Below are 115343 nucleotides of genomic sequence, written 5' to 3'. Positions count from 1 at the left end.
CCGCATCGCGCCCGTACGTCACGCGGCGGCCGTCGAAGTCGGTCTCGGCGACGAGCCGGCCGGCGGGATCGTACTCGTACTCCCACGTCAGGCCCTGTGGGGCGGTGACCTTGGTCAGCCGTAGCGAGGGGTCGTGCTCGAACTCGTACCGCGCTCCGTCGGGCCCGGTCCGTGCGGCCAGCAGGTCGAAATGGGTGTACTCGTAGTCGGAGGAAGCGCCACCCGCATCCGTGTGGCGGATGCAGTTGCCCTCCCCGTCGTAGTCCCACGTCTGTTCCGCACCGTCCGGCCCGAGTTCGCGAGCGAGCCGGCCCTCCACGGTCCACCAGCGGCGGGTCCGCGCTCCCAGAGGATCCGTGATCAGGCTGACCCGGCCGAACGCGTCGTGCCGGGCGGTCTGTCGGTTGCCGAGCGGGTCGGTGATCTCTGCGACCAGGCCGGTGGCGGTGCAGCGCACCAGCGTGGTCGCCCCGAGTGCGTCGGTCACGGACGTCAGCCGGCCGGCGTCGTCATACGTGTACCGGGTCGTGGCGCCTGCCGCGTCGGTGAGGGCGGTGCAGTTGCCGCGCTCGTCGTACTCGCGCCGCCGGCTGGACCCGTCGGCCGACGTGACGATCGTGGGGCGACCCAGACCGTCGTATGTGCAGCTGCTCGTCCGGCCGTCGGGACGGGTGACTCGCAGGGGCCGCCCTGTCGGGTCGTTGGTGAACCGGGTCGTGTGTCCGAGGGCGTCCGTCCGGGACAGGATGTGATGGTGCTGGTCGTACTCGGTACGTGTGATGCCGCCGATGCCGTCGATCTCCGCGACCACCTGGCTGTGGCCGTTGACCACGAATCGGCTTGTCGCACCCTCGGCGGTGGTGAGGGTGGTGACGCGGCAGTCGGGCCATGCGGGGTCGCTGCCGTCGTAGTCGAGGGTGATGGCGATGTGGCCGGCTTCGCCACCCTCGGCGGTACAGCGGTCAAGGGCGTCGTAGGCGTACTCGTAACAACTGTCGTTCGTGTCGGTCCACGAGGTGACGCGCAGTCGCTCGTCGTATGCGAAACGAAGCGCGAGACCAGAGGAGTTGACGACCTCGGTGAGGTTGCCGTCGGTGTAGCCGTACCGCTTGACCGTGACGTCCGAGCCGTCCTCTCCCGCCCCGGCCAGGGCGAGTGCAGTGATACGGCCGTCCTCGGCGGTGAGCTTCAGGTGGTAGCCGCCCGAGTGCCGGATGTCCGTGGGGGCACCGGAATCGTCGTAGTGGAAGTCGGTGGTGTGGCCGTTGCGGTCGGATACGCGTTCCAGCAGGGCCAGTCCGTCGGAGTGTTCCGCGAAGCGGCGGGTGTGCCCGGTGACGGGGTCGGTCACGATGTAGTCGCCGGTCTCCCGCCGGGACAGAGGCCAGCGGGGGCCGACTTCCGGCAAAACCGGCGAACCCGAGACGTCCGGGTGCGGATAGGCGAGTACCAGCCCGTCCTCGGTGACGAACACGACACCCTCGGCGTCGATCTCCAGCCGTTGGTCCACGGTGGAGGACCAGGACGGACCGAACCACCAGCCCGTCGCGTATCCCGACTCCACCCGCCGTTCGAAGGCCAGCGGCAGCAGCCCGGGGAGTTCCACGTCGGTCTGCGGAAGGAACATCTTGCCCGTGGCCATGTCGACCGGGTCGCTGCCGCCTCGTCGGACCACGCTCGTCAGCCGGTTGAAGGCACCCGTCGCGCTGTTCGCGAGCATGCCACGGGCGCTCTTGCCCAGGCCGCGCACCGCCAGGCTCATGCCTTTCAGGCCGCCCCGGAGCCCCTTCATCGCGGCCAGGCCGCCCTTGAGCCCCTTGGCGAGCCCACCGAGCGTGGTCAGCCCCTTCATGCCCGGGATGCAGTCCAGCGCCGCCAGACCCACGTCCCAGAGCGAGGCTTGGCCCTTGGAATACTTATAGAGCGTGTCCGCGAGCACGACGAGTGCGGCGATCAGCACGATCGCACCGAGGATCGGGCCGCCGATGATCATCGCGACGATGCCCAGGACGGCGACGACGACCTTGCACACCGTGACGATGGTGTCCCAGTTGTCCTCGAACCAGTCCCCAACCTCCTCCCACCACGACCGGTTCTGAATGCCGGCGTCCGAGGCCTCGTCGATCTTCGACTTGGCTTCCCGCGCCGCGTCCTCACGCATCCTGCGGGCGTCCTCGGCCATCTTCTTCGCCGCGTCGAGCGCGTCCTGCGCGTTGCTGACGTCGGACTGGGCCTTGGAGTGTGCGGACTTGGCCTGCTGCGCGTCTCTGGTGGCCGCGCGGACCTTCGCTTCGTCCGGCTTCTCGGCGGCGGACTTGCTGCCGGTGGGATCGTCCTTGTACTTGTCCGCCTCCTTGGTGGCGCGGGTGACCCAGGAGTCGGCGGACGACAGCCTCGACTGCGCTGAGGACAGGTCGCTCTGCGCCTCGCGGGCCTTGACCAGGGCCTTGTCGGCCAGCGCCTGGGCCCGCTCCAGCTTCGGCCAGTACGCCGCCAGCGCATCGCCGCACAGGTCGTAGGACTTCTTCAGCTTCTTGAGGTTCTTCGGGACGCCCGAGAACTGATCCTTGAACACGGCGGCGGACTTGCCCGCCCACTCGAGGGCCGCGTCCTCCTCCGCCATCCCCTTGACGATCCGCAGCGCGTCCGCGACGTCGTCGGCGAAGTCGTGCAACTGCCCGGCCAGTGAACGCACCCGTTCCGGGTCGCCCGGCGTCGGATCCCTGTCCAGATCCAGAACGTGCCAGTCCCGCGGCCGGTACCCCGTCATACGCAACCCCCGTCACGTGCACCTCGCCAACAACCGTGTGCGCACGCGAACTTACAAGGCACAGTCGTTCGAGGAAAGGTCGCCCGCCGATCCTCCACCGGACGGCCGGGTGACCCGCCCCCGCAGGGCAGTTGTGTGGGAAATGTGAGGACTCGGGGACCCGGTCAGGTCGGGCTTCGCGGGCAATCCGGAAGGAAACGGCGGCCGACGGCGCACGAGTTCCGCCGGCCCTTCGACGGTGTCAGTCCCAGTCCATAAGATCTCTGTAGGCTCGGCACACCCCCACTCCATCGCCCTCCACACACGACCCAGGACACCCGCCATGGCGCGACGCAGCACTTCAAGCTCGACGGGAAGCTCGACGGGCCCGAGGAACCGGACTCCGCAGCCGGTGCGGGTGCGCAGGCGCACCTTCGGGGACTTCGTGAAGGCGTTCCTCGCCTTCCTCGCCCTGGTGGTGCTGGTCGTCGGGGTGCCGGGGGTGCTGGCCGTGCTCGTGGGGTGGCCGTTGCCGCACGAGTTCGAGCCGATGAAGTGGCTCAAGCACCAGATCACGGTCAGTACGTTCCTGCACATCCTCACCGTCATCGTCTGGCTGGCCTGGGCGCAGTTCACCGCGTGCGTGCTGGTCGAGGTGAAGGCCGCACTGTCCGGCGTCGGGGTGCCGGGGCGGGTGCCGGGGTCGGGCGGGAGCCAGCTGCTGGCACGGCAGTTGGTCGCCGCGCTGCTCCTCGTGAGCGCCACGGCGGCCAGCTTCACACCGGGGCTCTCGCAGCTCGGGCACAGCCTGGAGGACAACCAGCGGGGGACCGTCGCGGCCGCGCAGCAGACGCCGGGACTGTTCGCGCAGCAGCAGGAGCAGGCGGCCAGTACGGCGGCGGCGCTCGCCGAGCAGGCCTCGCAGGCCGCCTCCCACGCGGAGGCCGCCGGAGCCACCGCCGGCTCGGGCGACACCAAGTACTACCGGATCCAGCCTCCCGAAGGGCGCCATCACGACTCCCTGTGGGAGATCGCGCAGCGGCACCTCGGCGACGGACGCCGGTACAAGGAGATCTACGAGCTCAACAAGGACCGTGTGCAGCCGGACGGTTCGCGGTTGTCCGAGGCCAGTCTGATCCGGCCCGGCTGGATCATGGAGATGCCGGGTGACGCGCGCGGCGGTGAACTCGTCGAGATGCCCGACGCTGCGCCCGGCGTCTCGCCGGACGTGCAGCAGCAGATCCACGACTACGCCAAGTCCGGGGACCACGCCGGGGAGGCCGGCGGTGAGGCCCGGGACGGCGGCGCCGGCCAGGTCTCCGTGCCCGGGCAGCGGACCGCCCCCGAGCAGCACCGGAACCAGCCGGAGAGCGGTGGCCGGCAGCACGCCACCGCCTCCCCCTCCTCAGGCGACTCCGGCACTTCCGCCGGTAGTTCCCCGGGTGGTTCCTTCGGTCTGCCCGAGGCTCTCCTCGGCGCCCCCCTCCTCGCCGCCGGTCTGCTCGGCGCGCTCGGGCGGCGGCGCCGGCAGGCGCTGTGGCAGTCGGCGATGGGGGCGGTCGGCGGGCGGCGCGGGATGGAGCCGCCCACGCCGGCCGGGGACGCCCTGGACGTGCAGGACGCGCTGCTGGTGGGCGCCGACCCCGAGGGCGTACGACTGCTCGACCGGTCGCTGCGCGGTCTCGCCGCCTCCCTCGCCGCCGAGTCGCGGCCGCTGCCCACCGTGTACGCGGCCTGGCTGACCAACGGCGACCTGCATCTCCAGCTCGCCCAGCCGTCCGGCAAGCCGCCGGCCCCGTGGCAGCTCGGCCAGGACCAGACGTTCTGGGTGCTGGCCCGCACGGACGGCGAGCGGTACGAGGACGTCGACACCGCCGCTCCCTACCCCGGCCTCGTCAGCCTCGGCACCATGGACGACTCGCGGCTGCTGCTCAACCTGGAGGCCGTGCCCGGCATCGTCTCCCTGAGCGGGCGCGAGGCCGACCGGGCCGCCGTGTTCGCCTCCGTCGCCGCCGAACTCGCCACCAACGGCTGGTCCGACCGCATGACGATCACGCTCGTCGGGTTCGGCGAGGACCTCACCCCGCTCGCGCCCAACCGGCTGCGCCACCTCGACGACATCGAGGCGCTCGTGGAGACCATGGAGGCCGAGACCCGGCAGCGCCGCGGCGCGCTCGGTGCGGCCGGTCACGACTCCGTCCTCACCGGCCGCACCGGCCCCGCCCAGCACACCCGTTGGGCCCCGCACCTGGTGCTGCTCGCCGCCCAGCCGGACGCCGAGGACGCCGTCAAGCTCGCCGAACTCGCCGCCGACGCCTCCCGCCTCGGCATCGGCTACCTCGTCGGCACCGAGACGGGTGATCTGCCCGGCGCCGCCTGGGAGATGGAGATCACCGGCGCCGGCAAGCTGCTCGCCCCGCTGCTCGGGCTCGAACTCGACGCCCAGCTCCTGCCGGTGGCCCAGCAGCGGGCCGTCGTCGAGCTCTTCGTGGAGGCCGACCCCGACCGCGGACCCGACGGGCCGACCAACACCCCGCCGTTCCTCGTCGACATCAGCGAACAGGGGCGGCCCGCGGTGTACGCGCGCCTCGTCGGGCCGTACGAGATCATCGGCCTGGAGACGCCGGACGGCGAGCGCAGCGCGCTGCTGCACGAGGCGCTGGCGCTGCTGCTCCTGCACCGCGAGGGCGTGCACCCGCGGGTGCTGTCCTCCGCGCTGTGGCCGCGCGGGGTCACCGACGACGTGCGGGACGCGCTGGTGGAGCGGCTGCGCGTCTGGCTGGGCACCGACCCCAACGGCGCACCCCGCCTCACCGCCGACACCACCGGGCGGCTCACGCTCGCCAAGTCCGTGGTCTCCGACCTGGACGTCCTGCGCTCGCTGTACTACGAGGCCACCCAGGGCAAGGGCGTCGACAGCCGGGCGGTCCGCGGCCGGCTCCTCACCGACGCGCTGGTGCTGGTGCGCGGGCCGCTGCTCGCCGACCGGGCCGAGGGCCGCTACGGCTGGCTCACCCACGAGATCGTCGACGCCCAACTCCCGCTGCTGGTCGCAGACATCGGGCTCGCGCTGTCCGCCTTCCATCTGGAGAAGGACCGCGCGGAGAAGGCGATCGAGGCGCTGAACGCGGCGGTGCGTACGGCTCCCGCCGACGAGCGGCTGTGGAACGAACTGCTGCGGGCCACCCACGCCACCGGCGACACCGACCGGCTCCGGGCGCTCGCCGCCGACCTCGTCGGCCGCAGCGGGGCCCGCGGTCTCCCGCCGCGCACCGAGGCACTGCTCGACGAGCTGCTGCCGACGTGGCGGGGCGGCGTCGCCGCGGTCGGATGATCGGCCTCCTGGTGATCGCCGCCGCGCTGTGGGGCGCGGCGGCGGGGTCGCTGCTGCCGAGAGCCGCCCACCGCTTCTCCGTCCCGCCGGGGGAGAACTGGCGCGACACGTGCCCGGCCGGACACCCCATCGGGGGCTGGATCGGATGGGCCCGCTGCCGGGAGTGCGCGGGGGCGGTCGTGGCGCCGAAGGACGACGGGGCCGCCACGGAGGCTCCGGCCAGGCGCGCCTACGGGCCCCGTACCCCCCTCGTCGCCCTGGTCACCGCCCTCCTCTGCGCCGCTCTCGCCGCCGCCACCGGGACCCGGCCGGAGATCGCGGTCTGGCTGCTGCTCGCGCCGGTCTGGGTGCTGCTGGCGCTCGTCGACTTCCGGGTGCGGCGGCTGCCGGACGTGCTGACCCTGCCGCTCGCGGCCGCCGCGCTCGCGCTGCTCGGGGTGTGCGCGCTGGTGCCGGAGCACGCCGGGGACTGGCCGACCGCGCTGTGGGGCGCCCTCGCGCTCGGCGGCGGCTTCGCCGTCCTCTTCCTCGTCAACCCGGCAGGCATGGGCTTCGGCGACGTGAAACTCGCCCTCGGTCTCGGCGCGGTGCTCGGCTGGTACGGCTGGCCGACGGTGATGCTCGGCGCCTTCGCCGCGTTCCTGTTGGGGGCGCTGTACGCCGCCGCGCTGGTAATGACGCGCCGGGCGGGACGCAGGACGGCCATCGCGTTCGGGCCGTTCCTGATCGCCGGGGCGTACGGGGGACTGCTGATCGGGGCGTACGCCGGCTGACGCGCGCCGGGCCACGCGCCCCGGCAGGCTGACGTCGGCTCTGGGAACCCGCTGGCGTAGGCTGGTTCGGTCTGTCCACAACCCTTACGAAAGGGACGCCCCGGTGACCGAGAAGGCCGATCTTCAGTCCGTCCTCGACCGTGCCGCGGCCGGCGGACGGATCACCCCCGAAGAGGCACTCGTCCTCTACCGCGACGCCCCGCTGCACGCGCTCGGGTCGGCCGCCGACGCCGTACGCCGCCGGAGGTACGCGGGCACCGAGCACATCGCCACGTACATCATCGAGCGCAACATCAACTACACGAACGTGTGCGTCACGGCGTGCAAGTTCTGCGCCTTCTACGCGGCCCCCAAGGACACCGCCAAGGGCTGGACCCGCGACCTGGACGACATCCTGCGCCGGTGCGCGGAGACCGTCGAACTCGGCGGGACGCAGATCATGTTCCAGGGCGGCCACCACCCGGACTTCGGCGTCGAGTACTACGAGCAGCACTTCGCGGCCATCAAGAAGGAGTTCCCGCAGCTCGTCATCCACAGCCTGGGGGCGAGCGAGGTCGAGCACATGGCCCGGATCTCGAAGGTGTCGGTCGAGGAGGCCATCACCCGCATCCACGCGGCCGGCCTCGACTCCTTCGCCGGCGCCGGCGCGGAGCTCCTGCCCGAGCGGCCCCGCAAGGCCATCGCCCCGCTGAAGGAGAGCGGCGAGCGCTGGCTGGAGATCATGGAGACCGCGCACCGGCTGGGCGTCGAGTCGACCTCCACCATGCTGATGGGCACCGGCGAGACCAACGCCGAGCGCATCGAGCACCTGCGGATGATCCGCGACGTACAGGACCGGACCGGCGGCTTCCGCGCCTTCATCCCGTACACCTACCAGCCGGAGAACAACCACCTGAAGGGCCGTACGCAGGCCACGCTCTTCGAGTACCTGCGCATGATCGCCATCGCCCGGCTGTTCATGGACAACGTCGCCCACATCCAGGGCTCGTGGCTGACCACGGGCAAGGAGGTCGGCCAGCTGTCGCTGCACTACGGCGCCGACGACCTCGGCTCGATCATGCTGGAGGAGAACGTCGTCTCCTCGGCCGGCGCCAAGCACCGCTCCAACCGGATGGAGATCATCGACCTCATCCGCAAGGCGGGGCGGGTCCCGGCGCAGCGGACCACGACGTACGAGCACATCGTCGTGCACGAGGACCCGGCGAACGACCCCGTCGACGAGCGGGTGATGTCCCACATCTCGTCCACGGCGATCGCGGGCGGCACCGCCCACCCGGAACTGAAGCTGCTCGCCTCCAACTGACCGGCCGATGCTGACGATCCACGCCGCCGGTCTCCTCGTCACCGGGGACCGGCGGCCCCCCGTGCCCGGGGGCGCGGTGCTGGTCGACGGGCGGCGGATCGCCGCTCTCGGCCCCTACGGCGAACTGGTGGCCGCCCATCCGACGGCCCGGGTGCGGCGCTGGCCGGGGCTGCTCACCCCGGGCCTGGTGAACCCCTACGGTCCGGAACTCCTGGAGCACGCCTACCACCCCGATCCGCGCGAGGCCGGCGAGCTCGGCACCGCCCCGCTGGTCACCGCGGACGCGCTCGCGGCGCTCGCCCTGACCGACGCCCGGCGGGGGGCGAGCGCGCGGCGCGGGGTGCAGCGGATGCTGGCGCACGGGACCGTCGCGGTCACGGGCGACCTGCGGACGCCCGCGGTGCGGGACGCGCTGCACCGGGCGGGGCTGGGCACCGGGCCGCGACCAGGGGTGCCCGCCGGTCCGCCGGCACTCGATCCGCTGGCCGGCGGACGGAGTCTGGCGGAGGCGATCCTGCGACCGCTGCCGCCCGTGGGCGTGTCCGGCGGCACCGTCGAGGGAACGGCTCAACGGACCGATCGGGCGGCCGAAGCCGCTGTCGAGGCGACCTTCGCCGTGTTCGACGTCCCGGATGAGGCGGCCCTCGGCGAACGGGGAGCCGCGACCTGCGTGGCCACGGTCGTGGCGGGCCGGCTGCTGCACAGGCGCCGCTGACGCCCGCCCTCCGGGGCGCCTTCGCCGGGACGGCTCCGCCGGGGCACCTCCCGCCGGGACGGCTCACGTCATCCCGCGAACGCCTTCGCGAACGCCCCCGAACTCTGCTTCACCCCGCTGCAGTTGGTGGCCGCGTCGTCGTTCCCCGAGTCGCCCGCCTCGCACTGCTGGTCGCGGAAGCTGGACCACATCGACACCCAGGCGATGTCCTGTTCCTCGGCGAAGGCGCGGACCTGGGCCGCGTCCGCGAGCGAGAAGGTCTCGCCGGCGACGTCGTTGACGCCGATCATCGAGGTGAGGGCCATGCCCCGCCAGGCGTTGGCGTCGGAGAGGCCGAAGACCTTCTTCAGCTGGGTGTGCGCGGCCTTGGCCGAGGTGATCGCGTAGTCGCCCATGTCACCGTCGTAGGTCTCGCCGTAGTTCATCGTCATGATGTTGACGGTGGAGACCTGGACGCCCTTGTCGTTGGCGGACTCCAGCAGCGCCAGGCTGTCCGCGTCGAGACCGGAGGGCATGACGGGAAGCGTGTACGACACCTCCAGGCCGGTGCGCTCCCGCTGCAGCAGGGCGATCGCCTCGGAGCGCAGGGCGACCGAGGCGGAGTCGGCCAGGGTGCCGCCCTCCACGTCGAAGTCGGCCTGCGTCGAGCCGGCCGCGTCCAGGGCCTCGCCGTACGCCTTCGCCAGCGCCGACGCGGTGTCGCAGCTCTCCGCCAGCTCCTTGCCGGACGCGCCGCCGAAGGACACGCGCACGGTGGCGTCCGACTTCCTGAGCGCCGCGATCCTCGCCTTGACGGCCGCGTCGCCGATCGCGTCGACGCCGTTCCACCGGGGGGTGCAGTCGTTTCCGTCGGCGATCACGAAAGCCAGGTTGTACGCGCCCGGGGAGGCCGTGGAGTCGGTGCCGGACGCGTCGGTGGCACTGACGTAGGGGGCGTACGACGTCGACGGCGACGCGCTCCCCGAAGGCGACGCGTCGCTCGGCGCGGGCGCCGAGGGGGCCGCGTCCGAGGTGGCGCCGGAACCCGCCGAGCATCCCGCGGTGGCCAGGGCAAACAAGCAGGTGAGCCCGGCTGCCGACTTCAGGAGACTCCGCATTCTGCATGCACCAGCTCTCGTGATCTCTGTCTCAGGACGGAAACAAAGTGTGTTTCCGAAGTGGAAATGTCTCACACACGGCCGCGCCTCGCGCGGACAGATGGCGTACAGCGACTCCACAGATCCGGCCTGGCGAATCGGACTGTTCGGACGCGGAACCGGGGCATTCGGTTCCTTTCGCCTCGCGGCCCTCGGCGCAGCCGTTCCCGGAATCTCTCAGGGAAGAGACAGGTTAGGGGATTTCTCATGGCCGTCTCACAACAACTCCCGAGTTTCCGACACATAAACGCTCCCTAATATCCGGGGAATGCATTCCGAGCCTGCCACCGAAAACCGCGCCGCTGCCGCACCCGCCGCCGCTGTGCGCGGTCGCCGTCGCAAACCTGGCAACGCGTCCGCCGACGGCCCCGTGTTCGTTGACAACTCCGGACGCCGCTCCAAGGTGCTGCGCCGGGTCGGCATCCTCCTCGGCGTCGTCTGCGTCGGGTACGCCGTCGTGCTGGGCATGGCCTTCATGGGCATCGGCACGTCGGTCAACCCGTCCTCACTGGTGCCCTTCGGCGGCCAGAACGCCGGCCCGTCCGGCCGGAACGCGCCGGGCGGCTACCAGCCGCAGGGCGGACCGGGCACCCGACTCGGCCGGCCCGGCGCCACCGCGTCGCCGTCGTCCACGGGCACCCCCGCCCCCTCCTCGTCCGCGTCCGCCGCCGCGGCCGCCAACTGACGGGAAGGCAAGCGACCTCCATGACCACGACGACCCCACCACGCCGCCGCCGGCGTGCCCCCACGAGGATCGAACGGGCGGCGGGCAGGGCCGCGGCGCTGCAGAAACCCCGCGTCATCCTCGCGCTGCTGCTCCTGCTGGGACTGACCAGCGTCATGCTGCTCGACGGCTATCTGCGCGCCGAGGTCGGCGGCGACGAGCGCATGCGCGACGGGGCCGGCTCCAGCAAGGTCCCCGACAAGATCCTCAACGGCGGCCCCATCCTGACCTTCCGGGGCGGCCGGGCCACGACGATCTCCGTCCCCAGCCGGACGATCGCGCTCACCTTCGACGACGGCCCGAACCCGACGTACACGCCCGAGGTCCTCGACATCCTCGCGGAGAACGACGTCCCCGCCACGTTCTTCCTGGTCGGGTCGATGGTCTCGCGCTACCCGGGCATCGTGAAGGACATGGTCGAGCAGGGCAACGAGGTGGGCGTCCACACCTTCACCCACGTCGACCTGTCGTACCAGAGCACCGCCCGCGTCCGGCGCGAGATGGAGCAGACGCAGCTCGCGCTGGCGGGCGCGGCCGGCATCACCACCACGTTGTTCCGCGCGCCGTACTCCTCGGAGACCGACGCCATCGACAACTACAGCTGGCCGGTCTACAAGAGGCTCGGCGAGGACGGCTACACCAGCGTCTTCGTCGACACCGACAGCGACGACTGGAAGAAGCCGGGCGTCTCGAAGATCGTCAACTGGGCCACGCCCAAGGGGACCGACGGCGCGGCGGTCCTGATGCACGACGCGGGCGGCGACCGTGAGCAGACGATCGCGGCGCTGCCCGAGTACATCAGGAAGATGAAGGCGAAGGGCTACACCTTCACCACCGTCAGCGGAGTCATCGAGGCGCAGAACGCGAGCAACGCCCGGGCGGCGGCCGGGGCGGCGGGGGCCCCCGGCACGCAGCCGAGCGGCGCTCCCAACGGCAGTACGGGAAGCGCGGGTTCGGGGTCCGGGAACTCGGGCGTCGGGGGTACGGCGGGGCAGTCTGCCGCGTCCCGGCTCCAGGCCGCGCACCGCGAGGCCACCGGTGCGACCCTCTACGAGGGCAAGGCGCTCGTCGCGGCCGTCGCGGTCGCCGAGTGGACGGTGCCGACGCTGTCGGTCGGACTGGTCGTCGTGGGTGTCGCCGTCATGGGCCGGTTCGGCATGATGCTGATCCTCGCCCGCCGCCACCACCGGCAGCGCAACAGACGCCGCTTCGGCTGGGGAGAGACGGTCACCCGCCCGGTCAGCGTGATCGTCCCGGCGTACAACGAGAAGGAGTGCATCGCCAACACGCTCAGGTCGCTGGCGCAGAGCACCCACCCGATCGAGATCATCGTCGTCGACGACGGCTCGACGGACGGCACCTCCGAGATCGCGCGCGACGCGGCCGACTCGCTCGGCATGACCAACGTCCGGGTCGTCCGCCAGGAGAACGCGGGCAAGCCGGCCGCCCTCAACAACGGCGTCCGCAGCGCCAGTCACGACATCGTCGTGATGATGGACGGCGACACCGTCTTCGAGCCGGACGCCGTGCACCAGCTCGTGCAGCCCTTCGCCGACCCGGAGGTCGGCGCGGTCGCGGGCAACGCCAAGGTCGGCAACCGCGACACGGTCATCGGCGCCTGGCAGCACATCGAGTACGTGATGGGCTTCAACCTCGACCGCCGCATGTACGACCTGCTGCGCTGCATGCCCACCATCCCGGGTGCGATCGGCGCGTTCCGCCGGGACGCGGTCCTCCAGGTCGGCGGCATGAGCGAGGACACCCTCGCCGAGGACACCGACATCACCATCGCCATGCACCGGGCGGGCTGGCGGGTCGTCTACCAGGAGCACGCCAAGGCGTGGACGGAGGCGCCGGGTTCCCTGAAGCAACTCTGGTCCCAGCGCTACCGCTGGTCCTACGGCACCATGCAGGCGCTGTGGAAGCACCGCAAGTCCCTTACGGACAAGGGGCCTTCGGGCCGCTTCGGCCGGGTCGGCATGCCACTGGTCGTGATCTTCCAGATCGTCACGCCGGTCTTCGCCCCGCTCATCGACGTGTTCACCGCCTACTCGATGATCTTCGTCGACTTCCAGGCGGCGCTGTACGCGTGGCTGGCGGTCCTGGGCGTCCAGCTCTTCTGCGCGGCGTACGCCTTCCGCCTCGACCGCGAGAAGTACCGCTATCTGCTGATGATGCCGCTGCAGCAACTGGCCTACCGCCAGATGATGTACCTCGTCCTCATCCACTCCTGCGTCACCGCGCTCACCGGCGGCCGGCTGCGCTGGCAGAAGCTGAAGCGGACCGGCGAGGTCGGCACCCCGGCGGGGGCGGGCCGATGAGCTGGGGCCAGGAACAGCGGGGACACCCGCAGGGGTACGGCCACGGTCCGGGGTACGGGGAGGGGCAGGGGTACGGGGAGCAACTCCCGTACGGCCATGAGGGGTACGGCCGGCAGGCGCCGCTCCCGCAGCAACAGCAACAGCAACAGCAACAGCAACCGTATCCGCACGCCTACACCGAGCAGCCGTACCCCGAGCAGCCGTACGCACCGCAGCCGTACGCACAGCCGTCGTACGCACCGCAGCCGTACCCCCAGTCTCACGAGAACCACGCGAGCCACGAGGGCCATGGGCAGGGGGTGCCGCCGGCGGCCGTCTCGACGGTGCCGCCGCCGGTGGTGGAGCGCGCACCGGAGCCCGCCGCCGCTGCCGCACCGGAGTCCGCCGCGGTCGCCGCCGGCCGGGACCGCTACTTCGACACCCTCCGCGCTGTCGCGCTCGTCCGGGTCGTCGCCTATCACACCTTCGGCTGGGCCTGGGCCGGCCTGGTCTTCCCGTCCATGGGGATCATGTTCGGGCTGGCGGGCACCCTGATGGCCAAGTCCCTTCAGCGGCCCGCGATCGAGGTGGTCAGGAGCCGCTTCCGCCGTCTCCTGCCGCCCTTCTGGTTCTGGGGCGTCTTCGTGGTCCTCGCGATGCTGATCCACGACTGGATGCCGGGCCCGCAGCTCCTCTACTGGGTCGTGCCGCTGGGCGATCCGCCGGGCAGCGCCTGGGGCGAGCAGGCGTGGGAGATCCTCTGGTACCTGCGGACGTATCTCTGGTTCGTCCTGCTCTGCCCCCTCCTGCTGCGCGTGTTCCGGCTCGCCCCCGTCCCGGTGCTGCTGTCGTCCCTGGCGCCGATCCTGGTCCTCACCTTCGTCTGGTCCGGGCCCGACAACCGGCTCGGCAGCGCCCTGTGGGACCTGTCGACGTACCTCTTCTGCTGGATCCTCGGCTTCGCGCACCGCGACGGGGTCCTGCAGCGGATGAAGCCGGCCGCGGTCGTCCTCCTCTCCCTGGCGGCGCTCGGCTACGGCGGCTGGTACGCCCTCGCCCACCGCGCCGGGTTCGGCACCTACGACCTCGACGAGATCCCGCTCGCCCAGGCGTTCTGGTCGGCCGGTTTCGTCATGCTCCTGATGTGGGCCAAGGCGCGCTTCCGCATCGACTTCGCCGGCCTCACCCGGTTCCGGCGGCTCGACCGGATCGTGACCGTCTTCAACGCGCGCGCGGTCACGATCTACCTCTGGCACGAGATCGCGCTGATCCTGGCCGTGCCGCTGATCGACCAGTTCTGGAAGGTGCCCGCGTTCGAGACCTACCTGCCGCTGGAGAGCCAGTGGTTCATGTTCGGCGTCGGCTGGGTCCTCATCGCGCTGTTCGTCCTGCTGTGCGGGTGGGTGGAGGACGTGGCGGCGAGGAAGAAGCCGCGACTGCTCCCCTGAGCGGGCGCGGAGGGCCGTAACTGCAACAATGGGCGGGTGACCCGCGCCTCCCTGAACAAGCAGCCGCACGAAGTCGCCTCGATGTTCGACGACGTGGCGGAACGGTACGACCTGACCAACGACGTGCTGTCGCTCGGCCAGGACCGCGTGTGGCGCAAGGAGGTCGCCCGGGCCGTCGACGCCCGGCCCGCGCAGAAGGTCCTGGACCTGGCCGCCGGTACGGCCACGTCCTCGCTGCCCTTCGTCCGCAGCGGTGCCTACGTCGTCCCCTGCGACTTCTCCCTCGGGATGCTCCGGGTCGGCAAGCAGCGCCACTCCTGGCTGCCGTTCACCGCGGGCGACGCGACCCGGCTGCCGTTCCGGGACGACACCTTCGACGCCGTCACGATCTCCTTCGGGCTGCGCAACGTGCAGGACACCGACGCGGCGCTGCGCGAGATGTACCGGGTGACCCGGCCCGGCGGGCGGGTGGTCATCTGCGAGTTCTCGCACCCCACCTGGGCGCCGCTGCGCACCGCGTACACCGAGTACCTGATGCGCGCGCTGCCGCCGGTGGCCCGCGCGGTGTCCTCGAACCCCGACGCGTACGTCTACCTCGCCGAGTCCATCCGCGCCTGGCCGAACCAGCCGGCCCTCGCCGAGCGGCTGCGCGAGGCGGGCTGGTCCAAGGTGGCCTGGCGCAACCTCACCGGCGGCATCGTGGCCCTGCACCGCGGCTTCAAGGACAGCTGAGCCACCGGCAGCCTCCGGGGCCCGGCAGGCACCGCAGGAGCCGACCGGCTGCTTTCAGCAGGAGCCGAATCCGGTCACGACGTACGCGTCGCCGCCCGGTTCGTCGAGTTCCCGTCGCATCCCGCCGCCGGGCGTCCTCGGCAGCCGCGGCTCCCGCACCCCCGCGCCTCCGCCGCCCTCCGCCTCCCCGAGGTCGAACCACACGGTGACGATGGCCCCGCGCGGCACCTCGACGCCGGGCGGCGGGTACTGCCGTACGACGTGGTCGACCACCGTCCGGTGGAAGTCCGGCCGGTCGGGCGCGGCGAGAAACACCCCGCGCGCGTCGGCCGTCCGGCGCGCGTCCATGGCCATCAGGCCGACCAGACGCGGTACGCGCACTTCGGGTGTCTTGGGCGGTATGTGCACAGATGTCACCCCCAGCGGTACCGGCAGCGTAACTCCGGCCCGGCGCCGCCCGGAAGTGTCAGGTGTCTTTCTGTGACACTCGGTTACTCCGTGTCACCGTCGCTGAAGTCGAGCCGGTAGCAGTGCGCCTCCAGCTCCGGTCCCGGCGTCGTGAAGACCTCGGCCAGCCGCATGCCGAGCCGCTGGGTCACCGCGATCGAGCGGGTGTTGCCGGCCAGGACCATCGCCACCACTGCCGGCACGCCCGCCGCCCGCACCCGCTCCACCGTCATCCGCGCGGCCGCCGTGACGTATCCCCTGCCCCAGTGCTCCCGGCCGAGCCGCCAGCCGATCTCGATCTCCCCCTTCGGCCCCCAGTCCCGCGGCCAGGGCTGGGCGCCGGTGAAGCCGATGACCTGCCCGGAGCCGTCGAGCACGGTCCACAGGCAGAAGCCGTGCACCGCGTCGTGCCGGCGCTGGCGGGCGGTGAGCTCCTCGTAGACGGACAGTTCCGCGGACCTGCCGCCGTGGAACTCCATGACGTCCGGGTCGTCGAACACCCGGTGCCAGGCGACGGCGTCCTCGTCGGTGGGGACACGGAGCCGTACGTCAGGCAGAGCTCGTTTCACGGGGGCAGCCCTTCAGCCGGGTGATCGGTACCGCTGAATAGACTGCCCATGTCCAGTGCCGGTCGGCACGCAGATTCAGAACTTGGGGAGATCCCGCCGTGACCGAGCCCCTCTCCGAAAACACCGCCGATGTCATCGTCGTCGGCGCGGGGCCAGCCGGCTCCACGACCGCCTACCACCTGGCCAAGTCCGGACTCGACGTCCTGCTGCTGGAGAAGACCGTGTTCCCGCGCGAGAAGGTCTGCGGCGACGGCCTCACCCCGCGCGCGGTCAAGCAGCTCGTGGCCATGGGGATCGACGTCTCCGAGGAGGCCGGCTGGCTGCGCAACAAGGGCCTGCGCATCATCGGCGGCGGCTCACGGCTCCAGCTGGACTGGCCGGATCTCGCCTCCTTCCCCGACTACGGCCTCGTCCGCAAGCGCGACGACTTCGACGAGCAGCTCGCCCGCCAGGCCCAGAAGGCCGGCGCCCGTCTCTACGAGCGCTGCAACGTCGGCGCCCCGATCGTCGACGACCGCACCGGCCGCATCACCGGCGTGCACGCCAAACTCGGTGAGGACAAGCGCGAGGTCACCTTCCACGCGCCGCTCGTGGTGGCCGCCGACGGCAACTCCACCCGGCTGTCCCTGGCGATGGGCCTGCACCGCCGCGAGGACCGCCCGATGGGCGTCGCCGTCCGCACCTACTTCACCTCCCCGCGCCACGAGGACGACTACCTGGAGTCCTGGCTGGAGCTGTGGGACCGCCGGGGCGCCGAGGACCGGCTCCTGCCCGGCTACGGCTGGATCTTCGGCATGGGCGACGGCACCTCCAACGTCGGGCTGGGCGTGCTGAACACCTCCGACTCCTTCAAGGAGCTCGACTGGCGCGAGGTCCTGAAGGCCTGGTGCGCGTCGATGCCGGAGGACTGGGGATACACCCCGGACAACATGACGGGCCCGATCCGCGGCGCCGCCCTCCCCATGGCCTTCAACCGGCAGCCCCACTACACCAGGGGCCTGCTGCTGGTCGGCGACGCCGGCGGCCTGGTGAACCCCTTCAACGGCGAGGGCATCGCCTACGCCATGGAGTCCGGCCAGATCGCCGCCGACGTCATCGTCCAGGCCCACGCCCGCTCCACGCCGGCCCAGCGCGAGACGGCCCTGCACCACTACCCGCGCGTCCTGAAGGACACCTACGGCGGCTACTACACGCTGGGCCGTGCCTTCGTGAAGCTGATCGGCAACCCCAAGGTCATGAAGATCGCGGCCCAGCGCGGCCTGACCCACCCGGTGCTGATGAAGTTCACGCTGAAGATGCTGGCGAACCTCACGGACCCCACGGGCGGCGACGCGATGGACCGCATCATCAACGGCCTGAGCAAGGTGGCCCCGAAGGCGTGACGGACGGCGGGACGGCGGGACGGGGGGGGCTACCTCATGAGTTCGGCCTCGTGGGCGGCCCGGCGGGCGAGCACCTCGTCGCGCCGGTCCGCCATCTGCCGCAGGGCCCGCGCGCGCTCGCGCCGGGAGAGCCGGTCCAGGTAGACCCGGCCGTTCACATGGTCGGTCTCGTGGGCGAGGCAGCGGGCGAAGTACCCGGTGCCCTCGATCACGAGCGGCTCGCCGTCCCTGTCGAGCCCGCGCACCACGGCACGGTCGGGACGCGGTACGTCCATGACGGCGCCCGGCACCGACAGGCAGCCCTCGCCCTCGTCGAGCAGCCGCCGACCGGCCGGATCGAGCGGTTCCAGCACCGGGTTGACGATGTGTCCGACATGTCGGACACCGTCGTCGTCCGGACAGTCGTAGACGAACAGGCTCAGCGCGACGCCGACCTGATTCGCCGCCAGTCCGGCACCCTCGGCGACGTACATTGTCAGGAACATGTCGTCGATGAGGGCGGCGAGCCCGGGCCCGAACTCGGTGACGTCCCGGCACGGCTTGTGCAGGACGTCCTCACCCGTTTCGGTGATACGGCGGACGGATCCGCGCCGGGCCTCGGGCGCGAGAGGGAAGTAGGAAGCGACCGGCTTCCCCTGGACGAAGACGCGTGGCATCGCGGGCTCTCCTCATCTCGTGGACCGGTCCTTGGGCGGACCGGCTCCGAGGGCAGAGCCTTCCAGGCGGGTGGCGCTCCCGCAGCAGGGTGTACCGAAGGGCCGCTGCCCCCGAGCGGCTGCGGCCCTTCGCGTGGTGTGCCCGGGTCTCAGAGCACCCGGACGGCTCCGGTCGGCGGGTCGTAGGAGAGCGGCTTCTCGACGACGCCGGTGGAGGGGTTCTGCGCGCCGACGAACATACCGTCACCGACGTACACCGCCACGTGGTACGCGCTGCCCGCGCTGCCCCAGTAGAGGATGTCGCCCGCCTGGAGGTTGCTCAACGACACCTGGGTGCCGGCGGTCGACTGGTCCTGGGAGACCCGCGGCAGGTTGACGCCGACCTGCTTGAAGGCGGCCTGGACCAGGCCGGAGCAGTCCCAGGAGTTGGGACCGGTGCCGCCGGAGACGTAGGCGTCACCGATCTGCGCCTTGACGAAGGCGATGACGGCCGCGGCCGAACCGGTGGCCGTGGACGTGGACGTGGACGTGCTGGTGGACGTGCTCGTGGAGGCGGCGGTGGTCGCCGGGGCGGCCAGCGTCGCCCGCTCGGCGGTGCGCGAGGCGCGCTCGGCGGCGGCCCGGCGAGCGGCCTGCTCGGCCTTCTTCCTGACCTCGGCCTTGTGCTTGGCCTCCGCGAGGTCCGACTTGGCCTGCTTCGCGGCCTTCGCGGCGGCCGCGTCACGCTCGGCCTGCAACTGGTAGTTGGCGGCGGCCTGCTGCGTGGCGTCCGCGGACTGGGCGACCTGAGCGGCCAGGTCGGCCGTCAGCGTGGGCAGTTCGAGCGTCTGCGTGACCGGCTCGGCGGCGCTCGCCGAACCGGCCGCCCCGGCCACGGCCAGGGTGCTGAGAACGCCACCGGCGACTCCGGCCCGCATCGCGATTTTCGACGCGCTGCGGCGGGGTTTCCGGTGGCTGCGTATGAGAGCGGTGTGGGACATGGGTACAAGCGGTATCAGGGGCTCCTCCATACCTTCAAGAAACGTGTGGTGCGCCACAGTTGTTCAACGCGCCCCCCGAATACCTGGTGTCTCGCCCTTTATTGACGCCGTAACGGGCATTACGGACGCAGGTGATCATGCCTGTGATCATGGACTTTCATCATTAAGTCCTAATTGCCCTCCGCCTACCACTGGTTGGGATGAGTGGCCAAGCCTCGTTCTCAGACGGCTCTCATGGGTGTGGCGGAGGTCACGCAACGATTACGGCGGCGGCAGCGTCCCGCGCCCGAAGCCCGTCGGGTGTCCCTCGTGAACGCGTGCACGTGTCCGCATCCGTCCACATCCACCCACCTCGCTCCCTCTGACGTGTGAACGCGAGCCTCTAGCAGTGCCTCCCGTCCAGCACCAATTTGCATGCAAGAGAACTCTCTTGATATTGAGACGACCCTTCTCACCTGCACCTACGAGTGAAAATGTCACCTCTGGTGATCACTCGGACGCTTCTCGTACGAAGATCACCGCTCATCCGACTTCATGATCCTTCGTCAGGTGGTGGAGATCACAAAGCTTGTGCAATACCCCGTGTCGCAGATCACAGAGCGTCGGGCATAGGATGCGAGGCAGTTGGGCTTGTGACCTGCTTCACATGTTCGCGATCTTCGCCGGGACGGGCGGGGCCAGCGGCACCGGTGACAGGGGGACGCGGGTCCGGCCATCGCCAGCAGTCAGTGCCGACTGAGAGGAGCGAGGAGCGGTGAACGCGTATGCGCCCATCCTCGTACTGGGAGCCCTCGGGGCAGGCTTTGCGATCTTCTCCGTGGTCATGGCCACGCTGATCGGTCCGAAGCGCTACAACCGGGCCAAGCTCGAGGCCTACGAGTGCGGGATCGAGCCGACCCCCACGCCGGCCGGCGGCGGGCGCTTCCCCATCAAGTACTACCTGACGGCGATGCTCTTCATCGTCTTCGACATCGAGATCGTCTTCCTCTACCCCTGGGCCGTCACCTTCGACGCCCTGGGTGTTTTCGGGCTCGTGGAGATGCTGCTCTTCGTGCTCACCGTCTTCGTCGCGTACGCGTACGTATGGCGGCGCGGCGGCCTGGAATGGGACTGAGGGGCCTTAGGACATGGGACTCGAAGAAAAGCTGCCGAGCGGATTCCTGCTGACCACCGTCGAGCAGGCCGCGGGCTGGGTGCGCAAGGCGTCCGTCTTCCCCGCCACATTCGGCCTCGCCTGCTGTGCCATCGAGATGATGACCACCGGCGCCGGCCGTTACGACCTGGCGCGCTTCGGCATGGAGGTCTTCCGCGGTTCGCCGCGGCAGGCGGACCTCATGATCGTGGCCGGCCGGGTCAGCCAGAAGATGGCGCCGGTGCTGCGGCAGGTCTACGACCAGATGCCGAACCCCAAGTGGGTGATCTCCATGGGGGTCTGCGCCTCCTCGGGCGGCATGTTCAACAACTACGCGATCGTCCAGGGCGTCGACCACATCGTGCCGGTCGACATCTACCTGCCCGGCTGCCCGCCACGGCCCGAGATGCTGATGGACGCGATCCTCAAGCTCCACCAGAAGATCCAGTCCTCCAAGCTCGGCGTGAACGCCGAGGAAGCCGCCCGCGAGGCGGAGGAGGCGGCGCTCAAGGCCCTGCCGACGATCGAGATGAAGGGGCTGCTGCGGTGAGCGACGCGAACGGCACCAACGGAGCGTCGAACGGGGTGAACCCCGAAAAGGACCTCGGCGCCTCCAACCTCCCCGGCCAGCGCGGCGACGCCGGCGAGGAGATCCGCGTCCAGCGCGGCATGTTCGGCGCCAACAACGGCGGCGACACCTCCGGTTACGGCGGCCTGGTCCGCTCGGTCCGCCTCCCGGGACCGGCGAGCCGCCCCTACGGCGGCTGGTTCGACGAGGTCGCCGACGAACTGGAGGGCGCGCTGGAGGAGCAGGGCCTGCTGCCCGACAACGCGATCGAGAAGACGGTCGTCGACCGCGACGAGCTCACCTTCCACGTCGAGCGTGAGCACCTGGTCCGGGTCGCCCAGACCCTGCGAGACGACCCGGCGCTGCGCTTCGAGCTGTGCACCGGCGTCAGCGGGGTCCACTACCCGCAGGACAAGGGCCGCGAGCTGCACGCCGTCTACCACCTGCGGTCGATCACCCACAACCGGCTGATCCGGCTGGAGGTGAGCGCCCCCGACGCCGACCCGCGCATCCCGTCCCTGGTCCCGGTCTACCCGACCAACGACTGGCACGAGCGCGAGACCTACGACTTCTTCGGCATCGTCTTCGAAGGCCACCCGGCGCTGACGCGGATCATGATGCCGGACGACTGGCAGGGCCACGCGCAGCGCAAGGACTACCCCCTCGGCGGCATCCCCGTCGAGTACAAGGGCGCCCAGATCCCGGCTCCGGACCAGCGGAGGTCGTACTCGTGAGCACGCAGTCAGCATCCGCACGTGAGACCACCGAGGGCACCGTCTACACGGTCACCGGTGGCGACTGGGACGAGGTCGTCCAGTCCGCGGCCCGCGCCGACGACGAGCGCATCGTGGTCAACATGGGCCCCCAGCACCCCTCCACCCACGGTGTGCTCCGGCTGATCCTGGAGATCGAGGGCGAGACCGTCACCGAGGCCCGCTGCGGCATCGGCTACCTGCACACCGGCATCGAGAAGAACCTCGAGTACCGCACGTGGACGCAGGGCACCACGTTCGTGACGCGCATGGACTACCTGACGTCCTTCTTCAACGAGACCGCCTACTGTCTCGCCGTCGAGAAGCTCCTCGGCATCGAGGACCAGATCACCGACCGGGCCGAGATCATCCGGGTGCTCCTGATGGAGCTGAACCGGATGTCCTCCCACCTGGTGTGCATCGCCACCGGCGGCATGGAGCTGGGCGCCACCACGATCATGATCTACGGATTCCGTGATCGTGAAATGATTCTCGACATCTACGAGCTCATCACGGGCCTCCGGATGAACCACGCGTACATCCGCCCCGGCGGACTCGCGCAGGACCTGCCGCCCGGCGCGGTGGACCACATCCGCGAGTTCGTGAAGAAGATGAAGAAGAACCTCCCCGAGTACGACAAGCTCGCCACCGGGAACCCCATCTTCAAGGCCCGTATGCAGGACGTCGGCTACCTCGACCTGGCCGGCTGCATGGCCCTCGGCGCCACCGGCCCCATCCTGCGCTCCACCGGCCTGCCGCACGACCTGCGCAAGACACAGCCGTACTGCGGCTACGAGACGTACGACTTCGACGTCCCGACCACCGACTCCTGCGACTCCTACGGCCGCTTCCTGGTGCGCCTGGAGGAGATGCGCCAGTCGCTGAGGATCGTCGAGCAGTGCCTGGACCGGCTCCAGCCCGGGCCGGTCATGGTCGCCGACAAGAAGATCGCCTGGCCCGCCCAGCTCGCCCTGGGACCCGACGGACTCGGCAACTCCCTCGACCACATCAAGAAGATCATGGGCACCTCCATGGAGGCTCTGATCCACCACTTCAAGCTGGTGACCGAAGGCTTCCGCGTCCCGCCGGGACAGGCGTACGCGGCGGTCGAGTCACCCAAGGGCGAACTCGGGGTGCACGCCGTGTCCGACGGCGGCACCCGGCCCTACCGGGTCCACTTCCGCGACCCGTCCTTCACCAACCTGCAGGCCATGGCGGCGATGTGCGAGGGCGGCCAGGTCGCCGACGTCATCGTCGCCGTCGCGTCCATCGACCCCGTGATGGGAGGCGTCGACCGGTGACCACCAGTTCTTCGGAGCAGGGCGTCAGCCTGGGCATGCCCGAACTGCCCGCGCCCGCCTACCCCGGCGACGTCCGGGCCAGACTGGAGTCCGACGCGCGCGAGATCATCGCCCGCTACCCGGACTCCCGGTCGGCCCTGCTCCCGTTGCTGCATCTCGTGCAGTCGGAGGAGGGCCATGTCACGCGCACCGGGATGCGGTTCTGCGCGGACGTGCTGAACCTGACCACGGCCGAGGTCACCGCGGTCGCGACCTTCTACACCATGTACCGGCGCCGGCCGAGCGGCGACTACCAGGTCGGCGTGTGCACCAACACGCTGTGTGCGGTGATGGGCGGCGACGCGATCTTCGAGGAGCTCCAGGAGCACCTCGGCGTCGGCAACGGCGGGACCACCGAGGACGGCAAGGTCACCCTGGAGCACATCGAGTGCAACGCGGCCTGCGACTTCGCGCCGGTGGTGATGGTCAACTGGGAGTTCTTCGACAACCAGACCCCGGCCAGCGCCACGCGTCTGGTCGACGACCTGCGCGCGGGGCGGCCGGTCGAGCCCACGCGCGGCGCGCCGATCTGCACCTTCAAGGAGACCGCCCGCATCCTGGCGGGCTTCCCCGACGAGCGGGACGGCGCCGTCGAGGCGAGTGGCGGCGCGGGACCCGCCTCCCTGGTGGGCCTCCGCCTGGCCAGGGGAGAGGCCACGCCCCCGCGTGTGGTCCACCCGCGCGACGGCGGCCCGCACGACGAGGCGAAGAACCGGGCGGTGCACGAGCCGTCGCCCCAGGAGCACCTCAGTTCACACGACGCGCCACAGGACACGTCGGCCTCCGACCCGGCCCATCCGGCAGGGCCGACCGCCGAGGAGGGGGAGTGATGACCTTGGCAGCCGAGATCAAAGACACCAGCCCCGAGAAACTGCTCTCACCCGTGCTGTCGGCCTTCTGGGACGAGGACAGGTCCTGGACGCTGGACGTGTACCGACGGCACGAGGGCTACGAGGGACTCCGCAAGGCGCTCGCGATGTCGCCGGACGACCTCATCGCGTACGTCAAGGACTCCGGTCTGCGGGGGCGCGGTGGCGCGGGATTCCCCACCGGAATGAAATGGCAATTCATTCCCCAAGGGGATGGAAAACCGCACTATCTAGTTGTCAACGCCGACGAATCGGAGCCCGGGACCTGTAAGGACATCCCGCTCCTCTTCGCGAACCCGCACAGCCTCATCGAGGGCATTGTGATCGCCTGCTACGCGATCCGGTCCTCGCATGCGTTCATCTATCTGCGCGGTGAAGTCGTTCCCGTGCTGCGGCGGTTGCACGAGGCCGTGCGTGAGGCCTACGCGGCGGGCTACCTCGGCGAGAACATCCTGGGCAGCGGCATCGACCTCCAGCTCACCGTGCACGCCGGCGCGGGCGCGTACATCTGCGGTGAGGAGACCGCGCTGCTCGACTCGCTCGAAGGCCGCCGTGGTCAACCGCGGCTCCGTCCCCCTTTCCCAGCCGTCGCGGGCCTCTATGCATGCCCGACTGTTGTGAACAACGTCGAGTCGATCGCGTCAGTTCCCGCCATTCTGCAAAAAGGCAAGGAATGGTTCAGGTCGATGGGCAGCGAGAAGTCCCCGGGCTTCACGCTCTACTCGCTCAGCGGCCATGTCACCAGTCCCGGTCAGTACGAGGCTCCGCTCGGCATCACGCTCCGCCAGCTCCTCGAGATGAGCGGCGGGATGCGGGCCGGGCATCGCCTGAAGTTCTGGACGCCGGGCGGCTCCTCGACACCGATGTTCACCGACGAGCATCTCGACGTCCCTCTTGACTACGAAGGAGTGGGGGCCGCGGGTTCCATGCTCGGCACGAAAGCACTCCAGTGCTTCGACGAGACGACCTGTGTCGTGCGTGCCGTCACCCGCTGGACCGAGTTCTACGCCCACGAGTCCTGCGGCAAGTGCACCCCGTGCCGCGAAGGCACCTACTGGCTGGTGCAGTTGCTGCGCGACATCGAGGCCGGCAAGGGCGCCATGTCCGACCTCGACAAGCTGAACGACATCGCCGACAACATCAACGGCAAGTCCTTCTGCGCCCTCGGCGACGGCGCCGCCTCGCCGATCTTCTCCTCGCTGAAGTACTTCCGTGAGGAGTACGAGCAGCACATCACGGGCCGCGGCTGCCCCTTCGACCCGGCCCGCTCGACGGCCTGGGCCGACCGCACGGAGGTGAACGCATGACTGTGACCACCAGCGCTCCCTCGGGCGGGGGAGAGGCGGCGGTCCCGCCGGAGGATCTCGTCTCGCTGACGATCGACGGCGCCGAGATCAGCGTGCCCAAGGGCACCCTGGTCATCCGGGCCGCCGAGCAGCTCGGCATCGAGATCCCCCGCTTCTGCGACCATCCCCTGCTCGACCCGGCCGGCGCCTGCCGGCAGTGCATCGTCGACGTCGAGGGCCAGCGCAAGCCCATGGCGTCCTGCACCATCACCTGCACCGACGGAATGGTGGTGAAGACCCACCTCACCTCGCCGGCCGCCGAGAAGGCCCAGCAGGGTGTGATGGAGCTGCTCCTCATCAACCACCCGCTGGACTGCCCGGTGTGCGACAAGGGCGGTGAGTGCCCGCTGCAGAACCAGGCGATGTCCCACGGCAACGCCGAGTCCCGCTTCGAGGGCAGGAAGCGCACGTACGAGAAGCCCGTTCCCATCTCCACGCAGGTGCTGCTCGACCGCGAGCGGTGCGTGCTGTGCGCCCGCTGCACCCGCTTCTCCAACCAGATCGCCGGCGACCCGATGATCGAGCTGGTCGAGCGGGGCGCGCTGCAGCAGGTCGGCACCGGAGAGGGCGACCCCTTCGAGTCGTACTTCTCCGGGAACACCATCCAGATCTGCCCGGTCGGCGCGCTCACCTCGGCGGCGTACCGCTTCCGTTCCCGTCCCTTCGACCTGATCTCCTCGCCGTCCGTGTGCGAGCACTGCGCCGGCGGCTGCGCCACGCGCACCGACCACCGGCGCGGCAAGGTCATGCGGCGGCTGGCCGCCAACGACCCCGAGGTCAACGAGGAGTGGGTCTGCGACAAGGGGCGATTCGCGTTCCGGTACGCGCAGCAGCGCGACCGGCTCGAGACACCGCTGGTGCGCGACGCGGAGGGTGAACTCGTACCGGCCTCCTGGCCGGAGGCGCTGCAGATCGCGGCGCAGGGCCTGCTCGCCTCACGCGGCAGGACCGGCGTCCTCACCGGCGGCCGGCTGACTGTGGAGGACGCCTACGCGTACAGCAAGTTCGCGCGCGTGGCCCTCGACACCAACGACATCGACTTCCGCGCGCGCGTGCACAGCAGCGAGGAGGCCGACTTCCTGGCCGCCCAGGTCGCCGGCCGCGGCCGCGATCTCGACGGTACGGGCGTCACGTACGGCTCCCTGGAGAAGGCCCCGGCCGTCCTCCTGGTCGGCTTCGAGGCCGAGGAGGAGGCGCCCGGCGTCTTCCTGCGGCTGCGCAAGGCATGGCGGGGGCACGGACAGCGGGTGTTCGCCCTCGGCACGCACGCGACCCGCGGCCTCACGAAGGCGGGCGGCACACTGCTGCCGGCGGCTCCCGGCACCGAGACCGAGTGGCTGGACGCGCTCGCCAGCGGCGTCGGCCTGGAGGAGGGCGGCGGACAGGCGGCCGAGGCGCTGCGCGCCGAGGGCGCGGTGATCGTCGTCGGTGAGCGGCTGGCCGCGGTGTCCGGGGGCCTCACCGCCGCCGTCCGCGCCGCGGCCGCGACCGGTGCCCGGCTGGTGTGGATTCCGCGCCGGGCGGGGGAGCGCGGCGCCGTGGAGGCGGGCGCGCTGCCGTCGCTGCTGCCGGGCGGCCGTCCGGCCATCGACCCGCGCGCGCGGGAGGAGGTCGCCGGTGTGTGGGGCGTCGCCGAACTCCCGCACCGCTACGGTCGCGACACCGGCCAGATCGTCGAGGCCGCCGCCCGGGGCGAGCTCCAGGCCCTGGTGGTGGCGGGCGTCGAGATCGCCGACCTGCCCGACCCGGCACGCGCGCGTGAAGCCCTTCACGAGGTGGGTTTCCTGGTGTCGCTCGAACTGCGGCCCAGCGAGGTCACCGAGCACGCGGACGTCGTCCTCCCGGTCGCCGCCGTCGCCGAGAAGGCCGGCACGTTCCTCAACTGGGAAGGCCGGGTCCGTCTCTTCGAGGCGGCGCTCAAGCCGGACCAGATGACCCGCCGCCTGGCGCCCGCCGACACGCGCGTGCTGCAGATGCTGGCCGACGCCATGGACGTACACCTGGGTCTGCCGGATCTGCGGACCGTGCGCGCGGAGCTGGACCGGCTGGGTGCCTGGGACGGCCCGCAGACCCCCGCACCGCTGGAGAGCGCGGGCGTCCTGCCGCGGCCCGCCGCCGGTGAGGCCGTGCTCGCGGGGCACCGCCTGCTGCTCGACCAGGGCGTCCTCCAGGAGGGCGACGAGGCGCTCGCCGGCACCCGGCACGCCGCCCACGCGCGCGTGTCGGCCGCCACGGCCGCCGAGGCGGGTGTCAAGGACGGCGATCTCCTCGCCGTGACCGGCTCCCATGGGGCGGTCGAACTCCCGCTGCGGATCACGGACATGCCGGACCGGGTGGTCTGGCTGCCGCTGAACTCGACCGGTGGGGGCGTCGCCTCCGACACCGGGGCGCGGCCCGGCTCACTCGTCCGTATCGGCCCGGCGACGCTCGCCGACGAGGCCCCCAAGGAGGTGGAGGCATGAGCCCGTATCTCGCCGCTGAAGACCTCTCGATGTTCGGCCGGGACCCCTGGTGGCTGGTCGTCGTCAAGGCGGTGTTCTGCTTCGCCTTCCTGATGCTGACCGTGCTGTTCTCCATCGTGTGGGAGCGCAAGGTCGTCGCCTGGATGCAGCTGCGCATCGGCCCCAACCGGCACGGCCCCTGGGGCATGCTCCAGTCGCTCGCCGACGGCATGAAGCTGATGCTCAAGGAAGACATCATCGTCAAGCGCGCGGACAAGGTGGTCTACGTCCTCGCACCGATCGTCGCGGCCATCCCGGCCTTCATGGCGATCGCGGTGATCCCCTTCGGCCCGGCCGGCAACGAGGTCTCGATCTTCGGCCACCGCACCACGATGCAGCTGACCGACCTGCCGATCGCGATGCTGTACGTCCTCGCGGTCGCCTCGGTCGGCATCTACGGCATCGTCCTCGCCGGCTGGAGTTCCGGATCGACCTATCCGCTGCTCGGCGGACTGCGGTCCTGCGCACAGATGATCTCCTACGAGATCGCCATGGGCGCCGCCTTCGCCTCGGTGTTCCTCTACTCGGGGTCGATGTCGACCTCGACGATCGTCGAGCAGCAGCACGACCGCTGGTACATCGTCCTGCTGCCGGTCTCCTTCCTGATCTACATCGTGACGATGGTCGGCGAGACCAACCGCGCCCCCTTCGACATGCCGGAGTCCGAGGGCGACCTGGTCGGCGGCTTCAACACCGAGTACTCGTCGATCAAGTTCGCGATGTTCATGCTCGCCGAGTACGTGAACATGGTGACGGTCTCCGCCGTGTCGACCACGCTGTTCCTGGGCGGCTGGCGGGCCCCGTGGCCGATCAGCACCTTCTGGGAGGGCGCGAACCACGGCTGGTGGCCGATGCTCTGGTTCGTCATCAAGGTGCAGCTGCTGCTGTTCTTCTTCATCTGGCTGCGCGGCACGCTCCCACGGGTGCGCTACGACCAGCTGATGAAGCTCGGCTGGAAGGTCCTCATCCCGGTCTCCGTGGTCTGGCTGATGCTCGTCGCGACCGTGCGGACCATGAAGAACGAGAACTACGACTTCGCCGACATCGCCCTCTACGTGGGCGGCGGTGTCCTCGTCCTGCTGCTGCTGTCCTTCGTCGCCGACATGTTCCGCGAGAAGGCGAAGACGGCCGAGCGGCCCGAGCAGGAGCCGGCCGGCTTCGACGCGACGGCGGGCGGATTCCCCGTACCGCCGCTGCCGGGCCAGGAGCTGCCACCGGTACCCCGGCGGCAACCGCGCCGCGAGCGCGAGTTGATTGTCAGTGGTGGGTCGGACACTACGAGTGACGAATCGATCGGCGGAACTCGTGAGGGAAAGGAGGCGTCCGATGGCTGAGGAGCCCAAGGAGGCCGGGCAGACGAAGCCCGGCTTCCAGAACCCGGTGGCCGGCTTCGGCGTGACCTTCAAGGCCATGTTCAAGAAGCGGCTGACCGAGCAGTACCCGGAGCAGCAGAAGACCACCGCTCCGCGGTTCCACGGAAGGCACCAGCTCAACCGCCATCCGGACGGCCTGGAGAAGTGCGTCGGCTGCGAGCTGTGCGCCTGGGCCTGCCCCGCCGACGCGATCTACGTCGAGGGCGCCGACAACACCGACGAGGAGCGCTACTCGCCGGGCGAGCGGTACGGCCGCGTCTACCAGATCAACTACGCGCGCTGCATCCTGTGCGGCCTGTGCATCGAGGCGTGCCCGACGCGCGCGCTGACGATGACCAACGAGTTCGAACTCGCCGACAGCAGCCGCGCCAACCTCATCTACACCAAGGAGCAACTGCTCGCCGGCCTCGACGAGGGGATGGTCGACAGCCCCCACTCGATCTTCCCGGGGACGGACGAACAGGACTACTACCGGGGCCTGGTGACGGAGGCCGCTCCCGGCACCGTTCGCCAGGTCGCCGTGTCGAACGGCGAGGTCCCGCAGGAGGCCGCCTCGACCTTCGGCGAGGACGAACCGGCGTCAGGGAAGGTGGTCGGGCGATGACCGCGCAACTCGCCGCACAGTCCGTCACACAGCTCGCCGCCTACAGCACGTCCACCGGTGAGGCCTTCCAGTTCTGGGTCCTCGGCACGGTCGCGGTGATCGGCGCCCTGTGCACCGTCTTCATGAGGAAGGCCGTGCACAGCGCGCTCTGCCTGGCCGGCACCATGATCGTCCTGGCGGTGTTCTACCTCGCCAACGGTGCCTACTTCCTGGGCATCGTGCAGGTCGTCGTCTACACCGGCGCGATCATGATGCTGTTCCTGTTCGTGGTCATGCTCGTCGGTGTCACCGCGGCGGACTCGCTGAAGGAGACCATCAAGGGGCAGCGCTGGCTGGCCCTGGTGTGCGGACTCGGCTTCGGCGTCCTGCTGTTCGCGGGCATCGGCAACGCCTCGCTGAAGGAGTTCAACGGCCTCGGCCAGGCCAACGCCAACGGCAACGTGGAGGGCCTCGCCGCCCTCATCTTCACCAAGTACGTCTTCGCGTTCGAGATCACCGGCGCACTGCTGATCACGGCCGCCGTGGGCGCCATGGTGCTCACGCACCGCGAGCGCACCGAGCGGGCCAAGACCCAGCGGGAACTGGCCGAGGAGCGCGTCCGCGAGGGCAAGCACCTGCCGCCCCTGCCGGCTCCCGGTGTGTACGCCAGGCACAACGCGGTGGACGTCGCGGGTCTGCTGCCCGACGGCACACCGTCCGAGCTCTCCGTCAGCAGGACGCTGCGCGAGCGCGGTCAGATCCGTGACGTGTCCCCCGAGGCGCTGAGCGATCTGCGCGCGCTGGAGCAGCGCGCCGAGGAACGCCTGGAGCGCACCGGGGACACACCCGCGAACCGCAAGCGGGCCGAGGAGGCGTCGAAGTGAACCCGGTCAACTACCTGTATCTCGCGGCCCTGTTGTTCACGATCGGCGCGACCGGCGTGCTGATCAGGCGCAACGCCATCGTCGTGTTCATGTGCATCGAGCTCATGCTCAACGCCTGCAACCTGGCGTTCGTCACCTTCTCCCGGATGCACGGCAACCTCGACGGCCAGGTCATCGCGTTCTTCACGATGGTCGTCGCCGCCGCGGAGGTCGTGGTCGGGCTCGCGATCATCGTGTCCCTGTTCCGTACCCGCCACTCGGCCTCGGTCGACGACGCCAGCCTGATGAAGCTCTGAGGGGTCGCTGAATCGTGGAGAACCTGATTGCGCTGCTGGTGGCGGCGCCTTTGCTCGGAGCGGTCGTACTGCTGTGCGGCGGCCGGCGTCTCGACGCCGTCGGCCACTGGATCGGCACGGCCCTGGCGGCCGTCTCCTTCGTGCTCGGCGTCGTCCTCTTCGCCGACCTGCTCGGCCGGAGCGCCGAGAACCGGACCCTGCTGCAGCACCTGTACACCTGGGTGCCGGTCGAGAGCTTCCAGGCCGACGTCGCCTTCCGCGTCGACCAGCTGTCGATGACGTTCGTGCTGCTGATCACCGGCGTCGGCTCGCTGATCCATCTGTACTCCATCGGGTACATGGCGCACGACGAGCGGCGCCGCCGCTTCTTCGGCTACCTGAACCTGTTCCTGGCGGCGATGCTGCTGCTGGTCCTCGCCGACAACTACCTCCTGCTGTACGTCGGCTGGGAGGGCGTCGGCCTCGCCTCCTACCTGCTGATCGGCTTTTGGCAGCACAAGCCCAGCGCGGCCACCGCGGCCAAGAAGGCCTTCCTGGTCAACCGCGTCGGCGACGTGGGCCTGTCCATCGCGATCATGCTGATGTTCACCACCTTCGGCACCTTCGCCTTCGGCCCACTGCTCGGCACCTACCAGGAGGGCGGAATCGCGGGCGACGCGAGCCAGGGCAAGCTCACCGCGATCGCGCTGATGCTGCTGCTCGCCGCCTGCGGCAAGTCCGCCCAGGTGCCGCTGCAGTCCTGGCTCGGCGACGCGATGGAGGGCCCGACCCCGGTCTCGGCCCTCATCCACGCCGCGACCATGGTGACCGCGGGCGTCTACCTGATCGTCCGCTCCGCCGCCCTCTTCAACGGCGCGCCCGACGCACAGCTCGTCGTCACCGTCGTCGGCGCCGTCACGCTCCTGTTCGGTGCGATCGTCGGTTGCGCGAAGGACGACATCAAGAAGGCGCTGGCCGGCTCGACGATGTCGCAGATCGGCTACATGGTGCTCGCCGCCGGACTCGGCCCGATCGGCTACGTCTTCGCGATCATGCACCTGGTGACGCACGGCTTCTTCAAGGCCGGGCTGTTCCTCGGCGCGGGCTCGGTCATGCACGGCATGAACGACGAGGTCGACATGCGCAAGTACGGCGGCCTCCGCAAGTACATGCCCATCACCTTCGTCACCTTCGGCCTCGGCTACCTGGCCATCATCGGCTTCCCGGGCCTGTCCGGCTTCTTCTCCAAGGACAAGATCATCGAGGCGGCGTTCGCCAAGGGCGGCACCGAGGGCTGGATCCTCGGCGGCGCGGCCCTGCTGGGCGCGGCCATCACGGCGTACTACATGACGCGCGTGATGCTGATGACGTTCTTCGGCGAGGAGCGCTGGAGGAACCGCGCGACGCGTTCCCCGCAGGAGCCGAGCGCGGAGCCCGCGGCGGCGCACGACGGCGAACACGCCGAGCCGCACCCGCACGAGTCGCCCGCCTCCATGACGATCCCCATGATCGTGCTGGCCTTCGGATCGGTCTTCGCGGGCGGCCTGTTCAGCATCGGCGACCGCTTCCTGCACTGGCTGGAGCCCGTCACCGGGCACAGCGAGGGGAACTCGCCGGTCAGCGCGACGACGGTCACCCTGGCCACCATGGTGGTCCTGGTCGTCGGCGTCGCCATCGCCTACGCCCAGTACGGGCGCCGTCCGGTGCCGGCCGTCGCCCCGCGCGGGTCGCTGCTCACCCGGGCCGCCCGGCGCGACCTGCTGCAGGACGACTTCAACCACGTCGTCCTGGTCCGCGGCGGCGAGCACCTCACACGCTCCCTGGTGTACGTCGACCACACCCTGGTCGACGGAGTCGTCAACGGCACGGCGGCCTCGGTCGGCGGGCTCTCAGGGCGGCTGCGGCGCCTGCAGAACGGCTACGCGCGGTCGTACGCGGTCTCGATGTTCGGCGGTGCGGCACTCCTCGTCGCCGCGACCCTGCTGATGAGGGCGGTCTGATACCGATGTCCTTTCCTCTGCTGACAGCGACGGCGGTACTTCCCGCGCTCGGGGCGGTCGCCACGGCGGCCGTACCGGCCGCGCGACGCACCGCCGCCAAGTGGCTGGCCTTGCTGGTCTCGCTGGCCACACTCGCCCTGGCCGTCGTGGTCCTGGTGCGCTTCGACCCGGGCGGCAGCCGCTACCAGCTCACCGAGTCGCACGCCTGGATCGCGGAGTTCGGGGTCAGGTACGAGCTGGGTGTGGACGGCATCGCGGTGGCGCTGATCGCGCTGACCGCCCTGCTGATCCCCTTCATCGTCCTCGCGGGCTGGCACGACGCCGACCCGCTGGAGACGGGCAACACGCGGTGGCGGCCCACCCAGGGCTTCTTCGCCCTGATCCTGGCCGTCGAGGCGATGGTGATCATCTCCTTCGAGGCCACCGACGTGTTCCTCTTCTACATCTTCTTCGAAGCCATGCTGATCCCGATGTACTTCCTCATCGGCGGCTTCGGGGACCGGGCCCACGAGCACGGCGAGGAGGCGGCGTCCACCCAACGGACGTACGCCGCCGTGAAGTTCCTCCTCTACAACCTGGTCGGCGGCCTGATCATGCTGGCCGCGGTGATCGGCCTCTACGTGGTCGCCGGGAACTTCTCCCTCCAGCAGATCGCCGAGGCGCGCGCCAACGGCACGCTCGACATGGCGACCAACACCGAACGCTGGCTGTTCCTGGGCTTCTTCTTCGCCTTCGCGGTGAAGGCGCCGCTGTGGCCGCTGCACACCTGGCTGCCCAACGCCATGCAGGAGGCCACCACCCCGGTCGCGGTGCTCATCACGGCGGTCGTGGACAAGGTGGGCACCTTCGCGATGCTCCGCTTCTGCCTCCAGCTGTTCCCGGAGGCGAGCAAGTGGGCGACGCCCGTGATCCTCGTCCTGGCGGTGATCAGCATCATCTACGGGGCGCTGCTCGCCGTCGGCCAGCGGGACATCAAGCGGCTGGTGGCGTACGCGTCGATCTCGCACTTCGGCTTCATCGTGCTGGGCATCTTCGCGATGACCAGCCAGGGCCAGTCCGGCGCGACGCTCTACATGGTCAACCACGGGATCTCGACGGCCGCGCTGATGCTGGTGGCCGGCTTCCTGATCTCCCGGCGCGGCTCGCGGCTCATCGCCGACTACGGCGGGGTGCAGAAGGTCGCGCCGATCCTCGCCGGCACGTTCCTGATCGGCGGTCTGGCGACCCTGTCGCTGCCGGGCCTGGCGCCGTTCGTGAGTGAGTTCCTGGTCCTGGTCGGCACGTTCGCGCGCTATCCCGTGATCGGCATCATCGCCACCTTCGGCATCGTGCTCGCCGCGCTGTACACCCTCGTCCTCTACCAGCGGACGATGACCGGCCCGGTGAAGGCGGAGGTCTCCGCGATGCCGGACCTGCGGGCGCGCGAGCTCGTGGTGGTCGCCCCGCTGATCGTTCTGCTGATCTTCCTGGGCGTCTATCCGAAGCCCGTCACGGACATCGTCAACCCATCGGTCCAGAAGACGCTGTCCGACGTACACAAAAAGGACCCCCAGCCCGAGGTGGAGGCGGCCAAGTGAGCGCAGCAGCCGTCCACAGCCTGTGGACAACCGCGGCCGACCCGATCTCGAAGATCGACGCGCCGAAGATCGAGTACGGACAGTTGTCGCCCACCCTGATCGTCGTCGGAGCGGCGATCGTCGGGGTGCTGGTGGAGGCGTTCGTACCGCGTAAATCCCGCTACTACGTCCAGGTGTTCCTCTCCGCGCTGGCGCTGATCGCCGCCTTCGCCGCCGTCGTCGTGCTCGCGGCGGACGGATACGGCACGACCAAGGCCCGGATCGCGGCGATGGGCGCGATCGCGGTCGACGGCCCGGCTCTCTTCCTCCAGGGCACGATCCTGCTGGCGGGTCTGGTCGGCCTGTTCACCTTCGCCGAGCGGCGGCTCGATCCGGAGGCGCACGGCAACCGGGTCGACTCCTTCGCCGCGCAGGCCGCCTCCGTACCGGGCAGCGACAGCGAGAAGGCCGCGGTGCGGGCCGGGTTCACCACCACCGAGGTGTTCCCGCTGCTGCTGTTCGCGGTCGCCGGCATGCTGGTCTTCCCGGCGGCCAACGACCTGCTGACGCTGTTCGTCGCGCTGGAGGTCTTCTCGCTGCCGCTGTACCTGATGTGCGCGCTGGCCCGCCGCAAGCGGCTCATGTCGCAGGAGGCCGCGGTCAAGTACTTCCTGCTCGGCGCGTTCGCCTCCGCGTTCACCCTGTTCGGCATCGCCCTGCTGTACGGCTACGCGGGCTCGGTGTCGTACGCCACGATCGCGCAGGTCGTCGACGGCACGATCACCACGGTCGACCCGGCCCTCGCGGGCACCATGGGCAACGACGCGCTGCTGCTGATCGGCTCCGCGCTGATCGCCATGGGGCTGCTGTTCAAGGTGGGCGCGGTGCCCTTCCACGCGTGGACGCCGGACGTCTACCAGGGCGCCCCGACCCCGCTGACCGGGTTCATGGCGGCGGCGACCAAGGTGGCGGCGTTCGGCGCGCTGCTGCGGATCCTGTACGTGGTCCTGCCCGGCCTGCGCTGGGACTGGCGGCCGGTCATGTGGGGCGTCGCGATCATCACCATGCTGGGCGGCGCGATCGTGGCGATCACGCAGACCGACATCAAGCGGCTGCTGGCGTACTCGTCCATCGCGCACGCGGGATTCATCCTCGCGGGTGTCATCGCGACCACGCCGGACGGGGTGTCGTCCGTCCTCTTCTACCTGGCCGCGTACTCCTTCGTGACGATCGGTGCCTTCGCCGTCGTGACGCTGGTGCGGGACGCGGGCGGTGAGGCCACCCACCTGTCCAAGTGGGCCGGGCTCGGCCGCAGGTCGCCCCTGGTGGCGGCCGTCTTCGCCGTGTTCCTGCTGGCCTTCGCGGGCATTCCGCTGACCTCCGGGTTCGCCGGGAAGTTCGCCGTGTTCAAGGCGGCGGCGGAGGGCGGCGCGGCTCCGCTGGTCGTGGTCGGTGTGATCTCGTCGGCGATCGCGGCGTTCTTCTACATCCGCGTCATCGTGCTGATGTTCTTCAGCGAGCCTCGGCCCGACGGCCCCACGGTCGCCGTGCCCTCGCCGCTGACGATGACCGCCATCGGGGTCGGCGTCGCGGTGACGCTGGTGCTGGGCGTGGCGCCGCAGTACTTCCTGGACCTGGCGAGCCAGGCGGGCGTGTTCGTCCGCTGACCGGCCGCGTGGGGCCCCGGTTCCTCCTCGGGAGGGGCCGGGGCCCCACGCGTGTGCGGGGCCCCCGACGGGCTGATACGACAAGCGCACCGGGCGCCTGTGGATAAGTCCGGCACTGTCGGCGCGGGCCCCTATGGTGGACGCAGTGGTCGAGGGACGACGTACGGGGGACAGGACGATGCGCGGGACGGGCGGGATCAGCGAGATGCCAGAGGTGATCGAGAGCGAGGCGCTGGCCACGCTCCACCGTGTCTTCGGATACGACTCCTTCCGCGGCGAGCAGCAGGAGGTCATCGAGCACGTGGTGGCCGGCGGCGATGCCGTCGTGCTCATGCCGACCGGCGGCGGCAAGTCGCTGTGCTACCAGATTCCCTCGCTGGTCAGACCGGGCACGGGCATCGTCGTCTCCCCGCTCATCGCGCTCATGCAGGACCAGGTCGACGCACTGCGGGCGCTGGGCGTGAACGCCGGGTTCATGAACTCCACGCAGGACTTCGACGAGCGGCGCGTCGTCGAGGCCGAGTTCCTGGCCGGCGAACTGGACCTGCTGTACCTGGCCCCGGAGCGGCTGCGGCTGGAGTCGACGCTCGACCTCCTCTCCCGCGGCAAGGTCGCGCTGTTCGCGATCGACGAGGCGCACTGCGTCTCCCAGTGGGGCCACGACTTCCGGCCCGACTACCTCGCCCTGTCCCTGCTCGGCGAGCGCTGGCCGGACGTCCCCCGGATCGCGCTCACCGCGACGGCCACGCACGCCACGCACCAGGAGATCACCCAGCGGCTGAACATGCCGGACGCCCGGCACTTCGTGGCGAGCTTCGACCGGCCGAACATCCAGTACCGGATCGTGCCGAAGGCGGACCCGAAGAAGCAGCTGCTCGGCTTCCTCCAGGCGGAGCACGCGGGCGACGCGGGCATCGTGTACTGCCTCTCCCGCAACTCGGTCGACAAGACCGCCGAGTTCCTGTCCCGCAACGGCATCGAGGCGGTGCCCTACCACGCGGGCCTCGACGCGGGGACCCGCGCGGCGCACCAGTCCCGCTTCCTGCGCGAGGACGGCCTGGTCGTGGTGGCGACCATCGCCTTCGGCATGGGCATCGACAAGCCGGACGTCCGCTTCGTCGCCCACCTCGACCTGCCGAAGTCGGTCGAGGGCTACTACCAGGAGACCGGCCGCGCAGGCCGTGACGGGCTGCCGTCGACGGCATGGATGGCGTACGGCCTCAACGACGTCATCCAGCAGCGCAAACTGATCCAGTCGGGCGAGGGCGACGAGGCGTTCCGCCGCCGGGCCGCCGCACACCTCGACTCGATGCTGGCGCTGTGCGAGACGGTGCAGTGCCGGCGCGGACAGCTCCTGGTCTACTTCGGCCAGGACCCCGACACCGAGGGCTGCGGGAACTGCGACACCTGCCTGGCCCCACCGGAGACCTGGGACGGCACGGTCGCGGCCCAGAAGGTGCTGTCCACGGTGGTGCGGTTGCAGCGGGAGCGGGGGCAGAAGTTCGGGGCCGTGCAGATCGTCGACATCCTGCTCGGCAGGCGCACGGCGAAGGTGATCCAGTTCGACCACGACCAGTTGTCCGTGTTCGGCATCGGCGAGGAGTTCACCGAAGGTGAATGGCGCGGTGTGGTGCGGCAGTTGCTGGCACAGGGCCTGCTCGCGGTCGAGGGGGAGTACGGCACCCTGGTGCTGACCGAGGCCAGCGGCACGGTACTGCGCCGGGAGCGGGAGGTCCCGCTGCGCAAGGAGCCGAAGAAGCCGGTCGGCTCGCGGTCGGGATCGTCGGGCTCCGGCCGGGGCGAGCGCAAGGCCAAGGCCGCCGCGGTCGAGCTGCCCGAGGAACTGCTGCCCGCCTTCGAGGCGCTGCGTGCCTGGCGCGCCGAGCAGGCCCGTGAACAGGGCGTCCCGGCGTACGTGATCTTCCACGACGCCACGCTCCGCGAGATCGTGAGCGTGTGGCCCACGTCGGTGGCGCAGCTCGGCGGCATCAGCGGGGTGGGCGAGAAGAAGCTGCTGACCTACGGGGAGGGCGTGATCGGGGCGCTCGCCGCGCTGGACAGCCCGGCGGAGGCGGCAACCGGCGGCCCGGCCGGGACCGCCGGCTCGGCACCGGACCCGGCGGTGACGACGACCGCCGACGAACCGGCGGCGGCAGGCGCGGCGGAGCCGGTCCGCGCGGCGCCCGCGAGGCGGGGACCCGCGCGGGATACGGGTGCCCGTGCGGCGGCCCAGCCGGATTCCAGTGCGCACGACTGGCCCGAGATGGACGCCGGGCACGAGCCCGAACCGGACGACTGGATGTAGCGGCGGGCGCGGGCTCGCCCCCGGCCTGGGCCGGCGGGCGACGCTGACCGAAAATGCGACGGCCGGCGCCGTCAGGGGAAGACGTCCGGGGCCGGGCCCATGACCCGGCCCGGCGCTACTCCGGGCGCCGGGGCTAGGACAGTGCCGTCAGGCCCGGCGCGAAGGTGATCAGGAGGGGGACCAGCGGCACCAGCGCGGCCACCGTGGTCGCCAGGGCCCGGTTGCCGCGGCCGAGGCGGGGCGGGGGCTGGAGGAGACGGTCGACGCGCTCGCCGAGGAGGCGGTGGCTGGAGGCGCAGGACAGGACGCCCCGGTGCTGGTTCAGCTCGATCAGGGCCAGGGCGGTGGTCAGATGGCCGCACCGGCGGGACGCCGTGTCGTCGGCGGCGAGTTCCACCAGGCGGTGCGTCTGGTCGCAGAAATGGGCGAACAGGGGGACTCGCGGGAAGCCCGTGGCCAGCGCGGTGGAGAGGTGCAGCAGCCAGTCGTGGCGGGCGCGCGCGTGACCGCGTTCGTGGGTGAGGACGGCGTCCAACTGGGGGTCGGTGAGGCGGTGCAGTGCCCCGGTGGTCACGACCAGCTGGGACGGATGGCCGGGCATCCACCAGGCGTCGGGGTACTCGTCCTCCAGGACCAGCATGGGGCCGCGGGCGGGAGGCAGGCCGGCCGGCAGATCGGGGGCGCGTTCACGCAGGTGGGCCCGGGTCCGGCCGCGACGCCGGCGCGCCTCGACGAGTTCACGGGCGAGCATCGCCGTGGTCCAGGCGGCCCCGCAGGCCAGCAGCACGGTGAGGGCGACGGCCCACAGCGGTGCGGTGGACAGGTCGTAGGCAGCGGTCACGGCGGGCGGCGCCGGGGCGAAGACGCGGTCGCGGACGGTGTGGAAGACAGCCGCCGCGCCCAGCACCAGGGCGGTCAGACAGCACAGCAGGACGGTGGCGACCAGGCACTGCCACACCCACAGCGCGACCACGGGTTCCCGTTCCGGCCACTCGGACCGGGTCAGCGCACGCGGAACCGGCACGGCGGCCATGAGGGCGACGGCACTCAGCAGGAGCAGGCAGACAGTCATGCCACGGGCTCCGGATCTCGTTCGGGAGGGTGCGGCTACGGCTCGGAGGTGCGGGGCGGTGGACGCGTCGGCACCGCGCGAGCATCGCCTCCCGTAAGTATGACCGCGCGGGCCACCGGAGTCAGGCGCAAAGCCGGACGTCCGCCTCACGCCCCCGACAACGAGCAACCCCCGCGCCACCCTCACCCCTCACCGGTCACCCTCACCGGTCAGGAGTCACCTGTCACCCGTCACACCCGCCCCACATCACCCACCCCGCATCACACACCCCACATCACCCACCCCGCATCACTCCTGCCGGTCCGCCCCCACCACGCGGCCCGTGACCTCGCCCAGGCCCACGCGGGTTCCGCCCGGTCCCGGTGCCCAGGCCGTCATCGTCACCACGTCGCCGTCCTCGAGGAACGTCCGCTTGCCGTCGGGGAGTTCGAGGGGGTCGCGGCCGTTCCACGTGAGTTCGAGCAGGGAGCCGCGTTCACGTTCGGTGGGACCGCTGACCGTGCCGGAGCCGTACAGGTCGCCGGTGCGCAGGGAGGCGCCGTTGGCGGTCATCTGCGCGAGTTGCTGGGCGGCCGTCCAGTACATGGTGGAGAAGGGGGGCTCGGAGATCACGTGGCCGTTGACGGCGACCGAGATGCGCAGGTCGTAGCCGCCGGGTTCGTCGCCGGCATCGTCGAGGTAGGGCAGCAGCGGGTGCGTCCGTCCGGGCGGCGAGATCCGCGCGTCCTCCAGCGCGTCGAGCGGGGTGATCCACGCCGACACCGAGGTGGCGAAGGACTTGCCGAGGAACGGGCCGAGCGGGACGTACTCCCAGGCCTGGATGTCCCGCGCGGACCAGTCGTTGAGCAGGCAGGCGCCGAAGACGTGGTCGCGGAAGTCGGTGAGGGGCACCGGCCGGCCCAGCCGTGAGGGTGCTCCGACCACGAACCCGACCTCCGCCTCGATGTCCAGGCGGACGGACGGCCCGAAGGCGGGCGCCGGGTCGGCGGGGGCCTTGCGCTGCCCGGAGGGCCGTACGACATCGGTGCCGGACACCACCACCGTGCCCGCGCGGCCGTGGTAGCCGATGGGCAGGTGCTTCCAGTTGGGGGTCAGGGGGTCGGCCGCGTCGGGACGGAAGATCCGGCCCACGTTCCGGGCGTGGTTCTCGGAGGCGTAGAAGTCGACGTAGTCCGCGACCTCGAAGGGGAGGTGCAGGGTCACCGACGACAGCGGGTGGAACAGGGGCTCGATGACCTCCCGGTGGGACGGCACGGTCACCCACGCCGTCAGCGCGCGCCGTACGTCCGACCACGCGGTGCGGCCGGCGGCCAGCAGCGGGTTCAGGGACGGCCGCGCGAGCAGCGAGATGTACGGGGATCCGAGTGCCGCGGCGGCCGCGCCCGCGTCGAGGACGGCGTCGCCGAGCCGCACACCGACCGTCCGCTCGGCGGAGCCGGGGAGCGAGAACACGCCGTACGGAAGGTTGTTCGGGCCGAAGGGGTCGCCCTCGGGGACATCGAAGGGGGGCATGGAGTGCTGCCTCACTTTCGTGCGTTCCGTGGTCACCGGGTCGCTCCGGTGGTCGCACCACACGTTACGGCGGTGTCACCGGTCGTGGGCAGTGCCCGTCGCCTCGGCCCGCGTTCGTGGCGCTCCGTTCGTGTCCGTGTGCGGAAAGTTGTCCACAGGCGGGCACGCAATCTTGACGCAGTGGTGCGAAAAGGGAGACTCTGGGCGGGTGCCGGAAGGCCTCGGGGAGGGGGCGTTCCGACGGCGTTCAGGGGGGCTCATGGCCATTGGGGAGGCCGGCCTCGGGTCGGCGCGCCCGAACTCACCACCGCAGCGGACCAGGCGGCTGGAAGAGTTCATGCGCGGGCGACTGGGCCGGGAATGCGTATACGTACCGTCGTGCCGCTTCGGCCTGTATCTGGCGTTGCGCCACTGGTGTCCGCCCGGCGGGCGGGTGTTGATGTCGCCGGTCAACGACGACGTCATCCTGTTCGTCGTGCTCGCGGCCGGGCTGCGCCCTGTGCAGGCACCGCTCGACCCGCTGGACGCGTCCGTCGACGTCGACGCCGTGCCCGACGCGGTGTGGGGTTCGCTGTCGGCCGTACTGACGACCAACCTGTACGGCAATCCGGATCCGGCGCCCCGACTGCGCGCCCGGTGCGACGCGTTGGGGATTCCGTTGCTGGAGGACGCGGCGCACGCCATCGGCAGCGAGGTGGGCGGCCGGCCGGTGGGCGGCTGGGGGGACGCCTCCGTCTTCAGCCTGTCCAAGCACGCGGGCGCCAAGGCGGGCGGCATGCTGGCGGTCGCCGACCCCGGGCAGCGCGAAGCGCTGGAGCGGGCCGGCCGTGACCTGCTCACGCCCGGCCGGGTGACGGCGGAACTGGCTTATGTCGTACGGCCGTTCGTGGAGGCGGCCGTGCGCGGGCTGGGCCTGCGGAGCGCAGCCTGGGCCACGCTGCGGCTGCTGGGGCTGACGGAACGGGAGGAGATCCGGATGCCCCTGCGCCCGGCGGAGCTCGTCCGGGCCGGCGAGGCGGCGCCTGGCCTGGAGCCGTACGACCCCTGGGTGCGGGTGGACCTGCACGACTACCGTCTGCGGTCCGGGCGGCTGCGGCTCGGCCGGATCGGCCGACGGCTGGACCGGCTGGACGAGACGCTGGCGGCCTGTCGCGCCGGCACGGAGCTGCTGCTGTCGACGCGGTGGGCGGGGCCGCGGGCGGCGGGCGGCCCCGGTGGCCGCGTGCAGCCGTTGTTCCGGGTGCCGTTGTTCGTGGCCGACCGGGACGCGGCGATCAGGGCGCTGGCACGGCGGGGCATCGTCGTCGGCTACCTCTACGACCCGCCCCTGGACGACTACGCGGGTGCCGCCTTCACCGACCTCTCGCCCGCACCCGAGGGGGCCCGCTGGTTCGCCCGGCACGCGCTGCCCGTCGATCCCCTGCGGGCCCGCGCGGTCGTCGCCGTGCTGGAGGAGTGCGGGGCGCGACCGGCCCAGATGCCAGGAGAGGCGGGGCCGGAGTCGACGGCGGCCGAAGGGCCGGTGCCGAGAGGGCCGGCCCCCTCCCGTGGCTGAGACGCGGGTGCACGAGCCGGCCGCGGCGAACCCCGGCGGCGGCTCGGCACCGCCCGGAGACGCACCGGGGGCCGGGGGCGAGCCGGCAGCCGGGAGCGGGTCCGGCGCCGGGAGCGGGCCTGGGATCGGGGCCGGAACCGGAACCGACGGCGGGCACGGAACCGGAACCGACGGCGGGCACGGGTCCGGAACCGACGGCGGGCACGGGTCCGGAACCGACGGCGGGTCCGGGTCGGGGAGCGGTTCCGGATCGGGGAGTGGGCGCGCCTTTGGGAATGGGAGCCGATCGGACGCCGACTCGATGTTCAAGAACGCCTACTTCCTCATGCTCAGCACCGGGGTCTCCGCCGTGCTCGGGCTCGGATTCTGGCTGGTGGCGGCGCGCTACTACTCGGAGGAGGCCGTCGGCCAGGGCTCCGCCGCCATCGCGGCGATGAGGCTGCTCGCCGGCATCACGGCGACGACGATGATCGGCGCGGTGGTGCGCTTCGTGCCGCGGGCCGGGCGCGCGACCGGTGCGCTGGTGTGGCGGGCGTACGCGGCGAGTTCGGTGGTCGTCGTGACGGCGGCCGTCGTCTTCCTGCTCACGCTCGGCATGTGGGGGCCGTCCTTCGCGCCGCTCGGTACGCCCGCCGCGGGGACGCTGTTCGTCGCCGCCTCCGTGGCCTGGGCGCTGCTCACCCTCCAGGACGGCGTCCTGACCGGGCTGCGCAGGGCCGAGTGGGTGCCGGCCGGGAACGCGGTGTTCTCCCTGGGCAAGCTGGTCCTGCTGATCGTGTTCGCCACCGCCCTGCCGGTGCTGGGCATCTTCGTGTCCTGGGCCGTGGCGATCGCCTTCTCCACGCTGCCGCTGGGCTGGCTGGTCTTCCGCCGGCTCATCCCGCGCCAGGCCGCGGCGGACCGGCATGTGGAGCCGCCCGGCACACGGGAGATGGGGCGCTTCCTGGCCGGGGACTCGCTCGGGGCGCTGTTCAGCCTGGCCATGATCAACCTGCTGCCGGTGATGGTCGCGGTCCGGTTCAGCGCGGCGGAGAACGGGTTCTTCTACGTGGCGTACACCGTCGGCGGCACGATGGAGTTCCTGGCCATCAACATGGCCTCCTCGCTCACCGCACACGCCTCGCACGACCCGCGCCGCCTCGCCGACGGAGTGCGGGGGGCGCTGCGCCGGATGACGCTGCTGCTGGTGCCGGTGATCCTGGTCCTGGTGGTCTTCGCTCCGCGGATCCTCGCGCCGTTCAGCCCGGACTACTCGGCGCACGGTTCGACCGTGCTGCGGCTGCTCGCGGTCGGCGCGCTGCCCCGGGTGGCGGTGGAGCTGTACATCGGGGTGCTGCGGGTCCAGGGGCGCACCGGGATGCTGGCCGTGCTCCAGGGTGCGATGTGCACGCTGGTACTGGGCAGCGCGGCCGTCCTGTTCGCGCCGACGGGCATCGACGGCGCCGGGTGGGCGGTCGTCGGCAGCATGACGCTGATGGCCGTCGTGTCCGTCCCCGGCCTGCGCGCGGCGCTGCGCGGCGGCGGCCCCCCGCCCACCGGCCGGCCCCCGGCGCCCGTGTACGGCACCCGTTGGGCCGAGCTCAACGCCACCGCCGGGTACGGCACGAACTGGGCGCGCAGGGCGGCGTACGCACAGGGGGAGCCCGGCGAGGACACGGCCACGCTGTTCACCGGGCGCCGGCTTCCGGACCCCGCACGGGGGCGGACGGACAGCCCGGGGACCGGGCGACCACCCGAGGAGAGACCCGGGGACGGCGGGTCCGCAGGTGGTGCGGGGGACTGAGCGAGGACCGATCGAGGCACCAGCCGGAGCGCCGGAGGCGAGCGGTCGAGCGGGCCGCGGCACCGGCCGGAGCGTCAGGGGGGAACAGCGTGCGTCCGCCAGCAAGTTCACGGGAGCGGTCCGAGCCGGAGCGGGTGCCGGGGCACGAGTCGTCCGCCGGGTGGACCGCCACCGTGCGGCTCCCTCGGAGGGCACCCGACCGCTCCTCGCAGGAGTCGCACGGGCCCACCGACGAGGTCCTGACCTACTTCTCGGGCGCCGCGGATCTCTCCGACCTGCCCGCCTGGCCGGCCCGGCGTGTCCCCGTCCCCTGGCCGGTCCTCCCGCTGCCGGCCGCGCTCGCCCTGTGGGCGTACGCGGTGGCGCACACCGACGTCTCCGGCCTCGACGACTTCGGACTCGTCTCCGCGCTGCACCCGGCGTTCTGGCTCGCCCTGACCGTCCTCACCACGGGCTTCTGGTTCACCGTCCGCGATCCCCGGCGCCGCGAGGTCTGGTCCCTCGCGTACGTGCTGGGGCTGCTGGTGATGGAACGGGCCACGCAGGCCCTCCTGTACCCGACCCCGCTGTACGCCTGGGCCTGGAAGCACGACGGGGTCGTCGACCACCTGCTGACCTCGGGTGGGCTGCAGACCTCGAAGGAACTCGGGGACATGGCGGTGTACGACCAGTGGCCGGGCTTCTTCGCCGCGCAGGCCGCGCTGGTACGGCTCGTCGGCGTGGACTCGGCCGCCGCGTACATGGCCTGGTGGCCGCTCCTGTCCAGTCTGGTGCTGCTGCTGCCCCTGCTGCTGATCTACCGCACCTTCACCGCGGACCGGCGGCTGATCTGGACCGCGGTGTGGATCTTCCACGTCGCGAACTGGGTGGGGCAGGACTACTTCTCCCCCCAGTCGGTGGCGTTCGCCCTGCACCTGGGGGTGCTGGCCGTGGTGCTGCGCCGGTACGGCCGTGCAGGCGGGTCGGCGGCCCGGCAGCGGACCGCCGTGTGGACGGTGGCGATCACCGTGATGATCGTGGCGATCGTCATCTCCCACCAGCTCACGCCCGGCATGCTGCTCGTCTCCCTGGCCGCGCTGTGCCTCACCCGCCGCCACCGTGACTGGGTGCCACCGGCCACGACGCTGGCGATCTTCCTCGCCTGGTGCCTCACGGCCGCACTGCCCTTCCTGTCCGCCGCGCTGCCCGACATGATCCGCTCGGTCGGCGACGTCGGCGGCAACGTCTCCACCGGCTACGGGGCGACCCCGACCGGCACCGGAGCGGTGACGACGTCCTGGGCGGCCCGGCTGCTGTCGGGCTCGGTGCTCCTGCTCGCCGTGGCCGGGGCGCTGCGCCAGCGTGTGCTGCGCCACCGGGCCCTGCCCCTGCTGCTGCTCGCCGCCGCTCCGCTGCCGATGTTCGCGGCCAGCAGCTACGGCGACGAGATGATCTTCCGGGTGCTGATGTTCATGCTGCCCGGCGCCAGTTTCTTCGCCGCCGCGGCACTGCTGCCGAAGGTCCGCACCCTGGCCGCCGAGGCGGCCGCACGGGACACCCGGGCGCGGGCCACGGCGGCGGAACGGGCGCGGGGCGCGGCGGCGGTGTGGGCGCGGGCCACCGACACCCCCCGCCGGTTCGACCTCTCCGCCAGGCGGTACGGCACCTGGGTGCCGTTGCTCGCGCTGCTCGCCGGGACGCTCGCGTTCGTGCCGAGTTACTCGGGCAAGGACCGCATGAGCTACTTCCCGCCCCGGGAGGTCGACCTCGTGCGGACGCTGTTCGAGCGGGCGCCCGAGGGCTCCCTGGTCGTCGCCGCCGACCGGAACTACCCCCTGGCGTACGCCTCGTACTGGAGTGTCGGCCACTACTGGTTCCTGGAGGACGCCCGGCACCACGTCGACCGGATCCTGCGGGACCCGGCCGGCACGCTCGCCCGCGACATGTCCGTGGTGGACCCGCCGGGCCGCGCCTACTTCCTGCTCACCGAGGGCCAGGTGGCCGACGCGGAGATGAACGGACTGCTCACCGGCGCCCAGCTGGCGCGGATCCAGCGGTCGGTGGCCGCCTCCCCGCGCTTCGCGCTGGTGCAGCGCAACAGCGCCGGATCGGTGTACGTGCTGAAGGGGGCCGGCCGATGACACCCCGGGAACTCGTGATCCGTGCGCTGCCCCCGTTCGCCGGCTGGCTGGCCCTCGCCGCGCTCGCGCTGCCGGACGGGTCACCGCTTCGGGCCGCCGCGGTCGTCGTCTTCCTGACCGCGGGCCCGGGTGCGGCGGTGGTCAGGATCGGCGCCGCCGCGATGGGCCCGGACCCCGCCCAGGGCCCTGCCGACCGGCCCGACGCCGACTTCGAACGGCACTCCGCGTCGCTGGAGCGGCTGATGCTGGTGGTCTTCGTGAGCGTCGGTGTCGTACTGCTCACGGCGACTGCGCTGATCGCCGGCCACGCCTTCAGCGGACAGCGCGTGCTGCTGACGCTCACCGTGCTGACCACGCTCGCCGCCCTCTGCCCGCCGCTGCGCGCCTCCCCGACGGCCAGGGCGCCCGAGGGGCCCGCCCGGTGAGGTCCGCCCGCCCCGCACCGGGCCGTCGGCGCCTGCTGCTGGTCCGCGCCGCCGTGGTGTGCGCGGTGCTGGTGGCCGTGCTCGTGCTGCGAGACGCGTCCGGGCCGCGGGGGCCGGGCTCCGGAAGGGCCGCGGGCCCGGGATCGCGCGCCTCCGCGCTCGGCGGCGACTGCCGGCCCACCGCCCTGCTCGAACCGCCCTGCGGCGCGTGGTTCGGCGCGTTCGTACCGCACGGCGACGACGACCTCCCGGAGAAGGTCCTCGCCTACGAGAAACACGTGGGCCGCCGCCTCGACATCGTGTACACGTACCACGACATGTCCCGGGTGGAGGGCGCGCGCCGGGAGGGCCAACTGCTCACCGCGGACGAACAGGCCGTCGGCCGGGACCGCATGCTGCTGCTGTCCTGGGAGAGCAAGTGGTGGGGCGGCACGCGGCGACAGCAGCCGACCTGGAAGCAGATCGCGGCCGGTGACCTGGACAGCACCGTCATCGACGTCCAGGCCGAGCGCGTCAGGGACTACGGGCGCCGTACCGGGAAGAAGGTGTTCCTCTCCTTCGACCTGGAGATGGACACGCGGACGCCGGCCAGCGGCAGTCCGCAGGACTACGTCGCCGCGTACCGCCACATCCACGACCGGTTCGCCGAGCTGGGGGTCCGCGACGTCGTGTGGACCTGGATCATCACCGGCTATCTGGACCACGCCGGCCTGTTCCAGCGGCTGTACCCCGGCGACGCGTACGTCGACTGGATCGGCTACAACCAGTACAACTACTACCGCTGCCACCGGGCCGACTGGCTGTCCTTCGCGCAGACGCAGACCGCCACCCACGCCTGGATCCGCGCGCACCTCTCCGACGACAAGCCGCTGATGCTGTCGGAGTTCGGCACGGCCGCCGACCCGTCGCGCCCGGACCGGCAGGCCGGCTGGTACGCGCAGGTGCCCGGGGTGCTGAAGAACCTGGACGGCGTCAGAGCCGCGCTGCAGTGGAACTACCGTGACCCGGGCCCGTACTGCGATCTGGCGGTCGCCGACGACGACGCCTGGGCCGGACTGCGCCGGGCCGTCTCCGACCCGTACCTCAACCAGCCCCTGCCCTGACGGCGTCCGGCTCAGCCCGCGAACTCCGGGCCGCGCAGGGCCGCCCGGGCCCGCCGGTACCAGCGCCACGCCACTGTTCTCGGCGCGTCCCGGAACGGCGCGGTCCGGACACCGGTCCCCGCCAGCCAGCCCTCGACGTCGGCGAGTGTGTGGCCGCGCCGGACGATGAGCCGGGCGACGCGGTAGCGCTCGTCGCGGTCCGAGCTGAGCGCGTGCCGCACGGCGGTCGCCGTCTCGTACCCGGCGTCGGCGGACATGGCCCGCACCCGCGCGCTGTTGTAGCCGTGCGGATAGGCGAGATGCCGGACCCGGCGACCGAGCGCGTCCTCCAACACCGCCTTCGACGTGCGCAGTTCGTACGCCAGATCCTTCGCGGACAGCGTGTCCAACTGGGCGTGGGTCACCGTGTGGCTGCCGACCTCCATGCCGTGGCGCTCCAGTTCCGCCACCCGGTCCAGGGTCATCATCGGGGCCGGCGGCAGCAGGCTGTGCCCGCCCGGGGCGAGGGCACCGGTGGTGAGGTACGCGGTGGCGGGCAGCCCGCGCCGGGCCAGCGCCTCCGCGGTGGGGCCGGGCAGGTCGGCGAACCCGTCGTCGAAGGTGAGCAGGACGGGCCGGGGCGGCAACGGCGCCCGTCCGGCGAGGTGGTCGGCGAGCGCCCCGATCGTGACGGGCGTACGGCCGCTGTCGACGACGGCGTCGAGATGTGCCGCGAACTGCCTCGGCGTGACGGTGAACTCCGCTATCCAGCCCGGTGGTTCGTCCATCACGGCGTGGTAGAGGAACACCGGGATGCCGGCCCGCGCCGTCATGCCGGCCCCCGTCCGGCCGAGCGCAGGGCCCGGCGGGCGCGGACGTAGCCGATCGGGCCGTACAGCATGCCTCGGCGCTGGAGGCGGGAGAGGCGTGCGGGCCAGGGGTGGGAGCGGGTGCCGTGTCCGCCCGGCGCCCCGGAGCCCGCCGTTCCGGAGCCCGCCGCCTCCCGTGCCGCGGTCAGCGCGCGGGCGTACGCGAGGCCGCGCGGGAGCCGTGCGAGGAACGCCGGCAGCAGGGCCGGGCGGCGGACGAGGACCGCCGTCAGGTACGCGGTGAGGCCGGCGCCGTAGCCGTACGCCTGGGTCTCCAGGTCCCGCCAGGTGTCCCGGTGGTGGTGCCAGACCAGCGCCCCCGGGGTGTAGCGCAGCCGGTGGCCGTCGGCTAGGACGCGGACGAACCCGTAGAGGTCGTCGCCGCCCCGGGCGGCGGTGCCGGCGCCGGTCGCCGGGTCGAAGCCGCCGACGCCACGCAGCACCGACGTGCGGAAGGCCATGTTCGCGCCGGAGCCGAAGCGCCCGGCGGTGAACGGGAACAGCGGCTCGCCGGCGGGCGGGTCCGCGGGGTCGTAGAGGCGCGGCTCGAAGCCCTTCGCGAAGCCGCCGTGGCTCTCCAGGAGCACCTGGGCGGGCGTGTTCAGGCGGGCCGGCAGGATCAGGCCGGTGGCGCAGCCGAGGCCGGGGTCGCCCGCGAACGGCGCGGTCAGCTCGGTGAGCCAGCGCGGGTCCGCGACCACGTCGTCGTCGGTGAAGGCGACCACCTCGCCGAGCGCGGCGCCGAGGCCCCGGTTGTGGGCGACGGCCAGGCCGGGGACGGGTTCGCGCAGGTAGCGCACCCGCTCGCCGTACTTCCGCTCCACCAGGTCGCGGGTCTCGGCCGTCACCGGCGCGTTGTCGACGACGAGGATCTCGAACGCGGGGTGGTCCTGCGCGAGCAACGAGTCGAGCGCGCGGGCGAGTTGCCCGGCACGCTCCCGGGTGGCGACGACCACCGTCGTGTACGGCGGCGCGGACGCCTCCGGCCGGACGTCCTCCCCGGTCCCGCCGAACCCGGCCCGGGCCCGCTCCCCGAGCACGGCCGGTGGTTCGGCGCCCTCGGGCACCCGCCCCAGAAACGTGCCGAGGGGCCGCCCTCCGCTTCTGACCAGCACGAACACCTCACCGGCCGTCACGGGTGGGCTGCCCGGCCCGGGTCTGAGCGAGACCTCCTCCCCGCCGATGTCCACCTCGGCGACCTGCACGGCTTCGATGCTGAGGAAACGCCGTGTCTCCTCCCGCGCGCGCGATGTGCGGGACATACGCCCTCCCCCTGGTGTTCCTGCCTTCCTACGGCCGGCGCAGCCTGCCCACGCCCTTCAGCGTCCGTGCGGCGACGGCGGCGAGCCGCGGCCGGTTGCGCACGAAGTGGTGCGCCCGCCGGGAGGGCTCCACACTGAGCCAGGTCAGCGCGGCGCCCACCCCCGGACGCGTCACCGCCCCCTCGTACACGGGCAGTTCGCCCGTCCTGAGGGAGTCCTTGTACTCCGCGGCCCCCCGGCCGAGGTCGAGCGTGCCCACACCGGCCGCGGCCGCCGCCTCCGCCATCCGCAGATGCAGCACGAGACCCGGCGAGAACCTCGCGAACTCCTGGTCGTACGACGGGAACCAGCAGGCCAGCACGGTCGCGGAACGCAGCCCGAAGTGGGCGGCGACCGGCCGGTCACCGGCGTACAGCACCGACAGCGTGCCCGCGCACTCCGGTTCCCGCGTCTCGTGCAGCCGGTGCACGAGCCGGGTGATCCACTCCTGCGCGAACCGGTCGCGGCGGCCTGTGCGGCGGTACTGCGCGGACTTCCACTCCATCAGCGTGCGCAGCGCGGCCGGTTCGCGTTCGTCGAACACGAACCGCACCTCACCGACCTGGCGGCCGAGCCTGCGTTCCTTGGCGAGCGTGGTCTTCAGGAACTTCGGCGACCGGACGCGCAACAGCGCCTCGTAGGCCGCGTACCCCTTCTCCACGTCGATGACGAAGGTGGGGTACCGCGCGGCGGCGTGCGGCACGAACAGGTCCTGTTCCGCCTCCAGGTTGTCGAAGGCGAGGCTCGACAGGGAGCAGGCCCGCAGCAGGTCACCGGCGTCGAGCGTGAGGCCCGGCGGCAGTACCGCGCCCTGGCAGTCGGACACGCCGAGCGCGAGCGCCCGCCCCTGGCCCAGGGGTCCCCGCTCGTGCGGCAGGAATCCGGCCGCCGCGCTCCCCTCGTACACCACCGCGACCCGCGTCCGCGGCCGCACCCGGCCCACGGCGTCCGCGAACTCCGGTTCCATGAACGGGTTGCGCGGCCGGCCCGACCTGGCGCGCACCTCGCGCCACCGCTCCCGTTCGCCCGCGCCGAGCTCCTCGGGCCTCAGCACCCGAACGCGCCCACCACTCACCATGACCCCCCGATCACGTCCCCCCCTCGGACACCCTTGGACGGTACCGCCCGGGGCGGCCCCACCGGTAGGTACCGGACCATCCTGTGTCCAATCGGTGCAGAGGGTCGCAGAGGACCGCAGATGGGCTGCGAGCGGGCCACAGGTGGGCTGCGGGTGGGCCGCGGACGGGCTGCGGATGGGTCGCGACGGCCCGCGGGCGCTCGCGGACGGCCCGCCGGAAAGCCCGCGAAGTACCGCCCCGTCCCCCCGGGGCAGCCCCCGCTGTCTTCCGGCGGGCAGGGTCTGCCCGGAAGGGCCTTCCGGTCGGTGTGCCGTCGGGCTAGAAGAGAGCCGATGGCAGGCCCGGCCCCGTCGGGCGCCCCCGTGAAAGGTGTTGCCCTTGCGCGCCCAGAAGTCGGACGAGCCGCAGCAGGTCTCCACCGTGCCGCTCCGGCCGGCGGGTTCGGCGCGCGGCCCCTCCGCCCCTCTGCTGCACCTCCAGAGCAGGGCGGGCAACGCGGCCGTCGCCCGCGCCCTGGACCAGGGGGTCGCCGTCCAGCGTGCCCCGCTGACCACCGACCAGCCCCTCGTGGAGTCGGCGGAGGGGCTGGCCGCCCAGCACCCCATGCGCTTCCTGGAGGAGGTCTTCGACGGACTGCGGGTGGACGAGTTCCGCTTCCGCAAGGGCGACCAGGGCAACCTCGGTCTGAACATGATCTCCGAGTGGGTCACCGTGCCCCTGGACGACGGGGGCCGGCTGGCCGTGCACCTCAACTGCATGGTGCGGGCCTCCCAGTTGCAGGGCGGCACGATGCGCCTGCACGTTGCCCAGTTCCACCTCACCGCCCGCTCGACCGCCACCCAGCGGACCATCGACACGCACGGCCCCTCCGCGGCGACGGCCGGCGCCAGTGTCCACATCAACACCTCCACCGCCCAGTGGGGCCGCCCCGACAACCTCCGCGCCCTGGCCGCCGAGGTCGCGGCCAACGGCGGCCAGAGCGCGCTCATCGAGGGGCTCACCCGGAAGGAGGGCTATTCACACCCTTATGTGGTGGGCCTGGTGGACCACTTCAAGGAGAAGGTGCACCACGCCATCCAGCTGCGGCTCGGCCAGATGAACGTCGAGTGGAGCGGCGACGCGACCTTCTCCGCCTGATCAGCCCCGGTAGGACCCGAGCGTCCTCAGCGCGGGCAGCGCCCTGTCCTGGAAGTCGAACAGCGCCAGGTTCTCCCACGCGTTGCCGGACGCCGGGTCGGTGGGGTCCCAGCCGGCGCCGGCGCGGTAGGTCCACACGCCCTCCCAGTAGCAGTAGCCCAGCCCGCGACCGTCCGGGACGGCGGCCGCGAGGTCGGCGACCTCGCGCAGCCAGGCGGCCTGGCCCTCGGGGGTGGCCGGGAAGCCCTCGGTGAGCTGCGAGGGGCTGTTCATGATGTCGTTGGTCGCGTCCTCGCTCTCCAGCGTGAACGGGTACGCGGTCTCGGCGATCACGCAGGGTTTGCCGTAACGGGCCGTGATGTCGGCCATGTTGGCGGCGGCCTGCGCCACGGGCCCGTGCCAGAACGGGTAGTAGGACAGGCCGATGATGTCGAAGTCGACGCCGTGGGAGACCGCGTTGTCGAACCACCAGCGATACAGGCCGTTGTCGCCGCCGTTGGCCAGGTGGAGGATCGTGCGGACGCGCGGGGTGGTGTCGCGGGCGGCCCTCAGGCCGGCCTTGAGGAACGCGGCCAGGTTGTCCCAGTGGTCCCAGTCGCCGGTGGGCCAGAGCATGCCGCCGTTGAGCTCGTTGCCGATCTGCACCAGGTCGGCCGGGGTGCCCTGGCGTCGGAGCGCGCCGAGGACGTCGGCGGTGTGGTCGTAGACCGCCCGGGTCAGGCCGGCCACGTCCAGGTCGTTCCAGGCGGCCGGCTTGGTCTGGTGGCCCGGGTCGGTCCAGGTGTCGGAGTAGTGGAAGTCGACCCAGATGCCGATGCCGGCCCGCTTCAGGCGCCGGGCCAGCCGGAGGACGTGCTGCTTGTCGTTGTAGCCGTCGGCCGGGTCGACCCACACCTTCAGGCGGGCGTGGGTGACGCCGGCGTCGGCGAGGAGCCGGACCGCGTCGGCCCGGTGGCCGTCGGGCCTGCGGTAGACGGCGCCGAGGTCCTCGTTCCTGGGCAGCGAGGAGATGTCCATGCCGCGGATCTCCAGGCGGCGGGGACGGGGGCGGGCCGCGGCCCCACCGGCCGCGGTGCTCGCGGCGGCGGGTGCCGCGCCCAGGACGGGCCCCGCCAGCAGGGCTGCGCCGGCGATACCGGCGGCGGTGACAACACTTCGTCTGCGCATCTCAGAATCCCTTCACGGTGGACATCAGTGGACGTCAGGTGGACGTCGGAGGGTGATCGCTCCTTCGGGAGGCCGCGGGCAGCCCGACGACCCGGCGGAAGCGCCCGGCGGCAGGCAGAAGCGGCAGGCGACCAGCGGAACCTCCGAGCGGAGCGAGCCACCCCGCCCACCCGCTCCGCACGCCCGCACTCCCGCCCTCAGCGTGGTTCGCGGAACACCTCGACGCCGCCCGCCGGGACGGCGGCCCGGGTGCCGTCCGGGAGGACCACCTTCACCTCGGTCCCGGTGTGGTTGACCGCGAACCGGAAGACGCCCGACTCGCCCTCCCTCACCACGAGTTCGACGTCGCGCGGCAGGTCGGCCGGCGTGATCCCGGCGTCCGCGAGGGCCAGGTCGACGACGGCCGCCAGGTCGTCGCCGGTCAGCCGGGTGGCCAGGTACCAGGCGGCGCCCTCGCCGAGCGGGCGCCGGGTCAGCGCGGGGTGTCCCGCCGTACGGCCGTCGGCGAACGCGGCCATGACCTGGCAGTCGTCGCCGGGCACGACGTACTCGGACCACAGGTCGGCCGCGTACGTCTCACCCCCGGCGGTGCGGACGGTGACCGTCTCACCGGGCAGCAGCGGGTCGAACTCCTCGACGGTCAGCCCGAGTACGTCCCGCAGCGGCCCGGGATAGGGGCCGGTGTGCACGGCGTCGTGCTCGTCGACGATGCCGGAGAAGAAGGAGACGAGGAGGGTGCCGCCGCGTGCGACGTACCGTTCCAGGTCGGCGGCGATCCCCGCGGGCGCCGAGTACAACTGCGGTACCACGAGCAGGGGGTGGCGCCGCGGGTCGAGGCGGGACAGGGCGTCCGGCGCGACGAAGTCGACCGTGAGGTGGCGGTCGTAGAGCGCCTCGTAGAACGCGTCGAGGCGTTCGCGGGCGTCCAGGTCCTGGCTGGGGCGCCACTCCAGGTCCTGCGCCCACCAGGACTCCCAGGACCAGACCATGGCCACGTCGGCGCGGGTGCGGGTGCCGCGCAGGTCGGCGAGGCCGGCCACCCGGCGGCCGAGTTCCGTCACCTCCCGCCAGACCCGGGTGCCGGTGCCACCGTGCGGGAGCATCGCCGAGTGGAACTTCTCGGCACCGCGGCGGGACTGGCGCCACTGGAAGAACAGTGCGCCCTCGGAACCGCGGGCCAGGTGGCCGAGGGAGTTGCGGGCCATCTGTCCCGGTGTCTTGGCGGGGTTGTGCGGCTGCCAGTTGACGCCCGAGGTGGAGTGTTCCAGCAGCAGCCAGGGCGCGCCGCCCGCGACCGAGCGGGTGAGGTCGGCGGCGAGGGCCAGGTTGACGTGGGTGCGGCGGCCGTCGGTGATCAGGTAGTGGTCGTTGGTGACGAGGTCGACCTCGCGGCCCCAGGCCCAGTAGTCGATGCCCTGGCACTGGCTGGGCGCCACCATGAAGTTGGTGGTCACGGGCACGCCGGGGGACAGGCGGTGCAGGATGTCCCGCTCGGCGGTGAAGTTGGCGCGGGCGGCCGCGTCGGCGAAGCGCTGGTAGTCCAGCTGCTGGGCGGGGTTGACGACGGTGGGTGTGGCGCGGGGCGGGGTGATCTCCTCCCAGTCGCCGTAGAGCTGGCCCCAGAAGGCGGTGCCCCATGCCTCGTTGAGGTTGTCGGTGCTGCCGTAGCGTTCGCGCAGCCAGGTCCGGAAGGCGGCGGCGCAGGTGTCGCAGTAGCAGGCCAGCACGGGGGCGCCGTACTCGTTGTGGACGTGCCACAGCACGACGGCCGGGTGGCTGCCGTAGCGCTCGGCGAGCCGGGTGGTGATCGTCGCGGCGGCGACCCGGTAGTCGGGGTTGGAGTGGCAGATGGCGCCGCGTGAGCCGAAGGCGAGGCGGACGCCCTCCCGGGTGAGGGGCAGTGCCTCGGGGTGGGCCCGGTAGAACCAGGCGGGCGGCACGACGGTGGGTGTCGCCAGGTCCACGGAGATGCCGGCCTCGTGCAGCAGCCCGATGACGCGGTCGAGCCACTCCCAGTCGTAGGTGCCCGGCCGGGGCTCGATCCGGGACCAGGCGAAGATGCCGAGCGAGACCAGTGTGACGCCGGCCTCCCGCATCAGCCGTACGTCCTCCTCCCACACCTCCTGCGGCCACTGCTCGGGGTTGTAGTCGCCCCCGAAGGCGAGTGGCAGACGGTCGTGCGGGGCGTCGGAGGGCATGTGGTGGCTCCCAGGTGGATCGGCAGGATGATGCCTGAAGTTCCCATGTTTCTGTGATCGTGCACAGAGCTTGGCACGGCTGGCATCCGTGAGCAACAAGTAGGTAACCCGACGCTTTCACCATTGACAAGGGGTGGAAACAATTCTCTACTGTGCACGATCACAGAGCCGCGCGGCCCTCGCGCACAGCCTCTCGGTCACGTGCCCGCAGCCCCATCCCCCACGGCGGCTGCCACGTACGCGGGACACACCGAGGCCGGCTCTTCTCAGTCAGGGGAGATGAAGATGTCGATCCACAGCCGCCGGATCAGCAGGCGCACCATGCTCGCCGGGGCCACCGCCCTCGGCCTGACCGGCACCCTCGCCGCCTGCGGCGGTTCCGACGACGACTCCGGCAAGGCCGGCGGGCCGGTCAAGCTGACCTACTGGTCGTGGGCGCCGAACATGGACAAGGTCGCCGCGATCTGGAACAAGAAGAACCCGGACATCACGGTCACCGTGTCGAAGCAGGCCAGCGGCGGTGAGATCGTCTCCAAGCTGATCACCGCGAAGAAGGCCGGCAGCGCCCCGGACCTGATCCAGGTCGAGTACCAGTCCCTGCCGACCCTGGTCTCCAACGACGTCCTCGCCGACATATCCACGTACGTCGGCGACGCCAAGTCCGACTTCTCCGACGGCCTGTGGAAGATGGTCACCCTCGGCACGGACGCTCTGTACGCGCTCCCGCAGGACTCGGCGCCGCTGATGTTCTACTACCGCGAGGACCTGTTCAAGAAGCACGGCCTGTCCGTGCCGAAGACCTGGACCGAGTTCGCCGAGGTGGCGCGCGCCGCGAGGAAGGCCGTCCCGGACGCCTACCTGACCACCTTCTCCGCCAACGACCCCGGCCTGTTCGCGGGCCTCTCCCAGCAGGCCGGCGGCGCGTGGTGGACCGTCGACGGCGGCGGCAAGTGGACCGTCGGCATCGACGACGCCGGCACCCGCAAGGTCGCCGACTTCTGGGGCGGCCTGGTGCAGGAGGGCGTCATCGACAACCAGCCGATGTACACCCCGGCCTGGAACAACGCCCTGAACAAGGGCACCCACCTCGCCTGGGTCTCCGCCGTGTGGGCGCCCGGCGTGCTGGTGAGCTCCGCCCCCGACACCAAGGGCAAGTGGCGCATGGCCCCGCTGCCCCAGTGGAAGTCGGGCGAGAACGTCACCGGCAGCTGGGGCGGCTCCTCCACCGGCGTCTCCACCGACTCCAAGCACGCCGAGGCCGCGGCGAAGTTCGCCCGCTGGATCAACACCGACCCGGAGGCGCTGGCCGCGCTGGTCAAGTACCCCGCGGTCTACCCGGCCGCCACCAAGGGCCAGTCCGGCGACATCCTCAAAACGCCCGAGTTCTTCTCCAACCAGGCGGACTTCTACACCACGGCCGCCGCGATCGCCGCCACCACGGCACCCTCCGCCTGGGGCCCGAACGTGCAGATCGCGTACACCGCCTTCCAGGACGGCTTCGGAAAGGCCACCAAGGCGAGGAAGGAAGCCCAGTTCGACTCCGCGCTCGACGCCGTGCAGTCGAAGACCTTCCAGGACATGAAGAAGCAGGGCTTCGAGGTGACCGAGGCATGACCAGCGCCCCGCTCAAGGGCTCCGACCGCATCGCGGTCGGGCCCTTGGCGGACGGCACCGGCACCGCCCAGTCCGTCCGCCCCAGCCGCCCCCGCCGCCGTGGCCGCAGCGCCCCGTACTGGTTCCTGGTGCCGACCCTGGTTCTGTTCGCCGCCTTCACCGTCGTCCCCATCGGGTACGCGATCTGGCTGAGCCTGCACAAGGTCAAGGTCAAGGGCATCGGACTCGGCAAGGGCGCCCGCGCCGAGGTCTGGAACGGCCTCGGCAACTACACGGCCGTCCTCCACGACTCCGAGTTCGGCAGCAGCGTGCTGCGCGCCTTCGGCTACGGCCTCATCGTCATCCCGACCATGCTCGGCCTGGCGCTGCTGTTCGCGCTGATGCTGGACACCCCGAAGGCGCGCAGCGCGTCCTTCGCACGGCTGATGATCTTCCTGCCGTACGCGGTGCCGGGCATCATCGCCGCCCTGATGTGGGGCTTCCTCTACCTGCCGGACGTCAGCCCCTTCTACTACCTGCTGGACAGGCTCGGGCTGCCGCAGCCCAACCTGTTCGACGGCGGCAGCCTCTACCTCTCCTTCGCGAACATCGCGGTCTGGGGCGGCACCGGCTTCAACATGATCGTCATCTACACCGCGCTCAAGGCGATCCCGCAGGAGATCTACGAGGCGGCCCGGATCGACGGCGCGTCCGACCTGCACATCGCCCTGCGGATCAAGATCCCGATCGTGATGCCCTCGCTGGTGCTCACCTTCTTCTTCTCGGTGATCGCCACCCTCCAGGTCTTCACCGAGCCCATGACCCTGAAGCCGCTGACCAACGGACTGCCCAGCAGCTGGAGCCCGTTGATGGCCATCTACGACACGGCGTTCCTGCAGTCCGACATCTACGGCGCCTCCGCCACCGCGGTGGTGCTCGCCGTGGCCACCTACCTTCTCTCCTTCACCCTGCTGCGCGTTTCCGACCGCTACACCCGGGAGGACCGGGCATGACCCCCCTCACCCTCACCGCCGACACCGGCACGTCCGCCACCGGAAGCCGTGCGCGGCGCACCGCCTGGATCCCCACCCTGGTGCTGATCCTCGGCGCGCTGTACTGCCTGGTCCCCATCGCCTGGGTGGTCGTCGCCGCGACGAAGAACCGGTCGGAGCTGTTCTCCACCTTCACCTTCGCCCCCGGCTCCGGCTTCCTCGACAACGTGAACGACCTGACCGCCTACCGGGACGGCATCTACTGGCAGTGGATGGCCAACTCCGCCTTCTACGCGGGCTTCGGCGCCGCGCTGTCCACCGCGGTCTCCGCCGCCGGCGGCTACGCGCTCGGCCGGTTCGTCTTCCGCGGACGGGAGGCCGTCTTCAAGATGATCCTGGCCGGTGTGCTGGTGCCGGGCATCGTGCTGGCCGTACCGCAGTACCTGCTGCTGGCGAAGACGGGCCTGGCCGACTCGTACTGGTCGATGCTGCTGCCGTCCATCCTCTCCCCGTACGGCGTCTACCTGGTCCGCATCTACGCGGCCGCCTCGGTGCCCGCCGAACTCATGGAGGCCGCCCGCATGGACGGCGCGAGCGAGTGGCGGATCTTCTCGCGGATCGCGGTGCCGATGATGATGCCGGGCCTCATCACGGTGTTCCTGTTCCAGTTCGTCGGCATCTGGAACAACTTCCTGCTGCCGTACGTGATGCTCGCCGACGACACCAAGTTCCCGCTCACCCTCGGCCTCTACACCCTGCTGGCCCAGGGCGCCTCGCAGCCCGCCCTCTACACCCTGGTCATCACCGGCTGTCTGCTCGCGATCCTCCCGCTGATCGCCCTGTTCCTGGTGATCCAGCGTTTCTGGTCACTGGACCTGCTGAGCGGCTCCGTCAAGGCCTGACCGGCGCCCGGCCGCCCTCCCGCACCACCTTCCGACTCGCCCGCCCGCCCCATGACGAGGACCATGACCACCAGCGCGAACGGACGCCGCAGGCCGCCCACCATCCACGACGTGGCACGGGAGGCGGGCGTGTCACGGGGCACCGTCTCCCGCTTCCTGAACGGCGGCCACTACGTCTCGCCCGCCGCGGGCCGGGCCGTGGAGGCCGCGATCAGGAAGACGGGGTACGTCGTCAACCGGCACGCCCGCAGCCTGAGCACCGGGCGCTCCGACTCGGTCGCCTTCCTCCTCACCGAGCCGCAGGAGAAGTTCTTCGAGGACCCCAACTTCAACGTGCTGCTGCGCGGCTGCACCGAACACCTCGCACGGCACGACGTCCCGCTGCTGCTGATGCTGGCCTCCTCCCGCGACGACCGCCGCCGGCTCACCCGCTACATCACCTCCGGCCATGTCGACGGCGTCCTGCTGGTGTCCAGCCACAGCGGTGACCCGGTCGCCGCCGAACTGCGCGCCGCCGGCATCCCGTTGGTGGCCTGCGGCAAACCGCTCGGCCTCGGCTCCAAGGTCAGCTACGTGGCCGCCGACGACCGCGACGGCGCCCGGGAGATGGTCCGCCACCTCCTCGCCACCGGCCGCCGCCGGGTCGCCATGATCACCGGCCCGCTCGACACCCCGGGCGGCACCGACCGGCTGGCCGGCTACCGCGAGGTGCTCGCGGAGGCGGGCCTGCCCTACGACGAGGCACTGGTCGTCGAGGGTGACTACCGGCGCGCCGGCGGCGAGCGGGCGGCCCGGCTGCTGCTGAAGCGGGCCCCCGACCTGGACGCGGTGTTCGTCGCCTCCGACCTCATGGCCCAGGGAGTCGTCAACACCCTTCAGCAGGAGGGCTGTTCGGTGCCCGATGACATCGCTGTCGGAGGCTTCGACGACTCCCCGGCGGCCACCGCCATCACCCCCGCCCTCACCACCATGCGCCAGCCCTTCGACCGGATCAGCGCGGAGATGGTCCGGATGCTCCTCGCGCAGATCGCCGGCGAGGACACGGCGGGCGTGATCCTGCCGACGGAACTGGTGGTCCGGGAGTCCGCGTAGGCCGGGTCCGGCCGTCCCCGGCGGGCGTCCGGAGCCGGAAACCGCCCGCGGGCCGGAACCGCCGAACTGCTCAACTCCCGGCACCCGGCGAGCAGTAACGGACAGCAGGCAACCGGAACTTGGGTCAACGGATGTGAAAGAAGGAGCCGTCCGGTTCGCGTCGAGTCGCCGGGGCGTTCCATCCGTATTCTCTGATCATGGCCGCTCCCACCGCATATTCACTCATCGCCACCGACCTGGACGGAACCCTGCTCCGCGGCGACGACACCCTCTCCGAACGGTCGCTCGCCGCGCTCGCCCGCGCGGCGTCGGCCGGCGCCCGGCATCTGGTGGTGACGGGCCGCCCGGCGCCCAGGGTGCGGCCCCTGCTCGACGACCTCGGCAGCACGGGGCTCGCGGTGTGCGGACAGGGCGCGCAGGTGTACGACGCGGGCGCGGACCGCCTGCTGTGGTCCGTCACCCTGGACCGGGAGCTGGCCGAGACCGCCCTCGGCAAGATCGAGGCCGAGGTCGGGCTGGTGTACGCGGCGGTCGACCAGGACGGCGTCGACGGCCTCACGCTCATCGAGCCCGGCTACCTGATGCCGCACCCGACCCTCCCGGCGCTCCGGGTCGAGCGGCGCGACGACCTGTGGTGCGAGCCCATCAGCAAGGTGCTGCTGCGCCACCCCTACCTGAGCGACGACGAGTTGGCGGCGACGGCGCGATCGGTGGCCGGTTCCCTGGCCACGGTCACCATGTCCGGGCCCGGCACCGTCGAACTCCAGCCATGCGGCATCACCAAGGCCACCGGTCTCGCGCTGGCCGCGGAGTATCTGGGCCTCGGCCCGGACCGGACGATCGCCTTCGGTGACATGCCCAACGACATCCCCATGTTCGACTGGGCGGCCCGCGGGGTGGCGATGGCCAACGCGCACCCCGAACTGCGGTCGGTGGCCGACGAGGTCACCACGTCGAACGAGGACGACGGCGTGGCCGTCGTCCTCGAACGTCTCTTCCCCGGGCCCCGGAGGGCCTGGCGGCCGGTCTGATCCGCCGATCGGACCGGGGGCCGGTGGGCACCGGCGTCCCAACGCCGGTGCCCCTGACCCTCACAGGCAGTGCTCAGTACGCCGAGAAGACGTTGTCGATCGAGCCGTACCGCGCGGCCGCGTAGTTGCAGGCGGCGGTGATGTTCGCGACCGGGTCGTAGGAGTCCCACGAGGTGCCGGCGACGTGGTAGGCCCGGAACGTCGGGTCGATGACCTGGAGCAGACCCTTGGAGGGGATGCCCGCGGCCGCGTTGGAGTCCCACAGGTTGATGGCGTTGGGGTTGCCGGAGGACTCGCGGATGACGTTGCGGTAGATGCCGTTGTACGAACCCGGAATGCCGTGCTGGGCCATGACGGTCAGCGAGGCGCGGATCCAGCCGTCCAGGTTGTTGGCGTACCCCAGCGAGGAGGCGGTGGTCACCGTCGGGGTCGCCGCGGAGGCGGTGCTCGCTCCGATGACGGGGAGCGCCAGTACGGCGGCTCCGGTGCCGATGACGGCGAGCTTGCGGGCGAGGCGGGCGGTTCTGGTACGTCGGTGCTGAGCGGCAGCGGGCATGACTGTGTCCTCTCCGGCGCCTGCGAGGTGAGCTGTCGGGTTCGGGCGGGAGTTGCCCGGCCACGCCCTGACGGACGTGACTTCACCCCCAGCCGTACCGGTTTGTCCTGGAACATCCGGTGCGGCGACTTACCTGGGTCCCCCGCTCCTGCCGTGCGGTGTCTGTGTCGATGAGTGTCGGTTCGGGCGGCGGCAGGATTAGGCGTCCACCCGACAGGCCGGGAACGTATGCGAGAGCACATGTCCGGAACAAGGGCCGGAATCGCCATTCGAGCGGTTGACCTTGATCTGAGGCGTATGGGGTACTTGATCCTTTGCGGATGCCAACCCTCAACTCGCTTTGCGGCAAAGGCGGAAAGGGTGACGGGAGGGCTGGGGGTGATCCCGGGCGCGCGTGACCCAACTCACGGGCGTGAACAAGCGGCGCAATTCGGGCAATAGGGCCAACTCGTGGCCAATTGGCCGCCGGTGAAATCCACTTCCGTGCGTGAGGGGGAGGCGGGGGAGGGATGTTTTTTCGGGCGGGTGCGGAGGTGGGCGGAGGGGTGCGTGCGTCGGTGGGTGCTGTCGGCGCGTGTGCGGCAGGCGGGTTCGGGGCGTGAGCCCGGCGGGCGGGCGGGGTGGACGGCGGGCGCGGTGCGCGGGTCCGGCGCGCTGGGTCGGCCGTGGGGGCGGCGGGTCGTCGGGCGGGACCGTTGGCTCGGCGGGGTCGTCGGGCCGGCGGGCGGGACCGGCCCGCGAGGGCACGGCATTGAAGGGGCCCCGGTGTGGACCCCCGCGCGGGCCGCCACCCCACCGACCCGCCGCGTGCGACCCCGTACGCCCGGGTGGGCGACAGAGGGCGGGCGAGGACGGTCGCGCCGGCCCCGCGAGGGGGACACGCGGGGCCTCGTCGGTCGCCCGGTGCGGAGGGGCGTGGGGATACTGCAGGGCGAGGAGGTGCAGGGTGTTTCCGGCCGCGCGGGCCGGCGGCCCGGTGGCCGCCGCGATTGGTGACAGATGCGGCTACTTACAGCTAACCCGACAGATATCAGTCCTTATGGAGTGATCAAAAACATTCCGGTCGTGATCCGATACCGCCTGGCCTGGAACCGTGGGCGCTATCGGTGATCGAAAGGTGACCGGATACGCTGACTTGAGTGAGCGCAGCGACCTATCGACAAACCGTGTGATCGCCAGTGGACACCAGCAGACAGGAGACCCCTCGTGACCGTCGTCGGGCCGTTCGGGCTGAGCGTGCGGGACCAGGCTCTGGAAGCCGATGTCCAGGCCGGGATGGCGGCCGTCGAGGAGGGTCTGCTCGAAGCCACCAAGAGTGAGGTCCCCTTCATCACGGAGGCCGCGCAGCACCTCGTGCGCGCCGGCGGCAAACGTTTCCGGCCACTGCTCGTGATGCTCGCCGCGCAGTTCGGTGACCGCCACGCGCCGGGGATCGTGCCGTCCGCGGTGGTGGTGGAGCTGACCCACCTGGCGACGCTGTACCACGACGACGTCATGGACGAGGCCGACGTGCGGCGCGGGGTGCCCAGCGCGAACGCCCGCTGGGGCAACTCGGTCGCCGTCCTCACCGGGGACTTCCTGTTCGCCCGGGCCTCGCACATCCTGGCCGACCTCGGGCCGGAGGCGGTCCGGGTCCAGGCGGAGGCGTTCGAGCGCCTGGTGACCGGCCAGATCCTGGAGACGGCCGGTCCGACGGACGGGCGCGACCCGGTCGAGCACTACCTCGACGTCCTCGGCGGCAAGACGGGCTCACTGGTGGCCGTGTCCTGCCGTTTCGGCGCCATGATGTCGGGCGCCGACGAGACGGTCGTCGACGTGCTCACGCAGTACGGCGAGCGGCTCGGGGTCGCCTTCCAGCTGGCGGACGACGTGCTGGACATCGCCTCCGACTCCCACGAGTCGGGCAAGACCCCGGGCACGGACCTGCGCGAGGGCATCCCGACCCTGCCGGTGCTGCGGCTGCGCGAGCGGGCGGCCCGGCTGGGCCTCGCCGAGGACCTCGCCCTGTGCGAGCTCCTCGACTCCGACCTGACCGACGACGGGCGGCACGCCGAGGCACTGGCCGGGCTCCGCGCCCATCCCGCGCTGGAGCAGGCCCGCCGGGACACCGTGCGCTACGCCGAGGAGGCCCGCGCGGTCCTGGCCCCGCTGCGCGAGTGCGACGCGAAGGCGGCGCTGCTCGAACTGTGCGACGCGGTGGTCCACCGGGCGGGCTAGTTCCGGTCACGGCACTCGCGCCGGCGCCCCCTCCGACGGCAGTCGCTTCAGGGCGGTGTCTCGTCCGAACCCCTACGGGTCGGGGGAGGCGCCGCCCTCTCGCGTCATACCCCAGGCGTACGCGGAGTTGAGTCCGGGGGTTGACGCATCACCGCGCCCGATTTGGTCAGATGGACACCACGGACATCACCACTCCTCACCGATTCGGGTGAGAATGGCGGCTCGGGGTGGGACGAGTGCGAGGACGAGAAGAACAACGGGCAGCCGCCGCCGACGACGGAGGTAAGGCACACATGGCACCGTACGAATCCGAGGACAGCGCGAACGCCGGAGAGGCCGACGACCTGCGCGCGGGTCGCCGCAAGGCCGCCCGGTACATCGTCCCGGTCACCGTGATCGGGGTGGCGGCGGCGACCATCGGGCTCGTGCCCGCACTCGCCGATTCCGGCGACCCCAGCCTGCCGAAGATCAGCGCACAGCAACTCATCGAGAAGATCGCCGCGTCGGACGTGCAGCAGCTGTCCGGCACGGTGAAGATCACCACCGACCTGGGACTGCCCGACCTCGGCGGCCTGGAGAGCGGACTGCTCTCCGGCGCCACGCGGCAGGGCGACGGCGGTTCGGCCGCCGACCCGTCGGCGAAGCTCACGGAACTCGCCGCGGGCACGCACACCCTGCGCGTCGCGGCCGACGGCCCCGACCGGCAGAAGCTGTCCCTCCTGGAGAACGCCGCCGAGTACAGCCTGATCCACGACGGCAAGGACGTCTGGGGCTACGACAGCAAGTCCGGCGAGGTCTACCACGCCACCGCACCCGACAGCGCCGGCGCGCGGCAGAAGCAGGAGGTCCCCGCCACGCCCAAGGACCTCACCGACGAGGCCCTCAAGTCGGTCGACGACACCACCTCGGTCGCCGTCGACGGCACCGCGCAGGTCGCCGGCCGGGACGCCTACCGCCTGGTGATCAAGCCGAGGCAGTCCGGCTCGACCGTCGGCGCGATCAGCGTGGCCGTGGACGCGAGGACCGGCCTGCCGCTGAAGTTCACGCTGACCCCGGCCGGCGGTGGCGCGGCCGTGGTCGACGCGGGTTTCACGCAGGTCAGCTTCTCCAGGCCGGCCGCGTCCACCTTCGACTTCACCCCGCCCAAGGGCGCCAAGGTGACCGAGGGGGACAAGGTCACCGAGGGCGACAAGGCCGTCCACGGCAAGCCCCGCATCCCGGGCGGCGGGAAGTCGGCGGGGGGTCTTTCCGAGGGCAAGGGCCTGGAGGGCCTGAAGGTCATCGGTGAGGGCTGGAACTCGGTCGCCACCTTCGACACGGGCGGCGGGAAGCTGCCGACGGGCTCCTCCGCGGGCGGCGACCTCGGCGGCTTCCTCGGCTCGCTCGGCGACCACGTGACCGGCAAGTTCGGCTCGGGCACCGTCTTCTCCACCCGCCTGGTCAACGCCCTGGCCACGGACGACGGCAAGCTCTACGTCGGCGCGGTCACCAAGGACGCGCTGGTGAAGGCCGCCGACGCCGGGAAGTAGACACCGTACGCACCCACCCCGGTGCGTACGACGAGACGAGGGAGCCGATGGACGCACCGTCCGTCACGGAGCCGGACACCGAGGGCGCGGGCGACAGCGTGATCGCCACTCGCGCGCTCACCAAGCGCTTCCGCGGCGGGCAGCTCGCCGTCGACGGTCTGGACCTGACCGTCCCGGCGGGCAGCGTCTTCGGCTTCCTCGGCCCCAACGGCTCCGGCAAGACCACCACCATCCGCATGCTGATGGGCCTGATCGAACCCACCTCGGGCACGGCCCGGGTGCTGGGCCGCCCCATGCCCCGCTCCACCCGCGCCGTCCTGCCGCACGTCGGCGCGCTCATCGAGGGCCCCGCGCTCTACGGCTTCCTCTCCGGCCGCGACAACCTGCTGCGCTACGACGCCGCCGACCCGACCGCCGACCCCCGCACCCGGCGCGCACGCGTCGCCTCGGCGCTGGACCGGGTGGGCCTCGCGGCCGCCGCGGGCAAGAAGGCGAAGGCGTACTCCCTCGGCATGAAGCAGCGCCTGGGGCTCGCCGCGGCACTGCTCCAGCCGCGCCGGCTGCTCGTGCTCGACGAGCCGACCAACGGCCTCGACCCGCAGGGCATGCGGGAGATCCGCTCCCTGGTCCGCGAACTCGCCTCGGACGGCACCACCGTCTTCCTCTCCTCCCACCTGCTCGACGAGATCGAGCAGGTCTGCACCCACGCGGCGGTCATGACCCGGGGGCGGCTCATCATCCAGGGCCCGGTCGCGGACCTGGCGGCGGGAACCCGCGGCCGGCTGGTCGTCACCACGCCCGACACCGGGGACGCGGCCCGGGTGCTGAAGGAACAGGGCGCCGCCGACGTCGTCGTCGGCGGCGACCGGGTGACCGCCGACCCGCCGGACCGTGATCCGGCCGACCTGAACTCCGCGCTGGTGGCCGCCGGCGTCCGCGTCCGCGGCTTCGGAGTCGAACGCGCCTCGCTGGAGGACGCTTTCGTCGCCCTGACCGGGGAGGGCTTCGATGTCGCGGGCTGACCTGACGCGGGAGCCGCGCGAAGAGCAGGGCCCGCCCGTCGCGGCCGGGGCGGTGGGGCGCAGGCCCGGCCCGTTGTGGACGTTCGGACTGCTGCGCAGCGAACTCCTGACGACCTTCCGCCGCTGGCGCACGCTCGCCCTGCTGGCGGTGCTGGCCGCCGTGCCCGTCCTGGTCGGGATCGCCGTGAAGATCGAGACGAGCGACGGCTCCTCGGCCGGCGGAGGCGGTGAGGGACCGGCGTTCATCTCGCAGATCACCAACAACGGCCTGTTCCTGGTCTTCACCGCGCTGGCCGCGACGCTCCCGTTCTTCCTGCCGATGGCCATCGGCGTCGTCGCGGGTGACGCCATCGCCGGCGAGGCCAACGCGGGCACCCTGCGCTACCTCCTGGTCGCCCCCGCCGGCCGCACCCGCCTCCTGCTCACCAAGTACGCGACCGTGCTGACCTTCTGCCTGGTCGCCACGCTGGTGGTGGCGGTCTCCGCGCTGACCGTCGGCGCGCTGCTGTTCCCGCTCGGCGACCTGACCACCATCTCCGGCACCCGGATCAGCTTCGCCGACGGCCTCGGCCGGGCCCTGCTGATCGCCCTCGTCGTCGCCGCGTCACTGATCGGGGTGGCGGCCCTCGGGCTGTTCGTCTCCACGCTGACCAACAGCGGCGTCGCGGCCATGGCGACGACGGTGGGCCTGCTGATCACCGTGCAGATCCTCGACCAGATCCCGCAGCTGCACGCCCTCCAGCCGTACTTCTTCTCCCACTACTGGCTGTCCTTCGCGGACCTGATGCGGGACCCCGTCTACTGGGACGACCTGGTGAAGAACCTCGGCGTCCAGGCGTTGTACGCGGCCGTGTTCGGGTCGGCGGCCTGGGCCCGGTTCACGGCGAAGGACATCAGCGCGTAACCACTCGTGCGGGGGGTTCCTGGAACGAGCCTGTGACGCCACAGTGACGTGAGAACCGCGCGTGAGCGGAGAGACTCACAGGACGCGTACGCACCGATCTCGACGCCGGGGGAGCACAACCCGGCGGCGGGAGGGAGCACCATGGAATCCGAGCGCGCTCTACGGCGACTCCCCGACGCATCCGAGTGAGGGAACCGATGTCTCGACTCAGCCGCGACAAGAAGCGGGACCAGCAGGGCGCCGCCCGCCCGGCCGACGGGGAGGCGACGCCCATCGAGGTGCGGGTCACCGCCGCCGGCCCGGGTGCCGACGGCGCGTCGGTGGGTGGCGTACCGGTCGTCGCGGCGCCCGGCGAGGAGCTCCAGCACGCCGTCCTCGCCCAGCTGCACCGCATCGCGTTCGCCGCCGGACACCCCGTTCTCGCGACCGTTCGCGACGAACGCATCGGTTACGTCGTCCCCCTTCGAGTGGACCCGGACGGCTCCAGCCAGTTCACCGCCGAGCCGGTCGCGCTGCCCCCGGCGGCCACACCGGAGGGCCCGCCCGCGCGCACCTCGCACCAGGCGCCCGCGCCCGCGGCACCGCCGGTACCTGAGCCGGTCTCCGCGCTCGGGTCCGCCGAGCCGGAACCGGGTGAGCGGCCCGTGCCCGGTACGGTCACCGCGCCGACCGGGCAGTTCGGCCCGCCACCGGTGATGGACGCGCCGCGCGCCGTGCGCACCGACCACTGGCCCGAGCCACCGACGTCACCCGAACCGGCGGACGATCCCGCCCCCGACCAGTACGCCTACCGGACGCCGAACCCGTATCCGCAGCACTCCGCGCACCCGGAGCGGGCCTTCCACGCCGAGCCGGACCCCGCCGAGGGACCGCTCCCGTACCCGGCGCCGGACTTCGCCCCGGCCCCGGTCTCCTACCCGCGTCCCGCCACCACGGCCCCCGCCCCGGCCACCCACGCCACCCACCCGGAGTGGCCGCCCGCACCGCAGCCGATCCCGGGCCCCGACCCCACCCCGGCCGACCGCCCGGCGCCGGTCCCCGCCGCGCCCCAGGGCCCCGCTCGCACATCCTCCCCGGGCACCGCGTCCCTCCCCGCCCGGGGCTCCGCACGCGAACCCGAACCCAAGCCGACCCCCGCCAGGGGCTTCGACGCCGTGGCCGAGGCCGTACTCGGGGACGAGCCGCTGTCCGGCGCCGACGGCACCGCGCCCCCGCTTCTCGCGGAACCGGTCGCGCGGATCAACGAGGCCGTCAGGTCGGGCCGGATCGACACGGCCTCGGCGCTCGCCCAGCAGACCGTGACGGAGGCGTCGGGAACGCTCGGGCCGGCCCATCCCGAAGTGCTGCGGCTGCGTGAACTCGACGCCTACATCGCCTACTTGGCGGACGACCCGGTCCGCTCCCTGCACCTCTCCCTCGACCTCGCCCGCCAGCGCCGAAGCACCGGGGACGCGGAGGGGGCGTACGGCAACGTGCAGAGCGCGGCCACCGCCTGGCGCGCCGTACGCAACCCCGTGCAGGGCCTGAACCTGGGCGTCGACCTGATCGCCCTGTGGAGCGAACTCGCCGCGCAGGACGGTCCGGCCGCCGACGACATCGAGCAACTGGACTCGGCCCGCACCCGGATGACCCGCCTGGCCGACCGCGCCCGCAAGGCGGGGGACGCGGTCGGGAGGTGAGCCGAACCGAGGGTGAGAAGCCGTCCTGGCCGGAGCTCGGGTCGGGACGGCCCTCAGGACGACAGCTGCCACACGGCGTGGGCGATGGCGTCGCCGTGCCGGTCGAGCGCGGTGTCGTTGATGTTGGACGCGGTGTCGCAGGACCGGTGGTAGCAGGCGTCGAACGCCTTGCCCGCCGTACCGCCCCACTTGGTGGCCTGCGCCGCCGTCTTGATGTAGTCGGCGCCGCTGAACAGCCCGCCGACGGCGATGCCCGCGTTCTTGAAGGGCGCGTGGTCCGAGCGTCCGTCGCCCTCGGTCTCCGGCTCGGTGGCGATGCCGAGGCCGGTGAAGTAGTCCTTGAACGTCTTCTCTATCGCCGGGTCGTCGTCGTAGACGAAGTAGCCGGGGTTCGGTGAGCCGATCATGTCGAAGTTCAGGTAGTCGCTGATCTTCGCCCGGTTCGCGGTGGACAGCCCGTTGACGTAGGAGCGGGAGCCGACCATGCCGAGTTCCTCCGCCCCCCACCAGGCGAATCTCAGGTGCTTGGTGGGGTGGTAGGCGGTGCGGGACACGGCGAGGGCGGTCTCCAGGACGGCCGCCGAGCCGCTCCCGTTGTCGTTGATGCCGGGACCGGCGGTGACGCTGTCGAGGTGGGAACCCGACATGACGACCTGGTTGGTGTCACCGCCGGGCCAGTCGGCTATGAGGTTGTAGCCGGTGCGGCTGGAGGCCGTGAACTGCTGGACGGTGGTGGTGAATCCGGCCGCGTCCAGTTTGGCCTTCACGTAGTCGAGCGAGGCCTTGTAGCCGGTCCGGCCGTGTGCCCGGTTGCCGCCGTTGGCGGTGGCTATGGACTGCAACTGCGCCAGATGCGCCTTGACGTTCGCGACCGGGATGTCGGGCGCGGCGGCCACGGCGGACTCGGGCGCGGGCGCCGCGGTGGCCATGGAACCGCCGGCCAGCAGGGTGACGGCCGCGACGGCACCGGCGGCCGTCGTACGCCCGGGAACGGAGAGCTTCATGTGGGGGCTCCGAATTCCTTGGGAATCATGGGGGATTCCACAGTGAATGAGGTGCCAGGATGGTGAAGCTGGGACTGACGGAACGTCAAGAGCGCTATCAGGACAGGCCGTTCGGATAGCGGAATCCGGGGTCGGGCAGCCCTTAGTGCACGCAGAACTCGTTGCCCTCGGGGTCCGTCATCACCACCCACTCGCCGGCCGGCTCCGCCACCCGCCGCAGCACACTCGCCCCCAGCCGCTCCAGTCGCCCGACCTCCGCCGTGCGCAGCCCGGCACCGGGGTGCAGGTCGAGATGCAGCCGGTTCTTCACCGTCTTCGGCTCCGGCACCCGCTGGAACAGCAGCCGCCGCCCCAGCCCGGTCCCGCTGTCCGGGTCGTACGGGTCCTCGGGATGCCGTACGGCGATCAGGTCCCGGAAGGCCACCCGGCCGTGGAACTCGACGGTGGCCGCGCCGGGCAGCGCACCGAGTCCCAGCAGCCGCTCGACGAGCGCGCTGTTGTCCTCGACCTCGTAGTGGAGCGCGGCGCCCCAGAAATCGGCCTGAGCGTGCGGGTCGGCGGCGTCCACGACCAGCTTCCAGTGCACGGGAGCGGGTACGGCGGCGGGCTCGGGGGCAGGGGTCTGCGTCATGCCGACCACTCATAGTGCGTCGGCGAGCGCGAAGGCAACAGAATCGCCGATTGCCCCCGGACTTCGCGGCCCGCTTCCACCCCGGAAGGGCCGGAAGTCGCCCTACCGCGCCTGTCCCGTCGCGCGCGGCGGCCGGCCGGTAGCCGGGGCCGGGCTCCCGGCCGCCGGACGTCGGCCGGACCGGCGTCCCCGCCGTGGTGTCAGGCGTCCACGCCGGGACCGGGGGCTGTCCCCGCACCGGCGCCCGTACTCGCGGCCGCGTCGGCGATGAGTGGTACCGGGGCCGGCAACGCCGTGCCGAAGGCCGCCCGTGCCCTCCGCGCGGAGCGCCACGCGTCGGCGGTCAGGAGTGCCAGGGCCAGCCAGACCAGCGCGAAGCCGGCCCACCGCTCGGCCGGCATCGCCTCGTGGAAGTAGAGGACGCCGAGGAGGAACTGGAAGACCGGCGCCAGGTACTGCAACAGCCCCAGCGTGGACAGGGGCACGCGGATCGCGGCCGCGCCGAAGCAGACGAGGGGGAGCGCGGTGACGACGCCGGTCGCGGCGAGCAGCGCCGCATGCCCAGGGCCCTCACCGGTGAACGTGGCGTCCCCGTGCGCGGACAGCCACAGCAGATAGCCGAGCGCGGGCAGGAACTGGATCGCGGTCTCCGCGGCCAGCGACTCGACGCCCCCGAGGTCGACCTTCTTCTTCACCAGGCCGTAGGTGGCGAAGGAGAACGCGAGGGTGAGCGAGATCCACGGCGGCTGCCCGTAGCCGATGGTCAGCACGAGGACCGCGGTGAAACCGACCCCGACCGCCACCCACTGCACGGGCCGCAGCCGTTCCTTCAGCAGCAGCACGCCCATCGCGATGGTGACCAGGGGGTTGATGAAGTAGCCGAGCGAGGCCTCGACCACGTGACCCGAGTTCACAGCCCAAATGTAGACGCCCCAGTTCACGGTGATGACGGCCGCCGCCACGGTGACCAGCGCGAGTCTGCGCGGCTGCCGCAGCAGCTCGCCGGCCCAGGCCCAGCGCCGTACGAAGACCAGGGCCAGCGCGACGAACGCGAGGGACCACACCATTCGGTGGGCGAGGATCTCCATCGCCCCGGCGGGCTTCAGCAGCGGCCAGAAGAGGGGGACGAGACCCCACATCCCGTACGCGGCGAAACCGTTCAGCAGACCTGTGCGCCGCTCGCCCGTCGCCTTGCCGGTCACGGGGCCCTCCTCACTCACCAGGCTGCTCCTGTGCAGCCAGCAAGAAGGTAACGCCGAGAGCCCCCGCCTGTCATGCCCGTATCGCCATACGGTCATGACAGGCGGGGGGTGACGCGCTCAGGGGCGCGGCCGGGAGGCCGGTACGGGGGAGTCCGGCGCGGCGACCCGGCGCGGGGGAGTTCAGCCCTTGAGCGCCGCCGCGACGGACTCGGCGATCGGTGTGGTCGGGCGCCCGGTCAGCCGGGACAGGTCCCCGGTGACGGCGGCCAGCTCGCCCTTCTCGATGGACGCGTCCACGCCCGCCAGGATCACGGCCAGCGGCTCGGGCAGTCCGGCGCCGGTCAGGATGCCGACGTAGGCGTCGACGGGGACCGCGTTGTAGACGATCTCCCTGCCGGTCTGCCGGCTCAGCTCGGCCGCGTACTCCGCGAAGCCCCAGGCGGTGTCGCCGCCCAGCTCGTACGTCTTGTTCTCGTGGCCCTCGCCGGCCAGCACCGCGGCGGCCGCCGCCGCGTAGTCGGCGCGGGAGGCGGAGGCGATGAGGCCGTCACCGGCGGCCTGGACGACCGCGCCGTACTGGAGGACGGGGGCGAGGTTCTCGGTGTAGTTCTCGTTGTACCAGCCGTTGCGCAGCAGCGTGTACGGGACGCCGGAGGCCACGATCGCCTCCTCGGTGCCCCGGTGGTCGTCGGCGAGTGCGGCGGTCAGGGTGCCGGGGGCGCTGGTGTAGGCGAGGAGCGCGACCCCGGCGGCCCGGGCGGCGTCGAGGACGACCTTGTGCTGGCCGACCCGGCCCTTGTCGAACTCGTTGCCCGATATCAGCAGGACCTTGTCGCCGGCCGAGAAGAGGCCCTGGAAGGTCTCGGGAGCGTTGTAGTCGGCGACCGCGAGCCGCACGCCCCGGGCGGCGAGGCCGGCCGCCTTCGACTCGTCGCGCACGACGGCCGTGATCTGCTCCGCAGGGACCCTCTCCAGCAGCTCCTCCACGACGAGGCGCCCGAGGTGGCCGGTGGCTCCGGTGACAACAATGCTCATGATCAGAACTCCTTGTGGGGTGCGGTGTCGCTAACCCTAGGGTATGCGCTAACTCTCGGAAAGTACCCACTTTGAAGTAAGGTACTTGCATGACAGTAAGCAGCGACACGCAGCCCCCGAAGCCCCTCGGCCCGTACGCCACCGGCGAGGCGATGTGCCCCCACCGGCTGGTCCTGGAGCACGTGACGTCCCGCTGGGGCGTCCTGGTGCTGATCGAGCTGCTGGAGCGCTCCCACCGCTTCAGCGAGCTGCGCCGGGCCATCGGCCGGGTCAGCGAGAAGATGCTGACCCAGACCCTCCAGACCCTGGAGCGCGACGGCCTCGTGCACCGCGACGCCAAGCCGGTGATCCCGCCACGGGTCGACTACTCGCTCACCGACCTGGGCCGCGAGGCGGCGCGGCAGGTACGGGACCTGGCCCTGTGGACGCACGAGCGGATGGCCGACGTCGAGAAGTCCCGCCAGGCATACGACGAGGCCCGGGAGCGCGCCTCCCGGGCCTCGTGAACTCCGCCGGACCCGGCCGGCGGCTGCCGCCGTCGCGCCGGTGACCAGCCGACGGCGGACGCCGTCGCGCCCCTGATCAGCCGACGACCGTCCAGGTGTCCCCGCCCGCCAGCAGTGCGGCCAGATCGCCCTTGCCGTACTGCTCGACGGCCGCGTCCAGCTGCTCGGTCATCTGCGTGTCGTAGACAGGCCGTTCCACGGACCGCAGCACACCGATCGGCGTGTGGTGCAGGGTGTCCGGGTCGGCCAGCCGCGACAGCGCGAACGCCGTGGTCGGGGAGGCCGCGTGCGCGTCGTGCACGAGGATCTGCTTCTCGTTCTCCGGTGTCACCGTGACCACCCGGAGGTCACCGGTCACCGCGTCCCGTACGACCCCGCGCGCCGCGTTCGCCCCGAAGCGGATCGGCTGCCCGTGCTCCAGGCGGATCACCGCCTCCTCGGCCTGCTGCCGGTCCTTGAGCGCGTCGAAGGCGCCGTCGTTGAAGATGTTGCAGTTCTGGTAGATCTCGATCAGCGCGGTGCCGGGGTGGGCGGCCGCCTGCCGCAGCACCTCCGTCAGGTGCTTGCGGTCGGAGTCCACCGTGCGGGCCACGAAGGACGCCTCCGCGCCGATCGCCAGCGACACCGGGTTGAAGGGCGCGTCGAGCGAGCCCATCGGCGTCGACTTGGTGATCTTGCCGACCTCGGAGGTGGGGGAGTACTGGCCCTTCGTGAGGCCGTAGATCCGGTTGTTGAACAGCAGGATCTTGAGGTTCACGTTCCGCCGCAGGGCGTGGATCAGGTGGTTGCCGCCGATCGACAGCGCGTCGCCGTCACCGGTGACCACCCACACGCTCAGGTCCCGCCGGCTGGTGGCGAGCCCGGTCGCGATCGCCGGCGCGCGGCCGTGGATGGAGTGCATGCCGTACGTGTTCATGTAGTACGGGAAGCGGGAGGAGCAGCCGATGCCGGAGACGAAGACGATGTTCTCCTTCGCCAGCCCCAGCTCCGGCATGAACCCCTGGACCGCCGCGAGGATCGCGTAGTCGCCGCAGCCGGGGCACCAGCGCACCTCCTGGTCGGACTTGAAGTCCTTCATGGACTGCACGGCCTCGGCCTTGGGCACCAGGCTGAGCGCCTCGATCCCGCCCGCGGCCGGTGTGGACGTCTCAGCCATCGATGGCCTCCTTGAGAGCCGTGGCGAGCTGTTCGGCCTTGAACGGCATGCCGTTGACCTGGTTGTAGGAGTGCGCGTCGACCAGGTACTTCGCCCGGACCAGGGTGGCGAGCTGGCCGAGGTTCATCTCGGGGATCACGACCTTGTCGTAGCGCCCGAGGACGCTGCCGAGGTTCTTCGGGAACGGGTTGAGGTGGCGCAGATGGGCCTGCGCGATCGACTCGCCGGCCGTCCGCAGCCGCCGTACCGCCGCCGTGATCGGACCGTACGTCGAGCCCCAGCCCAGGACCAGGGTGCGGGCCCCGTGCGGGTCGTCGACCGCCAGGTCGGGCACGTCGATGCCGTCGATCTTCGCCTGGCGGATGCGGACCATGAAGTCGTGGTTGGCGGGGGCGTAGGAGATGTTGCCCGTGCCGTCCTCCTTCTCGATCCCGCCGATCCGGTGCTCCAGGCCCGGCGTGCCCGGGACCGCCCACGGCCGGGCCAGCGTCAGCGGATCACGCTTGTACGGCCAGAAGACCTCGCTGCCGTCCTCCAGGGTGTGGTTGGGTCCCTGGGCGAACTGCACGCGCAGGTCCGGGAGTTCGTCGACCTCCGGGATGCGCCAGGGCTCCGAGCCGTTGGCCAGGTAACCGTCGGACAGCAGCATGACCGGGGTGCGGTACGTCAGCGCGATCCGTGCCGCCTCCACGGCCGCGTCGAAGCAGTCGGCCGGCGTGCACGGCGCCACGATCGGCACCGGCGCCTCGCCGTTGCGGCCGAACATCGCCTGCAGCAGGTCCGCCTGCTCCGTCTTGGTCGGCAGGCCGGTGGACGGCCCGCCGCGCTGGATGTCGATCACCAGCAGCGGCAGTTCGAGGGAGACCGCGAGCCCGATGGTCTCCGACTTCAGCGCCACCCCCGGGCCGCTGGTGGTGGTCACCGCCAGCGAGCCGCCGAACGCGGCGCCCAGCGCCGCGCCGATCCCCGCGATCTCGTCCTCGGCCTGGAAGGTACGCACGCCGAAGTTCTTGTGCCGGCTCAGCTCGTGCAGGATGTCCGAGGCCGGCGTGATCGGGTACGAGCCGAGGAACAGCGGCAGGTCCGCCTGCCGGGACGCGGCGACCAGCCCGTAGGACAGGGCCAGGTTCCCGGAGATGTTGCGGTAGGTGCCGACCGGGAAGGCCTTCGTCGCCGGGGCGATCTCGTAGGAGACCGCGAAGTCCTCCGTCGTCTCCCCGAAGTTCCAGCCCGCGCGGAACGCGGCGAGGTTCGCGGCGGCGATGTCGGGCTTCTTCGCGAACTTGCGCCGCAGGAATCTCTCGGTGCCCTCGGTCGGCCGGTGGTACATCCATGACAAGAGGCCGAGCGCGAACATGTTCTTGCTGCGCTCGGCCTCTTTACGGGTGAGGTCGAATTCCTTGAGTGCCTCGACGGTCAGGGTGGTCAGGGGGACCGGGTGGAGGTGGTAACCGTCGAGGGAGCCGTCCTCCAGCGGCGAGGCCGCGTACCCCACCTTCTGCATCGCCCGCTTGGTGAACTCGTCCGTGTTGAGGATGATCTCCGCGCCCCGCGGCACGTCGGCGATGTTCGCCTTCAGGGCAGCCGGGTTCATGGCGACCAGCACATTGGGCGCATCACCCGGCGTGAGGATGTCGTGGTCGGCGAAGTGGAGCTGGAAGGAGGACACGCCCGGCAGAGTGCCCGCAGGGGCCCGGATCTCGGCCGGGAAGTTCGGCAGGGTGGACAGGTCGTTACCGAAGGACGCCGTCTCCGAGGTGAAGCGGTCACCGGTGAGCTGCATCCCGTCACCGGAGTCGCCCGCGAAACGAATGATCACCCGGTCGAGGCGGCGGACGTCCTTCGTGCCGGCCTCTTTGCGCTGCTCTCCTATGACGGTTCCGTCTGCCTGCTCCGCTGGGCTACTGACCTGGCTGGTCACTGAACTGGACCTCCCTCGAGGCGGCTGTCTGGGAGCGGCCTTCCCGCAGGCCCTCCCAGGATCAACCCTACGTCCGTAAGGGTCCCCTTCCCGGGGTCATTCGCATGATGGACCCACGGGGGAGGCGGCCGATCACCCTGACTTGTCAGGATTTGCCTCCCCATCGGTACGTGGGGGAGGACGCCCCGGGCGTGTCGCGCGGTTCTCGGGGCCGGCGGGATCGAGGAGGAATCGAGGGCGGGTCCAGAACGGATCGGGGTGCGGACGGTGCGGCCCGCAGGCGGGACCCAGCTGGTTTCCGGCGGGCGGGATCGAGGTGGTTCCGGCGGGCGGGACCCTGCTGGTTCCGGTGGGCGGGATCGAGGTGGTTCCGGTGGGCGGGGCCCAGGTGGTTCCGGCGGGCGGGCCGGGGGTTTCCGGCAGGCAGGTGGCCTCAGGTGGTCCCCCGCGGTTCCGGCCGGCGGGCCGCCGTCAGGAGTTCAGGTAGGTGAGCACCGCCAGCACGCGCCGGTGGTCCCCGTCGCTCGGGGACAGCCCGAGCTTCAGGAAGATGTTGCTGACGTGCTTCTCGACCGCGCCGTCGCTCACCACCAGCTGCCGCGCCACCGCCGAGTTCGTCCGCCCCTCCGCCATCAGCCCCAGGACCTCCCGCTCCCTCGGGGTGAGTCCCGCGAGCACGTCCTGCTTACGGCTGCGGCCGAGCAGCTGCGCGACCACCTCCGGGTCCAGGGCCGTACCGCCCTGCGCCACCCGCACCACCGCGTCCACGAACTCGCGCACCTCGGCCACCCGGTCCTTGAGCAGATAGCCGACGCCGCGACTGGAACCGGCCAGCAGCTCGGTGGCGTAACGCTCCTCCACGTACTGCGACAGCACCAGCACCCCGAGCCCCGGATGCGCCTTGCGCAACTGCACCGCCGCCCGCACCCCTTCGTCGGTGTGCGTCGGCGGCATCCGTACGTCGGCGACCACGACGTCCGGCAACTCGCCCTGCGCGTCCAGCTCCGTGATCGTCTTGACCAGCGCGTCCCCGTCGCCGACACCCGCGACGACGTCGTGCCCGCGGTCCGTCAGCAACCGGGTCAGGCCCTCCCTCAGCAGCACCGAATCCTCGGCGATGACCACCCGCACCCTGTCCTCCACGACTTTCGGCCCCCCACAGCCAGACTCCGGGGGTCCCGGAACACCTCTGTCCCGGACCGCCCGCACGACTGGTCCAGCATTCCAGCATTCGGAACCGGCCGCGCCCGCGCGGCGGGAATCGGCCCCCGCCCGGTCGGTTTCGGCCGCCGGACGGCTGGTTGTCGATCACGGGGGCCGCACGGGAGGGGGCGGGTGCGGCGGATCCGGGGCCGGGGCGCGCTCGGTGGGTCGGGGCGGAGGCGGGCCTGGGCTCGGGTCCGGATTCGGTCCAGGTCCGGGCGCGGCGCGGCGCGGCGCGGCTGCGGGGCCGATCAGAGTGATCGACCCCGCAGCCTCCGCCTTCGCGCCGGCGCCCGCGACCGGCGCCACCCAGACCCTGCCCGCCGCGCTCGCCGGCCGGGGGGCGAGTGCCGGTCACCGCCGCCAGGGCAGCTCCGCCGTGATCCTGGTCGGCCCCCCGGCGGGCGAGTCCACCACCAGGATGCCGTCGACCGCGTCCAGACGTCCGGCCAGTCCCGCAAGTCCGGACCCGCCGGACGCGTCCGCGCCACCCTGGCCGTCGTCCTCGACCTGCAGCATCAGCCGGTCCTCGACCCGCCACACGTCGACCGACGCCGACCCCGCCCCGCTGTGCTTGCTGACGTTCTGCAGCAACTCCGACACCGTGAAGTACGCGATGCCCTCGATCGCCGCCGCCGGGCGTTCCGTGAGGTCCACCTCCACCCGCACCGGCACCGTGCAGCGCGAGGCGACCGAGGACAGGGCGGCGTCGAGGCCGCGGTCCGTCAGCACGGCGGGATGGATGCCCCGGGCCAGATCCCGCAGCTCCTGCAACGCCGTCTTCACCTCGCCGTGCGCCTCGCCCACCATCCGCGCCGCCGCCTGCGGGTCCTCCGTCAGCTTCTCCTTCGCCAGCCCCAGGTCCATGGCCAGCGCCACCAGCCGGGCCTGTGCCCCGTCGTGCAGGTCGCGCTCGATGCGCCGCAGGTCGGCCGCAGCCGTGTCGACCACCACGCCCCGGTCCGACTCCAGTTCCACCACCCGCGCCGACAGCCGCGTCGGCCCCAGCAGCCCGTGCACCATCAGCCGGTCCACCGTCGTCAGCGCCCGCACGATCCACGGCGAGGCCAGCGTGAACAGCAGTCCCACCAGGGCGGTCACCCCGATCTCGAACGGGTTGTCGAGGAAGACGCTGTGCTGCTCGTCGCCGTACAGCTGGAGGCCGCCCTGTCCGCCGTACATCGGGAACAGCCAGAACCACAGCGGATACGTCAGCAGCGCCCAGCCGTACACCCAGAAGATCACCGCGACGGCGAAGGAGAACACCGCCCACGGGAACTGGAGCACCGCGTACAGCACGGTCCGCCACGAGGTGCCGCTCTTGAGGACGGCTCCCATCCAGCCCAGCGCGCCGTTCCGCCTCGCCCGCAGCGGCTCCGGGTCGGCCACCTCCAGGCCCAGCAGCCCGCGCGCCCTGGCCCGCTCCAGCGCGCCGAGGCCCCGGCAGCCGGCCAGCCCCGCCGCGAGCACCGGTATCCCGAGGAACGTCACCAGCAGACCCGCACCGACGGACACCATCGTGACGGCGTACGTGAACATCAGGATGCCGACCGGCAGGCCCAGCAGCACATAGGCGAACTCCCGCAGGCTGCGCGCCTCGACCGGTGCCCGCAGCCCGGCCGGCAGCCTGCCGCGGCGCCCCCCGTCCGCGTGGCCCTGACCGAAGCCCGGCCCGAAGTCCCGCTGGTGGTCCTGGCCGTAGTCCGGGCCCAAGCCCTGTCCGTAGCCGTGTCCGTACTCGGTGGCCATCGACGTCGTCCGTTCTGCTCGTCCCGGGTGCCCGCTCGTCCGCGGCCGTCCTGTCCCTGTCGTACCTCCAGCCTGCTGGACCGCGGGTCGACGGACCATGGAGTCCGTCGGCCTCTCGGGCGGGGGGTTTTCCCCACCCCCGGAGCCCGACTACCGCCCGCGCGCGCCCTCGTCGCCCCGGTCGCGCCAGGGCAGCTCCGCGGTCACCGTCGTCGGGCCGCCCGGCGGCGAGTCGACGACGAACAGCCCGTCGACCGCGCCCAGCCGGTCCGCCAGGCCCCGCATCCCCGTACCGCCGTCCAGCCGCGCACCGCCCCGGCCGTCGTCCCACACCTGGAGGAGCAGCCGCTCCTCCGTCCGCCACACGTCGACCGACGCCGACCTCGCCCCGCTGTGCTTGCTGACGTTCTGCAGCAGCTCCGAGACGGTGAAGTACGCGATGCCCTCGATGGCCGCGGCCGGCCGCGCGTCCAGGTCCGCCGTCACCTTCACCGGCACCGTGCAGCGCGAGGCGACCGAGGACAGGGCGGCGTCGAGGCCGCGGTCCGTCAGTACGGCGGGATGGATGCCCCGGGCGAGATCCCGCAGCTCCTGGAGCGCGAGCTTCACCTCGCCGTGCGCCTCCTCGACCATCAGCGCCACCGTGTCGTCGGCCTGGCCCTCCAGCAGCTTCTCCTTCGCCAGACCGAGCCCCATCGCCAGGTTGACCAGCCGGGCCTGCGCCCCGTCGTGCAGATCACGCTCGATGCGCCGCAGGTCGGCGGCGGCCGTGTCGACCACGACACCCCGGTCCGACTCCAGCTCGGCGATCCGCCGCTCCAGCTCGTCGGAGGGCGACAGCAGGCCGCGCACCATCGCCCGGTCCGCGTTGGCGAGCCCCCGCGCGATGAACGGCAGCACCGGCCACAGCACGAACAGCGAGGTCAGGGTGATGGTGAAGGTGAGGATGCCCCAGGGCAGCCGCATGAAGTCGTAGAGCACCGTGCGCCAGCCCACCGGGTCCTTCAGCGCCATCCACAGCTTCGGCACAAACCCCCTGGTGCTGCCCAGGGGCAGAGGACTCGGCTCGTCCACCCGCACCCCGAGCAGCGCCCGGGCGCGTTTGCGCTCCAGCCTGCCCAGCAGCCGGGCGCCCATCAGGCCGGCCGCGAGCAGCGGGAACCCGATCACCGTGATCGTCAGCGACGCCCCGGTCACCAGCACCGTCATGACGTAGACGAATCCGAGCAGCGAGGCCGGGAGGTTCGCCAGGAGGTGGGCGATCTCCTTCCAGGTGTGCCGGTCGTAGGCGAAACGGGCGGGCGGCGGGCCCTCCTGGTGTCCGGGCGGCAGACGGGCGTCGTCGTCCAGGGGCGGCAGACGGCCGCTGCCCGTCGAGGGGAAGTCGTCGCTGTATGCGGACGGGAGGCGGTCGCTGTGCGCGGGCGGGAACGGGCCGCTGTCGGCGGACGGAAGGCGTTCGGTCATATGGGTCAGCGTGCCGCCTGACGGGCCCCCGCGCCATGAGGTGGGCCGCCGCGACGCCCTGGGGAAAACCCCACCCCGGCATGTCCATGCGTGACTGCCTGCTTACCGTCTCTTTAGCAGGCCCTAGACTCCCGTGCGTACAGATCGTCGACAAGCAGGTCACCGGGACGCACGGGAACCCGGTGACTGGGCACACGTCACAGGGCACGCGCCGCTGGGCACGCGTCACACGGCACGCGTCACAGGGCCCGCGCCGCTGGGCACGCGTCACAGGGCACAGCCGCAGGGCACCAGTCATACAAGTCGGGTCACTAGGTCAGGGAGCGAGGGACGGACGTGCCGGAACCGACCGTCGTCGTGGCGGCGGACTACTTCCAGTCCTACTCGGTCGTCGGACTGCTCGCCGTCGTCGGCGTGCTGTTCGTCGCCGTCGCCTTCGGAGCGGGGCGCCTGCTGCGGCCCGTCGTACCCACCCCCGAGAAACTCCTGACGTACGAGTGCGGGGTCGACCCCGTCGGCGAGGGCTGGGCCCACACCCAGGTCCGCTACTACGTCTACGCCTTCCTCTACGTCGTCTTCGCCGTCGACTCGATCTTCCTCTTCCCCTGGGCCACGGTCTTCGCCGCGCCCGGTTACGGCGCCGCCACCCTCGTCGAGATGTTCGTCTTCCTCGGCTTCCTGGCCGTCGGCCTGCTGTACGCCTACAAGAAGGGCGTCCTGGAATGGACGTGAACCCGGAAGCGGCCACCCCCGAGCCCGTGTACCTGCCGGAGCCCAAGCGGCTGGGCGCGCTCGCCCGCCTCGCCCCCGAGCCGATGAAGGTGGTCCTCAACTGGGGCCGCCGCTACTCGCTGTGGGTCTTCAACTTCGGTCTCGCCTGCTGCGCGATCGAGTTCATCGCCGCGTCCATGGCCCGCCACGACTTCATCCGCCTCGGCGTCATCCCGTTCGCGCCCGGCCCGCGCCAGGCCGACCTGATGGTCGTCTCCGGCACGGTCACCGACAAGATGGCGCCCGCCGTGAAGCGGCTGTACGAGCAGATGCCCGAACCGAAGTACGTCATCTCCTTCGGCGCCTGCTCCAACTGCGGCGGCCCCTACTGGGACTCGTACTCCGTCACCAAGGGCGTCGACCAGATCATCCCCGTGGACGTGTACGTCCCCGGCTGCCCGCCCCGGCCCGAGGCGCTCCTCCAGGGCATCCTGAAACTCCAGGAGAAGATCGCCCGCGAGTCGCTGGGGGAGCGGTACGCGTCCGGCACGGCCCGTCCCTCGACCGCCGCCCTCCAGAGCGGCCTCGTCAAGCCGCCGGCGGCGGGGCCCCGTTCGGCGGAGCTCCGTTCGGCGGAGTCCGGTGCGGCCGAGCCGCCGGCCGCAGACCCCGGTTCGATCGGGTCCGGTCCGGGCGGGTCCGGTCCGGAGGGGGACGCGCGATGACCACGACCGGCTGGCTCCCGGCCCCCACGGCCGACCTGTTCGGCGCCGAGGCCACCGCCGAGGAGTCGTACGAGGTCCTCACCGTCGACGTACCGCCCGCCGCCTGGACCACCGCGCTGCGCACCGCCCGCGACGAGCTGTCCTGCACCTACTTCGACTGGCTGAGCGCCGTCGACGAGCCCGGCACCGGATTCCGCGTCGCCGCCCACGTGGTCGCGCTGTCCCCGGTACGACGGCTCCTGCTGCGCACCACGGTCCCCCACGAGACGCCCGTCCTCGCCTCCGCCGTCGACGTCTACGCGGGCGCCGGCTGGCACGAACGCGAGACCCACGAAATGTTCGGCGTCGTCTTCGAGGGCCACCCCGCACTGGACCACCTCCTCCTCCCCGAGGGCTTCGAGGGGCACCCCCTGCGCAAGGACTTCGTCCTGGCCGCCCGCGTCGCCAAGGCATGGCCCGGCGCGAAGGAACCCGGCGAGTCCGAACACGGCGGGCCCAAGCGCCGCCAGATGCTTCCCCCGGGCGTCCCCGACCCCAACGAGTGGGGCCCCCTCAAGGGACAGCTCCCCCCGGCCCCGACCCGCCCCGCCCGCGCCACCACCCGCCCCACCGGCGAACGCCCCCCACGCCGAGCCCGCTCGGCCTCGGAGGGCTCGGCCAGCCAGTCGACGCCTGGCGCGACGGACACGGCGACTTCGGGGGCGGGGGCTTCGGTCACGCCGGGAGCGCCCGGTGCGCCGCGGCGTGCGCGTTCGGCTTCGCAGGGTTCGGCCAGCCAGTCGGCACCGCCTCCGACGACGGACGCGACGACTTCACCGACGGCCGATGCGCCAACCTCGCCTACGACGGGCGCGGCGACTTCACCGGCGGCCGAGGCACCGGCCTCGCCTACGACGGGCGCGGTGACTCCTCCGGCAACGGCTGCGACGACTTCGCCGGCCTCGGAGACGGGCTCGCCCACTGCCCCGCGCAGCGCGGACGCCCCCTGGCACCACGCCCGCCCGGCCCACACCGAACCGAAGCGGAGGACGGACTCGAAGCCGCGGACGGACTCGAAGGGGGAGACCGACTCGAAACCGGGGACGGACTCGAAGCCCGAGGCCGACTCGATGCCTGAGATTGGCCCGGAGCCTGAGGTTGGCCCGAAGCCCGAGGTCCAGCCGGAGTCGGAACCGGGGCCGGGGTCGGAACCGGGGCCGGCGTCGGAACCGAAGCCGGGGTCTGAGCCCGAACCGGGGTCTGCGCCGGAACCGGGCCCGGAGGCCGGTGACAAGCGGAGCCCTGGAGCCGAACCGGCGTCAGCACCCGGCCCCGCCCAGCCGCCCGCCCACACTCCCACTCCCGAAGACCCCGACCCCGCAGGAGGCCCGCAGTGAACGACGCTCTCGACGTCGCCCTGCGTCTCCTGATCGTCTTCGTCGTCTTCCTCACCTTCCCGTTGATCGTCGGTCAGACCGAGCACAAGGTGATGGCCCACATGCAGGGCCGCCTCGGCCCGATGTACGCGGGCGGCTTCCACGGCTGGGCCCAACTCGTCGCCGACGGCGTGAAGTTCGCGCAGAAGGAGGACGTCGTACCCGCGGACGCGGACCGCCGCGTCTTCCAGCTCGCCCCCGCCGTGGCCCTCCTCCCGTACCTCCTGGTCCTCCTCGCCATCCCCATCGGCCCGCAGGAGGGCGCCGTCGGCCAGGTCGTCGACGCCGGCATCTTCTTCGTGCTGGCCGTGATGGGCGTGGGCGTGCTCGGCTCGCTCATGGCCGGCTGGGCCTCCGCCAACAAGTTCTCCCTCCTCGGCGGCCTCCGCACCGCCGCACAGCTCCTCGCCTACGAACTCCCGATGCTCCTCGCCGCCGCCTCCGTCGCCATGGCGGCGGGCACGGTGTCGCTGCCCGGCATCCTCGACGCCTTCGAGTGGTGGTGGCTGCCCTGGCAGATCGTCGGCGCCCTCGTCTTCTTCGTCGCCGGCCTCGCCGAACTCCAGCGTCCCCCCTTCGACATGCCGGTCGCCGACTCGGAGATCATCTTCGGCGCCTACACCGAGTACACCGGCCTGCGTTTCGCCCTGTTCCTCCTCGCCGAGTACGCCGGGATCGTGGTCCTCTGCGGCCTGACCACCGTCCTCTTCCTGGGCGGCTGGCACGGCCCCTGGGGCGCCGACGGCCTCGGCTGGGTCTGGACCCTGCTGAAGACGGCCGTCCTCGCCTTCGTCGTCATCTGGCTGCGCGTCACCTACCCCCGGCTCCGCGAGGACCAGCTCCAGAAACTCTCCTGGACCCTCCTCGTCCCGCTGTCCCTCGCCCAGATCGCCCTCACCGGCATCGTCAAGGTGGTGATCTCCTAGTGGCCCCCCTCCCCGGCGCCGGCCTCGCCAAGGGCCTGGCCGTCACCCTCCGCACGATGACGAGGAAGACCGTCACCGAGCAGTACCCCGACGTCCAGCCCGACCTCCCGCCCCGCACCCGCGGCGTCATCGGCCTGTTCGAGGAGAACTGCACGGTCTGCATGCTGTGCGCCCGCGAGTGCCCGGACTGGTGCATCTACATCGACTCCCACAAGGAGACGGTGCCGCCCGCCGCACCCGGTGGCCGCGAACGCAGCCGCAACGTCCTCGACCGCTTCGCCATCGACTTCTCCCTGTGCATGTACTGCGGTATCTGCATCGAGGTCTGTCCTTTCGACGCCCTGTTCTGGTCCCCGGAGTTCGAGTACGCCGAGACCGACATCCGCGAACTCACCCACGAGCGCGACAAGCTCCGCGAGTGGATGTGGACGGTTCCGGCCCCGCCCGCCCTCGACCCCGGCGCGGAGGAACCGAAGGAGATCGCCGGCGCCCGCAAGGCCGCCGACAAGCTCGCCGCGGCCCAGGCCGACCCGACCGCACCGCCCGTACCCCCCACCGGCACCACTCCGCACGCCGACGAGCAGGCCCGCGCGGCCGAGTCGCCCACCCGGCCGACAGGTGACGCGAAGCAGCAGACCGACCAGCCGCGACAGGAGGACGGGGCATGACCCTCGCAGCCACCGCCGGCCACCTCGCCGCGGACACCGGCCACGGCTTCCTCTCCCCGACCGGCGTCGAGGTCGCCTTCCTCCTCGTCGGCCTGGCCACCTTCGGCGCCGCGCTCGTCACCGTCACCACCCGGCAACTGGTGCACGCCGCCCTGTGGCTGGTGGTCGCCCTCGGCGGTCTCGCCGTCGAATACCTCCTCCTCACCGCGGAGTTCATCGCCTGGGTACAGGTCCTCATCTACGTCGGTTCCGTCGTCGTGCTCCTCCTGTTCGGGCTGATGCTCACCAAGGCCCCCATCGGCCGCTCCCCGGACGCCGACTCCGCCAACCGCTGGGCCGCCCTCACCGTGGCCCTGGCCGCCGCTGCCGCCCTGGTCTGGGTCGTGGCCGACGCCTTCCGCACGACCTGGATCGACCTGGACGGCCCCGCCGCCGGCTCCACCGAGGTCACCGGGGCGAGCCTCTTCCAGAACTGGGTCCTCCCCTTCGAGGCACTCTCCGTCCTCCTCCTCGCCGCCCTGGTCGGCGCGATCGTCCTGTCCCGCAAGGCCGACAGGGACGCCGCGCCCCCCACCTCCGTTCCGGGCGCCCGCACCCCCGGGCCTCCGGCCGCGCCCCGGACCGGCCCCACCGAGCGGACCTCCCCTCCCGACGGGACAGGCAACGCCGACAACGAAGAGGCACGCTGATGCACCTCGTCTATCCCGCCGTGCTCGCCGCCCTTCTGTTCTGCACCGGCCTGTACGGCGTCCTCGCCCGCCGCAACGCGATCCTGGTCCTGATGTCGGTCGAGCTGATGCTCAACGCCGTCAACCTGAACCTCGTCGCCTTCGACGTCTGGCTCAGCAAGGCCGCCGAGGAGACCCTGCACTCCGGTCAGGCGCTGACGCTGTTCACCATCGCCATCGCCGCCGCGGAGATCGGCATCGGCCTGGCGATCGTCCTCGCCGTCCACCGCGCCCGCGGCACCGCGGACATCGACCGGCTCCGCGAAACCGCCGAGGGCCACGAGTCGGACGCGGCCGACGGCGACGCCGAGACCGGGACGACCGCCGAGAAGGCCGAGGCCGCCGCGTGACCACGACCACCCTCGCCGTCCTCGTCCCCTTCCTGCCTTTCCTGGGCGCCGCGGCCGGCCTGCTGCTGGGCCGCGCGGCGCCTGGCTTCGTCCGCCCCCTGGCCGTCCTGCCGACCCTCGGGGCGTTGGCCCTGGCCGTGGTCGTCGCCCTACGGCAGGGCGGTGACCAGGCCATCGACTCCGCGACCGAACTCACGCCCACCGGTTCGGTCCCGATCGAACTCGCCCTGCACATCGACGGCTTCGCCGCCCTCGTCGCCGTCGTGGTCGGGTTCGTCGCCACCTGCGTGCAGATCTACTCGACGGGCTACCTGCGCGACGACCCGCGCTACCCCTCGTACGCCGCTCTCGTCTCCCTCTTCACCTCCGCGATGCTGCTCGTCGTGTACTCCGGCGACCTGATCGTGCTGCTGGTCGGCTGGGAGATCATGGGCATCTGCTCGTACTTCCTGGTCGGCCACTACTGGGAGACCCCGGAGGCCCGCGCCGCCTCCATCAAGGCCTTCCTCGTCACCAAACTCGGCGACGTCCCCTTCCTCATCGGCCTGTTCGCCCTCGCCACCGACGCCGGCTCGTTCCGCATCACGAAGGTGCTGAGCACCGTCGCGAGCGGCGGCCTCGATCATCCGACGCTGATCGCCCTGCTGCTCCTGGCCGGCGTGGCGGGCAAGTCGGCGCAGTTCCCGCTGCACACCTGGCTGCCCGACGCGATGGCGGGCCCCACCCCTGTCTCCGCGCTGATCCACGCGGCGACCATGGTCGCCGCCGGCGTCTACTTCGTCGCCCGCCTCCTCCCCGTCTTCCAGGCCTCCTCCGCCGCGATGATCGTCCTCGCGGTCATGGCGGCGGTCACGATGGTCGGCTCGGGAGTCGCCGCGCTCGCCCAGGACGACATCAAGCGTGTCCTCGCCTACTCGACGATGGGCCAGCTCGGCTACATGACCGGCGCCCTCGCCGTCGGCGACCGTGGCGCCGCCGTCTTCCACCTCCTGTCCCACGGCGCCTTCAAGGCGCTGCTGTTCCTCGCCGCCGGCGTGATCATCCACGCCACCGGCACCAACTCGCTCGCCGCGATGTCCCGCATGCGCCACCTGGCCGACCGCGTCCCCGACGCCTACTGGACGATGACCGTGGCGCTCCTCGCACTCGCCGCGATCCCCCCGTTCAGCGGTTTCTTCTCCAAGGAGTCCGTCCTCGGGGCCGCCGAGCACGTGGCCACCGGACACACCGAGCAAGCGCCCGGCGCGGCCGGCTGGACGGTACTGGTCGCCGGTCTCGTCGCCGCCCTCCTCACGGCCGCCTACGCGACCCGTCTGTGGCTGCTCACCTTCCGCGGTCAGGGCACCGAGGCCCCCGACCACGGACGGCAGCCCCTCACCATGACCGTGGTGCTGTGGGTGCTCGCCGTCCCGTCCCTCGCCCTCGGCGGATTCGCCTACCGGACGCTCCCCGACTGGTTCGACGGCCGCGACCTGACCCCCACCCTCACCACCTCCGTCCTCGGCACAGGTGTCGCACTGATCGGCGGGATCGTCGTCTACGGAGCCTGGCGCCACACCCGTGCCACCGCGGCCCGCGTCCCCCTGGGCGCCGTCGCGGCCCACCCGGAGGGCGACGCGGGACTGGTCGAGGCCGAGGCCATCGCCAGCCACGAACCGGCCTACGGAGACGTGGCGTACGCCCCCGACCCGGCCGACCCCGGCCGCCTCCTGCTCGGCCCGCTGCACCGGCACGCGGCCGACGGCTTCCACCTGGACGCCGTGTACTCCACCGTCTTCGTCCGCCCGGTACAGGCCGCGGCGACTCTGGTCCGGTTCCTCGACCGGGAGGTCGTCGAGACCTACGTGCGCGGCGCGGGCGCCCTGCCCCGCTGGCTCGGCGCCGCCGTACGACGGGCCCAGACAGGCAATGTGCAGACCTATGTGAGCGCGCTGCTCGCCGGCACCGTCGTCCTCGCGGTCGCCGCCGTCCTCGTCGCCACGGGAGCGTGAGCAGGCGTGATCGATATCAACGAGTCCGTGATGCAGTTTCTTCTGGCGTTCATCGTGGTCGGCCCGCTCCTGGGGGCGGTCGCCGCCCTCCTGCCGGCCCCGCCCGGACTGAAGGGGAAGTCGCCCGAGCAGGCCGTGCTGCGGCACGGGGTGACCGTGACCGGCGTGATCCTCATCGCGGCGATCGTCCTCGCGCTCGGCTTCGACCACGACCATCCGTCGAAGATGCAGGCCACGACCGACATCAGCTGGATCCCCGCGCTCGACGTGCGCATCCACCTGGGCACCGACGGCATTTCCCTCCCCCTTCTGGTCCTGACCGCGCTGCTGACCTTCCTCTGCGCGCTCTACTCCTACTTCAAGATGCCTTCGGGCCCGTCCCCCAAGGCGTTCGTCGCTCTCGTGCTCGTCCTCGAGTCCGGCACCCTCGCCACCTTCGCCGTCCTCGACCTGCTGCTCTTCTTCCTCGCCTTCGAGACGGTCCTCATCCCGATGTACTTCCTCATCGCCCGCTGGGGCGGCGCCCAACGGACTCAGGCCGCCTGGAAGTTCATCCTCTTCACCCTGCTCGGTTCCGTCGTCATGCTGCTGGGCCTGCTCCTGATCGGAATCAAGGCGGGCACATTCGACATGGTGGCACTCGCCACTGACAACGGCTCCTCGCTGACCACATCCGTGCAGGTCACGGCCGTTCTGGCGATCGGGATCGGCCTCGCGGTCAAGACACCGATGTGGCCCCTGCACAGCTGGCTGCCCGACGCCCACACCGCCGCCCCGACGGTCGGCTCGGTCCTGCTGGCCGGCGTCCTGCTGAAGATGGGAACGTACGGGTTCGTCCGGATTCTCCTCCCGGTGGCACCGGACGGCTTCCGCACCTTCGCGCCCTACCTGGCCGCCTTCGCCGTCGTCGGCATCATCTACGGATCGCTGGCCTGTCTGGCCCTCGCCAAGCAGGGCGCGAAGGGCGACCTGAAACGCCTCATCGCCTACTCCTCCGTGGGCCACATGGGCTTCGTCCTGCTCGGCATCGCCACCATGACCCCGACCGGCGTGAACGGCGCCCTGTTCGCCAACATCGCCCACGGCCTCATCACCGGCCTCCTCTTCTTCCTGGTCGGCGCCCTCAAGGACCGCACCGGCACCACCGACCTCGACACCCTCGCCGACAAGACCGGCGCCGCCCTCTACGGCAGGAGCCCGCGGCTCGGCGGCCTGCTCGCGTTCGCCGCGGTCGCCTCCCTCGGCCTGCCCGGCCTCGCGGGATTCTGGGGCGAGATGCTGGCGCTGTTCGGCGCGTTCAACCCCGCCGCCGCCCTCAGCCGCCCCGCCTTCCTCACCTTCATGGCGATCGGCGCGTTCGGCACCCTGCTCACCGCCGCGTACATGCTCGTCGTGGTCCGCCGCGTCTGCATGGGCGCCGCCCCCCAGGAAGGTACGACGATCGCCGACGTCCACGCCTACGAACTCGCGGCCTGGACCCCGCTCGTCGTGCTCACCGTCGTCGCCGGCCTGTGGCCCAGGGCACTGCTCGGCCTGACCGACCCGGCCGTGCAGCAACTTCTCGCAGGAGGCACCCGATGAGCTCCGTCGTCCAGTCCGTCGACTGGCTCGCCATCGCGCCGCCCACCGTCACGGCGGCGGTCGGACTCGTCGTCCTCGTCGCCGACCTGTTCGTCGGAAAAGCCGGCAAGGCGCTCCTCGGCTGGGTGTCCGTCGCGGGCCTCGCCGCCTCCGCGCTCCTGCTGCTGCCCCTCCTGAACGGCGACCGCAGCACCTTCTGCGCGAACGGCGAAGCGGACCTGTGCAGTTACACGGCGGACCGTTTCACCCTCGTCATCCAGCTGCTGGTCCTCGGCGGCGCCCTCCTCGCCGCCCTCCTGTCGGTCACCACCCTCAAGGACGACGACAAGCGGCTGCCCGAAGGGGAGTACTGGTTCCTGCTGCTCTCCTCGGCCGCCGGCGCCGCCCTCCTGCCCGCCTCCCGCGACCTCGCCACTCTCGTCGTCGCCCTGGAAGTCGCCTCCCTGCCCGCCTTCGCCCTCGTCGGCCTCAGGCAGGGCGACCGCAAGTCCTCCGAAGCGGCCCTGAAGTTCTTCCTGTCCTCGGTCACCGCCACCGCGGTCAGCCTCATGGGCGTCAGCTTCGTGTACGCCGCCACCGGCACCCTGTACCTCACCCGCATCGCCGACCGCATCCAGCACGTCGACGGGCAACTGCACACCCTCACCCAGACCGGCGTCGTCCTCACCCTCATCGGCTTCGCCTTCAAGACCGCCGCCGTGCCCTTCCACTTCTGGGTGCCCGACACCTATGTGGGCGCCCCACTGCCGATCGCCGCCTACCTGTCGGTCGTCGGCAAGGCGGTCGGCTTCTCCGGCCTGATCCTCGTCACCGTCGTCGCACTCCCTTCGTACGCCGACGTCTGGGGACCGGCACTCGCGGCGCTGGCCGCCCTCACCATGACCGTCGGCAACGTCGGCGCCCTGCGCCAACAGGCCACGCGCGCGTACAGCGCGGTACGCCTCCTGGCCTGGTCCTCCGTCGGCCAGGCCGGCTACCTGCTGGTCCCCATCGCCGCTGCCGCGTACTCCGAGGACGCCGAGAAGTCGATCGGCTCCACCGTCGCCTACGCCCTCATGTACGCGAGCGTGAACCTCGGCGCCTTCGCGGTGGCCGCCCTGGTGGGCCGTACGAAAACCCTCAACCGCATCTGCGACTACCGCGGCCTCTACGCCTCGAACCCCCTCGCGGCCCTCCTCCTGGCCTTCTTCCTGCTCTGCCTCGCCGGACTGCCGCCAGGCATCATCGGCCTCTTCGCCAAGGTCACTGTCTTCTCCGCCGCCGTCGACGCGGGCCTCGGCTGGCTCGCCGTGGTCATGGCCGTCAACGTCGTGATCGCCCTCTTCTACTACCTCCAGTGGACGGCCCTGCTGTTCCGCGCCCCGGAGGGCGAACCCGTCCGGCACCGCGTCCCCGCCCCCCTCACGGCCGCGATCACCCTGACCGCGCTCCTCGGCCTCGCCCTCTCCGGAGCACCCCAGCTCGCCCTGCGCTTCGCCGACACCGGACTCTTCTGACCCACCGGCCCACCGACCCACCGACCCGGGCCCACCGGCCCACCGACCCGGGCACGGCTGTCCACCGGCCCTGGAGACCCGTGCTTTCGCTACGCGCGCGTGGGGCACCCGAAGCGCCACGCGCGCGTGCCTCACGCCGCCGCCGTCACCCGGACGGACGACGCGCGCAGCCGTACGCACAAGGGAACTAGTGGTCCCCGCCTGGCGTTGACCAGTACGGGAGGGTCCACTGGACGTGACACCACGGCACCGGTGGCAGACGGAGATCGACGGACAGGATCAGCAGGCGAAGGGTTCCCCTGCCGCACCGCTTGGAGGGCGTACCGTGCACCGCCGGCACAACGGGCTCAGGACCGCAGTACTCCTCGGGGGGCTGTCGGCACTCATCATCCTCATCGGCAGTCTCTTCGGCCGCATGGGGCTGATCATCGCGGTCCTCGTCGCCCTGGGCACCAACGCGTACGCGTACTGGAACAGCGACAAACTGGCTCTACGCGCGATGCGCGCGCGGCCGGTCAGCGAGTTCGAAGCCCCCGCCCTGTACCGCATGGTCCGCGATCTCTCCACCCAGGCCCGTCAGCCCATGCCCCGCCTCTACATCTCCCCGACGGAGGCCCCCAACGCCTTCGCCACCGGCCGCAACCCGCGCAACGCCGCCGTGTGCTGCACCGAAGGCATCCTGCGACTCCTTGACGAACGCGAACTGCGCGGCGTCATCGGCCACGAACTCAGCCACGTCTACAACCGCGACATCCTGATCTCGTCGGTCGCCGGCGCCCTCGCCTCCGTGATCATGTTCCTGGTCAACTTCGCCTGGCTGATCCCGGTCGGCCGCTCGGACGACGACGAGGGCCCCGGCCTCCTCGGCATGCTGCTCGTCATGATCCTCGGCCCGCTCGCCGCCGGCCTCATCCAAATGGCCATCAGCCGCTCCCGGGAGTACGAGGCCGACGCCTCCGGCGCCCAGCTCACCGGCGACCCGCTCGCCCTGGCCGGCGCCCTGCGTAAACTCGAATACGGCACCAAGCAACTCCCGCTGCCCCCGGAGCCGCGGATCGAGACGGCGAGCCACATGATGATCGCGAATCCGTTCCGTCCGGGCCAGGGCATCTCCCGGATGTTCTCGACGCACCCGCCGATGGCGGAGCGCATCGCCCGGCTCGAGAAAATGGCAGGTCGCCCCCAGTGAAAACCATCCTGAACGTCATCTGGCTCATCCTGAGCGGCTTCTGGCTCTTCCTCGGATACATCGCCGCCGGCTTGCTGCTGTGCATCACCATCATCGGCATTCCTTTCGGCATTGCCGCATTTCGTATTGGCATCTACGCCCTGTGGCCCTTCGGGTACACGACGGTGGAGCGCCACGACGCCGGTGCGCCCTCCTGCGTGGGCAACGTCCTGTGGCTGGTCCTGGCGGGCTGGTGGCTCGCCCTCACCCACATCGTCACGGGTGTCGCCCTGTGCCTGACGATCATCGGAATCCCGTTCGGTATCGCCAACTTCAAGCTGCTGCCCGTGTCGTTGCTCCCACTGGGCCGTGAAATCGTCCGCACGGACGAGCCGTTCGCGACCCGCTGACCGACGCCTCTCGCGGTCACGACCCATCTCCCGCCTGCGGCAGACGTCGGTTGTCCACAGCCCGGAGGTTTTCCACAGCCTGGTTGTCCACAACACGACGGTTGTCCACAGGCCCGGCCTGACGGTCGGCGCCGTCCCGCATGATGAATCCATGACCGAGATCGAGCAGTTGCCGACAGCACCGGGTGTACGAAGGGACGCAGGGGCGGAGTTCCGCATACCCGCAGCCGCCGCACAGCCCGTCTGAGAGACGGCTTCCCTGAGGGCCGCCGCAGACCTGCCCATCTGTCGGCGGCCGGATCTGCCGCGCACCCGCTGGCAGCCCGCGTGCGGGCCCGTCGCCTGTCCCGCCCGTCTACCGGCCGCCCACCGACCAGCGGCCTACGGACCGGTTACCCGCCGACCACCGCCCGCCGGCCCACACCCGACGGCCCATCGACCGGCCGTCTACCGCCCGTCTACCGCCCGTCTGTCGGCCCGGCGCCGCCCTGCCGCCCCCGCACCCCGTACGCGATTCCACCCAGCACCAGCACTCCCGCACCGGCGGCCACCGAAGCCAACGGCAGTGCGAACGCCAGCACGACGCATCCCAGCAACCCCACCGCCGGCACCACCCGGACCGCCGGAGCGGACCCGAGCGTCCAGGCGGAGGCGTTGGCCACCGCGTAGTACGCCAGCACACCGAAGGAGGAGAACCCGATCGCGCCCCGCACGTCCACCGTGGCCGCCAGCACCGCGACCACCGCGCCGACGGCCAGTTCCGCCCGGTACGGCACCTGGAACCGCGGATGGACGACGGCCAGCGCACCCGGCAGATGCCGGTCCCGCGCCATGGCCAGCGTGGTCCGGGACACGCCCAGAATCAGAGCCAGCAGCGAGCCCAGCGCGGCCACCGCCGCACCCACCCGCACCACCGGCACGAGCCCGGGCACCCCGGCCGCCCGCACCGCGTCGGCCAGCGGCGCCTCCGCACGACCGAGACCCCCGGCCCCCAGCACCGAAAGGACAGCCACCGACACACACGCGTAGACCACCAGTGTGATCCCGAGGGCCAGCGGGATCGCGCGGGGGATGGTGCGCGCCGGATCCCGCACCTCCTCGCCCAGGGTCGCGATACGCGCGTATCCGGCGAACGCGAAGAACAGCAGACCGGCCGCCTGCAGCACGCCGTCCGCACCTCCAGAGACCCCGCTGTCCAGCCGCCCGGCGGCGGACGCCCCGGACCCCAGACAGACCACGACCACGGAAGCGAGGACAGCCAGGACAACCGCCACGATCGCCCGGGTCACCCAGGCGGACTTCTGGACACCGCCGTAGTTCACCGCGGTCAGCGCCACGACCGCGGCGACCGCCACCGCGTGCGCCTGACCGGGCCACACATATGCGCCCACGGTCAGCGCCATGGCCGCGCAGGAGGCCGTCTTGCCCACCACGAACGACCAGCCCGCCAGATAACCCCAGAACGCGCCGAGCCGCTCGCGCCCGTACACATAGGTGCCGCCCGAAGCCGGGTACAGAGCGGCCAGCCGGGCCGACGACGTGGCGTTGCAGTAGGCGACCACGGCGGCCAGAGCGAGCCCCAACAGGAGCCCGGAGCCGGCCGCGCGCGCCGCCGGCCCCAGTGCGGCGAAGATCCCGGCCCCGATCATCGAGCCGAGCCCGATGACGACGGCGTCGCCGACGCCCAGCGTGCGCCGCAGTCCGGCACCGGAGAGACTCATACGCCGCACCCTACTGACCGGTGCAACCGCCGGGTGTCGGCCCGACGTCCTCCTCCTCGACACGACACGAACAATCGCGCGACCGACGGTAGGCACGCGCGACGAGCAGGGCGCCCGAACCACGGGCACAGCCTGTCCGGACCGACATGACAGCGCCCGGACAGCGCGGGCACAGCACGAGAGGGCAGGTTCACCGCATGAGCATCATCAGCTGGATCATCCTGGGACTGCTGGCCGGAGCCGTCGCCAAGGTGCTGCTGCCCGGCCGGGATCCCGGTGGCTTCATCGGAACCACCCTCATCGGCGTCGCGGGGGCGTTCATCGGCGGCTGGATCTCGGCCCGCTGGCTGGACCACCCGGTCAGCAAGCACTTCTACGACGGTGCCACCTGGGCGGCGGCGATAGGTGGCTCACTCGTCCTCCTGATCGCCTACCGCCTCCTGTTCGGCAACTCCCGAGACTGAGAACCCGGCCTCGTTCGCGGCCCAGCACGCCTGAGCGCGACCGAGGGGGGAGCCTGTCGACCTCGGTCGACAGACAGGAAGGGCGGGCACCGGCCGGCAGATCGCCCGCCGGGTACCCACCCCTCCTCGTACGCGCGCCGGGCGCGAACCACCGGCTACCGGTAGTTCACGAACTGCAGGGCGAACTCGAAGTCCTTGCCCTTCAGCAGGGCGATGATGGCCTGCAGGTCGTCGCGGCTCTTGGAGGTGACCCGCAGCTCGTCGCCCTGCACCTGAGCCTTGACACCCTTCGGGCCCTCGTCACGGATGATCTTCGCGACCTTCTTCGCGTTCTCCTGGGAGATGCCCTCCTCGATGGAGGCGAAGATCTTGTACTCCTTGCCGGAGAGCTGCGGCTCGCCCGCGTCCAGCGCCTTCAGCGAGATGCCGCGCTTGATCAGCTTGGACTGGAAGACGTCGAGGACAGCGTTCACCCGGTCCTCGGAGTTCGCCTCCATGAGGATCTTCTCACCGGACCAGGAGATCGAGGCGCCCACGCCCTTGAAGTCGTAGCGCTGCGAGATCTCCTTGGCGGCCTGGTTGAGGGCGTTGTCGACCTCCTGCCGCTCGACCTTCGAGACGATGTCGAAACTGGAGTCGGCCATGTCCTGTGGCTCCTTGTATCGGGGTACGTATCGGGTGCGTATCGGGGTACCTGGGGGCGACCGCCGAGCCCGGCGTTGCCGGGGCCGCATCCGGACAAGCCTAGCCACCCACGGTCCTGCGAGCGCAGATCAATCAGGTGGCGAAGCACCCCTCCGTATCGGGTATCGTTTACGTCGTTGCCACAGCGCACCGCCGAAAGTCGGTTCGATGGGCAGCAACCCCCGGCGGTGTGCCCGAGCGGCCAAAGGGAGCAGACTGTAAATCTGCCGGCTTAGCCTTCCCAGGTTCGAATCCTGGCGCCGCCACACGGGAACCAAGGGTCCGTGGTCTGCCTAAACAGCAGGTCACGGGCCCTTAGCCTTGTCCCCTGTGAACTAGCGAGCTGTCTCACGCTGTCTCGCGTTCGAACGCCGTGTCTCGGAATCCACGGACGGGGTGTGGACGGGATTTCAAAGGGTCAGCCCCGCAGTCCCAGCCGAGCCGAGATCTTGGCGTTCGCGGCCTCATCGCCGTCCTTGAGGAACTTCGCGTATACCCGAAAGAGCACGCCCACGCTGTGGCCGGCCCGCTCCGCCACAAGCTGTGGCTCAACACCGGAGCTGAGCCACGTGGAGACGGCGGCGTGACGTAAATCATATGGCCGCTTAGCCAGTGCCGAATCGAACTGGGATGTGGTGAGCGCGCGAGTCCGCGCCTCCGCCCACACCTCGCCATACCCTGTGTCCTGGATCAATCCGCCTCGCGACGTCTGGAAGAGCCGGCCATCCGGAGCTGTCCCGTACGCGGTGACGTGCCACCGCAACAGGGCGACCAGTTCGGGCGGGATGGGGACATGCCGAACGGCCTTCCGTGGGCGGTGCTTGAGTCCCCTTCTGTCATGCGACTCGCCACTGTCAGTCCATGCCGATCCGGAACGGGGACGGGTCTCCCTGAGCTTCAGCAGCCCCCATCCGCGTCGAGGTAGGTCGCAGTCACGGAGCCTTAACCCGATGACTTCGGCCGGCCGCGCTGCGGCGAAATACATGCAGCCGAAGAACGCCGCGAGGCGGCGTCCGCGCGGGCTCTGGTCCCGCACGCCGGCCAGCAACTTGGCGACCTGCTCGGGATTGGGAACGCACGCAGGATCGACCTCTTCGACCACCTGCTCGGGTGCCTTCCACTTGATGCGGGTGAGCGGGTTGTCGGTAAGCAGCTCAGCCTCTACGGCGAACTCAAGGGAGTTGTAGAAGATCGCCCGCTTCCGACTGATCGTCCCCGGCGCCGCTGTCTTCCCGTCCAGCTTCCTGGAGATGGCCCGGAGACCGCTCCGCACGAGCACGAGATCCGAGAGTGCCGACGTTGCCAGCGACTTGCGCTCGAACCATTCAAGGATCTTGGCGACGTCGGGCGGGGTCTCCTCGCTCCAACGGTTCTTGTTGAATGCCCAGCCGTACAGCGCGGTGCGGACGGCCCGTGCATCTGGCATGCCCTTGGTGTCCTTCACGAATGTCGGTGTCACGGTCGCCATTGCTTCGGCGAGCGTGCGCCGCGTTGAAGCGGGGGAGTCGTCCCACTTCATCTCGATGTAGTTGCGTGCGTGCTCGTACCAAGAGATGTCACGGGCTTTGGCGACACGGGACTTGGGTAACCCGCTGTCGACGTCGAACGGTTCGCCCTCGCGAGCCGCGGTGACGAGCTGTGCACGTCGGCTCTCTGCCAGCCCCAGGGTCAGGAACGACTCCGAGTGTTCGCGTTCTCCTACCTTCCAGCGAAGTTGGTAGGGCTTCCGGTACTCGCGCTTCCGGATCGCCCAGACTTTGAAGGTGTAGCTCCACTCGGTCACGCGACTTCCAGTTCGTCCTTGAAGGCGTCCAGGACGCTACGACGTACACAGATACGGCCAGAAGGGGTGCGGCGGGCCTCCGGGCCGATGCCATGGTTACGCCAGCGGTACCAGGTGGCCCGGCTGATGCCGATCTCTTCCAGAGCGTCGCTCAGCGGTACCAGTTCGTCTTTCGGCGCACGGCGCCGGCGGGTGGGCGTACTCATGCGTAGATCTCCTTGAGCCGAGGCGAGAGCGCAGGGGCAGGAAGTTGGCGCCACAGTCCCGTGGGTCGCGGACCATCGCGGACCACCCCCGTTGACCTGCGGTTTTGCTGCCGTTGCGTCCGGACCATCGCGGACCACCCGTCGGCGGATGGTCCGCGATGGTCTCGTTTCCGGGGTAGGTGAATGCGCAGGTCAGGCAGGGTGGTCCGCGATGGTCCGCGACCCAGCGGAATGTGCGCGGCGTTCTACTCGGATGCGTCCTGGGAGGGGCGTAGGCCGATTCCGGTGTAGGTGCGGATGCGGTTACCGCCGTCGCGAGGGCGGGTGAGGCTGAGCTGTGGGACGACGGACAGGAGGTTGCGGCCGAAGATCTGTTTCGTGCCGTGGCGGACGCCGTTGTCCTCGGTCCATTCGCGCCAGACGTTCCACAGGTCGTCCACGGCGACGGTGCATGCCGGGCCGGTGTTGCAGCGTTCGCGGACGAATGCGCTGGTCGGTGAGGCGGTGTCCTGCATGGTGGTGATGGCTTCCCGGCTGGACTGCGGTTGGGTGATTCGCCCGTTGCGCTGGAGACGGGCCAGTCCGTCCAGGGCCCAGTTGAGGATGCCGGGCATCTCCGCGGTGAGGCGGTCGGTGAGGGTGGGATCTTCCTTGCCGAGCCAGGACACCCGCATGCTGAGCAGGATGAACCGGTTGGCGATGACTCCGGATGAGTCGCCGAAGTGCGGCAGTTCGTTGGACAGGATCATCAGCCGCGAGGGCACCCGGCCTGTCCACGGTTCGCGGAATTTGCGGTCGATGTCGATCGTGTCGTCGCCGGAGATCGTCAACAGCCTCTCCACGACTTGAGTGTTGTCGTTCCCGGAAAGACGGGCGTCCGAGATGATCGCGAGGGACTTGCCGATCAGCGTGGACAGACCGAAGTTCGTCCCGAGCCCTGCCAGGGTCGGGCCGGCCAGGTTCTCTTTGCCGACCAGGGCTTTCAGTACGCGGGCGATGGTGCCTTTCCCGGAGCGGGAGGGGCCGACGATGAGCAGGATCTTCTGCTGGTCGGTCCGGCCGGACAGGACGTAGCCGAACCACTCCTGAAGTGCGGCGATGGTGTCGGGGTCGTCGGGCCAGAGCTGCGCGAGGAACCGTTCCCATGTGGGTGCGCTCGCGTCGGGGTCGTAGGCGAACGGCACGGACACGAGGTTGAAGAACTCCGGACCGTGCGGTAGAAGGGCCCGGTCCTGGATGCGCAGCAATCCGTTCTCACAGGCCACGATGGGTCCTTCATCCTGGCCTGTGGAGCCCTGGTCATCGATCCACGCAGGGACATCGGTGTCTGTGGGCAACAGGGTGATCGCCCCCAAGGCGTCGAGCAGGTTGCCGATTTTTTGCTTTGTCGGGGCCCACTGATGCTGCTCCGGTTCGCCCTTTTTGTTGGGCTGGATGTACACGGCGTGCTCCAGGCGCTCATACATGGCTTTGCGTACCTGGGCGTCGTCCACTTCTCGCCAGGAGGAGCCGTTCCAGTGCATCCATGACGCCCGCCAGCGCCGACACACCAGTCGCCCGTCCTCGGTCTGCCAGTCCGGCAGCAACCGGCGAGCGACAGCCAGTGGGTTGGTGGGCGAAGGTAGTTCCTCGCTCTCCGTGTCGGTGGCGGGGTGCTGCATCATGCGGTCTTCCTCCCTTCGGCGAATGCGGGGGCTGTTTCGATGCAGGCGTCCTTGTGGACGCTGTAGTCGGTGATCAGCGCGGCCACGGCGTGCGCCCCAATGGCGGTGCCGGTCTGCCCGCAGGCGCAGGCGTAGGCGGCGGTGGGGGTGTCGCCGTGCTGCTTCCACCAGCGCGCTCGGTCGTCGTGGGAGCGGTAGATCGGCGGGGCGTAGATGCGGAGTCCGGGCCGCTCCGGGGTCGGGTTCTCACTGCTGTGGTTTCTGCGAGCAGCAGGGAAGTGCTTCGGGCGGGAAAGAGCAGTGGGGACGCCTTCGGCGACGCCCTTTCGAGCGGCCACGGCCGGCTCTGCGGGGGCCGGTTCGGCGACGTGCGGGCGGCTGGGGGTGGTCTGTTGGCCTTCCAAGGGGGGAGGGGGTGGGGTGCTCATGCCGCGTCCCGGGGGCGGGCTTTGCGCAGGGAGCTGTCCAGGGCGCTGCGGATGGTGGCGCGGCACTCGGCAGCGGTGAGTCCGCGCGTCTCCCCCGCCCCTTGGAAGGCTTCCTCCACCACGTGCCGCGGGAGGTCGCCCCACGCGACGAACCGCCCCACCTTGAACGCGGACCGGTTGAGCGTGATGTTGCCCTCGCCCTCCGGCGCCCCGACCACCGCCCGGCACTCCCGTTCCAGGGCCGCGGTGGCGGCGCGGCTGCCGCTGACCGTGGGCCGCACGAACGGTGTGACCGGTTGCGGGGCCGGCGGCGACTCCAGCAGCCGAAGCAGCCATGCGGGCACTACGGCCGGGGCCGTGTCGTCGGTGATGGCGTACGGGCCGGCCGGGCTGGTGCTGCCGGCGGCGACGACGTATCCGCCCCACGCGCGGGTGTCGACCAGCGGCGCGAGGCTTCCTGCCGTGTTGGCCAACCGAGTGTCGTCCGGTGCGGTGAAGTACAGGTGTTCTCCGCTGCTCGCGGTCCGCGTCCGGTAGGTGGTGGGGACGGTGTGTCCGGTGCGCTCGCAGAGCGCTCCAAAGGTCACCGCGCCGGTAGGCGCGTCCACATTGCTGTTGTCCTTCGGCACGTCCAGATCGACCACTAGCAGCCCGGAAGGGCCAGTGGCGATGCCGACGTTGAACGGGCCGGCGGACCAGGTGGCGCGGATCCGGTCTGGGTCGGTGGTGGCGCGTTGCTCCCACTTCTGGTGCCCTGCCTCGCAGGCTCCGGTGCGGGTGCAGGAAGCCTCTCCGTGCAGCGCGGGCCGCTTCGTGCCGGGTCGGAGGGGGAAGACGTGCCAGCCGCGCTCAGCGGCCGTCAGAGCGGCGGCGAGTAAGACCTCTCGCGTGTTGTCGGTGGATTGCGTCATCCTGGGTGTCTCCAGTTCCTTTGATGGGTGCTGGTTGGCAAGGGCGGCCCCGGATTCTTTGGTCGAGAGACGGGGGCCGCCCTTGGCGTAGCTAGGTGTTCTTGCCGCGGGCGAGTTTGAGGGTGATGCCGCCGGCTCCGATGGGTCCCGCGGCGCCGCCGATGATGGTGGCGGTGTGTGCGGCGACGTCCATCAGCCAGCACAGCGCGGCGACCACACCCCAGGTGCCGAGCGCGGCGGCCCCGGCGATCGCGAACGGGATGAGCAGCCGAGCCCACGGGAACGGCGGTGGGGTGTCGTTGATGACGAAGACGACCGGCTGTCCGGTCGCCTGGGCGCGCTGGTAGACGTCGGCGGGGATGTGCGGGGCGATCTGGCCGGGCGGAAGTTGCTGGCTCATTTCAGGCTCCCTTGGGGTGTGCCACGGGCCCGCGCCAACTGGTGGCGCGGGCCCGTGCGGTGGGTGGGTGTGCTTGTCGCGTTGCTTGTCGTCTGGCTTGTCGTGCGGCTTGTCGCCTTGCTTGTCTTGTCGCTTGTCTTGTCGCTTGTCGCCTCCCAGGTCACAAGCCGTTTTCGGGCCTCACAGTCCCGGTAGGCGACATGTGGTGAAGCGGGGACGACAAGCGACAAGCGATCAGCCCTCGGTCGTGTGGGAGCGGTGCACATACCGGGCTTTGGTCCCCTCGCCGACGCGAACGGCGGTGCCGTCGGCCAGCCACATTTTCAGCCAGCCCACGACTGTCTGACGCGTCGTCCCGAACCCATCGGCGAGTGCGCGGGCGATCGCAGATGCTCCGGTGCCTGCGGGGCCGGCGGCGAGCAGCGCGGCGAGCGCGGCCTGTTGCGCGGGGCTGTCCTGCTCCTCCCGCAGCGCCGACAGGTTCAGTCCGGCCGGCCGCTCCGGGCCGTCGCCCTGCTCGCTGGTGTGGGGTTCGGGTGCGGTGCCGAACTGCGCGTCGATCTCCTCCCGGAACCGGCGCGCCAACGCATCCTCCGGAGACTCCGGCTGCTCGCTCAGCGCGGACAGGCGCAGCGCCGACGTCGGCCCGTATGGCTCGGCGTCGGTGCTGTCGTCGTAGGCGACCTGGTCACGCATCCATGCGGTGCGCTCCGCATCCCAGCGACGCGCGTAAGCAGGCCCGGCCGCCTTGGCGGACACGTCATCGAGCGTCGGATGCCGGTCGGAGGTGGCGGCGGTGATCTCCCGGATCTGGTTCGGGAGAATCCGCCACCCCTTGAACAGGGCGGCCGGTGACTCCGGGGTGCTCATGAACCCGGCGCCCTTGTGTGGGGCCTGGTCCACGCGCAGGCCGCGGGAGCCGGGGAACATCTTGGACAGGTCCATGCCCTCGGTCTCGCCACCGGTGAGGGCGACGCGGACCTTGGCTTCCCGGCGGATCATCAGGTTGCTGAGGACACTGCCGGTCGCCCCGAGGGCGGTGAGGACGGTGCGTACGCCCATGGCGCGGGCGATCCGGATGACTTCCAGGATCTTTTCCCCGAGCTTGCGGACGGCTCGGTCGGTGCTGGCCAGGATCTCCGCGCCCTCATCGATCACCAGCATGATCTGAGGAATCTGTCGGCTGACCGGCAGGAGATCGGTGTTGGCCTTGGACAGCAGGGCTTGGTAGCCCATCTTGCGCTGCTTGGCCACGCGCACGGCCGCGTCGAGCATGGTGAGGGCTTCGTCGTAGGTGCCGGCGAGCCAGTCCACACCCGGCCGCACCGGCTTGCCGTCCTCCCGCACGAGTTCACCGTTCAACGCCGGGAGGACCCAGGGCAGGCCGGCCGATCCGGCGTTCAGGTCGATCACCCACGTGAGCATGTCCTCGGCGCGGGCGAACCCCGCGAGGATGGAGTGGACCATGTTCGTCTTGCCTGACCCGGTTGGCCCGACGATCAGCGCGCACTGCTCCCGGAGATAGGCCCGGATCTGCTCCGCGTTCGTGCGGTAGCCCCACGGGATGCCGGTGTGGATCGACAGTGTGCTGTAGTCCGTCGGGTAGTCGCGCTTTTCTTCGAGGACGTTGACGGTGGTCACGTCGAGGATGACGCGGCCCTGGTGGATGCCGGGGCCCGCGGTGGCGGTGCAGCCGTGCGGCAACCGGGCGTCCGCGGACAGCCGCGGGGACTCGGCTGCAATCTTGTTCCAGGTGGCGCCGCCGGGCGGGAGTTCAGCGTCGATGGAGAATCCGGCGCCGGTCTCCCACATCTCCACCCCGACCACGCGCACGGTGATCGAGCAGACGCGTTGGATGCGGTCGACCCATTCCGCGGCGATCGCCCGCCGCTCCGCGGACAACTCCGCGGCGATCTGTCGTTGCTCAGCCGCAGCGGCTTCGTCTTCGCGCGCTTCTTCGTAGAGGGCGACGGAGCGTGCTGTGGCGCCGATGCCGACGCCGATGGTGGCCAGGGAGCCGAGGGCGGCCCAGGTGAGGACGCCGTGGGTCATGGCCCAGGTGGTCCAGCCGGCCCCGATGAGCCAGGAGGCGGCGCGGGTGGCGAGGGTGCGGCCGGCGTTGCGTACCCGGATGCCGGCGACGGTGTGTCCGAGGGCGCCGGCCACGCCTACGGCGAGGGCCCAGCCGGGGGGCATGGCGGTTGCTGCGCCGCTGGTGGCGATGGCGAAGGCTCCGGTGGTGGCGGACAGGGCGCCGGTCACGGGTCCGTGACCGGCCGCCCAGTCCAGCACCGGACCACTGCTCTGCTGCTGTTTGGCGGTGGCGGTGCTGCTCATCTCAGACGTTCCAGCCCTTCTCTGCCTCGGTGCCGTTGCGGGGGTCCTCGTGGCGGGCGATGTCCTGCGCGTGGACCTGCCGGAACGTCGGTCCCATGTCCTCGGCGATGGACACGGCGTTCATCAGCGCGGCGTAGATGTCGTTGAAGCCGTCCGCAACCTGCTTCTCCAGCGGGAACTCGGAGTCGGAGCGTTCGGCGAGGAACTTCATCACGGTCGCCACGAACGTCAGCGCGCCCGGGAGACCTTCGACCATGGCCAGGATCTCCATGCAGCCATCGGGCTCGTAGGTGTTGGCCGCGGCCGCCATCTCCATGGCGTGGTCCTCGAAGTTGAATCCGGTGTTGATGGACACGTGCTCTCCTTCGATTGCGGGGGTGTTCGTGCTGGTGGGAACCGTGGCCGCGGGCCGCTGGACGCCGTCCGCGATGCCTTCCGTGCCGTCCTTGGCGGCCTCCGCGTCCGCGGTTGCCTCCTGCTCGCGCTGCTTGTCGTGCGCGGTCTCATCCCGGGCCGCGCGCTGCTCGCCGGCGGTCTGCACCATGCGGCGGTACAGGCGCCGGCCGGGGTGGATCAGGGCAGGGATGCCGAACTTGCGGCCGATCCACGTGGACAGGCAGCCCAGCAGCCCGACCGGCAGCGCCAGCAGCCCGGCGAGCAGTCGCCGGCCCTGAAAGCGGGCCGCGGAACGGCGCAATGCCTGACGTGCCGCCTTACGAGCCGGTGCCTTACGGACCTGCGCTCGCTGCGCGGCGACGGTGTTGCCGGCCTTGGCGTCCCGCTTGGTACGCTGCTTGGCGATCGCCGCGTCCCGCACGGCACGTACCTTGCGGGCGGCGCCGCCCAGTAGACGGCCGCCCAGACCCGAACGCTTGACCGCTCGGTTGTTGCCGGCCACGGACTTGGCGTTGCGTCGGGCGTCGGCGACCGCACGTCGGGCGTTGGTGGTCTGTGCCCGCTGCCCGCCGCGCGAGCCGGCGGTGTCCTTCCGTGCGGCCCGCAGAGCCTTGACCTGCCCCACCCGACTGGCAGCGCCCTTGCCCGAGCCCAGTTGGTGTTTGGCCGGGCCGTGCGGGCTCTTGCGGAGGGTGTTTCCGCCGGTGGTGGTGCTGCCGTGGCGGGTGGCGCTGCCACCGGTTCGGCGGTGTTGGCCGGGCACCTTGCCCGACCGGCCACCGGAACCCACGGAGCGCGAGCCGGCCGAACGACCGCCGGAGCTGCGGCGTGTGCCCGCACCCGAGCCGTGCTGTCCCATCTTGCGGGCGGCTGAGCGGCCGGCGGTGCGGGCGGCGGACCGGCGTGCCTCTCGGCGCGGGTCCGGCTTGCGGGATCGGGCGGCGGCGACCGTGCCGAGGACGACCATGCCGGTGGCGGCGATGGCCGCGGCGATGGGGCCGCCGGCCAGGGACGCGGCGGCGACCGCGCCGACGGTGCTGTTCGCCCCGGACAGGGCGAGCGGGACGATCGGCCACCCGCCCGGCGTGTGATCGACGTCCGGCACGTGCTTGGCCACGGCGGGCGGGGTGTCGGGGGGCGGGGGTGGTGTGATCGGGGCAGCCTCCACGGCTACCGGCTCAGTGCTGAGGTCCGTCATGCTGAGAGCACTCCTTTGCGGGAGTAGGGCCCGGCCGGGGCCGTGGAAAGTTGCCGGCCGGGCCCGCCAACAGGGAGGATGGTCAACTGGGCGCAGGTCAGAGCTGGTTGCGCTCCAGGGAGAAGAACAAGACCGTGGCGCCGGACAGCGCGGGGTCTTGGGCTGTCACGGCCTGGTAGAGCTGCTGGTACATGTCCTTGCGGGTGGCTCCGGGCGCGGGGGTGCAGGTGCCCTCCTGCGTCATGGAAAGCAGGCCCGGCTTTTCCAGGGACAGCACGAAGAAGTGCGTGCCCTGCTGCGGTGCAACGCTCACGATTCCTCCAGGTGAGGGGTTTTCAGGCGGCGCGCTGTTCGTCGTCGGGGTAGGCGCAAGGCACGCACATGCCGAGCAAGGTGGGGATGACGTAGCCGGCATCCCGCCCGCACTCCGGGCACGTGCGCCGCGCGGTGTTGGCCTTGGACAGAGCCGCCCACTTCGCCGGCGTCATCGGACGGACGGGCTTGGCCTTGTCGATCTCGTAGAGGTAGGCGACCAGTGGGCCGCGGCGCCGGCGGGGTCGTTCGAGTTGCGCGGCGACGTCCTGCCCGCCGGGCCGTAAGCCGCGCGCTTTGAGCTGGCGGATGGTCGCCAAGCCGTCCGGGGCGAGGTGCCATCGATAGGTAGGGATGCTCGCCATGGCGTCAGGCCGTGCTCAGCGCGCGGGGCTGCGCGGCAAGCTGCGCGGCGCGCGCGGTACGGAAGTCACGCAGCCAGTTCCGCGCGTTTCCGGGGTCCACGCCGAATCGCTCGGCGAGATCAGCGGCGGTCGGTTCGATCGGCTGCGGGCTGTTCACGGCGTGCAGGTAGTAGTTCCAGCCGTCCTGCTTCGCGGGCGACTTCCACACCGTCTCCCCGCCCTCCGAGGCACCTTCCGGGCCTTGCGGGTGGAGGCTTGCGAGGTCGCCGCACAGCCGCTCGTACAGTGCTGTGGCCTCGGCGATCTGCCCGTTGAGCTGGGCGAGAGCGTCCGCACCGGACTGGTGGGCGGAGTGAAGCCGCTGGGCGTCGGCGGTGAGGCTGTCGATCTGCTGCCGCTGGGCGTTCGCCTGGTCCTGTGCCTGCTGGATGAGCTGCCTCGCGCGGTGCCGCGCGGCTTCCTCTTCGTGCCGCGCTTCTTCCGCGCGCTGCCGCGCGGAGGCTTCCTCCTGCCGCGCGGCTTCCAGGCGGCCGGCAGCATCACTGCCGCTGGCGAGCAGGCTCGTCTGCTCCTGGCGGACCTGCTCCAGTTCCTGGCGTGCGGTTGCCAGTTCGTCTGCCGCGCGCTGCCGCGCGTCGTCTGCTTCCTGCCGCGCGGCTTCCGCGCGCTGCTGCGCTTGCTGTGCCTGCTCGCTGAGTGCGGAGGCTTCCTGGCGCTGTACTGCGGGGGTGATCGCGAGGTTCTCGATCAGGGTCAGCACGGTCTCGGGCCGGCGGTAGTCGAGCGCCGCGAAGGCGTCCGCACCCGTGAGTGTGGCCAGCCTGCGAGCCAGCGCGAGAGCCTGATCCCGGTCGACAGCGACGTCGGCACGATCCAACGCCTTCTGCGCCTTACGCCGCCACCGTGCAACCTTGCGCGTCTTTCCGCCCTCCAGGGCCAGGCGTAGCCGGTAGACGCGCAGCGCGGCCCGCTGGACCAGTGCCGCGCGGGCGATCGCGGAGGACGACGTGCGGGCATCGAGACCGAGCAGGGCGAACAGTTCCGCCCATGCGTGCTGCCACAACAGCGCCACCAGCCGGGCCGGGCCAGGGCGCGCACTGTCGTCCTGACCCGCCTTGACGTGGTGCAGTTTGCTGCGGAGCTGAAGTTCGATCAACCACGCCGCCAGTGCCGGTACCGCGGCGAGGACGGGGCGGGCCCACCAGTTCGGGGCATGCACCGCGTTCATGGCCGCGGAGAACGCGACCAGCGTCCAGGCGGTGCGGTGCATCAATCGCAGTTCCCGCGTCCACCCCTGCTCGGGGTCGGCGGCGCGATACATCATGACCAGCAGCGTCATCTCCGCGGCATCAAAGACCGAGATGAACGCCACGGCCAGTTCCGTGGGCAGGGCGCTGGTCTGCGTGGCAAAGCCCCACAGGCCATGCACGCTGACCGCCACACCCCCGAGCGCGACAACGGCCTGCGGACCGATCCCGGACAGCCACGCCGACTTGCGAAGCTGACCCAGGCCCCACAGAGCCAGGGCCAGTGCGGCGACCGCGCCGGCCATCCACGACCAGGGGCCGCCTGCCAGGTCAGGGAGCCCGGACAGCGTCATCGCGCGCCTCCTCAACCTGCTGGTCAGGCTCGTAGACGGCATAGACGCTGAACTCGACCCCATACACGGTGGCCACGAACTTCAACTGCGTCCGCGCACCCGCCCGACGCAGCACGACCTTCTCAAAAGGCACGTTGAGCGCCGCGCGCCATGCCTCGACCTTGCTCGGACTGTCGAGCTGCACCGCCAACTCCCGCGGCAGCACCTCACTCAGCGCGAAGTACGCGCCGGGCAGATCCGGATGACTGACCGCAAGCCCCGCCAGCGCGACCAGCACGGTTGCCTGCTCGCTTAAGGCCGCGGAGGAAGGCGTGTCCCAGGTGTTGGCCATCACGCTGCCTCGCCGGTCAGGGTGCGGTTGGTCAGCGCGGCACGCTCGGCGAGCACCTTGTTCGCCGCCCGGCGCAGCCGCCGCACACCCAGCACGGACGCCGGCCGGTCCAGCAGCGCGATCTGCACGTCCAGCAGTTCCAGCTCCGCGTCGATCAGCGGAGCCTCAGCCTCGATCGCATCCAGCTCCGCATCCGTCGGCTCCATGAACAGGGCGAACGCGGTAACAGCGTCCTGAACAGTAACGATGTGTTCCATTGGGTCGTGGTCCCTTCCACAGGTGAACGGCCCGAACAGCGGCCCCGGAGGTGCAACTCCGGGGCCGCGCGCCGTTGATAGTGAGCGCTGCAGGCGATGCCTGCGGCGGGCCGCGAGTGGCGGCCAGAGCCCCGGACAGGGCTTGAACCTGTCGAGCCGCCAAGGGCGGGGCGCGCCGGTCTTCTCCGCCTTGTATCCGACCCCTTCGGGCAGGCGGACCACGGGTTACCGGCAGTTCCCTGTGTGGAGTTTTCAAGGCGCTTGCGCTTCCTTCGAGCCCGTTTCACGGAGCCCTCCGGGCGACATATGAGCAGCCCAATAAGGGACACCCCGGGGCCGCTGTCCTAGGACTGCGGCCTGTCGAGTAAGATCCTGGCGCACAGTCCCAGGACTGTCAACAGTCCTGGGACTGTGTTTCACTGGACGAAGTCGAGAGGAGTGCTGCATGGCGCCCAAGTGGCGAGAGCTTGCGGACCGGCTGGCCGAACAGATCAGGAACGGCGCGTACGCCCCCGGTGCCCAGTTGCCGCAGATCAGGGACCTTGTGGAAGCGGGCGAAGGCTCGAAGTCCACAGTCCATGCGGCCTACAAGGCGTTGGAAACCGAAGGGCTGGTCACGTCGTCACGCGGACACGGCACGGTCGTCCGTGAGCGGGCCCCGCTCAAGCGACTCGGCATCGCGCGGTACGACAAGGCCAAGTGGAGGGACGGCGATGAAGTGGCGTTCATCGCGGACCGTGTGGCGTCCGGACGTACGTACAAGCGGAACGAACAGACCCAGACCGTCAGTCGCGTGCCGGCGTCGGCCACCGTCGCTCAGGCGCACGGTCTGCCGGAAGGTGCGGAGGTGTACGCACGTGCGCGCGTGGTCAAGGAAGGCTCGCAGCCGACGCACACGCTGACGAGCTACTACCGTCCCGAGCACGTGGAAGGGACGCGCATCGTCGACCCGACGCCGGGACCCGCCGGCCGGGGCGGTGGCTTCCGCGTCCTGTACGACGCCGGATACGAGATCGATCACATGCAGGAGACGCTGTTCGCGCGCATCCCCACGACGGACGAAGTCCAGCTCCTCCAACTTGCGCCGGGCGAATGGGTGGTGGAGCTGCACCGCACGACGTACACGGCAGGCGGCACCGTGGTGGAATTCGCGATCGGCGTTCACGCGGCGACACGCTTCGCCTGGACGTACGACTTTAAGGTCCCCGATTCAGCGAAAGCGGAGGGCGAGAGCAAGTGATCTCAGCGCAAGCATGGGCCGACGCTCAACGGCTTTGGGACTTCCAACAGATGGGGCACGAGCTGCGCCCATGCTCCGTCGCGATCGGACTCGGCAGCCACGACCTCGGCGTCGCAAACACAACCGCCGATCTCTACCGCCGGGGCATGATGCCGCTGACCGTCTTCACCGGGGCGACCAGCCGCACCACACGCGACCGCATGCCCCGCGGCGAGGCTGAGCACTACCGAGAGCGGGCGATGGAACTGGGAGTGCCTGCTGATGCCATCCTCGTGGAGCCGCGGGCTCGGAACACAGGAGAGAACATCCGCTTCTCTCGCGCACTGCTGGAAGAGCACCAGGTCGCAGTAGCGTCCGTCCTGCTGGTCAGCAAGCCGTATGAGGAACGACGAGCCTACGCAACCGCACGCAAACTATGGCCCCAAGTCGAGTGGGTCAGCGCGTCCACACCCATGACCCTGGCTGACTATGTCGACTCGATCGGAGACGCACGCCTGGTCATCAACATGCTGGCCGGCGCGCAGCAGCGGCTAATGCTCTACCCGCAACAGGGCTTCATGGTTGAGCAGTTCGTACCCGAGGACGTGGCTGCAGCGTACGAGCGCCTACGCGACGCCGGGTTCACAAGTCGACTCGTGGCGAATACCGCAGAGCCGAAGTGACGAGACCACGGGCGCTCTTTGAGGCCTGCTGCGACCAACCTGGGGCATCGCAATGGCTCTGGCCGCTCGATTACTCGTCGATCGAGGCGATCACTTCCACTTGCCCTTCGCCCGGATGTCGGATCGTTGCGACAGTCGGGTTGTTATAGTCGAATACAATACGCGTGAAGTCACCCTCATAATCGTCCGGCAGTTCGTTATCGGAGACAAGGAACTGAACAGTGCCGGGGGCTTCTTCGACACCCTTGAGGAGTCGATTATAAATAGCACCCCAGGTTCCGACCGCAGTATTCAGTGCCAAACGGGGACCGTCGATGATGAGCATGGACGGATAACGGGTGTCTGTTTGCCTTGCAGCCGTGATCAGTGACAGCCAATAGGCGATCTGAGTAGCCGTCATCGAGCCACCACCACTCATCAGGGCCTTGCTGAAGGGTTTCCCATTGATGATCGGCAGATAGTTCGAACGATCGAATCCGGCCGATTCAACTGTGGCGATGTCGAGGTTCATCACGGTCTCTCGAAACTCTTGTTCAATCAGCGAGAACACTGAGTCCCTATGGACAGCCAAAGTTGCCTTACGTGTCGAGATATTCGCCTTCAATCGATCTTGATCTGACCGCAGCCCTCGAACCTTTTCGGCGATGTCTTCTACGCGATCCCACTGCTGTAGAGCAACCTCGAAGCCTTCCTGGCGTGTGCGCGCCGTAGCCATGCGATCCGAAGCGTCACTGAAAGCCTGCAGCCTAGGGGTCACACGTTGCGAGGTCCGCGCTTCGAGAACCTCAGTGAAGTGCTTAATGAGCGACTCGCGTTCCACGATAGCAACTTGAGATTTTTCCAGCTGCTGCTCTGTCACTTCTTTCTGCGCGCTCATTTCGCCCAGTTGCAGGTCAAGCTGCTGAAGCTCGTAGCTATCGGCAGCACCCTCGGGTGAAACCGGATCCGGTTGCAAGCACAACCGGCATTTATCCTCATCGACAGGACGGTTGCTCAGTGACTGCATGCACCGAGGGCACACTGAAAACTCGATGTTGGCTAGCCTGGCACCGGCGTCCCGCATGCGTTCGAGTCGAGCGTAATCGGCCTTAACCCTCCGGTGCTCCAGGTCGATCTCATTACGGTCGCGGATGAGGTCTTGAGCGACAGCGCGAGCCTCGGCCAGGGAACGCTCGGCGTCTGTCAGTAGATCCCGATAGGCTTGAGTCTGTCGGTCGATTACTGGATCGAGTTCTTCGCGAAGTGAATTCAGCTCCTCGCGGGCGGCCTCCTGCGCTGATACGGCCTCCCTTAGCTGTTCTTCGACTTCCTCCCGACTGCTGGTATTGGTGTCATTCAGGAAATCTAGAACCGTCTTCAAATTCGTGTCTGCAGCATCGATCTTGCCATTTAGTACGTTTACTTGCGATTGCATGGAAAGGATCTCAGGATCAGTCAGCTTAAAAAGCAGCTCGAATACTGCTTTTCGCTTTGGGTCGTAGTATCCGTCCCTGCTGTCTGCGATGTCCTGATTAATGGCGTACTGTGGGATGTAGATGTATTTAAAGATGTCGCCGAACGTGACTCGACTTCCGGGCTTGCTGCTCTTTCCCTTCTGTGCTGCGGCCTTAATGTCATCGGGTAGCCCAAGCTTTGCCAGCAAGAATGTGTTGTAGCTTGCCTCTCCATCGACGGGAAGGTCAGGGAGGCGCTCCCCGGTGCGCTTGTCGATTACGCGGACATTCTTGCGCTTAGCCGCATCAAGGCTGCGCGTGATGAGGTATTCGTCCCCACCGATATAGATCTCGATCACCACATCATGCACAGCGTCCGTAGCGACTGTGGCAAGACGCGGCTCACCTGCGGCGAAGGCGAATTTGACCAATTCAAGAAGAGTCGTCTTGCCAACTCCCGTGGGCCCTTCGAGAACTGTGAGATCAGATTCGAAGTCGTACCTGACGGTTCCTTCGGTGGTGTGCAAGCTCAGTGCACGGAGACGGAAATCAAAGCTCACTGGATTACCTGCCGATGCGGACGATCCATCAAGGTGTCAAGCTTTAGGTAAATCAGATCTTTAATGGTGTTTCCGGTCATGCCGGCTGTTGCGTCGGCGATTGCCTCGCTGCGTTCAGCCAAGGCTTTCCAGTCCCGGACTTTCCCCATGTCATCCGCTAGACGACGACCTTCTTTGGTCGTTGCTAGTGCGACACTTCCCTTCCTCCCTTTTGCGTACTTCAGGAGGCCGCGACCGACCAAAGCGCCGATGATCGCGTAATACCGGTCATCCCAAGGGCCGTATTTGTAGCGAATCATGGGGGCTTCTACTTCTGTCGGTGCTTCGATTTCCTGTTGCGATAAGTTGAGGCGAGGGTCCGAATCCGAGAGCTGCTCAAGGACTTTAGGAGCAAGGGCTGGATACCTGAGCAGAAAATCTAGCTTGGCCAACTTTGTCAGGCCATCTAGTTTTCGCGCATGGCCAGGAGCCTTGGAGACAGCATTGACCAGCAGGAGGACGCGGGCTTGGTGATACGCTAGATCGTCGCGGAGTAGGGCAAGCTCCAGCTCGTCGTAGATAACACTCATGCGGCGCTCCCCCTATTCTCTTCGCGGAGCCTATTGATTTCAGCTGTTACGTCAAAGATCTCGCTGAACCAAATCTTGCATTCGTTGGTCAAGTCATTGATTCCCCCCAAGAGTAGATCGGGATCCATTCCTGTGGGGATTTGATCTTCGGTGAAATCATCAAGTGCATCTTGAAGGGCGATCCAGAATTGAGCGCCCCAGTCGCTCTTTGAGCGCATCTCAGGTGTGTCCGACCTGTCGCTTACACGCAAAAGGAGCCGACGAAGCCTATCGCGCTCAGCAAGGGCCGTAGGGTCTCCACTTAGACGACCACTCCAATAGCGCTGATAGTCTCGTCGCAGCTGCTCTCCCCGCTCGACACTATTATCCGAGCATTTCCCTCTCCGCATCTTGATTGCGGCCCGACTCAACCGGATAGGGGAGGCTAGCGAGCCGTAGGCGGAAGGGTTAGCGACGGCAGTCATTACAGCTAGATCGATATCTTGCATTGTTACGATCCGTGACGCTAGCGCACGTTCTCGGTCGGCGGAAGTAGGGACCTCTGAGCCGTTCGCGAACGCCAGTACTGGCGAAATGATCGCATCGGTTCGGGGGCCGGCGGCCTTCATGCGCGTAAAAAATAGGCCGTATACGACGTTCCAGACAGCCTCATAGGGCACGTCGAAACCGAGAAGATCGACCACGGGCTTAGCGCACTTCGTTGGCGCAGCAAACCCGATGTCTGCTCGCCGTGTTGCCTCGGCTTGAATGTTCAACATGGAGATAAAGCGAGCCACTTGGTGCCGTTGCTCATCCAAGGCGACCTCACCTTCACTCCCCTCGATCCAGTCATCAGGTAGAAATTTCCCGCTATTGGCGTGGATAGTGGCGTGAAATTTCTCGACGGACGACCGATGTACGTCAGGAATGGTGAACTGATTTGCCGATTGGCGGAGTTCCCGCAAAGCCCGCATCGTCGCCTCGAGTTCCTGCACGTCTCCTCGTGCAAGGCCTCCAGACGTGGCAAGTCTGCAAGTTGGCTTCTCCTGCAACGCCCGCCACCTAAGGAAGAGGTGCGCAAGACCCCCTTCGTGGGCAAGCTGATTCAAAGTTCGATAGGCGTCAGCAGAGGGGTCTCGATGCTTGGCCGAGACCAGCTCCGCGGCGTCGCCGTGGATAGCGACCCAGTCCTCGTGGTACTCGCAGAGGATTCGCCGGGATTCATCGTCTCGCAGGCGCTTGTTGGCTCCGAGAGCTTGCCGGTAGAGCTCCAAGCCGTCTGCCGCAGCCATGGATGCTTGCCAGTCGTAGCGGTCAAGTGTGTTGGCGCCCCAGTCATCGGGTTGCGGCACAGTCACTACAAGCTCTGCGGCCGTCAGCTCCGGCTGTTCAGACAACGTGCCCCCGCCCCGTATCACGCTTGACCGTCCGTGGATCGTCGCATGATGACCCACGGACGCGCAGCAGTGCTGACAAAACGGCTTTGTGTACATCTCCACCGTCGCCCATGACGCTGCCGGCGCTGGCTGCGATGCCCTAGCTGCGGACGGCACGCGGACGGGCCCCGTGAGACGAGGAACGGTTGCTGGCGTTTCTGCAGGTCAAGCTCGTGCAGTGGGACCTGTGATCGAAAGACTATAGATCTGCTGCCGGGCCCGTAGCTGGGCCGTCCTCGGGCCGTGCGAGGAGGGCCAAAGACGACCACCAGTGGCCAACAACGACCGAAGGGGCCCGGCAGAGTGCCGGGCCCCTTCGGTACGTCTGTGCAGCTAGACCCACGTATCCAGCCACATCCGGGTTCTCCATTGGTCGATCGGGATCGCGGTGCCGGTGTACAGGGGCCAAAAGTAGATGGTCATCCGGGCTGGTACGGCCACACTGTGACTCCGACTCCGATACTGCGGGAGGAACGATGGGCGAGAACCCTAAAGCTCTTGAGCACGAGGACGGCATCGTGTGGACGGAAGACGTCGAGCGGTTCGACTACGTCAGGCAGTCGGTCGAGTTATCCGTTTCAACCCGCAGGCGTCCGGTCCCGTGGACTGGAAGCGGCCGACGCGTTGGATACGCAGTGCTTCGCCCCGACGCCCCGGCGGGAGACGTGCCAGGCAAGTTCACCCGACGCGTCTTCTGGGTTAAGGACTACGACAGGTCCGAGCAGCCGAACGGCACGTACAAGACCTCAGCGCCTAGCGAAGCAGTTGACCCTCGAACGATAGCCCCGGGTGTCTGGGGTGACCTCACTGAACGAGCATGGGGAGCGCCCTTCTCTGAGGCCTAGGACTCCGGCAGTCGAGTCCGTCTGGTGGACGAGACGTGGACGGCTCAGCCGTCGGTGAAGGCGTTCTCGCGTATCTGTACAGGTCAGCGCAACCTCCAAGCGGCCTCGCTGGGGGGACTGTAAATCTGCCGGCTTAGCCTTCCCAGGTTCGAATCCTGGCGCCGCCACACGACCGAAAGGGTCTGTGACCAGCAGCGATGCTGATCACGGGCCCTTTCGTCGTTGAGTAGCGGTGCGCGATCGCACCTGCGGCGGTCACGTCCCCCTCTGGGGGTGGCGGCGTGGCGAAGATCATAAAAGCGG

General features: G+C 70.6%; 97 protein-coding genes, 1 tRNA gene, 1 pseudogene and 1 riboswitch (1 of these 100 only partly in view). Of the genes and pseudogenes, 58 read left to right on the top strand and 41 right to left on the bottom strand.

Annotated elements, in window-relative coordinates; all coding sequences use genetic code 11:
* Positions 1-2770: the 5' portion of a DUF6531 domain-containing protein gene (locus tag ABZT03_RS04875; RefSeq protein WP_356033522.1), read on the bottom strand. It extends 1766 nt beyond the left edge of the window; the window shows 2770 of its 4536 coding nt (coding positions 1-2770); its start codon is at positions 2768-2770; the stop codon falls past the left edge of the window.
* A gap of 322 nt (positions 2771-3092) precedes the next feature.
* Between ABZT03_RS04875 and ABZT03_RS04870 the strand changes: the two genes are divergently transcribed.
* The 4 genes from ABZT03_RS04870 to ABZT03_RS04855 all read left to right on the top strand — a co-directional run bounded on the left by ABZT03_RS04870 (position 3093) and on the right by ABZT03_RS04855 (position 8874).
* Positions 3093-6083 (top strand): BTAD domain-containing putative transcriptional regulator, encoded by a 2991-nt coding sequence (locus tag ABZT03_RS04870; protein WP_356033520.1) that lies wholly within the window; start codon positions 3093-3095, stop codon positions 6081-6083.
* A complete protein-coding gene (locus tag ABZT03_RS04865; protein ID WP_356033517.1) occupies positions 6080-6856 on the top strand; it encodes an A24 family peptidase in 777 nt (258 codons plus the stop codon). Before ABZT03_RS04870 ends, ABZT03_RS04865 begins: the two co-directional genes overlap by 4 nt.
* A 103-nt stretch (positions 6857-6959) precedes the next feature.
* Positions 6960-8159 (top strand): cyclic dehypoxanthinyl futalosine synthase, encoded by a 1200-nt coding sequence (gene mqnC / locus ABZT03_RS04860; protein WP_356033515.1) that lies wholly within the window; start codon positions 6960-6962, stop codon positions 8157-8159.
* A gap of 7 nt (positions 8160-8166) precedes the next feature.
* Positions 8167-8874, top strand: a complete 708-nt coding sequence (locus ABZT03_RS04855) for a hypothetical protein (RefSeq protein ID WP_356033512.1) — start codon at positions 8167-8169, stop codon at positions 8872-8874.
* A 68-nt stretch (positions 8875-8942) separates the two neighbouring features.
* On the opposite strand, the gene ABZT03_RS04850 is transcribed toward ABZT03_RS04855, so the two are convergent.
* Positions 8943-9971, bottom strand: a complete 1029-nt coding sequence (locus tag ABZT03_RS04850) for a chitinase (RefSeq protein WP_356033510.1) — start codon at positions 9969-9971, stop codon at positions 8943-8945.
* Positions 9972-10278: 307 nt separating this feature from the next.
* Here ABZT03_RS04850 and ABZT03_RS04845 point away from each other — a divergent pair, with 307 nt between their 5' ends.
* Genes ABZT03_RS04845 through ABZT03_RS04830 form a run of 4 tightly spaced genes read left to right on the top strand, consistent with a single transcriptional unit; the run spans position 10279 to position 15214 of the window.
* Entirely contained in the window at positions 10279-10695 is a 417-nt protein-coding gene (locus ABZT03_RS04845) for a hypothetical protein (RefSeq protein ID WP_356033508.1), read from the top strand.
* A 20-nt stretch (positions 10696-10715) separates the two neighbouring features.
* Positions 10716-13055 carry a glycosyltransferase gene (locus ABZT03_RS04840; protein WP_356033506.1) on the top strand — a complete coding sequence of 780 codons (2340 nt, stop codon included), beginning with the start codon at positions 10716-10718 and terminating at the stop codon, positions 13053-13055.
* On the top strand, positions 13052-14482 hold the full coding sequence (locus ABZT03_RS04835; protein WP_356033504.1) for an acyltransferase family protein: 1431 nt from the start codon (positions 13052-13054) through the stop codon (positions 14480-14482). The genes ABZT03_RS04840 and ABZT03_RS04835 overlap by 4 nt, the downstream gene beginning before the upstream one ends.
* A gap of 36 nt (positions 14483-14518) precedes the next feature.
* Positions 14519-15214 carry a demethylmenaquinone methyltransferase gene (locus ABZT03_RS04830; RefSeq protein WP_356033502.1) on the top strand — a complete coding sequence of 232 codons (696 nt, stop codon included), beginning with the start codon at positions 14519-14521 and terminating at the stop codon, positions 15212-15214.
* 54 nt (positions 15215-15268) lie between these two features.
* On the opposite strand, the gene ABZT03_RS04825 is transcribed toward ABZT03_RS04830, so the two are convergent.
* The gene (locus ABZT03_RS04825; RefSeq protein ID WP_356033500.1) at positions 15269-15595 is read right to left on the bottom strand and encodes a PASTA domain-containing protein; all 327 of its coding nucleotides are present in this window, start codon (positions 15593-15595) and stop codon (positions 15269-15271) included.
* Between the two features lie 110 nt (positions 15596-15705).
* A complete protein-coding gene (locus tag ABZT03_RS04820) occupies positions 15706-16230 on the bottom strand; it encodes a GNAT family N-acetyltransferase (protein ID WP_356033498.1) in 525 nt (174 codons plus the stop codon).
* A 98-nt stretch (positions 16231-16328) separates the two neighbouring features.
* On the opposite strand from ABZT03_RS04820, the gene ABZT03_RS04815 reads away from it, so the two are divergent.
* On the top strand, positions 16329-17612 hold the full coding sequence (locus ABZT03_RS04815) for a geranylgeranyl reductase family protein (protein ID WP_356033496.1): 1284 nt from the start codon (positions 16329-16331) through the stop codon (positions 17610-17612).
* Positions 17613-17641: 29 nt separating this feature from the next.
* Here ABZT03_RS04815 and def read toward each other — a convergent pair whose 3' ends face one another.
* Positions 17642-18268 carry a peptide deformylase gene (gene def, locus ABZT03_RS04810; RefSeq protein WP_356033494.1) on the bottom strand — a complete coding sequence of 209 codons (627 nt, stop codon included), beginning with the start codon at positions 18266-18268 and terminating at the stop codon, positions 17642-17644.
* A gap of 149 nt (positions 18269-18417) precedes the next feature.
* Entirely contained in the window at positions 18418-19248 is an 831-nt protein-coding gene (locus tag ABZT03_RS04805; protein ID WP_356033492.1) for a C40 family peptidase, read from the bottom strand.
* Positions 19249-20002: 754 nt separating this feature from the next.
* Between ABZT03_RS04805 and ABZT03_RS04800 the strand changes: the two genes are divergently transcribed.
* The 15 genes from ABZT03_RS04800 (at position 20003) to recQ (ending at position 38399) form a co-directional block, all read left to right on the top strand.
* Positions 20003-20362 (top strand): NADH-quinone oxidoreductase subunit A, encoded by a 360-nt coding sequence (locus ABZT03_RS04800; RefSeq protein WP_007383963.1) that lies wholly within the window; start codon positions 20003-20005, stop codon positions 20360-20362.
* A gap of 13 nt (positions 20363-20375) precedes the next feature.
* Positions 20376-20930, top strand: coding sequence for an NADH-quinone oxidoreductase subunit B (locus ABZT03_RS04795; RefSeq protein ID WP_007383964.1), 555 nt, complete (start codon positions 20376-20378; stop codon positions 20928-20930).
* Positions 20927-21682 carry an NADH-quinone oxidoreductase subunit C gene (locus ABZT03_RS04790; RefSeq protein WP_356033490.1) on the top strand — a complete coding sequence of 252 codons (756 nt, stop codon included), beginning with the start codon at positions 20927-20929 and terminating at the stop codon, positions 21680-21682. The genes ABZT03_RS04795 and ABZT03_RS04790 overlap by 4 nt, the downstream gene beginning before the upstream one ends.
* The gene (locus ABZT03_RS04785) at positions 21679-23001 is read left to right on the top strand and encodes an NADH-quinone oxidoreductase subunit D (RefSeq protein WP_356033488.1); all 1323 of its coding nucleotides are present in this window, start codon (positions 21679-21681) and stop codon (positions 22999-23001) included. Before ABZT03_RS04790 ends, ABZT03_RS04785 begins: the two co-directional genes overlap by 4 nt.
* The gene (gene nuoE / locus ABZT03_RS04780; RefSeq protein WP_356033486.1) at positions 22998-23870 is read left to right on the top strand and encodes an NADH-quinone oxidoreductase subunit NuoE; all 873 of its coding nucleotides are present in this window, start codon (positions 22998-23000) and stop codon (positions 23868-23870) included. Before ABZT03_RS04785 ends, nuoE begins: the two co-directional genes overlap by 4 nt.
* Positions 23867-25216 carry an NADH-quinone oxidoreductase subunit NuoF gene (nuoF, locus tag ABZT03_RS04775; protein WP_356033484.1) on the top strand — a complete coding sequence of 450 codons (1350 nt, stop codon included), beginning with the start codon at positions 23867-23869 and terminating at the stop codon, positions 25214-25216. The genes nuoE and nuoF overlap by 4 nt, the downstream gene beginning before the upstream one ends.
* A complete protein-coding gene (locus ABZT03_RS04770) occupies positions 25213-27717 on the top strand; it encodes an NADH-quinone oxidoreductase subunit G (RefSeq protein WP_356033482.1) in 2505 nt (834 codons plus the stop codon). The genes nuoF and ABZT03_RS04770 overlap by 4 nt, the downstream gene beginning before the upstream one ends.
* Positions 27714-29090, top strand: a complete 1377-nt coding sequence (gene nuoH, locus ABZT03_RS04765) for an NADH-quinone oxidoreductase subunit NuoH (protein ID WP_356033480.1) — start codon at positions 27714-27716, stop codon at positions 29088-29090. Before ABZT03_RS04770 ends, nuoH begins: the two co-directional genes overlap by 4 nt.
* Positions 29083-29733: an NADH-quinone oxidoreductase subunit NuoI gene (nuoI, locus tag ABZT03_RS04760; protein ID WP_356033478.1), complete on the top strand. Its 651-nt coding sequence runs from the start codon at positions 29083-29085 to the stop codon at positions 29731-29733. Before nuoH ends, nuoI begins: the two co-directional genes overlap by 8 nt.
* Positions 29730-30596, top strand: coding sequence for an NADH-quinone oxidoreductase subunit J (locus tag ABZT03_RS04755; protein WP_356033476.1), 867 nt, complete (start codon positions 29730-29732; stop codon positions 30594-30596). Before nuoI ends, ABZT03_RS04755 begins: the two co-directional genes overlap by 4 nt.
* Positions 30593-30892: an NADH-quinone oxidoreductase subunit NuoK gene (gene nuoK, locus ABZT03_RS04750; protein WP_356033474.1), complete on the top strand. Its 300-nt coding sequence runs from the start codon at positions 30593-30595 to the stop codon at positions 30890-30892. Before ABZT03_RS04755 ends, nuoK (ABZT03_RS04750) begins: the two co-directional genes overlap by 4 nt.
* A 14-nt stretch (positions 30893-30906) precedes the next feature.
* Positions 30907-32871 carry an NADH-quinone oxidoreductase subunit L gene (gene nuoL, locus ABZT03_RS04745; protein WP_356033472.1) on the top strand — a complete coding sequence of 655 codons (1965 nt, stop codon included), beginning with the start codon at positions 30907-30909 and terminating at the stop codon, positions 32869-32871.
* Between the two features lie 5 nt (positions 32872-32876).
* Positions 32877-34448, top strand: coding sequence for an NADH-quinone oxidoreductase subunit M (locus ABZT03_RS04740; RefSeq protein ID WP_356033470.1), 1572 nt, complete (start codon positions 32877-32879; stop codon positions 34446-34448).
* Entirely contained in the window at positions 34445-36094 is a 1650-nt protein-coding gene (gene nuoN, locus ABZT03_RS04735) for an NADH-quinone oxidoreductase subunit NuoN (protein ID WP_356033468.1), read from the top strand. Before ABZT03_RS04740 ends, nuoN begins: the two co-directional genes overlap by 4 nt.
* A gap of 178 nt (positions 36095-36272) precedes the next feature.
* Positions 36273-38399, top strand: a complete 2127-nt coding sequence (gene recQ / locus ABZT03_RS04730; protein ID WP_356033668.1) for a DNA helicase RecQ — start codon at positions 36273-36275, stop codon at positions 38397-38399.
* A 133-nt stretch (positions 38400-38532) separates the two neighbouring features.
* Here the strand turns inward: recQ and ABZT03_RS04725 are convergent, their stop codons facing one another.
* Together ABZT03_RS04725 and fahA are read right to left on the bottom strand one after the other, a co-directional pair.
* Positions 38533-39471: a M56 family metallopeptidase gene (locus ABZT03_RS04725; protein ID WP_356033466.1), complete on the bottom strand. Its 939-nt coding sequence runs from the start codon at positions 39469-39471 to the stop codon at positions 38533-38535.
* A 288-nt stretch (positions 39472-39759) separates the two neighbouring features.
* Positions 39760-40983, bottom strand: coding sequence for a fumarylacetoacetase (gene fahA / locus ABZT03_RS04720; RefSeq protein ID WP_356033464.1), 1224 nt, complete (start codon positions 40981-40983; stop codon positions 39760-39762).
* A 337-nt stretch (positions 40984-41320) separates the two neighbouring features.
* Here fahA and ABZT03_RS04715 point away from each other — a divergent pair, with 337 nt between their 5' ends.
* The 5 genes and pseudogenes from ABZT03_RS04715 to ABZT03_RS04695 all read left to right on the top strand — a co-directional run bounded on the left by ABZT03_RS04715 (position 41321) and on the right by ABZT03_RS04695 (position 47969).
* Positions 41321-42538: a DegT/DnrJ/EryC1/StrS family aminotransferase gene (locus tag ABZT03_RS04715; RefSeq protein WP_356033462.1), complete on the top strand. Its 1218-nt coding sequence runs from the start codon at positions 41321-41323 to the stop codon at positions 42536-42538.
* 295 nt (positions 42539-42833) lie between these two features.
* A pseudogene (locus tag ABZT03_RS04710) lies at positions 42834-44216 on the top strand (lipopolysaccharide biosynthesis protein); the annotation flags it as partial.
* 194 nt (positions 44217-44410) lie between these two features.
* Positions 44411-46441, top strand: a complete 2031-nt coding sequence (locus ABZT03_RS04705) for a glycosyltransferase (protein WP_356033460.1) — start codon at positions 44411-44413, stop codon at positions 46439-46441.
* Complete coding sequence (locus ABZT03_RS04700; protein ID WP_356033458.1) at positions 46438-46866, top strand: hypothetical protein; 429 nt, start codon at positions 46438-46440, stop codon at positions 46864-46866. The genes ABZT03_RS04705 and ABZT03_RS04700 overlap by 4 nt, the downstream gene beginning before the upstream one ends.
* Positions 46863-47969 carry a glycosyl hydrolase gene (locus tag ABZT03_RS04695; protein ID WP_356033456.1) on the top strand — a complete coding sequence of 369 codons (1107 nt, stop codon included), beginning with the start codon at positions 46863-46865 and terminating at the stop codon, positions 47967-47969. The genes ABZT03_RS04700 and ABZT03_RS04695 overlap by 4 nt, the downstream gene beginning before the upstream one ends.
* A gap of 11 nt (positions 47970-47980) precedes the next feature.
* Here ABZT03_RS04695 and ABZT03_RS04690 read toward each other — a convergent pair whose 3' ends face one another.
* Genes ABZT03_RS04690 through ABZT03_RS04680 form a run of 3 tightly spaced genes read right to left on the bottom strand, consistent with a single transcriptional unit; the run spans position 47981 to position 51196 of the window.
* Entirely contained in the window at positions 47981-48781 is an 801-nt protein-coding gene (locus ABZT03_RS04690) for a polysaccharide deacetylase family protein (protein WP_356033453.1), read from the bottom strand.
* Positions 48778-50079: a glycosyltransferase gene (locus ABZT03_RS04685; protein WP_356033450.1), complete on the bottom strand. Its 1302-nt coding sequence runs from the start codon at positions 50077-50079 to the stop codon at positions 48778-48780. Before ABZT03_RS04685 ends, ABZT03_RS04690 begins: the two co-directional genes overlap by 4 nt.
* 28 nt (positions 50080-50107) lie before the next feature.
* On the bottom strand, positions 50108-51196 hold the full coding sequence (locus tag ABZT03_RS04680; RefSeq protein WP_356033447.1) for a GNAT family N-acetyltransferase: 1089 nt from the start codon (positions 51194-51196) through the stop codon (positions 50108-50110).
* A gap of 379 nt (positions 51197-51575) precedes the next feature.
* On the opposite strand from ABZT03_RS04680, the gene ABZT03_RS04675 reads away from it, so the two are divergent.
* Complete coding sequence (locus ABZT03_RS04675) at positions 51576-52334, top strand: hypothetical protein (RefSeq protein WP_356033444.1); 759 nt, start codon at positions 51576-51578, stop codon at positions 52332-52334.
* Here ABZT03_RS04675 and ABZT03_RS04670 read toward each other — a convergent pair whose 3' ends face one another.
* Both ABZT03_RS04670 and ABZT03_RS04665 read right to left on the bottom strand, forming a co-directional pair.
* Positions 52335-53501, bottom strand: a complete 1167-nt coding sequence (locus ABZT03_RS04670) for an arabinogalactan endo-1,4-beta-galactosidase (RefSeq protein ID WP_356033442.1) — start codon at positions 53499-53501, stop codon at positions 52335-52337.
* Between the two features lie 197 nt (positions 53502-53698).
* Complete coding sequence (locus ABZT03_RS04665; protein ID WP_356033439.1) at positions 53699-55699, bottom strand: beta-galactosidase; 2001 nt, start codon at positions 55697-55699, stop codon at positions 53699-53701.
* 279 nt (positions 55700-55978) lie between these two features.
* On the opposite strand from ABZT03_RS04665, the gene ABZT03_RS04660 reads away from it, so the two are divergent.
* From ABZT03_RS04660 to ABZT03_RS04640, 5 genes are all read left to right on the top strand, one after another.
* Positions 55979-57313 carry a sugar ABC transporter substrate-binding protein gene (locus ABZT03_RS04660; protein WP_356033436.1) on the top strand — a complete coding sequence of 445 codons (1335 nt, stop codon included), beginning with the start codon at positions 55979-55981 and terminating at the stop codon, positions 57311-57313.
* The gene (locus ABZT03_RS04655; protein WP_356033434.1) at positions 57310-58305 is read left to right on the top strand and encodes a sugar ABC transporter permease; all 996 of its coding nucleotides are present in this window, start codon (positions 57310-57312) and stop codon (positions 58303-58305) included. Before ABZT03_RS04660 ends, ABZT03_RS04655 begins: the two co-directional genes overlap by 4 nt.
* Complete coding sequence (locus ABZT03_RS04650) at positions 58302-59186, top strand: carbohydrate ABC transporter permease (protein WP_356033431.1); 885 nt, start codon at positions 58302-58304, stop codon at positions 59184-59186. The genes ABZT03_RS04655 and ABZT03_RS04650 overlap by 4 nt, the downstream gene beginning before the upstream one ends.
* Before the next feature lie 63 nt (positions 59187-59249).
* Positions 59250-60278: a LacI family DNA-binding transcriptional regulator gene (locus ABZT03_RS04645; RefSeq protein WP_356033428.1), complete on the top strand. Its 1029-nt coding sequence runs from the start codon at positions 59250-59252 to the stop codon at positions 60276-60278.
* 197 nt (positions 60279-60475) lie between these two features.
* Entirely contained in the window at positions 60476-61309 is an 834-nt protein-coding gene (locus ABZT03_RS04640; RefSeq protein WP_356033426.1) for an HAD family hydrolase, read from the top strand.
* Positions 61310-61382: 73 nt separating this feature from the next.
* Here the strand turns inward: ABZT03_RS04640 and ABZT03_RS04635 are convergent, their stop codons facing one another.
* Positions 61383-61865 carry a transglycosylase SLT domain-containing protein gene (locus ABZT03_RS04635; RefSeq protein ID WP_356033423.1) on the bottom strand — a complete coding sequence of 161 codons (483 nt, stop codon included), beginning with the start codon at positions 61863-61865 and terminating at the stop codon, positions 61383-61385.
* A 2-nt stretch (positions 61866-61867) separates the two neighbouring features.
* Positions 61868-62036: riboswitch (cyclic di-AMP (ydaO/yuaA leader) on the bottom strand.
* A gap of 1035 nt (positions 62037-63071) precedes the next feature.
* Between ABZT03_RS04635 and ABZT03_RS04630 the strand changes: the two genes are divergently transcribed.
* The 5 genes from ABZT03_RS04630 (at position 63072) to ABZT03_RS04610 (ending at position 69216) form a co-directional block, all read left to right on the top strand.
* Positions 63072-64082 carry a polyprenyl synthetase family protein gene (locus ABZT03_RS04630; RefSeq protein ID WP_356033420.1) on the top strand — a complete coding sequence of 337 codons (1011 nt, stop codon included), beginning with the start codon at positions 63072-63074 and terminating at the stop codon, positions 64080-64082.
* 293 nt (positions 64083-64375) lie between these two features.
* Complete coding sequence (locus ABZT03_RS04625) at positions 64376-65611, top strand: DUF2092 domain-containing protein (protein WP_356033418.1); 1236 nt, start codon at positions 64376-64378, stop codon at positions 65609-65611.
* A 47-nt stretch (positions 65612-65658) separates the two neighbouring features.
* The gene (locus tag ABZT03_RS04620; protein WP_356033415.1) at positions 65659-66633 is read left to right on the top strand and encodes an ABC transporter ATP-binding protein; all 975 of its coding nucleotides are present in this window, start codon (positions 65659-65661) and stop codon (positions 66631-66633) included.
* Positions 66620-67537, top strand: coding sequence for an ABC transporter permease (locus tag ABZT03_RS04615; RefSeq protein WP_356033412.1), 918 nt, complete (start codon positions 66620-66622; stop codon positions 67535-67537). The genes ABZT03_RS04620 and ABZT03_RS04615 overlap by 14 nt, the downstream gene beginning before the upstream one ends.
* A gap of 197 nt (positions 67538-67734) precedes the next feature.
* The gene (locus ABZT03_RS04610; RefSeq protein WP_356033409.1) at positions 67735-69216 is read left to right on the top strand and encodes a tetratricopeptide repeat protein; all 1482 of its coding nucleotides are present in this window, start codon (positions 67735-67737) and stop codon (positions 69214-69216) included.
* 53 nt (positions 69217-69269) lie between these two features.
* Here ABZT03_RS04610 and ABZT03_RS04605 read toward each other — a convergent pair whose 3' ends face one another.
* The 4 genes from ABZT03_RS04605 to ABZT03_RS04590 all read right to left on the bottom strand — a co-directional run bounded on the left by ABZT03_RS04605 (position 69270) and on the right by ABZT03_RS04590 (position 73088).
* Positions 69270-70220, bottom strand: coding sequence for a M28 family metallopeptidase (locus ABZT03_RS04605; RefSeq protein WP_356033407.1), 951 nt, complete (start codon positions 70218-70220; stop codon positions 69270-69272).
* 142 nt (positions 70221-70362) lie between these two features.
* Positions 70363-70851, bottom strand: a complete 489-nt coding sequence (locus ABZT03_RS04600) for a VOC family protein (protein ID WP_356033405.1) — start codon at positions 70849-70851, stop codon at positions 70363-70365.
* A gap of 200 nt (positions 70852-71051) precedes the next feature.
* Positions 71052-72053 (bottom strand): EamA family transporter RarD, encoded by a 1002-nt coding sequence (gene rarD, locus ABZT03_RS04595; RefSeq protein ID WP_356033666.1) that lies wholly within the window; start codon positions 72051-72053, stop codon positions 71052-71054.
* Between the two features lie 180 nt (positions 72054-72233).
* Positions 72234-73088 (bottom strand): SDR family oxidoreductase, encoded by an 855-nt coding sequence (locus ABZT03_RS04590; protein WP_356033403.1) that lies wholly within the window; start codon positions 73086-73088, stop codon positions 72234-72236.
* Between the two features lie 89 nt (positions 73089-73177).
* On the opposite strand from ABZT03_RS04590, the gene ABZT03_RS04585 reads away from it, so the two are divergent.
* Entirely contained in the window at positions 73178-73594 is a 417-nt protein-coding gene (locus tag ABZT03_RS04585; protein WP_356033400.1) for a helix-turn-helix domain-containing protein, read from the top strand.
* A 76-nt stretch (positions 73595-73670) separates the two neighbouring features.
* Here the strand turns inward: ABZT03_RS04585 and ABZT03_RS04580 are convergent, their stop codons facing one another.
* From ABZT03_RS04580 to ABZT03_RS04560, 5 genes are all read right to left on the bottom strand, one after another.
* Positions 73671-74750, bottom strand: a complete 1080-nt coding sequence (locus tag ABZT03_RS04580; RefSeq protein WP_356033398.1) for a 2-oxoacid:ferredoxin oxidoreductase subunit beta — start codon at positions 74748-74750, stop codon at positions 73671-73673.
* The gene (locus ABZT03_RS04575; RefSeq protein ID WP_356033395.1) at positions 74743-76671 is read right to left on the bottom strand and encodes a 2-oxoacid:acceptor oxidoreductase subunit alpha; all 1929 of its coding nucleotides are present in this window, start codon (positions 76669-76671) and stop codon (positions 74743-74745) included. The genes ABZT03_RS04580 and ABZT03_RS04575 overlap by 8 nt, the downstream gene beginning before the upstream one ends.
* A gap of 471 nt (positions 76672-77142) precedes the next feature.
* A complete protein-coding gene (locus ABZT03_RS04570; RefSeq protein WP_356033664.1) occupies positions 77143-77802 on the bottom strand; it encodes a response regulator transcription factor in 660 nt (219 codons plus the stop codon).
* A 426-nt stretch (positions 77803-78228) separates the two neighbouring features.
* A complete protein-coding gene (locus tag ABZT03_RS04565; RefSeq protein WP_356033392.1) occupies positions 78229-79623 on the bottom strand; it encodes a sensor domain-containing protein in 1395 nt (464 codons plus the stop codon).
* A 150-nt stretch (positions 79624-79773) separates the two neighbouring features.
* Positions 79774-81090 carry a sensor domain-containing protein gene (locus ABZT03_RS04560; RefSeq protein WP_356033389.1) on the bottom strand — a complete coding sequence of 439 codons (1317 nt, stop codon included), beginning with the start codon at positions 81088-81090 and terminating at the stop codon, positions 79774-79776.
* A gap of 336 nt (positions 81091-81426) precedes the next feature.
* On the opposite strand from ABZT03_RS04560, the gene ABZT03_RS04555 reads away from it, so the two are divergent.
* The 12 genes from ABZT03_RS04555 to ABZT03_RS04500 all read left to right on the top strand — a co-directional run bounded on the left by ABZT03_RS04555 (position 81427) and on the right by ABZT03_RS04500 (position 93259).
* A complete protein-coding gene (locus ABZT03_RS04555) occupies positions 81427-81822 on the top strand; it encodes an NADH-quinone oxidoreductase subunit A (RefSeq protein WP_356033386.1) in 396 nt (131 codons plus the stop codon).
* Positions 81813-82526 carry an NADH-quinone oxidoreductase subunit B family protein gene (locus ABZT03_RS04550; protein ID WP_356033384.1) on the top strand — a complete coding sequence of 238 codons (714 nt, stop codon included), beginning with the start codon at positions 81813-81815 and terminating at the stop codon, positions 82524-82526. Before ABZT03_RS04555 ends, ABZT03_RS04550 begins: the two co-directional genes overlap by 10 nt.
* Positions 82523-83902, top strand: a complete 1380-nt coding sequence (locus ABZT03_RS04545; protein ID WP_356033381.1) for an NADH-quinone oxidoreductase subunit C — start codon at positions 82523-82525, stop codon at positions 83900-83902. The genes ABZT03_RS04550 and ABZT03_RS04545 overlap by 4 nt, the downstream gene beginning before the upstream one ends.
* Entirely contained in the window at positions 83899-84867 is a 969-nt protein-coding gene (locus ABZT03_RS04540; RefSeq protein WP_356033379.1) for a complex I subunit 1 family protein, read from the top strand. The genes ABZT03_RS04545 and ABZT03_RS04540 overlap by 4 nt, the downstream gene beginning before the upstream one ends.
* Positions 84867-85535, top strand: a complete 669-nt coding sequence (locus ABZT03_RS04535; protein ID WP_356033376.1) for an NADH-quinone oxidoreductase subunit I — start codon at positions 84867-84869, stop codon at positions 85533-85535. The genes ABZT03_RS04540 and ABZT03_RS04535 overlap by 1 nt, the downstream gene beginning before the upstream one ends.
* On the top strand, positions 85532-86224 hold the full coding sequence (locus tag ABZT03_RS04530; protein ID WP_356033374.1) for an NADH-quinone oxidoreductase subunit J: 693 nt from the start codon (positions 85532-85534) through the stop codon (positions 86222-86224). The genes ABZT03_RS04535 and ABZT03_RS04530 overlap by 4 nt, the downstream gene beginning before the upstream one ends.
* A complete protein-coding gene (gene nuoK / locus ABZT03_RS04525) occupies positions 86224-86613 on the top strand; it encodes an NADH-quinone oxidoreductase subunit NuoK (protein ID WP_356033371.1) in 390 nt (129 codons plus the stop codon). The genes ABZT03_RS04530 and nuoK (ABZT03_RS04525) overlap by 1 nt, the downstream gene beginning before the upstream one ends.
* On the top strand, positions 86610-88604 hold the full coding sequence (locus ABZT03_RS04520) for an NADH-quinone oxidoreductase subunit L (RefSeq protein ID WP_356033369.1): 1995 nt from the start codon (positions 86610-86612) through the stop codon (positions 88602-88604). The genes nuoK (ABZT03_RS04525) and ABZT03_RS04520 overlap by 4 nt, the downstream gene beginning before the upstream one ends.
* A gap of 6 nt (positions 88605-88610) precedes the next feature.
* Positions 88611-90185 carry an NADH-quinone oxidoreductase subunit M gene (locus tag ABZT03_RS04515; protein ID WP_356033366.1) on the top strand — a complete coding sequence of 525 codons (1575 nt, stop codon included), beginning with the start codon at positions 88611-88613 and terminating at the stop codon, positions 90183-90185.
* A complete protein-coding gene (locus tag ABZT03_RS04510; protein ID WP_356033363.1) occupies positions 90182-91681 on the top strand; it encodes an NADH-quinone oxidoreductase subunit N in 1500 nt (499 codons plus the stop codon). Before ABZT03_RS04515 ends, ABZT03_RS04510 begins: the two co-directional genes overlap by 4 nt.
* A gap of 325 nt (positions 91682-92006) precedes the next feature.
* Positions 92007-92870 (top strand): zinc metalloprotease HtpX, encoded by an 864-nt coding sequence (gene htpX, locus ABZT03_RS04505; RefSeq protein ID WP_356033361.1) that lies wholly within the window; start codon positions 92007-92009, stop codon positions 92868-92870.
* Positions 92867-93259: a YccF domain-containing protein gene (locus tag ABZT03_RS04500; RefSeq protein ID WP_356033358.1), complete on the top strand. Its 393-nt coding sequence runs from the start codon at positions 92867-92869 to the stop codon at positions 93257-93259. The genes htpX and ABZT03_RS04500 overlap by 4 nt, the downstream gene beginning before the upstream one ends.
* Positions 93260-93717: 458 nt before the next feature.
* Here the strand turns inward: ABZT03_RS04500 and ABZT03_RS04495 are convergent, their stop codons facing one another.
* Positions 93718-94980: an APC family permease gene (locus ABZT03_RS04495; protein WP_356033355.1), complete on the bottom strand. Its 1263-nt coding sequence runs from the start codon at positions 94978-94980 to the stop codon at positions 93718-93720.
* A 197-nt stretch (positions 94981-95177) separates the two neighbouring features.
* Here ABZT03_RS04495 and ABZT03_RS04490 point away from each other — a divergent pair, with 197 nt between their 5' ends.
* Positions 95178-95444: a GlsB/YeaQ/YmgE family stress response membrane protein gene (locus ABZT03_RS04490; protein ID WP_356033352.1), complete on the top strand. Its 267-nt coding sequence runs from the start codon at positions 95178-95180 to the stop codon at positions 95442-95444.
* Between the two features lie 155 nt (positions 95445-95599).
* Here ABZT03_RS04490 and ABZT03_RS04485 read toward each other — a convergent pair whose 3' ends face one another.
* Positions 95600-96088: a YajQ family cyclic di-GMP-binding protein gene (locus tag ABZT03_RS04485; protein WP_356033349.1), complete on the bottom strand. Its 489-nt coding sequence runs from the start codon at positions 96086-96088 to the stop codon at positions 95600-95602.
* A 224-nt stretch (positions 96089-96312) separates the two neighbouring features.
* Between ABZT03_RS04485 and ABZT03_RS04480 the strand changes: the two genes are divergently transcribed.
* Positions 96313-96394, top strand: a tRNA-Tyr gene (locus tag ABZT03_RS04480).
* Between the two features lie 152 nt (positions 96395-96546).
* Here ABZT03_RS04480 and ABZT03_RS04475 read toward each other — a convergent pair.
* From ABZT03_RS04475 to ABZT03_RS04415, 13 genes are all read right to left on the bottom strand, one after another.
* Positions 96547-97911, bottom strand: coding sequence for a tyrosine-type recombinase/integrase (locus ABZT03_RS04475; RefSeq protein ID WP_356033346.1), 1365 nt, complete (start codon positions 97909-97911; stop codon positions 96547-96549).
* Positions 97908-98117 carry a helix-turn-helix domain-containing protein gene (locus ABZT03_RS04470; RefSeq protein ID WP_356033344.1) on the bottom strand — a complete coding sequence of 70 codons (210 nt, stop codon included), beginning with the start codon at positions 98115-98117 and terminating at the stop codon, positions 97908-97910. Before ABZT03_RS04470 ends, ABZT03_RS04475 begins: the two co-directional genes overlap by 4 nt.
* Before the next feature lie 245 nt (positions 98118-98362).
* Positions 98363-99781 (bottom strand): phage/plasmid primase, P4 family, encoded by a 1419-nt coding sequence (locus ABZT03_RS04465; RefSeq protein WP_356033341.1) that lies wholly within the window; start codon positions 99779-99781, stop codon positions 98363-98365.
* Entirely contained in the window at positions 99778-100119 is a 342-nt protein-coding gene (locus ABZT03_RS04460; protein ID WP_356033339.1) for a hypothetical protein, read from the bottom strand. Before ABZT03_RS04460 ends, ABZT03_RS04465 begins: the two co-directional genes overlap by 4 nt.
* A gap of 86 nt (positions 100120-100205) precedes the next feature.
* A complete protein-coding gene (locus tag ABZT03_RS04455; protein WP_356033336.1) occupies positions 100206-101120 on the bottom strand; it encodes a bifunctional DNA primase/polymerase in 915 nt (304 codons plus the stop codon).
* Positions 101121-101211: 91 nt separating this feature from the next.
* Positions 101212-101520: a hypothetical protein gene (locus ABZT03_RS04450; protein WP_356033333.1), complete on the bottom strand. Its 309-nt coding sequence runs from the start codon at positions 101518-101520 to the stop codon at positions 101212-101214.
* Between the two features lie 234 nt (positions 101521-101754).
* On the bottom strand, positions 101755-103857 hold the full coding sequence (locus ABZT03_RS04445; RefSeq protein WP_356033331.1) for a hypothetical protein: 2103 nt from the start codon (positions 103855-103857) through the stop codon (positions 101755-101757).
* 1 nt (position 103858) lies between these two features.
* The gene (locus ABZT03_RS04440; RefSeq protein ID WP_356033328.1) at positions 103859-105451 is read right to left on the bottom strand and encodes a hypothetical protein; all 1593 of its coding nucleotides are present in this window, start codon (positions 105449-105451) and stop codon (positions 103859-103861) included.
* Positions 105452-105548: 97 nt separating this feature from the next.
* On the bottom strand, positions 105549-105764 hold the full coding sequence (locus ABZT03_RS04435) for a hypothetical protein (RefSeq protein WP_266700019.1): 216 nt from the start codon (positions 105762-105764) through the stop codon (positions 105549-105551).
* A gap of 22 nt (positions 105765-105786) precedes the next feature.
* On the bottom strand, positions 105787-106128 hold the full coding sequence (locus ABZT03_RS04430) for an RRQRL motif-containing zinc-binding protein (protein ID WP_356033325.1): 342 nt from the start codon (positions 106126-106128) through the stop codon (positions 105787-105789).
* A 4-nt stretch (positions 106129-106132) separates the two neighbouring features.
* Complete coding sequence (locus ABZT03_RS04425; RefSeq protein ID WP_356033322.1) at positions 106133-107728, bottom strand: DUF2637 domain-containing protein; 1596 nt, start codon at positions 107726-107728, stop codon at positions 106133-106135.
* A complete protein-coding gene (locus ABZT03_RS04420; RefSeq protein WP_356033320.1) occupies positions 107706-108059 on the bottom strand; it encodes a hypothetical protein in 354 nt (117 codons plus the stop codon). Before ABZT03_RS04420 ends, ABZT03_RS04425 begins: the two co-directional genes overlap by 23 nt.
* Positions 108059-108316 carry a DUF6284 family protein gene (locus ABZT03_RS04415; protein ID WP_356033317.1) on the bottom strand — a complete coding sequence of 86 codons (258 nt, stop codon included), beginning with the start codon at positions 108314-108316 and terminating at the stop codon, positions 108059-108061. The genes ABZT03_RS04420 and ABZT03_RS04415 overlap by 1 nt, the downstream gene beginning before the upstream one ends.
* A gap of 445 nt (positions 108317-108761) precedes the next feature.
* Between ABZT03_RS04415 and ABZT03_RS04410 the strand changes: the two genes are divergently transcribed.
* Both ABZT03_RS04410 and ABZT03_RS04405 read left to right on the top strand, forming a co-directional pair.
* Complete coding sequence (locus ABZT03_RS04410; RefSeq protein ID WP_356033314.1) at positions 108762-109556, top strand: GntR family transcriptional regulator; 795 nt, start codon at positions 108762-108764, stop codon at positions 109554-109556.
* Positions 109553-110218, top strand: a complete 666-nt coding sequence (locus ABZT03_RS04405; RefSeq protein ID WP_356033310.1) for an ElyC/SanA/YdcF family protein — start codon at positions 109553-109555, stop codon at positions 110216-110218. Before ABZT03_RS04410 ends, ABZT03_RS04405 begins: the two co-directional genes overlap by 4 nt.
* Positions 110219-110288: 70 nt before the next feature.
* Here ABZT03_RS04405 and ABZT03_RS04400 read toward each other — a convergent pair whose 3' ends face one another.
* Genes ABZT03_RS04400 through ABZT03_RS04390 form a run of 3 tightly spaced genes read right to left on the bottom strand, consistent with a single transcriptional unit; the run spans position 110289 to position 114156 of the window.
* Positions 110289-112211, bottom strand: coding sequence for an AAA family ATPase (locus ABZT03_RS04400; RefSeq protein WP_356033307.1), 1923 nt, complete (start codon positions 112209-112211; stop codon positions 110289-110291).
* On the bottom strand, positions 112208-112780 hold the full coding sequence (locus ABZT03_RS04395; protein WP_356033304.1) for a hypothetical protein: 573 nt from the start codon (positions 112778-112780) through the stop codon (positions 112208-112210). The genes ABZT03_RS04400 and ABZT03_RS04395 overlap by 4 nt, the downstream gene beginning before the upstream one ends.
* A complete protein-coding gene (locus tag ABZT03_RS04390; RefSeq protein WP_356033301.1) occupies positions 112777-114156 on the bottom strand; it encodes a hypothetical protein in 1380 nt (459 codons plus the stop codon). The genes ABZT03_RS04395 and ABZT03_RS04390 overlap by 4 nt, the downstream gene beginning before the upstream one ends.
* A gap of 515 nt (positions 114157-114671) precedes the next feature.
* Here ABZT03_RS04390 and ABZT03_RS04385 point away from each other — a divergent pair.
* Positions 114672-115040 carry a DUF6009 family protein gene (locus tag ABZT03_RS04385; RefSeq protein WP_356033298.1) on the top strand — a complete coding sequence of 123 codons (369 nt, stop codon included), beginning with the start codon at positions 114672-114674 and terminating at the stop codon, positions 115038-115040.
* Positions 115041-115343: the final 303 nt, after the last annotated feature.

It is taken from the genome of Streptomyces sp. NPDC005574, from assembly GCF_040605435.1.
Classification (GTDB): domain Bacteria; phylum Actinomycetota; class Actinomycetes; order Streptomycetales; family Streptomycetaceae; genus Streptomyces.
Note: the sequence above shows the minus strand (reverse complement) of the source record. Positions and strands in the feature narration are given on the sequence as shown.

What these genes read in the sequence shown, in the direction of transcription:
- ABZT03_RS04690 (WP_356033453.1), bottom strand. Translation starts at nt 48,781, where the DNA reads ATGACGGCGCGGGCCGGCATCCCGGTGTTCCTCTACCACGCCGTGATG.
- fahA (WP_356033464.1), bottom strand. Translation starts at nt 40,983, where the DNA reads ATGCCCCCCTTCGATGTCCCCGAGGGCGACCCCTTCGGCCCGAACAAC.
- ABZT03_RS04795 (WP_007383964.1), top strand. Translation starts at nt 20,376, where the DNA reads ATGGGACTCGAAGAAAAGCTGCCGAGCGGATTCCTGCTGACCACCGTC.
- ABZT03_RS04640 (WP_356033426.1), top strand. Translation starts at nt 60,476, where the DNA reads ATGGCCGCTCCCACCGCATATTCACTCATCGCCACCGACCTGGACGGA.
- ABZT03_RS04870 (WP_356033520.1), top strand. Translation starts at nt 3,093, where the DNA reads ATGGCGCGACGCAGCACTTCAAGCTCGACGGGAAGCTCGACGGGCCCG.
- nuoH (WP_356033480.1), top strand. Translation starts at nt 27,714, where the DNA reads ATGAGCCCGTATCTCGCCGCTGAAGACCTCTCGATGTTCGGCCGGGAC.
- ABZT03_RS04685 (WP_356033450.1), bottom strand. Translation starts at nt 50,079, where the DNA reads ATGTCCCGCACATCGCGCGCGCGGGAGGAGACACGGCGTTTCCTCAGC.
- ABZT03_RS04425 (WP_356033322.1), bottom strand. Translation starts at nt 107,728, where the DNA reads ATGACGCTGTCCGGGCTCCCTGACCTGGCAGGCGGCCCCTGGTCGTGG.
- ABZT03_RS04560 (WP_356033389.1), bottom strand. Translation starts at nt 81,090, where the DNA reads ATGACCGAACGCCTTCCGTCCGCCGACAGCGGCCCGTTCCCGCCCGCG.
- ABZT03_RS04855 (WP_356033512.1), top strand. Translation starts at nt 8,167, where the DNA reads ATGCTGACGATCCACGCCGCCGGTCTCCTCGTCACCGGGGACCGGCGG.
- ABZT03_RS04865 (WP_356033517.1), top strand. Translation starts at nt 6,080, where the DNA reads ATGATCGGCCTCCTGGTGATCGCCGCCGCGCTGTGGGGCGCGGCGGCG.
- ABZT03_RS04590 (WP_356033403.1), bottom strand. Translation starts at nt 73,088, where the DNA reads ATGAGCATTGTTGTCACCGGAGCCACCGGCCACCTCGGGCGCCTCGTC.
- ABZT03_RS04635 (WP_356033423.1), bottom strand. Translation starts at nt 61,865, where the DNA reads ATGCCCGCTGCCGCTCAGCACCGACGTACCAGAACCGCCCGCCTCGCC.
- ABZT03_RS04415 (WP_356033317.1), bottom strand. Translation starts at nt 108,316, where the DNA reads ATGGAACACATCGTTACTGTTCAGGACGCTGTTACCGCGTTCGCCCTG.
- ABZT03_RS04740 (WP_356033470.1), top strand. Translation starts at nt 32,877, where the DNA reads ATGTCCTTTCCTCTGCTGACAGCGACGGCGGTACTTCCCGCGCTCGGG.
- ABZT03_RS04605 (WP_356033407.1), bottom strand. Translation starts at nt 70,220, where the DNA reads ATGAAGCTCTCCGTTCCCGGGCGTACGACGGCCGCCGGTGCCGTCGCG.
- ABZT03_RS04660 (WP_356033436.1), top strand. Translation starts at nt 55,979, where the DNA reads ATGAAGATGTCGATCCACAGCCGCCGGATCAGCAGGCGCACCATGCTC.
- recQ (WP_356033668.1), top strand. Translation starts at nt 36,273, where the DNA reads ATGCGCGGGACGGGCGGGATCAGCGAGATGCCAGAGGTGATCGAGAGC.
- ABZT03_RS04840 (WP_356033506.1), top strand. Translation starts at nt 10,716, where the DNA reads ATGACCACGACGACCCCACCACGCCGCCGCCGGCGTGCCCCCACGAGG.
- ABZT03_RS04430 (WP_356033325.1), bottom strand. Translation starts at nt 106,128, where the DNA reads ATGGCGAGCATCCCTACCTATCGATGGCACCTCGCCCCGGACGGCTTG.
- ABZT03_RS04440 (WP_356033328.1), bottom strand. Translation starts at nt 105,451, where the DNA reads ATGACGGACCTCAGCACTGAGCCGGTAGCCGTGGAGGCTGCCCCGATC.
- ABZT03_RS04615 (WP_356033412.1), top strand. Translation starts at nt 66,620, where the DNA reads ATGTCGCGGGCTGACCTGACGCGGGAGCCGCGCGAAGAGCAGGGCCCG.
- ABZT03_RS04845 (WP_356033508.1), top strand. Translation starts at nt 10,279, where the DNA reads ATGCATTCCGAGCCTGCCACCGAAAACCGCGCCGCTGCCGCACCCGCC.
- ABZT03_RS04510 (WP_356033363.1), top strand. Translation starts at nt 90,182, where the DNA reads ATGAGCTCCGTCGTCCAGTCCGTCGACTGGCTCGCCATCGCGCCGCCC.
- nuoI (WP_356033478.1), top strand. Translation starts at nt 29,083, where the DNA reads ATGGCTGAGGAGCCCAAGGAGGCCGGGCAGACGAAGCCCGGCTTCCAG.
- ABZT03_RS04490 (WP_356033352.1), top strand. Translation starts at nt 95,178, where the DNA reads ATGAGCATCATCAGCTGGATCATCCTGGGACTGCTGGCCGGAGCCGTC.
- ABZT03_RS04485 (WP_356033349.1), bottom strand. Translation starts at nt 96,088, where the DNA reads ATGGCCGACTCCAGTTTCGACATCGTCTCGAAGGTCGAGCGGCAGGAG.
- ABZT03_RS04550 (WP_356033384.1), top strand. Translation starts at nt 81,813, where the DNA reads ATGGACGTGAACCCGGAAGCGGCCACCCCCGAGCCCGTGTACCTGCCG.
- ABZT03_RS04455 (WP_356033336.1), bottom strand. Translation starts at nt 101,120, where the DNA reads ATGACGCAATCCACCGACAACACGCGAGAGGTCTTACTCGCCGCCGCT.
- ABZT03_RS04495 (WP_356033355.1), bottom strand. Translation starts at nt 94,980, where the DNA reads ATGAGTCTCTCCGGTGCCGGACTGCGGCGCACGCTGGGCGTCGGCGAC.
- ABZT03_RS04670 (WP_356033442.1), bottom strand. Translation starts at nt 53,501, where the DNA reads ATGCGCAGACGAAGTGTTGTCACCGCCGCCGGTATCGCCGGCGCAGCC.
- ABZT03_RS04545 (WP_356033381.1), top strand. Translation starts at nt 82,523, where the DNA reads ATGACCACGACCGGCTGGCTCCCGGCCCCCACGGCCGACCTGTTCGGC.
- ABZT03_RS04385 (WP_356033298.1), top strand. Translation starts at nt 114,672, where the DNA reads ATGGGCGAGAACCCTAAAGCTCTTGAGCACGAGGACGGCATCGTGTGG.
- ABZT03_RS04850 (WP_356033510.1), bottom strand. Translation starts at nt 9,971, where the DNA reads ATGCGGAGTCTCCTGAAGTCGGCAGCCGGGCTCACCTGCTTGTTTGCC.
- ABZT03_RS04450 (WP_356033333.1), bottom strand. Translation starts at nt 101,520, where the DNA reads ATGAGCCAGCAACTTCCGCCCGGCCAGATCGCCCCGCACATCCCCGCC.
- ABZT03_RS04580 (WP_356033398.1), bottom strand. Translation starts at nt 74,750, where the DNA reads ATGGCTGAGACGTCCACACCGGCCGCGGGCGGGATCGAGGCGCTCAGC.
- ABZT03_RS04755 (WP_356033476.1), top strand. Translation starts at nt 29,730, where the DNA reads ATGACCGCGCAACTCGCCGCACAGTCCGTCACACAGCTCGCCGCCTAC.
- ABZT03_RS04420 (WP_356033320.1), bottom strand. Translation starts at nt 108,059, where the DNA reads ATGGCCAACACCTGGGACACGCCTTCCTCCGCGGCCTTAAGCGAGCAG.
- ABZT03_RS04445 (WP_356033331.1), bottom strand. Translation starts at nt 103,857, where the DNA reads ATGAGCAGCACCGCCACCGCCAAACAGCAGCAGAGCAGTGGTCCGGTG.
- ABZT03_RS04655 (WP_356033434.1), top strand. Translation starts at nt 57,310, where the DNA reads ATGACCAGCGCCCCGCTCAAGGGCTCCGACCGCATCGCGGTCGGGCCC.
- ABZT03_RS04770 (WP_356033482.1), top strand. Translation starts at nt 25,213, where the DNA reads ATGACTGTGACCACCAGCGCTCCCTCGGGCGGGGGAGAGGCGGCGGTC.
- ABZT03_RS04470 (WP_356033344.1), bottom strand. Translation starts at nt 98,117, where the DNA reads ATGAGTACGCCCACCCGCCGGCGCCGTGCGCCGAAAGACGAACTGGTA.
- ABZT03_RS04835 (WP_356033504.1), top strand. Translation starts at nt 13,052, where the DNA reads ATGAGCTGGGGCCAGGAACAGCGGGGACACCCGCAGGGGTACGGCCAC.
- ABZT03_RS04530 (WP_356033374.1), top strand. Translation starts at nt 85,532, where the DNA reads ATGACCCTCGCAGCCACCGCCGGCCACCTCGCCGCGGACACCGGCCAC.
- ABZT03_RS04650 (WP_356033431.1), top strand. Translation starts at nt 58,302, where the DNA reads ATGACCCCCCTCACCCTCACCGCCGACACCGGCACGTCCGCCACCGGA.
- ABZT03_RS04645 (WP_356033428.1), top strand. Translation starts at nt 59,250, where the DNA reads ATGACCACCAGCGCGAACGGACGCCGCAGGCCGCCCACCATCCACGAC.
- def (WP_356033494.1), bottom strand. Translation starts at nt 18,268, where the DNA reads ATGCCACGCGTCTTCGTCCAGGGGAAGCCGGTCGCTTCCTACTTCCCT.
- ABZT03_RS04620 (WP_356033415.1), top strand. Translation starts at nt 65,659, where the DNA reads ATGGACGCACCGTCCGTCACGGAGCCGGACACCGAGGGCGCGGGCGAC.
- ABZT03_RS04715 (WP_356033462.1), top strand. Translation starts at nt 41,321, where the DNA reads ATGCGCGGGCGACTGGGCCGGGAATGCGTATACGTACCGTCGTGCCGC.
- ABZT03_RS04725 (WP_356033466.1), bottom strand. Translation starts at nt 39,471, where the DNA reads ATGACTGTCTGCCTGCTCCTGCTGAGTGCCGTCGCCCTCATGGCCGCC.
- ABZT03_RS04600 (WP_356033405.1), bottom strand. Translation starts at nt 70,851, where the DNA reads ATGACGCAGACCCCTGCCCCCGAGCCCGCCGCCGTACCCGCTCCCGTG.
- ABZT03_RS04665 (WP_356033439.1), bottom strand. Translation starts at nt 55,699, where the DNA reads ATGCCCTCCGACGCCCCGCACGACCGTCTGCCACTCGCCTTCGGGGGC.
- ABZT03_RS04680 (WP_356033447.1), bottom strand. Translation starts at nt 51,196, where the DNA reads ATGGTGAGTGGTGGGCGCGTTCGGGTGCTGAGGCCCGAGGAGCTCGGC.
- ABZT03_RS04805 (WP_356033492.1), bottom strand. Translation starts at nt 19,248, where the DNA reads ATGTCCCACACCGCTCTCATACGCAGCCACCGGAAACCCCGCCGCAGC.
- nuoK (WP_356033371.1), top strand. Translation starts at nt 86,224, where the DNA reads ATGCACCTCGTCTATCCCGCCGTGCTCGCCGCCCTTCTGTTCTGCACC.
- ABZT03_RS04565 (WP_356033392.1), bottom strand. Translation starts at nt 79,623, where the DNA reads ATGGCCACCGAGTACGGACACGGCTACGGACAGGGCTTGGGCCCGGAC.
- ABZT03_RS04465 (WP_356033341.1), bottom strand. Translation starts at nt 99,781, where the DNA reads ATGATGCAGCACCCCGCCACCGACACGGAGAGCGAGGAACTACCTTCG.
- ABZT03_RS04410 (WP_356033314.1), top strand. Translation starts at nt 108,762, where the DNA reads ATGGCGCCCAAGTGGCGAGAGCTTGCGGACCGGCTGGCCGAACAGATC.
- ABZT03_RS04610 (WP_356033409.1), top strand. Translation starts at nt 67,735, where the DNA reads ATGTCTCGACTCAGCCGCGACAAGAAGCGGGACCAGCAGGGCGCCGCC.
- ABZT03_RS04395 (WP_356033304.1), bottom strand. Translation starts at nt 112,780, where the DNA reads ATGAGTGTTATCTACGACGAGCTGGAGCTTGCCCTACTCCGCGACGAT.
- ABZT03_RS04700 (WP_356033458.1), top strand. Translation starts at nt 46,438, where the DNA reads ATGACACCCCGGGAACTCGTGATCCGTGCGCTGCCCCCGTTCGCCGGC.
- ABZT03_RS04585 (WP_356033400.1), top strand. Translation starts at nt 73,178, where the DNA reads ATGACAGTAAGCAGCGACACGCAGCCCCCGAAGCCCCTCGGCCCGTAC.
- ABZT03_RS04625 (WP_356033418.1), top strand. Translation starts at nt 64,376, where the DNA reads ATGGCACCGTACGAATCCGAGGACAGCGCGAACGCCGGAGAGGCCGAC.